Origin of the sequence: Gracilibacillus suaedae (assembly GCF_017599345.1) — a bacterium.
GTDB classification, from domain to species: domain Bacteria; phylum Bacillota; class Bacilli; order Bacillales; family Amphibacillaceae; genus Gracilibacillus; species Gracilibacillus suaedae.
On record NZ_JAGFVL010000020.1, the window covers coordinates 115,344 to 230,686 of the forward strand.

The 115,343-nt window shown below is 36.6% G+C and carries 98 protein-coding genes, 1 tRNA gene and 1 pseudogene (2 of these 100 cut by a window edge); 18 read left to right on the forward strand and 82 right to left on the reverse strand.

What is annotated here, in order from left to right:
* From J5J03_RS04825 to J5J03_RS04845, 5 genes are all read right to left on the reverse strand, one after another.
* Positions 1 to 1,984 carry the 5' portion of a glycoside hydrolase family 31 protein gene (locus J5J03_RS04825; RefSeq protein ID WP_208586694.1) on the reverse strand. It extends 401 nt beyond the left edge of the window, so 1,984 of the gene's 2,385 nt are visible here — the first part of the coding sequence; the start codon lies at positions 1,982 to 1,984; its stop codon lies off the left edge, out of view.
* 22 nt (positions 1,985 to 2,006) lie between these two features.
* Positions 2,007 to 3,311 carry a TRAP transporter large permease gene (locus J5J03_RS04830; protein ID WP_208586696.1) on the reverse strand — a complete coding sequence of 435 codons (1,305 nt, stop codon included), beginning with the start codon at positions 3,309 to 3,311 and terminating at the stop codon, positions 2,007 to 2,009.
* 1 nt (position 3,312) lies between these two features.
* Positions 3,313 to 3,801: a TRAP transporter small permease gene (locus tag J5J03_RS04835; RefSeq protein WP_231710604.1), complete on the reverse strand. Its 489-nt coding sequence runs from the start codon at positions 3,799 to 3,801 to the stop codon at positions 3,313 to 3,315.
* Positions 3,802 to 3,954: 153 nt separating this feature from the next.
* Positions 3,955 to 4,959, reverse strand: coding sequence for a TRAP transporter substrate-binding protein (locus J5J03_RS04840; RefSeq protein ID WP_208586698.1), 1,005 nt, complete (start codon positions 4,957 to 4,959; stop codon positions 3,955 to 3,957).
* Positions 4,960 to 5,269: 310 nt separating this feature from the next.
* Positions 5,270 to 5,812, reverse strand: a complete 543-nt coding sequence (locus tag J5J03_RS04845; RefSeq protein WP_208586700.1) for a glycerol-3-phosphate responsive antiterminator — start codon at positions 5,810 to 5,812, stop codon at positions 5,270 to 5,272.
* A gap of 368 nt (positions 5,813 to 6,180) precedes the next feature.
* Between J5J03_RS04845 and ppc the strand changes: the two genes are divergently transcribed.
* The 8 genes from ppc (at position 6,181) to J5J03_RS04885 (ending at position 15,632) form a co-directional block, all read left to right on the forward strand.
* Positions 6,181 to 8,934: a phosphoenolpyruvate carboxylase gene (ppc, locus tag J5J03_RS04850; RefSeq protein WP_208586703.1), complete on the forward strand. Its 2,754-nt coding sequence runs from the start codon at positions 6,181 to 6,183 to the stop codon at positions 8,932 to 8,934.
* Positions 8,935 to 9,388: 454 nt separating this feature from the next.
* The gene (locus tag J5J03_RS04855) at positions 9,389 to 9,670 is read left to right on the forward strand and encodes a spore morphogenesis/germination protein YwcE (protein ID WP_208586705.1); all 282 of its coding nucleotides are present in this window, start codon (positions 9,389 to 9,391) and stop codon (positions 9,668 to 9,670) included.
* A 154-nt stretch (positions 9,671 to 9,824) separates the two neighbouring features.
* Positions 9,825 to 10,955, forward strand: a complete 1,131-nt coding sequence (locus tag J5J03_RS04860; protein ID WP_208586707.1) for a glycerate kinase — start codon at positions 9,825 to 9,827, stop codon at positions 10,953 to 10,955.
* Positions 10,956 to 11,019: 64 nt separating this feature from the next.
* Complete coding sequence (locus tag J5J03_RS04865; RefSeq protein WP_208586711.1) at positions 11,020 to 11,970, forward strand: ribose-phosphate diphosphokinase; 951 nt, start codon at positions 11,020 to 11,022, stop codon at positions 11,968 to 11,970.
* Positions 11,971 to 12,361: 391 nt separating this feature from the next.
* A complete protein-coding gene (locus tag J5J03_RS04870; RefSeq protein ID WP_208586713.1) occupies positions 12,362 to 13,117 on the forward strand; it encodes an ABC transporter permease in 756 nt (251 codons plus the stop codon).
* Positions 13,118 to 13,137: 20 nt separating this feature from the next.
* Positions 13,138 to 13,908, forward strand: coding sequence for an ABC transporter ATP-binding protein (locus J5J03_RS04875; protein ID WP_208586715.1), 771 nt, complete (start codon positions 13,138 to 13,140; stop codon positions 13,906 to 13,908).
* A gap of 26 nt (positions 13,909 to 13,934) precedes the next feature.
* Positions 13,935 to 15,005: an ABC transporter substrate-binding protein gene (locus tag J5J03_RS04880; RefSeq protein WP_208586731.1), complete on the forward strand. Its 1,071-nt coding sequence runs from the start codon at positions 13,935 to 13,937 to the stop codon at positions 15,003 to 15,005.
* Between the two features lie 99 nt (positions 15,006 to 15,104).
* On the forward strand, positions 15,105 to 15,632 hold the full coding sequence (locus tag J5J03_RS04885) for a nitroreductase family protein (protein ID WP_208586739.1): 528 nt from the start codon (positions 15,105 to 15,107) through the stop codon (positions 15,630 to 15,632).
* Positions 15,633 to 15,791: 159 nt separating this feature from the next.
* Here J5J03_RS04885 and J5J03_RS04890 read toward each other — a convergent pair whose 3' ends face one another.
* The 37 genes from J5J03_RS04890 to J5J03_RS05070 all read right to left on the reverse strand — a co-directional run bounded on the left by J5J03_RS04890 (position 15,792) and on the right by J5J03_RS05070 (position 71,387).
* Complete coding sequence (locus J5J03_RS04890; protein ID WP_208586741.1) at positions 15,792 to 17,582, reverse strand: DUF2264 domain-containing protein; 1,791 nt, start codon at positions 17,580 to 17,582, stop codon at positions 15,792 to 15,794.
* A 10-nt stretch (positions 17,583 to 17,592) separates the two neighbouring features.
* Positions 17,593 to 19,296 (reverse strand): heparinase II/III domain-containing protein, encoded by a 1,704-nt coding sequence (locus tag J5J03_RS04895; protein ID WP_208586750.1) that lies wholly within the window; start codon positions 19,294 to 19,296, stop codon positions 17,593 to 17,595.
* Positions 19,293 to 20,900, reverse strand: coding sequence for a response regulator transcription factor (locus tag J5J03_RS04900; RefSeq protein ID WP_208586759.1), 1,608 nt, complete (start codon positions 20,898 to 20,900; stop codon positions 19,293 to 19,295). The genes J5J03_RS04895 and J5J03_RS04900 overlap by 4 nt, the downstream gene beginning before the upstream one ends.
* Positions 20,878 to 22,698, reverse strand: coding sequence for a sensor histidine kinase (locus J5J03_RS04905; protein ID WP_208586761.1), 1,821 nt, complete (start codon positions 22,696 to 22,698; stop codon positions 20,878 to 20,880). The genes J5J03_RS04900 and J5J03_RS04905 overlap by 23 nt, the downstream gene beginning before the upstream one ends.
* A 92-nt stretch (positions 22,699 to 22,790) precedes the next feature.
* Complete coding sequence (locus J5J03_RS04910) at positions 22,791 to 24,194, reverse strand: ABC transporter substrate-binding protein (protein ID WP_208586770.1); 1,404 nt, start codon at positions 24,192 to 24,194, stop codon at positions 22,791 to 22,793.
* A 108-nt stretch (positions 24,195 to 24,302) separates the two neighbouring features.
* Entirely contained in the window at positions 24,303 to 25,142 is an 840-nt protein-coding gene (locus tag J5J03_RS04915) for a carbohydrate ABC transporter permease (RefSeq protein WP_208586772.1), read from the reverse strand.
* 18 nt (positions 25,143 to 25,160) lie between these two features.
* Positions 25,161 to 26,102, reverse strand: a complete 942-nt coding sequence (locus tag J5J03_RS04920; protein ID WP_208586774.1) for a carbohydrate ABC transporter permease — start codon at positions 26,100 to 26,102, stop codon at positions 25,161 to 25,163.
* Positions 26,092 to 26,760, reverse strand: a complete 669-nt coding sequence (locus J5J03_RS04925) for a YesL family protein (protein ID WP_208586776.1) — start codon at positions 26,758 to 26,760, stop codon at positions 26,092 to 26,094. The genes J5J03_RS04920 and J5J03_RS04925 overlap by 11 nt, the downstream gene beginning before the upstream one ends.
* 1,011 nt (positions 26,761 to 27,771) lie before the next feature.
* The gene (locus tag J5J03_RS04930) at positions 27,772 to 31,611 is read right to left on the reverse strand and encodes an Ig-like domain-containing protein (protein ID WP_208586778.1); all 3,840 of its coding nucleotides are present in this window, start codon (positions 31,609 to 31,611) and stop codon (positions 27,772 to 27,774) included.
* 365 nt (positions 31,612 to 31,976) lie between these two features.
* Positions 31,977 to 36,905, reverse strand: coding sequence for an immunoglobulin-like domain-containing protein (locus J5J03_RS04935; RefSeq protein ID WP_208586780.1), 4,929 nt, complete (start codon positions 36,903 to 36,905; stop codon positions 31,977 to 31,979).
* 321 nt (positions 36,906 to 37,226) lie between these two features.
* Complete coding sequence (locus J5J03_RS04940) at positions 37,227 to 37,598, reverse strand: hypothetical protein (RefSeq protein ID WP_208586782.1); 372 nt, start codon at positions 37,596 to 37,598, stop codon at positions 37,227 to 37,229.
* Positions 37,599 to 37,609: 11 nt separating this feature from the next.
* Positions 37,610 to 38,125, reverse strand: a complete 516-nt coding sequence (locus J5J03_RS04945; protein WP_208586784.1) for an acyl-CoA thioesterase — start codon at positions 38,123 to 38,125, stop codon at positions 37,610 to 37,612.
* A gap of 525 nt (positions 38,126 to 38,650) precedes the next feature.
* Positions 38,651 to 39,541 carry a LysR family transcriptional regulator gene (locus tag J5J03_RS04950; RefSeq protein ID WP_208586786.1) on the reverse strand — a complete coding sequence of 297 codons (891 nt, stop codon included), beginning with the start codon at positions 39,539 to 39,541 and terminating at the stop codon, positions 38,651 to 38,653.
* A 213-nt stretch (positions 39,542 to 39,754) separates the two neighbouring features.
* A complete protein-coding gene (locus J5J03_RS04955; RefSeq protein WP_208586789.1) occupies positions 39,755 to 41,098 on the reverse strand; it encodes a GH1 family beta-glucosidase in 1,344 nt (447 codons plus the stop codon).
* A 20-nt stretch (positions 41,099 to 41,118) separates the two neighbouring features.
* A complete protein-coding gene (locus J5J03_RS04960) occupies positions 41,119 to 42,075 on the reverse strand; it encodes an acetylxylan esterase (RefSeq protein WP_208586791.1) in 957 nt (318 codons plus the stop codon).
* 18 nt (positions 42,076 to 42,093) lie between these two features.
* The gene (locus J5J03_RS04965; protein WP_208586800.1) at positions 42,094 to 43,083 is read right to left on the reverse strand and encodes an aldo/keto reductase; all 990 of its coding nucleotides are present in this window, start codon (positions 43,081 to 43,083) and stop codon (positions 42,094 to 42,096) included.
* A gap of 142 nt (positions 43,084 to 43,225) precedes the next feature.
* A complete protein-coding gene (locus tag J5J03_RS04970) occupies positions 43,226 to 43,669 on the reverse strand; it encodes a GNAT family N-acetyltransferase (RefSeq protein ID WP_208586803.1) in 444 nt (147 codons plus the stop codon).
* Positions 43,670 to 43,842: 173 nt separating this feature from the next.
* On the reverse strand, positions 43,843 to 44,460 hold the full coding sequence (locus J5J03_RS04975; RefSeq protein ID WP_208586811.1) for an SGNH/GDSL hydrolase family protein: 618 nt from the start codon (positions 44,458 to 44,460) through the stop codon (positions 43,843 to 43,845).
* A gap of 11 nt (positions 44,461 to 44,471) precedes the next feature.
* A complete protein-coding gene (locus tag J5J03_RS04980; RefSeq protein WP_208586813.1) occupies positions 44,472 to 45,455 on the reverse strand; it encodes a glycoside hydrolase family 113 in 984 nt (327 codons plus the stop codon).
* 11 nt (positions 45,456 to 45,466) lie between these two features.
* Positions 45,467 to 47,908, reverse strand: coding sequence for a beta-mannosidase (locus J5J03_RS04985; protein WP_208586815.1), 2,442 nt, complete (start codon positions 47,906 to 47,908; stop codon positions 45,467 to 45,469).
* 60 nt (positions 47,909 to 47,968) lie between these two features.
* Complete coding sequence (locus J5J03_RS04990) at positions 47,969 to 48,898, reverse strand: glycoside hydrolase family 113 (RefSeq protein ID WP_208586817.1); 930 nt, start codon at positions 48,896 to 48,898, stop codon at positions 47,969 to 47,971.
* 11 nt (positions 48,899 to 48,909) lie between these two features.
* Positions 48,910 to 49,740: a carbohydrate ABC transporter permease gene (locus J5J03_RS04995; RefSeq protein WP_208586819.1), complete on the reverse strand. Its 831-nt coding sequence runs from the start codon at positions 49,738 to 49,740 to the stop codon at positions 48,910 to 48,912.
* A gap of 1 nt (position 49,741) precedes the next feature.
* On the reverse strand, positions 49,742 to 50,614 hold the full coding sequence (locus tag J5J03_RS05000) for a carbohydrate ABC transporter permease (RefSeq protein WP_208586827.1): 873 nt from the start codon (positions 50,612 to 50,614) through the stop codon (positions 49,742 to 49,744).
* A gap of 178 nt (positions 50,615 to 50,792) precedes the next feature.
* The gene (locus tag J5J03_RS05005; RefSeq protein ID WP_208586829.1) at positions 50,793 to 52,151 is read right to left on the reverse strand and encodes an ABC transporter substrate-binding protein; all 1,359 of its coding nucleotides are present in this window, start codon (positions 52,149 to 52,151) and stop codon (positions 50,793 to 50,795) included.
* A gap of 311 nt (positions 52,152 to 52,462) precedes the next feature.
* Complete coding sequence (locus J5J03_RS05010; protein ID WP_208586832.1) at positions 52,463 to 53,059, reverse strand: DUF624 domain-containing protein; 597 nt, start codon at positions 53,057 to 53,059, stop codon at positions 52,463 to 52,465.
* A gap of 345 nt (positions 53,060 to 53,404) precedes the next feature.
* Complete coding sequence (locus tag J5J03_RS05015) at positions 53,405 to 54,412, reverse strand: LacI family DNA-binding transcriptional regulator (RefSeq protein WP_208586834.1); 1,008 nt, start codon at positions 54,410 to 54,412, stop codon at positions 53,405 to 53,407.
* 133 nt (positions 54,413 to 54,545) lie between these two features.
* Positions 54,546 to 55,721, reverse strand: a complete 1,176-nt coding sequence (locus J5J03_RS05020; protein WP_208586837.1) for a glycoside hydrolase family 130 protein — start codon at positions 55,719 to 55,721, stop codon at positions 54,546 to 54,548.
* Positions 55,718 to 56,893 (reverse strand): AGE family epimerase/isomerase, encoded by a 1,176-nt coding sequence (locus J5J03_RS05025; RefSeq protein WP_208586840.1) that lies wholly within the window; start codon positions 56,891 to 56,893, stop codon positions 55,718 to 55,720. The genes J5J03_RS05020 and J5J03_RS05025 overlap by 4 nt, the downstream gene beginning before the upstream one ends.
* Positions 56,894 to 57,157: 264 nt before the next feature.
* The gene (locus tag J5J03_RS05030) at positions 57,158 to 59,692 is read right to left on the reverse strand and encodes a glycosyl hydrolase (protein WP_208586848.1); all 2,535 of its coding nucleotides are present in this window, start codon (positions 59,690 to 59,692) and stop codon (positions 57,158 to 57,160) included.
* A 202-nt stretch (positions 59,693 to 59,894) separates the two neighbouring features.
* Positions 59,895 to 60,191, reverse strand: coding sequence for a glycosyl hydrolase (locus J5J03_RS05035; RefSeq protein WP_208586850.1), 297 nt, complete (start codon positions 60,189 to 60,191; stop codon positions 59,895 to 59,897).
* 181 nt (positions 60,192 to 60,372) lie between these two features.
* A complete protein-coding gene (locus J5J03_RS05040; protein ID WP_331460432.1) occupies positions 60,373 to 62,091 on the reverse strand; it encodes an ABC transporter substrate-binding protein in 1,719 nt (572 codons plus the stop codon).
* A gap of 60 nt (positions 62,092 to 62,151) precedes the next feature.
* Positions 62,152 to 63,066: a carbohydrate ABC transporter permease gene (locus J5J03_RS05045; RefSeq protein ID WP_208586852.1), complete on the reverse strand. Its 915-nt coding sequence runs from the start codon at positions 63,064 to 63,066 to the stop codon at positions 62,152 to 62,154.
* A 12-nt stretch (positions 63,067 to 63,078) separates the two neighbouring features.
* A complete protein-coding gene (locus J5J03_RS05050) occupies positions 63,079 to 64,026 on the reverse strand; it encodes an ABC transporter permease (RefSeq protein WP_208586854.1) in 948 nt (315 codons plus the stop codon).
* A gap of 122 nt (positions 64,027 to 64,148) precedes the next feature.
* The gene (locus J5J03_RS05055) at positions 64,149 to 65,663 is read right to left on the reverse strand and encodes a response regulator transcription factor (RefSeq protein ID WP_208586856.1); all 1,515 of its coding nucleotides are present in this window, start codon (positions 65,661 to 65,663) and stop codon (positions 64,149 to 64,151) included.
* The gene (locus tag J5J03_RS05060; RefSeq protein WP_208586858.1) at positions 65,641 to 67,455 is read right to left on the reverse strand and encodes a sensor histidine kinase; all 1,815 of its coding nucleotides are present in this window, start codon (positions 67,453 to 67,455) and stop codon (positions 65,641 to 65,643) included. The genes J5J03_RS05055 and J5J03_RS05060 overlap by 23 nt, the downstream gene beginning before the upstream one ends.
* Positions 67,456 to 67,573: 118 nt before the next feature.
* Positions 67,574 to 69,361, reverse strand: a complete 1,788-nt coding sequence (locus J5J03_RS05065) for a methyl-accepting chemotaxis protein (RefSeq protein WP_208586860.1) — start codon at positions 69,359 to 69,361, stop codon at positions 67,574 to 67,576.
* A 223-nt stretch (positions 69,362 to 69,584) separates the two neighbouring features.
* On the reverse strand, positions 69,585 to 71,387 hold the full coding sequence (locus J5J03_RS05070) for an ABC transporter ATP-binding protein (protein ID WP_208586862.1): 1,803 nt from the start codon (positions 71,385 to 71,387) through the stop codon (positions 69,585 to 69,587).
* A 187-nt stretch (positions 71,388 to 71,574) separates the two neighbouring features.
* Here J5J03_RS05070 and J5J03_RS05075 point away from each other — a divergent pair, with 187 nt between their 5' ends.
* A complete protein-coding gene (locus tag J5J03_RS05075) occupies positions 71,575 to 73,803 on the forward strand; it encodes an alpha-galactosidase (RefSeq protein ID WP_208586864.1) in 2,229 nt (742 codons plus the stop codon).
* Positions 73,804 to 73,982: 179 nt separating this feature from the next.
* On the opposite strand, the gene J5J03_RS22335 is transcribed toward J5J03_RS05075, so the two are convergent.
* Complete coding sequence (locus tag J5J03_RS22335) at positions 73,983 to 74,132, reverse strand: VanZ family protein (RefSeq protein WP_208587088.1); 150 nt, start codon at positions 74,130 to 74,132, stop codon at positions 73,983 to 73,985.
* A 341-nt stretch (positions 74,133 to 74,473) separates the two neighbouring features.
* Positions 74,474 to 74,932, reverse strand: coding sequence for a DUF523 domain-containing protein (locus J5J03_RS05085; RefSeq protein ID WP_208587090.1), 459 nt, complete (start codon positions 74,930 to 74,932; stop codon positions 74,474 to 74,476).
* Positions 74,933 to 75,103: 171 nt separating this feature from the next.
* Between J5J03_RS05085 and tlp the strand changes: the two genes are divergently transcribed.
* A complete protein-coding gene (gene tlp / locus J5J03_RS05090) occupies positions 75,104 to 75,337 on the forward strand; it encodes a small acid-soluble spore protein Tlp (RefSeq protein ID WP_208586866.1) in 234 nt (77 codons plus the stop codon).
* A 130-nt stretch (positions 75,338 to 75,467) separates the two neighbouring features.
* Here the strand turns inward: tlp and J5J03_RS05095 are convergent, their stop codons facing one another.
* The 4 genes and pseudogenes from J5J03_RS05095 to J5J03_RS21945 form a co-directional block, all read right to left on the reverse strand.
* Positions 75,468 to 76,256: a phosphotransferase gene (locus J5J03_RS05095; RefSeq protein WP_208586868.1), complete on the reverse strand. Its 789-nt coding sequence runs from the start codon at positions 76,254 to 76,256 to the stop codon at positions 75,468 to 75,470.
* A 60-nt stretch (positions 76,257 to 76,316) separates the two neighbouring features.
* A complete protein-coding gene (locus tag J5J03_RS05100) occupies positions 76,317 to 76,928 on the reverse strand; it encodes a class I SAM-dependent methyltransferase (protein WP_208586870.1) in 612 nt (203 codons plus the stop codon).
* Between the two features lie 110 nt (positions 76,929 to 77,038).
* On the reverse strand, positions 77,039 to 77,506 hold the full coding sequence (locus J5J03_RS05105; protein WP_208586872.1) for a VanZ family protein: 468 nt from the start codon (positions 77,504 to 77,506) through the stop codon (positions 77,039 to 77,041).
* A 188-nt stretch (positions 77,507 to 77,694) separates the two neighbouring features.
* Positions 77,695 to 78,138: pseudogene (locus J5J03_RS21945) on the reverse strand (GNAT family N-acetyltransferase).
* Positions 78,139 to 78,311: 173 nt separating this feature from the next.
* Between J5J03_RS21945 and J5J03_RS05110 the strand changes: the two are divergent.
* Together J5J03_RS05110 and J5J03_RS05115 are read left to right on the forward strand one after the other, a co-directional pair.
* Positions 78,312 to 78,674, forward strand: a complete 363-nt coding sequence (locus tag J5J03_RS05110) for a PadR family transcriptional regulator (protein WP_208586874.1) — start codon at positions 78,312 to 78,314, stop codon at positions 78,672 to 78,674.
* A complete protein-coding gene (locus J5J03_RS05115) occupies positions 78,661 to 79,662 on the forward strand; it encodes an HAAS signaling domain-containing protein (RefSeq protein ID WP_208586876.1) in 1,002 nt (333 codons plus the stop codon). Before J5J03_RS05110 ends, J5J03_RS05115 begins: the two co-directional genes overlap by 14 nt.
* Before the next feature lie 46 nt (positions 79,663 to 79,708).
* Here J5J03_RS05115 and J5J03_RS05120 read toward each other — a convergent pair whose 3' ends face one another.
* The 3 genes from J5J03_RS05120 to J5J03_RS05130 all read right to left on the reverse strand — a co-directional run bounded on the left by J5J03_RS05120 (position 79,709) and on the right by J5J03_RS05130 (position 82,014).
* Positions 79,709 to 80,071, reverse strand: a complete 363-nt coding sequence (locus J5J03_RS05120; RefSeq protein ID WP_208586878.1) for an NIPSNAP family protein — start codon at positions 80,069 to 80,071, stop codon at positions 79,709 to 79,711.
* A 123-nt stretch (positions 80,072 to 80,194) separates the two neighbouring features.
* Positions 80,195 to 80,662, reverse strand: coding sequence for a DinB family protein (locus tag J5J03_RS05125; RefSeq protein ID WP_208586880.1), 468 nt, complete (start codon positions 80,660 to 80,662; stop codon positions 80,195 to 80,197).
* A 146-nt stretch (positions 80,663 to 80,808) separates the two neighbouring features.
* Positions 80,809 to 82,014: an MFS transporter gene (locus tag J5J03_RS05130; RefSeq protein ID WP_208586882.1), complete on the reverse strand. Its 1,206-nt coding sequence runs from the start codon at positions 82,012 to 82,014 to the stop codon at positions 80,809 to 80,811.
* 86 nt (positions 82,015 to 82,100) lie between these two features.
* On the opposite strand from J5J03_RS05130, the gene J5J03_RS05135 reads away from it, so the two are divergent.
* On the forward strand, positions 82,101 to 82,943 hold the full coding sequence (locus tag J5J03_RS05135; protein ID WP_208586890.1) for a MerR family transcriptional regulator: 843 nt from the start codon (positions 82,101 to 82,103) through the stop codon (positions 82,941 to 82,943).
* A gap of 265 nt (positions 82,944 to 83,208) precedes the next feature.
* On the opposite strand, the gene J5J03_RS05140 is transcribed toward J5J03_RS05135, so the two are convergent.
* The 8 genes from J5J03_RS05140 to J5J03_RS05175 all read right to left on the reverse strand — a co-directional run bounded on the left by J5J03_RS05140 (position 83,209) and on the right by J5J03_RS05175 (position 91,023).
* Entirely contained in the window at positions 83,209 to 83,700 is a 492-nt protein-coding gene (locus J5J03_RS05140) for a PTS sugar transporter subunit IIA (RefSeq protein WP_208586892.1), read from the reverse strand.
* A gap of 3 nt (positions 83,701 to 83,703) precedes the next feature.
* Positions 83,704 to 84,510 carry an endonuclease/exonuclease/phosphatase family protein gene (locus J5J03_RS05145; RefSeq protein WP_208586894.1) on the reverse strand — a complete coding sequence of 269 codons (807 nt, stop codon included), beginning with the start codon at positions 84,508 to 84,510 and terminating at the stop codon, positions 83,704 to 83,706.
* A gap of 1 nt (position 84,511) precedes the next feature.
* Complete coding sequence (locus J5J03_RS05150; RefSeq protein WP_208586896.1) at positions 84,512 to 86,161, reverse strand: PTS transporter subunit IIBC; 1,650 nt, start codon at positions 86,159 to 86,161, stop codon at positions 84,512 to 84,514.
* 226 nt (positions 86,162 to 86,387) lie between these two features.
* Positions 86,388 to 87,149 carry a sugar phosphate isomerase/epimerase family protein gene (locus tag J5J03_RS05155; protein ID WP_208586898.1) on the reverse strand — a complete coding sequence of 254 codons (762 nt, stop codon included), beginning with the start codon at positions 87,147 to 87,149 and terminating at the stop codon, positions 86,388 to 86,390.
* 13 nt (positions 87,150 to 87,162) lie between these two features.
* Positions 87,163 to 88,203: a Gfo/Idh/MocA family protein gene (locus tag J5J03_RS05160; protein WP_208586900.1), complete on the reverse strand. Its 1,041-nt coding sequence runs from the start codon at positions 88,201 to 88,203 to the stop codon at positions 87,163 to 87,165.
* Between the two features lie 16 nt (positions 88,204 to 88,219).
* Positions 88,220 to 89,188, reverse strand: coding sequence for a sugar phosphate isomerase/epimerase family protein (locus tag J5J03_RS05165; RefSeq protein ID WP_208586902.1), 969 nt, complete (start codon positions 89,186 to 89,188; stop codon positions 88,220 to 88,222).
* A 15-nt stretch (positions 89,189 to 89,203) separates the two neighbouring features.
* Entirely contained in the window at positions 89,204 to 90,229 is a 1,026-nt protein-coding gene (locus tag J5J03_RS05170; RefSeq protein ID WP_208586904.1) for a Gfo/Idh/MocA family protein, read from the reverse strand.
* An 80-nt stretch (positions 90,230 to 90,309) separates the two neighbouring features.
* Positions 90,310 to 91,023 carry a ThuA domain-containing protein gene (locus J5J03_RS05175; protein WP_208586905.1) on the reverse strand — a complete coding sequence of 238 codons (714 nt, stop codon included), beginning with the start codon at positions 91,021 to 91,023 and terminating at the stop codon, positions 90,310 to 90,312.
* 259 nt (positions 91,024 to 91,282) lie between these two features.
* Here J5J03_RS05175 and J5J03_RS05180 point away from each other — a divergent pair, with 259 nt between their 5' ends.
* A complete protein-coding gene (locus tag J5J03_RS05180; protein ID WP_208586908.1) occupies positions 91,283 to 92,047 on the forward strand; it encodes a helix-turn-helix transcriptional regulator in 765 nt (254 codons plus the stop codon).
* Between the two features lie 5 nt (positions 92,048 to 92,052).
* Here J5J03_RS05180 and J5J03_RS05185 read toward each other — a convergent pair whose 3' ends face one another.
* The 5 genes from J5J03_RS05185 to J5J03_RS05205 all read right to left on the reverse strand — a co-directional run bounded on the left by J5J03_RS05185 (position 92,053) and on the right by J5J03_RS05205 (position 96,477).
* Positions 92,053 to 92,730, reverse strand: coding sequence for a response regulator (locus J5J03_RS05185; protein WP_208586910.1), 678 nt, complete (start codon positions 92,728 to 92,730; stop codon positions 92,053 to 92,055).
* A 204-nt stretch (positions 92,731 to 92,934) separates the two neighbouring features.
* Positions 92,935 to 93,939 carry a glycosyltransferase family 4 protein gene (locus J5J03_RS05190; RefSeq protein ID WP_208586912.1) on the reverse strand — a complete coding sequence of 335 codons (1,005 nt, stop codon included), beginning with the start codon at positions 93,937 to 93,939 and terminating at the stop codon, positions 92,935 to 92,937.
* A 135-nt stretch (positions 93,940 to 94,074) separates the two neighbouring features.
* Complete coding sequence (locus J5J03_RS05195; RefSeq protein ID WP_208586914.1) at positions 94,075 to 94,410, reverse strand: helix-turn-helix domain-containing protein; 336 nt, start codon at positions 94,408 to 94,410, stop codon at positions 94,075 to 94,077.
* A 172-nt stretch (positions 94,411 to 94,582) separates the two neighbouring features.
* A complete protein-coding gene (locus J5J03_RS05200) occupies positions 94,583 to 95,701 on the reverse strand; it encodes a glycosyltransferase family 1 protein (protein WP_208586916.1) in 1,119 nt (372 codons plus the stop codon).
* A 332-nt stretch (positions 95,702 to 96,033) separates the two neighbouring features.
* Positions 96,034 to 96,477 (reverse strand): DUF5392 family protein, encoded by a 444-nt coding sequence (locus J5J03_RS05205; protein ID WP_208586918.1) that lies wholly within the window; start codon positions 96,475 to 96,477, stop codon positions 96,034 to 96,036.
* A gap of 184 nt (positions 96,478 to 96,661) precedes the next feature.
* Between J5J03_RS05205 and J5J03_RS05210 the strand changes: the two genes are divergently transcribed.
* Positions 96,662 to 97,381: a metallophosphoesterase family protein gene (locus J5J03_RS05210; RefSeq protein ID WP_208586920.1), complete on the forward strand. Its 720-nt coding sequence runs from the start codon at positions 96,662 to 96,664 to the stop codon at positions 97,379 to 97,381.
* A gap of 66 nt (positions 97,382 to 97,447) precedes the next feature.
* Here J5J03_RS05210 and J5J03_RS05215 read toward each other — a convergent pair whose 3' ends face one another.
* From J5J03_RS05215 to J5J03_RS05240, 6 genes are all read right to left on the reverse strand, one after another.
* Positions 97,448 to 99,523, reverse strand: coding sequence for a heavy metal translocating P-type ATPase (locus J5J03_RS05215; protein ID WP_208586922.1), 2,076 nt, complete (start codon positions 99,521 to 99,523; stop codon positions 97,448 to 97,450).
* Positions 99,495 to 99,845, reverse strand: a complete 351-nt coding sequence (locus tag J5J03_RS05220) for an ArsR/SmtB family transcription factor (protein WP_153834570.1) — start codon at positions 99,843 to 99,845, stop codon at positions 99,495 to 99,497. The genes J5J03_RS05215 and J5J03_RS05220 overlap by 29 nt, the downstream gene beginning before the upstream one ends.
* 244 nt (positions 99,846 to 100,089) lie before the next feature.
* Positions 100,090 to 100,683: a histidine phosphatase family protein gene (locus J5J03_RS05225; RefSeq protein ID WP_208586924.1), complete on the reverse strand. Its 594-nt coding sequence runs from the start codon at positions 100,681 to 100,683 to the stop codon at positions 100,090 to 100,092.
* A gap of 15 nt (positions 100,684 to 100,698) precedes the next feature.
* Positions 100,699 to 101,358 carry an HD domain-containing protein gene (locus J5J03_RS05230; RefSeq protein ID WP_208586926.1) on the reverse strand — a complete coding sequence of 220 codons (660 nt, stop codon included), beginning with the start codon at positions 101,356 to 101,358 and terminating at the stop codon, positions 100,699 to 100,701.
* 168 nt (positions 101,359 to 101,526) lie between these two features.
* Positions 101,527 to 102,000: a tRNA (uridine(34)/cytosine(34)/5-carboxymethylaminomethyluridine(34)-2'-O)-methyltransferase TrmL gene (gene trmL / locus J5J03_RS05235; protein ID WP_208586933.1), complete on the reverse strand. Its 474-nt coding sequence runs from the start codon at positions 101,998 to 102,000 to the stop codon at positions 101,527 to 101,529.
* Positions 102,001 to 102,051: 51 nt separating this feature from the next.
* Positions 102,052 to 102,903: an amidase domain-containing protein gene (locus tag J5J03_RS05240; RefSeq protein ID WP_208586935.1), complete on the reverse strand. Its 852-nt coding sequence runs from the start codon at positions 102,901 to 102,903 to the stop codon at positions 102,052 to 102,054.
* A gap of 317 nt (positions 102,904 to 103,220) precedes the next feature.
* On the opposite strand from J5J03_RS05240, the gene J5J03_RS05245 reads away from it, so the two are divergent.
* Positions 103,221 to 103,526, forward strand: a complete 306-nt coding sequence (locus tag J5J03_RS05245; protein WP_208586937.1) for a hypothetical protein — start codon at positions 103,221 to 103,223, stop codon at positions 103,524 to 103,526.
* A 177-nt stretch (positions 103,527 to 103,703) separates the two neighbouring features.
* Positions 103,704 to 103,847, forward strand: coding sequence for a hypothetical protein (locus J5J03_RS05250; RefSeq protein WP_018931228.1), 144 nt, complete (start codon positions 103,704 to 103,706; stop codon positions 103,845 to 103,847).
* A gap of 20 nt (positions 103,848 to 103,867) precedes the next feature.
* Here J5J03_RS05250 and J5J03_RS05255 read toward each other — a convergent pair whose 3' ends face one another.
* The 4 genes from J5J03_RS05255 to J5J03_RS05270 all read right to left on the reverse strand — a co-directional run bounded on the left by J5J03_RS05255 (position 103,868) and on the right by J5J03_RS05270 (position 107,511).
* On the reverse strand, positions 103,868 to 104,380 hold the full coding sequence (locus J5J03_RS05255; RefSeq protein ID WP_208586945.1) for a methylated-DNA--[protein]-cysteine S-methyltransferase: 513 nt from the start codon (positions 104,378 to 104,380) through the stop codon (positions 103,868 to 103,870).
* A gap of 13 nt (positions 104,381 to 104,393) precedes the next feature.
* Positions 104,394 to 105,536 carry a tRNA epoxyqueuosine(34) reductase QueG gene (gene queG / locus J5J03_RS05260; RefSeq protein WP_208586953.1) on the reverse strand — a complete coding sequence of 381 codons (1,143 nt, stop codon included), beginning with the start codon at positions 105,534 to 105,536 and terminating at the stop codon, positions 104,394 to 104,396.
* A gap of 13 nt (positions 105,537 to 105,549) precedes the next feature.
* On the reverse strand, positions 105,550 to 107,250 hold the full coding sequence (locus J5J03_RS05265) for an ABC-ATPase domain-containing protein (RefSeq protein ID WP_208586955.1): 1,701 nt from the start codon (positions 107,248 to 107,250) through the stop codon (positions 105,550 to 105,552).
* A 187-nt stretch (positions 107,251 to 107,437) separates the two neighbouring features.
* Positions 107,438 to 107,511: transfer RNA gene (locus tag J5J03_RS05270), tRNA-Gly, on the reverse strand.
* A gap of 348 nt (positions 107,512 to 107,859) precedes the next feature.
* Here J5J03_RS05270 and J5J03_RS05275 point away from each other — a divergent pair.
* Positions 107,860 to 107,994, forward strand: a complete 135-nt coding sequence (locus J5J03_RS05275) for a lmo0937 family membrane protein (RefSeq protein WP_153834579.1) — start codon at positions 107,860 to 107,862, stop codon at positions 107,992 to 107,994.
* A gap of 92 nt (positions 107,995 to 108,086) precedes the next feature.
* Here the strand turns inward: J5J03_RS05275 and zupT are convergent, their stop codons facing one another.
* The 8 genes from zupT to J5J03_RS05315 form a co-directional block, all read right to left on the reverse strand.
* Positions 108,087 to 108,893: a zinc transporter ZupT gene (zupT, locus tag J5J03_RS05280; protein ID WP_208586957.1), complete on the reverse strand. Its 807-nt coding sequence runs from the start codon at positions 108,891 to 108,893 to the stop codon at positions 108,087 to 108,089.
* 335 nt (positions 108,894 to 109,228) lie between these two features.
* Complete coding sequence (locus J5J03_RS05285; RefSeq protein ID WP_231710607.1) at positions 109,229 to 110,686, reverse strand: PH domain-containing protein; 1,458 nt, start codon at positions 110,684 to 110,686, stop codon at positions 109,229 to 109,231.
* Positions 110,679 to 111,161 (reverse strand): PH domain-containing protein, encoded by a 483-nt coding sequence (locus tag J5J03_RS05290; RefSeq protein ID WP_208586968.1) that lies wholly within the window; start codon positions 111,159 to 111,161, stop codon positions 110,679 to 110,681. Before J5J03_RS05290 ends, J5J03_RS05285 begins: the two co-directional genes overlap by 8 nt.
* On the reverse strand, positions 111,158 to 111,799 hold the full coding sequence (locus J5J03_RS05295; RefSeq protein WP_208586978.1) for an ABC transporter ATP-binding protein: 642 nt from the start codon (positions 111,797 to 111,799) through the stop codon (positions 111,158 to 111,160). Before J5J03_RS05295 ends, J5J03_RS05290 begins: the two co-directional genes overlap by 4 nt.
* 92 nt (positions 111,800 to 111,891) lie before the next feature.
* Entirely contained in the window at positions 111,892 to 112,638 is a 747-nt protein-coding gene (locus tag J5J03_RS05300; protein ID WP_208586980.1) for an ATP-binding cassette domain-containing protein, read from the reverse strand.
* Positions 112,616 to 113,422, reverse strand: a complete 807-nt coding sequence (locus J5J03_RS05305; RefSeq protein ID WP_208586982.1) for an ABC transporter permease — start codon at positions 113,420 to 113,422, stop codon at positions 112,616 to 112,618. Before J5J03_RS05305 ends, J5J03_RS05300 begins: the two co-directional genes overlap by 23 nt.
* Positions 113,419 to 114,399 carry an ABC transporter permease gene (locus tag J5J03_RS05310; protein ID WP_208586984.1) on the reverse strand — a complete coding sequence of 327 codons (981 nt, stop codon included), beginning with the start codon at positions 114,397 to 114,399 and terminating at the stop codon, positions 113,419 to 113,421. The genes J5J03_RS05305 and J5J03_RS05310 overlap by 4 nt, the downstream gene beginning before the upstream one ends.
* 27 nt (positions 114,400 to 114,426) lie before the next feature.
* On the reverse strand, positions 114,427 to 115,343 hold the 3' portion of the coding sequence (locus J5J03_RS05315) for an ABC transporter substrate-binding protein (protein WP_208586987.1). Its footprint extends 673 nt past the window's final position; only the last 917 of its 1,590 coding nucleotides appear in the window; its start codon lies beyond the right edge, outside the window; its stop codon occupies positions 114,427 to 114,429.

Below are 115,343 nucleotides of genomic sequence, written 5' to 3' on the forward strand. Positions count from 1 at the left end.
GATAGAATGTATCTGAATTAATATCGTACCAACCATATTCGTTATCTGGTAAATAAACATCGCGATGACGTGCCCCCTCTTCTACCACATTACAAATCAACAATTGATCTCCTACGATAAAATCATCATTTTCTTCAAATGCTTTTTTATCATGATCAAACTGATAGAACGTAGGAGTTAAAATGGGTTTGTAATCTTTGTGTGCCTTATGCAATGCGTTATAGAAGAATGGAATCCATTTAACACGCTCTTTCATTAAGCCTCTTATGAGATCCAAATATTCTGGATACATCCAGGGAACATTTACTGTCTTATCTTCATTCCAAGAATGAATAGTAAAGCGCGGATGGAAAATTCCATTTTGTATCCAACGAATAAACAATTCAGGATCAGGAGCTTTACCTGAAAAACCTCCTACATCATGCCCAAAGTTATATACACCACTCATGCTTAGACTTAGTCCCATTTTAATATTGAAGCGGATTGTTTTCCATTCTGTAAAATTATCCCCTGACCATGTTTGCACATATTTCTGCATGCCTGCCGCTCCAGAGCGGGAAATTAGATAAGGACGTATTTCTGGATAGAATTCACGCTGAGCTTCATAAGATGCTTTCATCATTAACATTGTTTGTATTGGCTTTATATAGCTCACAGGAATCTGTTCTCCAAAGCCATTTGCTTTAGCTTGTTCATCCCATATCTCATACTCATTATTGTCATTCCAAGTAGAATCGATACCATAGGATAGTAATTGTTCTTTTATTTTATCTTTCCACCAGTTAAATGTTTCGTAATTGGTAAAATCCAAGTAAGAGCCGACATCATCCCAGAACTGAGAAATTTCTGGTTCATTCAAATCTTTAGACATAATAAAATAATTGTTATCAGCTAAGTCGTTATATAAGGGATGATCTTTTAATAATGCCGGTTTAATATTGGCACATAGCTTAATACCATTTTCCTGAAAGTTTTTGATCATATCTTCAGGTGAAGGGATTTTGGAATAATCCCAATTAAAAACGTAACGCTTATCTCCTATACTTGTATAACCAGATGAGAGCTGGAATGAATCACAAGGTATATCATATTCTTTACAGGATTCTACAAACTTTTTCAGCTGTTCCTGTGCGTTCGGTGCATCAGTATAAGTCATCGTTGAGCCTGAATATCCCAAACTCCACTTTGGAGGCATGATTGTTTTGCCCGTTAACCTTGAAAATGTCTCTACGACATCTTTTATTCGTGGGCCTAACATAAAATAATAATCCAAATTTCCTTTACTCGCGTGATAATACCGATATAAACCATGATAATTATCAAGTTCATTTCCTAAATCGAAAATAGCATCACTGTAATTATCATAATATAAACCATAAGCAATTTCCGTATGATCATTGTAGGTAATATAGTAAGGGATATGCTTATACAATGGATCAGTATACTCAGCATCATACCCCATTGCATCTATCGTCTTCATTCGATACCGTTTACCAACTTTATTTAAATGGCCGCCTTTTTCACCGAGTCCGTAATAATAATCATTCGGATTTCTCTCCATATAATGATAAACACCAGTACCTAAGTTTTGATTAAAGTTGTAATTTTGTGTCTTTCTATCGTTAGCAATATTGATCCAGTTTTCTTTCACTTTTGCAAACCAATGAAACTTCAAGCCAGTTAAATCAATTACAACTCTTAATTTACTTGTAAAAATCTCTATCTCATTTTCAGTCTCCTGAAGCTGGAATTTAGGTAAACTAAATGGTGATAAGTCTGATTTATCTCTTCCCTCTTTAGCCACATCCTCTGCTTCTGGTGTAATGGTCCACGTTCTATTTAGTAATGGATGCCGCTCTTCAGGAATATATACTCTAAAAACGTCATCTTCTAAAATATATACATATGCAATTGTATCTTCTCCACGTAAAATAACGGTATTATTCTCTACTGTTCCCAATTTGAAATTAATATCTTTTATCATAACTAAACCTCGCTTCTAAAATTTACATCAAACCAAATAACCTAGGTATAAATAAACTTATCCATTCAAAATAAGTGACTAATAATAAGGCAATAACCAATGGTATATACAATTTAATCAATGGTCTTACTACCGATTCTATCGAAACACCGGCAACACTACTACCAACAAATAACGCACTTCCCACCGGTGGAGTTGTTATGCCAATACAAAGGTTAAAAACTAAAATTACTCCAAAATGAACAGGATCTACACCTATATTGGTAACAATAGGAAGAAATATTGGAGTAAAGATTAGAATCGCTGGTGTAATATCCATAAAAATTCCTACTGCTAGCAGGATGATATTCATTAACAGAAGGATGATAATTGGATTCTCAGATATGGATAACAAGATATTGGTAATTTGCTGCGGAATACCTGCATAAGCCATTACCCATGACATAATAGAAGAAGCTCCAACCAGGAACAATACAATACCTGTCATTACAATCGATTCTTTTAAAATCCCTGGAATCTGTGAAATTTTGATTTGACGATAGAAAGCTGCCAGAATAGCAGAATATAATACCGCAACTGCAGCACCTTCTGTAGCAGTGAAAATCCCAGCAACAATACCGCCAATTACGACTACGATTAGAGAAAGACTTGGAATAGCATCTAATACAACACGTACTCCCTGTTTAAAGGTAACCTTTTCAGATACAGGATATTTTTCCTTTTTCGCAATAAAGTATGCTACAACCATTATCGCTAACCCCATTAAAATACCAGGTAAATATCCAGCCATAAACAATGCCGATATGGATGTACCTCCACTCACTAAGGAATAAACAATGAATGCTGTGGTAGGTGGGATTAATAAGCCAGTTGGTGCTGAAGCTATATTTACTGCTGCAGAGAAAGAAGGATCATATTTTTCCTTTTTTTGCAATGGATTCATAACACTTCCGATAGCTGCTGCCGATGCAACAGCTGAACCAGAAATAGATCCAAATAACATGTTACCTACTACATTCGTATGAGCTAAAGACCCAGGCATTCGCCCAACAAAAAGCTTAGCCAAATTAATCAAACGGATAGCAATTCCACCATTATTCATGATACTACCAGATAACATAAAAAAGATGATGGCTAGTAATGTGAAGCTATCTATACCTTGAAACAGTTTTTGGGCTGCTGTAAATGAAATCATATCTAAAGGAACTAAGGTTAATGCAGCTAATAGCGATGAAATTCCAATTCCTATTGATATCGGTACACCTATGACTAATAATACAAAAAAAGAACCAAATAAAATGATTGTTGCCAGTAAACTTGCATCCACCTTATTCACCTTCTTTCTGAATGATTTTTTTATAACTGTTAATTCCTAGTAGTTTATACAAAATAATAAGCACGCCACTTATTGGTAATATGGAATAAACTAGCCCTTTTGGCACACCTAAAATAGGAGTAGTTTGAGACATTGTCATATCAACTGCTTCCATACCGCCTTTTAATAATATAACCACTGCGAAAAAAACTACGAAGATATCATTAATCACAGTAATAATTAGCCCTTTCATTCCGGTTAATTTATTGGTAATAAAAGTTAATGCTAAATGCTTATTCGCTCCAAACGCATAGCATGCTCCTAATAAAGAAGTCCACACTAATAAAAACCCTAATAATTCATTAGTGAAAGTACTAGGATCCTTTAAAACATAGCGTGTAAAAACTTGCCACAAGGCTCCTAGTACTAATATAACCAGTAATGAGGAAGCTACAAATATAATGCCGCGGTCCAACATCTTTTTTATTTTATCTACCATCATGAAGTAACTTCTCCTTCTTTATCCTGATTTAGAAATATCTTAATGATAATGGCGGTCTCATAAGGTTTAATATAATTTATAGAAATTTCACGAAATGCGTCTATCTTCATTTCGTTTGTACTGTAACCTTATGAGACTGCCCAATATCATCATCTATTCATCAAGTTCGTTAATTGCGTTAATAATTTCAGCTAATCTGTCATCTTCTTTATATTCTTCATGTAATGGTTGTACTAATTCGATAAATGGCTCTTTGTTCACTTCGTTAAATTCTACACCCATCTCTTCAGCTTCGGTTACAGCTTCTTCAATCGCTTGATTCCATAATTCCGTGTGCTCTTCTCTTGTTTCATTTGCAGCCTCTTTAAAAATTTCTTTTTCTTCATCTGAAAGGCTACTCCATAATTCAGTACTAACAACTAATATATCCGGTATATTCGTATGTTCTGTATATGAGAAGTTTTTAGCTACTTCACCATGCTGACCAGTAGTCAGTGCAGTCGGATTACTCTCTGCACCATCAATTACCCCTTGTTGTAAGGAAGTATAAATTTCATTATAGCCTAATGGTGTCGGTGTACCACCTAAAAGATCAACCATATCAATCGCAGTTTGACTGTCCATCACTCGAATATTCAAACCTTCTAAGTCTTCTGGGGTTTCAATCGGTGTATCTACAGTATAGAAACTTCGGGCGCCAGAATCAAAATAAGAAACACCTACAAAGCCCTTATCTTCAGTCGATTGATATATTTCTTGTACTATATCAGACTCCATTACACTTCTATAATGTGTATCACTTGTGAAAATATAAGGTAATGAAAATACAGCGTATTCATTTGAGAAAGATTCTAACGCACCAGCGCTTACTTTCGTCATGTCAACACTACCGTTCTGTACTTGTTCTAACACTTCTGATTCACTACCTAAAACACCATTTGGAAATACTTCAAACGTAATATTACCGTCTGTCTTTTCTTCTACACTGTCAACAAAAGTAGTTAGTGCCTGATGAATTGGATGATCCTCACTTAAGTTATGCGCTAACTTTAGTTCTTTAGATTCTGTACCTGATGCGGAATCATTATCATCTGACTCGTTATTACCACATGCTGCTAGTATTCCTAATATCAAAAACATAATTCCTAGCTTTTTCATTATTTACCCTCCTATATTGTCTTCTTGTTGTTATTTAACAAAACTTCATTTAATAAATTAATAAATTAATTATGGAAAAAAGATCCAGAAGCAACAAAAAAAGATCCATCACTAAACTCAGGTACGCGTTTTCAAAAAGCCTAAAACGCCATACCTTAAATAGCTTGGATCTCCGTTTCTCCACAATAATATTATTAACTTATGGATAAATCATATATTATTACTAAAACGCTGTCAACGATAATTTTACGGTCAATCTTAAAAAAACGATAGATTTGATAGTTTAAAACTACCGTTTTCGAATCTTGACTTATAGTTGAAAAAGATCTTTATTTGAAGTAGTAATTGCTACCGCACCACATTTCAGAGCATTTCTAATATCTTCTTCTTTTCTAATTAAGCCACCAGCTATCACAGGAATACCAGTTTGTTCAATAATATCACTTATTACAGACGGGATAATTCCCGGTAATACCTCGATATAATCAGGTTTTGTTTTTTCTATGAGCTCAATATTCTTTTCAATCGCCGAACTATCAATCGCAAATAGACGTTGAATAGCTACTATATCACTTTTCTTAGCCATGGATATTACATTTGCTCTAGTAGAAATAATTCCATCGACTTTTACTTGTCTTATTAAAAATTCCATACCGTACTGATCAACTTTTAAACCATTTATTAGATCTGCATGGACGAAAACCTTTTTATTAAACTTTTTAGCGTATTGAACAATTTGAGGTAATTGAGCAATTCTAGTTTCCAATATAATAAATAATTCATGATCACTGTTTAAAATATAATCAAAGTCCTTCATTTTCCGAATTGCAGGTAGAACCCCTTCGAGTTTCATATTTTTACCCCCTTTTCCTTTAATGATTTGCGAATTTCTTTCATTTAGCATAAACTTATTATAGAAATAGACTCAACTATTATACATAAAAAACGTGGATTTTCAGACAATTACGACAATAAAGAAAAATCATTATTCATTTTGTCAAAATCATGTTATCATAATAGATGTGTCTATTTTATATACTATTTTCATTTATTTCTCTGACGATTCTTAAGGCAGTGTGGAATCGCTCGTCCAGTTTAAGTCCTCTAACCAATTCCAGCCAACTATCAATTGCAAGTTATTCAAAGCACGACACTATTAAATGCACACGTTTATTTCATAACATCTCATTGTAAGAAAACTTTGAAAGGAAGTGGGACAATATGACAACAACATCAGAGGAAAAAATCAATGTATCATTGTTAAAAGATGTCGAATACCTAACCAAGATTTTAGACGATGTATTGCTTCATGAAGGTGGCGATACACTGTTAAATACAGTTAAAGAGATTCGTGTTCTTTCCACAGAATTTAGAGAGACACAGGATGCAACCACTCAAGATAAAATCAAACAAAAAATTAATGAACTGGAGCCTGGATTGAGAAAAACTGTTATTCGTGCTTTCTCTATTCACTTGCATTTACTAAACATTGCCGAGCAAAACTACCGCACAAGAAGACGTCGGGAATATCAAGCACAGGATGCAAATATTATCCAACCTGGTTCATTAGAAGCTGGAGTAAAAACACTAATTGATAACAATGTTAGTCCTGATCAGATTACAGATTTACTTGGGAAACTGTCTTTAGAATTAATTATGACCGCGCACCCAACAGAGGCAACGAGAAGAACTATCTTACAAATTCATAAAAGAATTGCACGCTTATTAACACAGTGGGATTATTCCTATACAAGATATGAGAAGAAAATGATCAAAGAGCGTATTGCAAATGAAATAACTTTCTTATGGCAAACACAAGAAATCAGACAAAAGAAACCATCTGTTATGAAAGAGGTTTCTAACGGATTATATTATTTTGATCGTGTACTATTTGATGTTTTACCAAAAATACATGACGATCTTGAAGATTTATTATATGAAAAATATAACCAGCGTTGGAATATCCCTTCATTCTTACGTTTTGGTTCTTGGATCGGTGGCGATCGTGACGGTAACCCGAATGTAAAAGCAACAACAACATACGAAACTTTAAAACGCCACCGTGAACTAGTCTTAAAAAAATATAAAGAGGCACTTGATACTTTAAAAGATCGTTTGAGTCATTCCGATTCTAAGATCGAAGTAAGTGAAGCGTTGAGATCTTCTATTGAAAAAGACCGCAAAGAATTATCATTTAACGGCTGGCATAAAGATGATGAAGTATATCGAGTAAAACTTTCTCTTATGTTGAAAAAGCTTGACTATACAGACCAAGATGATAAACGTGGTTATGCAAAAGCAGAAGAGTTACTTGAGGATTTAAATCTTATCCGCGAAAGCATGAAAATTCATCATCCCAATCACAATCCAGTCAAGCTTTTACGGAAAGTAATTCGCCAAGTTGATCTATTCGGATTCCACCTTGCATCATTAGATATCCGAAACCATAGTGGTGAGCACGAATCAGCACTTAGTGAAATATTCCATAAAGTAGGTATCGCTGATAAATATAAATCATTAGATGAGGAAGAAAAAGTAGCAACACTTATTTCTGTTCTAGAGAACCCTCGTCCACTGATTTCTATTTATGATGAATTCAGCCCTGAAACATTAGAAGTAATTGATACGTTCCGTATGATCAAGCGTGCACAGGACACATTTGGTTTACGTGCGATTGAGGTTTACTTAATCAGCATGACTGACAATGTAAGTGACCTTCTAGAAGTTTTAGTATTAGCAAAAGAAGCTGGTCTATATCGTGTCTATCCAGATGGAAAAGTAGTGAGTCGCATCCATGTAGCACCTCTTTTGGAAACGATTGATGACTTGAAGAACGGACCCGAAATGATTAAAAAATTATTCGATATTCCTTTATATCGTAAACATCTTGAAGCACGTGGGGACCTACAGGAAGTAATGCTTGGCTACTCTGACAGTAGTAAAGATGGTGGTAACATCACAGCAAACTGGGAGTTATACCAAGCACAACAAGAAATTCATGACATTGCTTCCAGTTACGGCGTTAAATTAAAATACTTCCACGGACGTGGTGGATCACTTGGACGTGGCGGTGGACCATTATATTCCAGTCTATTATCACAACCAGCCGTAACACTTGGGGATGGTGTTAAAATTACCGAGCAAGGGGAAGTATTATCTTCTCGATATCTACTAGAAGATATTGCTTACCGTAGTTTAGAACAAGCTACTTCCACCCTATTAACAGGTATCATGGGATTAAATGATGATAATACAAACATGAAACCTTCACAAGAAGAAGTGGATGCGATGAGTCTTATTTCTGAATACGCATTGAAGAAATATCAATCATTAGTTTTTGAAGATCCAGGATTTATCCAATACTTCAACCAGGCAACTCCTTTACACGAATTAGGTGACTTGAACATTGGTTCCCGTCCGATGAAACGTAAAGGTAGTGACCGCTTTGAAGATTTACGTGCAATCCCTTGGGTATTCGCTTGGACCCAAAGTCGTCAATTACTGCCAGCTTGGTATGCTGCAGGTACTGGCTTTAAGAAATATCTTGAAGAAACAGGTAACTTAGACTTACTGAAAAAAATGTATGAAAAATGGCCATTCTTTAATGCAACTATCAATAACCTACAAATGGCCCTAACGAAAGCAGATATTCAAACAGCCCAAGAGTATGCTAATATGATGCAAGATAATGAAATTAGCTCTCGTATCTTTAACGCTATTAAAGAGGAATATACGCAAACTAAAGAAATCGTCTTAACTATCACAGGACAAGAGGAATTACTTGATAACCGTCACAACATCAAAGACTCTGTAAGATTACGTAATCCATTGGTTGATCCATTGAATTTATTACAAGTTCAACTCGTTTCACAATTACGCAATCAGGGAGAGGAAAGCGAGCAATATGATGAACTGTTAATGGAAGCTCTGCTTACCATTAATGGTGTTGCTGCCGGACTGCGTAATACAGGTTAAAATATTCTTGAGAAAGCCTTTAAGTACACATTGCTTAGAGGCTTTTTTTCATGGTATAGGAAAATTGATACGCTCGGACGATTTGAATAAAGATAGTGGCGTTTAAAGCCCCGTCCAAAAACTAAGTGATTTTCACTCAAACGTCCTGATAGGCAAAAATCAACTTCGAGTCGTTTCTCTTAGTGATACCTTTATCCCTTTGATTCTCAAGTTGTTATGTTTCTAATCTTGTGGCTTTATTCTTATAAACGGGTTTAACGTTCCATTAATCATGGTAAAGGGTTAGTAAATCCATCAAATTTCATATACTTTACCTTAAACAAACCACGTACTCTACTCCGTTCCATCCAGAAATTTGTGTCTAAAATATGAACTAATTGTTACAAAAATATGAACCTTATGTTATACTAATGTTGAAAACACTTACAAACTTTAAAACTTGAGGTGACTCAGTATGGATATACTATTAACTTTCTTGCTGATTTTTAGCTTCACTCCTTTTTTACTTTGGGGCGACAACTGGAAGAAAACTGCGATAGGCCAAATACCTTTTGTTATAGGTGCATGGTTTACCTTTGTAAAATATGTAACCGCTGGAATAGGACCTGGAGAGGCCTATTTATGGGGGATATTCATTGCCAATCTGGTATACGGTCATATTGCCTTTACTATCGTGTTACTTGAAATGCGAAAATCTATTAAAATACGTCAACCAATGGTACAACAAAATAATTAATCAAGATGATGTGATTGTTGCATCATCTTTTTTTTATAAGAAAAGTATATAATCTGCGGTACCAAAGTATCCTCTCTCCCATTTTAAGATTGATTGAAAGCGGTATCTCCTTTATACTTTACTAAAAAGTATCTTATTTATTGGAGGAAGTGTTATGAAAATTGTTGTTGCACCTGATTCTTATAAAGGAAGTCTTTCCGCTACGGAAGTCGCAAATGCGATAAAGACAGCAATTCAAGCAAGTGGAAATCATGAAGTTATCACAAAACCAATGGCAGATGGTGGTGAAGGCACGATCGAGGCAATTTTATCAGCTACATCTGGAGAACAAGTCCAGATCTCTACACTCGGACCATTAGGCACTACAATTCAGACGAGCTACGCTATTATTAACAAGACTACTGCTGTCATTGAAACAGCCATGCATGCAGGATTGTATCAAGTTCCAACTGAAAAGCGAAACCCGGATTTAACAACAACTTTCGGTATGGGACAAGCGATTCTCGATGCATTAGATAAAGGCTGTCAGGAAATCATTGTCGGTCTCGGTGGTAGTGCTACGAATGATGGTGGTTTAGGTTTATTACAAGCACTTGGATTAAAAGCATTTGATAAAAATGGTAATGCTGTCGATAAATTCGGCAAAGACCTATTACGTATTGACACTGTTCAACTGGATGATTTAGACCCTCGTATTCAAGATGTTGATTTTCGAATTGCATGTGATGTCGATAATCCTTTATGTGGAAAGCTTGGTGCAAGTGCTATATACGGTCCACAAAAAGGCGCATCCTCGGAACAAATCCGCTTATATGATAATGCTCTAAACAAGTTTGCTCATCTGATAGAAGATCAATTACATCATCGTTGGCAGCAGGTTCCCGGTGCTGGTGCTGCTGGTGGTCTAGGATTCGCATTCCTGGCACTTGGTGGTCAATTAGAATCTGGAGCCTCTTTAATTGCTGATGCTATCCATCTAGAACAAAGTATCAAAGCAGCTGACCTTATTTTTACTGGTGAGGGTCAAAGTGATGAACAAACCTTATATGGAAAAGCACCCGGTTTTGTGGCAGAAACTGCTAATAACTATAACACACCAACCATTTTATTATCTGGCAGTTTGGGAGGTAATACCGCAAAATTAAGACAACATTTCGCAGGCTGTTTTTCCATTGTTAATCAGCCCTTAAGCCTGGCGGAATGTATGGAAAACACCTCGACTTTGTTAAAGGAACAAATACTGCAAATTATGTCATTGATTCAAGCAATAAAGAAAGAGAGATAACTTGTTTCATTTGTCGCTTTTTGCGATAATGTAAGAGACATACATTAATTAGGAGGTCTTTTGCTTGAACGATACATACAATGATACCAAATTGAAAGTTTTTTCTTTAAACTCCAACTTGCCTCTCGCTGAAGAAATCGCTCATCATATTGGTATTGAATTAGGTAAGTCATCTGTCAAAACATTTAGTGACGGAGAAATTCAAATTAATATTGAAGAAAGCATCCGAGGTTGTGATGTTTTCGTTATTCAATCAACGTGTGATCCTGTTGAAGACCATATGATGGAATTATTAATTATGATAGATGCTTTGAAGAGGGCTTCTGCAGCATCCATTAATGTTGTGATTCCTTATTATGGTTATGCGCGTCAGGATCGAAAATCTCGTGCACGCGAACCAATCACAGCTAAGCTGATCGCAGACTTAATTCAGAAAGCTGGTGCAGACCGAATTATATCCATTGATTTACATGCACCCCAAGCTCAGGGCTTTTTCAATATTCCTGTAGACCCCATTACAGCTGTCCCTATTATCGGAAGCTATTTGGATGCAAAACAATTAGAGAATATTGTTGTAGTAGCACCTGACCATAGCAGTGTATCACGGGCCAGACATTTAGCTGATCAGTTAAAAGCACCGATAGCTATTGTAGACCGCAGAGGTCCAAGAGACAGTGCATCTACTATCAATATCGTAGGTGATGTTGAAAACAAAACAGCAATTATTATAGATGATATTATTGATACTGGGCGACGTATTACGACCAGTGCAGAGGCATTAAGAAAACATGGCGCAAATCTGGTATATGCGTGTACAACACACCCTGTACTTTCGGGTATAGCCGTCAATAAAATTGCTGAATCCGATATAAGAGAATTAATTGTTACGAATACAATTCCTTTATCCGAAGAAAAACAAATCGATAAAATTACACAATTAACTGTAGCCCCTGTTGCTGCCGAAGCAATTATCCGTTTATATGAACATCAATCTGTCAGCTCACTGTATAACTAAAGCATAAACTAATGATATAGCAGCTGGTATGTAGAAAACCAGTTGCTATATTTTATTGCCTGACATTTCTTGTTATTTCCACCCTAATTCATCACCACACTTTTGATTTAACCAATTCTTCATATGATTCTTCCATAGTCGCAACGTCCATCATTGCATCCCCACTTTAATTATCGATTGATTTACAACAATTAACTTTCTCCTATTCTTCTAGCCAATAGTAATAGCTGAGTCAACATACTAACACATCGTAAAACAGCGAAGAACATAGATGAGTCATTACCGTTTTCACGTTTTCCTTCTTTTCTTGTCAGCTTATCATACTGACTTTTTTTTGCACACCTTCTGGGCGAATACATATGATAGCCATATAAAGAGAGGAAGAGATGTCATGCGAAAAAAAGTAACTATACCACAATTGATTACCATCTCCTCCCCGATCTGCTTACTTCTATTATGGGAGTTTTGTTCACAATTCGAGATATTAGACCCTCGTTTCTTTCCAGCACCCTCTTTAATCATACAAACTCTTATGCAGATGGGAGAGACTGGGGAGCTTTTTACACACGTCACTGTTAGTTTAACCCGGATTGTATTTGGGTTCTTACTAGGGGTTATTCCTGCAATATGTATTGGGCTGTTAATGGGAATGTACCGGTATTTCAGACATTTTTTCTCACCAATCATCATGATTTTTATGCCGATTCCAACTTTAGCGATGCTTCCAATTATCCTTATTTTATTCGGGATCGGGGAATTCTCAAAAATGATTACCATTGCGATTAGTGTCTTTTTTCCAGTGGCTATCAATACCGCAGCAGGTGTAGCGAATATCGATAAGATCTACGTGGACGTTGCCAAGAATTATCAAGCCAATGCAAAAGACTTCTTTTTCAAAATTGCACTTCCCGGTTCATTACCAGTTATGCTTGAAGGGATCCAAATGGGTCAGGCGATTGCATTGCTGACAATAGTAGCAGCAGAAATGATTGGTGCTAACTCGGGAATCGGCTATCTAATTTGGATGAATTACAAAGCCTTTTTACTGCCACAAATGTATGTCGGCTTATTGCTTATTTCGTTTTTTGGTTACTTTTTCTCCTTATTACTAAGAGGAATAGAACGAAAATTATTGCTCTGGAAATAACGTAGAAAAGAGGGATAAAGTTGTCAAAAATTGAGATTAATCAGCTTTCGAAAAAATTTATTAAACGAGATAAGTTTATTGAAGCTTTACAGGACATCACATTATCGATTCAACCAGGGGAATTCGTTTGTTTACTAGGTCCAAGTGGCTGTGGAAAAACAACCTTACTTAGAATTTTAGCTAATTTAGAAAAACCAAGTTCTGGTGAAGTAATGATTCACCAAAAAGATAAAGAAAAGCCGTTACAATCGATGGTTTTTCAGGAGAATGGAATTATTCCTTGGCTCACTGTGGAAGAAAATGTTGCATTCGGGTTAAAAATGAGACATTTACCAAGTGCTTATATAAAAGAGCGCACTGAATATTATTTATATAAAGTCGGTTTAACTAATTTCAAACGATTGTATCCGAAAGAACTATCTGGCGGTATGAAGCAGCGAGTTAGTATTGCGCGTGCTTTTGCGAATGACCCGGAAATTTTGTTAATGGATGAACCATTTGCAGCCTTAGATGAACAGAACAAATTCATTTTGCAAGAAGAATTACTTTCGATTTGGCAGGAAACAAAGAAAACGGTTCTTTTTATCACCCATAGTATTGATGAAGCATTACTGCTTAGTGATCGAATTTTGCTAATGAGCTCACAACCCGGAAGAATTGTGAAAGACATTAACATTGAAATGGAACGATCACGGTCAATTGAAAAAGTGCGATCCGATTCAGCCATGACAGACATTTTCTTAGATGTATGGGAGCATCTACAAAATGAAGTAAAGCAAGCCAGGTTATAGTGAGTAATTGTAATGGAGGAATAACAATGAAAAAATTTCTATTTTCAATTATGGCAGTTGCTGCGTTTTTGGTTGTAAGTGGTTGTCAATCATCCGGTTCCGGTCAACAAAATGACGGCGAAAATTCTGATTCTTTAACACCTCTTGAAGAAAGCGCCAAAGTTGTAATCGCAGAGGATGGATCTGCTTCTGGAGCAGGCTTTTACATCGCTAAGGATAAAGGTTATTTTGAGGAGTATAACATTGAAGTAGAATTCGCAACTTTCGGCAACAGTGATGAAATGTTGCCTGCTGTTGCAGCTGGTGAAGTTGATGTAGCCGGAGGTATATCTTCTGCTTCCTTCTTCAATTCAATCGCACAAGGTATTGATGTTCGCTTTATTGCTGACAAAGGTCATAACAATCAAGGCAGTTCCTATTTTACCTTTGTTGTAAGAGAAGATTTAAAAGATGACATTAAAGCTTATTCTGATGTAAAAGGTAAAAAAATTGCTGTTTCCACAGAAAACGGTGTTGATCATTATATTTACAATGAAATGCTGAAACATGCCGAGGTTTCTCCAGATGAAGTAGAATTTGTCTTGATGAGTGACTTTGGTAATATGATGTCTGCGATGGGAAATGAACAAATAGATCTTGCTTTACAGATTGAACCTCTTATTACACAAGGGGAGAACCAAGGCATACACCAGCGTTTCCACGATGCAACAGACTATGCTCCGGAGGCTCAAATTGCAATGGTTTTAGGTTCACCAAAATTTTTAACAGAACGACGAGATGTTGCAGTTCGATTTATGGCAGCATACTTAAGAGGAGTTCGTGATTACCATGACGTCTTTATAAAGGATAACGATGACGACGGTGAAGTTATCTCTATTATGGCCAATCACACAGCACTTAAAGATGAAAAGCTATGGGAAGAAGTCGGTGTAACTGGCTTAAACCCAAATGGCTACATTTTTGAAGAAGATGTCGAAAAACAATACCAATTCTACAAAGAAAATGGTGCGATTCAAGGAGAATTAGATTTCGATCAAATTATTGATATGTCGCTTGTTGAGGAAGCACTAGATTTAATTGGAACATATGAAGAATAATAATTCCCCTTCCTATTTCAATCTAATAAATGGTTATTACAGGAAATTATTGATAGAATGTAATAAACATTAATTAGTAAATGGAGTAGGAGGGATTGTATGGACGTATTAGAAGCTATTAAAAACAGAAGAGAAATTACAAGATACCTAGATCGTGAGATTGATAAGGAAGTATTGGAAGCAGTAGTTGATGCTACCTATTTTGCTCCTACAGGAAATAATTTACCATCCAAAGATATTATCGTTATCACTGATTCAGAAAAATTAGTTGCTCTAAAAGACACCACACCATTTATGCCATGGATTGCCGACGCTAAAGCTGCTATTGCAATCACGGGTCGACCGGATATTAGTAAGTATTGGTTACAGGACAGTTCGATTGCAGCCGGATATTGCTGGCTAGCAGCGGTAGAACAAGGATTAGTTGGTGCTTTCGGCGCCATCTATCACGCTGAAGATCCAGAAGAATCAGAGAAACGTGAAAGTCATGCCAGAAAAGTCTTAGCTATTCCTGAAGATCGACGAGTAGTGGCCATCATCGGTCTTGGTTATCCAGCTGAGACAAAACCACCGAAAAAGCATATACCAAAAGAAGAAATGGTACATTATGAATATTTTGGGGATTAATGATTGTTGGTTTTGACAGTTTACTTTCTCAACTTTTTACACTTACCGTAACTTCACATTCATGCGTGACTATGATTTCAAGAACATTTACTGGCAACTTTTTGATTTTACTGGCAACTCTGGACCTTTTACTGGCAACTATATCAATAGAAGCGGGGATTATCCCCGCTTCTCTATTAAATCAGCCAATTTCCACTCTTTGTCTTCTAGATAAATGATCCCGTTCTCTAATCTTGGCAACTCTGCTTTCGCTTGTGTCGGTGATCCGTAAAAGGCATGCATAAATAGATGAGTTCCCTTGTTTAATGATTTCGTTAGTGTTGGGATTACGGTCCGTTTCTGCATCAAATTCGTATTGGCATTTGGAAAAATATGCTTATATTCAGCTCCTCCAGTAAGAGCAAGAGCTGATACTTTGCCATGCTCTGTTACCACTGCATTTTCATCTAAATCATTTTCGGAATCTGTTAATCCAAGTGCAAAGCCTCCATCAGCTATGTCGAGTGGTCGTTTGGAGGTAATTTCATGAATACGTACGTGCCAAGGTAATCCAGGAATGATCCATGTGTGGATGACAACATCTTGCCACGGTGCCCACCTCATATAGATATAATCATTTTCCACCTTTTTTTCCATGACTTGTCTCTTAACACGATACAAATGATCTTGTTCACTGATTGCTAACATATTATCAAAGGCACCTTGATCCAGTCCCCACTCTCCTCGCGGTACACTAAAACCAAAATAATTCGAGTAAGCAAACTTCTCATATTTAGCAGAGGTATGAGTATGAGCATTTGTGTGCTTATAACCAGAAGTAAAAGCTACAACATGTTCGTCATGACGTTTGATTAATAAGGAAGCTTTTGCAAGTCGTTTTGATTTTGGCAGCGAAGGCATTGGCTGCTCATCCACTTGCCAAAAAGGATGATCCTCAGGCAAAGCTAATAGAAAAAAAGATTTAAATGCCCAATACGGTGAGCCTGGTGCATTATAGTTTTCTGCCATAAAAAGATTTGGATAATGATAGCCAATCGATAAAGTACCATCAGGCAGAAAAATATCTTGTTTACACCAGTAGCGAAAATGTCTGAGAATGATTCCTTTGACAGTACCTAAAGGAATGTCTTCCAAACCCGCATAGACATAAGCACTCCAGAACGAACATTGGGCAAATCGATAGGTTAGACTACGTCCATATGGAAGTGCCCGTCCATCCTCACTAAACCAGTGGAGAAAATCCCTTGCGAACAAAATAGCTCTTTCTTTATAGACCTTCGCACGTTCAGGGTCATCTTTTTCCATGACGGTAGCATAGAATAATCCATAATAATGAAGTGCAAAAGGTGTGTAATAATCGACATGAGCTACTTCGCCATCCTTATACCAACCTTCACCTAAGTAAAAATCATCAATCCTGTTTAAATTTTGTTCAATGGTTGTTTGATCGTAAGGTGCTCCAACTTGTTTCAAACCGATGTTCACGATCACTGCGAAAAATAACCAGTTACAATCATGGGCAGCGTGCTGATTGATTTGAGATAACCAGTTTACCAGATTTTCTTGTTGATCTTCGCTTAATGGTTCCCAAAATTGTTCCGGAGCTAGACACAAGGCATATCCGAAAGCTGCCATCTCGACAATACGCTGGTCATAGTCATGGATTTCGCCCCAGTAACCTTCACTTTCTCGATTTGTACCATTAATAATTCCTTGCAAATGTTTCGACCATAAAGCAGTACGGCCACTAGATGCAAGGAAAGGTGCCGCTCCCCATAAAACTCTTGAAAAACATTCAAGTCCCGCTACATTTCCCGAGTAGGCTGCAGCTGTCTGCCCCACTCTTATCCGTGAGTTTGTTTGATCATAATGTGGCTCAAGCGGTGCCCACATATCTAGTAATACTTTCTCTAAATCTTTTTTCGAACGTAAAGGATTCTGCTGCAACATCATGTTCCTCCTAAAACTTAAATTCAAATCGAAGTGTAATATCTTTATCTAGGCTGATAACTTCGCATAATATGTGTAAATAATATTCGATTTTACCCTGATGATTTCGAAAACTTTTCCTTTCCACACTGGATTGTACTTTATCTTTATCAAACGTTATTTCCAATGTTTCCTGATCGCCTTTTAAATAAATTCTATCTTCTTGCCGTTCAAAAGGAAGATCCGCTGCAATAAAAGATTCCACCAAAGAAGATGGTTCCCTCTCAAATGCAAATTCGTCGCTAACTACTAACTTTGGTCTATCTGATTTATCCCAATTAAACTTGCGAATAAATTGTAGTTGTTCTGTGTATGCATCGCTTAAATCTAATGCAAGCTCGTCATTACCGCTGCTTTCTCTGATTTGAGTGATTTCACCAGAAAATTGTGCACCTTCTTGTTGATAGACTCCATTAATAACAGGAACGGAATGACCTGCTGCACTATTGCAGATAAATTGATAGCGTTTATCACTAAAATAATCTTTATGATACTCACCAGATCCTAAATCTCGCAAAAACACATATCCATTACCATAAAGGATAAAATGTCCGATATCATTATGGTTGTGTGGTTCGTCATTATGACCAGCCTTGCAAGCAAATGCATATTGGTCGATTCGCGATAAAAAGATAGAGGCATGTTCCATCAAATAGTTCCCCTGTGGCCATTCCCTTCCTTTGAGATTTGGGTCATACCAGCTTAACTCGCGGATAGCAGGTGCCCACCTGCCACAATGATCAACAACATTTGTCAACGCCACACTCTCTTGTGGTACATGTACTTCGGGGAATTTTTTATGCAAAAAATGGCTGAATCCAAGCATCGGAGCAGCAGTTGGTTCGGCATCTGAGAAGTTGGCTACGTAATTGCCAGCCAAAAATATTTTTTGTTGAAAAGAAGCAATCGCTTTTACTTTGGGACGGGTGAAGAAATCTATGTTAAGGAAACGCTCTAATAGATCAGCGAAATAGACAAAATAACCGAAGCCATATTGCCAGTAGCCGTAGCCTTCTGTACAAGCACCGTCATCTTCAAACCCTGTAAAATAATATTCCATCGTTTGGACCACTCTATTGATTATTTGGCTTTGTCTACGATCACCGTTTAGAATATATAACGCTGCTGCTCCAATAGATCCACCGCAGACAGATGCCCAATTATGTGTGGCTTTCTCCCAATGAAAGGAACGTTCTAGAAAAGGAGTGAACACCCGGCGATCGATCTCAATTTTCATCTTCTCTACTAGAAAATCATCCAGTTGTTCATCAAATAGATCAATAAGCTCGGCTAGTGTAAAAGCTGTCTCTGCCGCAAAAAGGTCAACAGAATATTGCAATTGATCGGTTTGTCGATATCTTTTATAATCTTGTTCTTCGAATTGTCTGTCTAGGTGTGCAGGCAAACACCACGTAAATTCATTACACACTTGCCATATCTCATTTTCAAACGCAGCTATATACGTTTTCACTTCTGGGTACAGGTAGTGAAGTAAACCAAATGTCGTTAATCTTTTTCGCCGCAGAAAATACTGTGCTTCGTAACTTTGCCGATCGCCGTTTCGCATAAATTGCCGGTACGTATCAAAATTGATGTTATCTGCTCGCGTGTGCAGAAAATACTCGGCATCTTTCTCTAGCTGTGCTATAACGCTGTTTCTCCATCCTGTATTCATTTCACTTTAGCTCCATTCCATTTGCGCCATCTATATTCTAGTGGTGTACACCCTGCCTGTTTTTTGAAAATTTTAATAAAATAACTTTGATTATCGTAACCGAGTTGTGCACATATTTGTCCAACCGAGTCATTGGTTAATTCCAATAACTCTTTAGCCCTCTCTACTTTTCTCTGTTTAACATATTCTACAAAAGTAATCTGCATTTCTTTTTTGAAAAGTCTGCTAAAATAACTAGCATTTAAATATAAATATTCTGCCACTTCATCTAGGGATAATTTTTTCTCAATATTATCAGCAACATAATAACAAGCATTAACAACATCTTGATGATAGTTGTTTTTTAATTGCTGTGTCGTTTCTTTTAGGCATTTTTCGGCATAGTTATTCAGCCAGTCGCGCAGTTCATATATCGTATCTAATAGAAAAATCTCTTCCTGTATGGACTCCACATGGTAATTAGATTGAAAATACGGAATCGTTCGCAATCTTATGTTCAAGTCTAAAATCATTCGGAGAAACCATTCTTTAACAACCTTTGGCTCATACTGCTTTGCAATACAAAATTCTATCCATTTGGACAAGTTTTCTTTGAACAACACAAGATCACGTTGGAACATTGCCTTTTTCAATTCGTTTGCCACATCCTGATAATATTGAAAAATCTCTTGTCCATGATAAGTGGTAGTTATTTCCTCTGCATTCACTATGGTATGGTTACGAGTGAAAAAAATCTGTTTCTCACTATTCACTAAAGAGATAATTGCTGATTTTAATAAACTCACATCCGTTTTATTTCCTATCAAGAAGCTTACTTGTATATTTAAAAAATGGTTCAGCGAATGTTGTAACTCTTTCAATAAGTCACGTAACTCTCCGAAAATATCATATTTGATGGTTAAGTAATCAGGATAGAAGAGAAAACCTTTATTTTGCTCATAATGAATACATAAAATCTTATTCATTTCTTTTTTATTGATTATTTCTCTCATAATGTTATAAATTGCAAATTGTAAGGTATCATCCGAAATAAAGTTTTTCTTCACTTGATAATAATCATTTACATAAAAATATACAGGAATATATGGCACACTTTGATCGAGCATTACCAATAATTTACTGGAAGAGCCTTGCATGAGCTGTCGCAATAGTTTTTGATTTTCGATATCATAATTCATTTTCACTTTATGTCTTAATTGTTTTACTTCTATTACTTTGGAAGTATCGTTATCCAATCGCCTTTTACAAGCTATTAAAACCTCTTCAAGATCTTCTGGATTGAGTGATTCCTTTAATATATAGTCCTGGACATCTAATTTAATCGCTTGCTGAGCATAAGAAAATTCGTTATGACAGGAGATGATTGCTACTTGAATATTAGGATTCCATTTTTTCATTTCTTTAGTAAGCTCGATGCCATCCATCTTTGGCATTCCTATATCCGTAATTAAAATATCAGGCATGTCTTTTTTCGCATATTGAAAGGCATGTAACCCATTCTCATGTGTACTGCATAATTGTAATCCTAACTTCTCCCAATTAATCGTTTCAGATAAAAACTCAATTGTTGGATAATCATCATCAACTAACATGACTTTGTACATGACCTTCACCACCTAAAGGAATCTTTATCGTTATCATTGTACCTACCTTCAACTCACTATCTATGTTCATTTCTGGACTCACGCGATAAGAAAGCTGCAATCGTTCATATACATTTGCCATACCAATACTCGAAAATCCCGTATTCGAACGTTTTGTCGTTGTGGATGAACGTAATGCCTGATTCAATTTAGCTAATTGTTGTGGACTAATCCCTACTCCATTATCATGTATGCTAAGTTGAAGCACCTCATCGTTTACATCCGCTTTGATGACAATTTGACCGGATCCTTGATTCAGACCATGAATAATTGAATTCTCAATCAAAGGCTGTAATAAAAATCTTGGCACGAGTTGCTGATAGGCTTTGTCTGTTACATCTACCTCTAATACTACTTTATTTCTCTGTCTCATATTCATTAGATTAACGTAATCTTTCATTAAACTTATTTCATCGAATAAGGTGATTTGATCTTCTTTATTATCAATGGTCCAGCGTAACAATTTAGAAAGAGACTGAATCATGCCGGCACTTTCCTTATCACCAAACGTAAAAACTTTCATGCGAATCGAATTCAACACATTGAACAAAAAGTGTGGATTTATCTGGGCCTGAAGCATTGCCAATTCTGCTTTTCGTTTTCTTTTATGCGTTTGATTTACTTCATCAATCATCGTATTGACTCGATCGAGCATATGATTCAACGATTGAGAGAATTGACCAATTTCATCATGACTGTTTACGTTTGCTCGGACACTCAAATCACCTGTTTGTACCTTCTTCACCACTTTATCCAAATGTCTTAATGGTTTGGTAATTCTGTTCATTAAATATGCTAAGAAAACGAAAAATATTGCAAAGGAAACAGCTAATAATAAAAATACTTCTGAGAAAATCGAATTAATATTGGAAGTAGCCGCTTTATATGGAATAACGGATACTAATCTCCAATCATTAAATGTTAATGATTTATGGGTCATCACGTATTTTTTTCCGTTCCATTCTGCTATTTGCGAACTATCCGTTAAAGGGATATCTGCTAATATGGTTGCTTGTTCACCTATCAGTTCGGGATCTTTATGGGATAATATTTGATCTTGGTCATCAATAAGCATGATTTCCTCAGATGGGTTCTGGTTGTTTAAAATATTTCGAATCTTAGTTTCCAGTAAGGTGACAATGACATATCCATAAATGCTACTGTTACTGTCACGTAACGTTCTGGCAACAGATAGTTGATATGGACTTTGGATTCGTTCATACGACAGCATCGTTGGTTCCACACCAGACCAGTAAGATTCAAAGCCATTTAATGAACTCAATTCCTGAAACCATTGCTCTTGATAGAATGAATTAGGATCAAATTGTCCGGTAGAATAATTCGTATAGTACTGGCCATTTTTCAACAATATCGTTACATAGGATTTTTCGCCTAACAACGTTATATTTTCAATCGTTTTCCGTACTTGACGGTCTTCTAAATATTCCGTATAACTCTGATTGTCGATTTCATTAAAGGTTAGATTCGATTTATTCTTCAGGATCGTATTCAATTCTGAATCAATCTGAACAAAGTTAGAAGCATTAATCACATCATCTATTACTCTAGCAACATTTTCTTCGGTTAAATCAAGCTCTTTCTTTGCATTTTGCATTGCTTGTTCTTCTACTGCATCTCTCGTTAAGTAGCTGTATATTGATAATGTCATTAATACGGGAATCCCAATACATATAAAAGATGCGAGAAATACTTTGGAACGAAAAGAAGGAGACGTTAATCTCCGGTAATCAGTCCACATCATCATCCTCCTCTAATACAAGAATGTCAGGGGACAACGGAATCAACGTCCCTTACTTTAATTGTAAACGCTTTAACTAAGTCAGTTCAAGATTATTGATTGTTTTCGATGATTTCCTGAGCTTGCTCATGCATAGCATCAACCGTTTCATCGATATTTTGTTCTTCATAAATTAGTTTCTCATATTCATCATTTGCCATCTGATAAATTTCTGCCTGGTACGGAGCCGGTGGAATTAGTTTAGATGCTTTTGAATTTTGTAATACGGAAATAAGTGCCTCTTTATCAACTTTCTCCGGATTATTAGTATCGTCTAAAATAATATCGACAATATTCTCTAATTCATCATCACCTACACCATTCCAAGAAGGAATATTTTTGCCTTGAACGATTTGACCCTCCGTTGTATACCAACGAATGAACTCGTAAGCTGCTTCCTTGTGTTCAGAATTAGAAGCGACAGCCATATAGTCGGTTGTAACTGGTGTATAGCCACCTTCGTCATCTGGATTATTTTTCGGATATGGTGCTATTCCTACATTAAAATCGAGAGGGAACTGATCAGTACCACCAAGTTCTGTATTCATCCAGCTACCGATCATAACGAGACTTGCATCTTGATTAAAGAAGGTATCGCGATAGTGTAATTGTTGAGACATTATGTCTGTATATGGTGTAGCTGATTGATCTTCTTTCTCCATTTGCCAACGAAGCTCTAGTGTCTTCTTAAACATTGGATCCTCAAAGTTAGAACTTCCATCCGCTTTTAGTAGTTCCGTTTCCTCTGGTTTACTTGCTAAAGCTAATTTTAAATATTCCATCCATCCGCCATTTTGCGGTCCATGGAAAAACGTTCCATAATGTTCATCTGTTGTTAATTGATTGGCATAGTCTGCAAATTCATCCCAAGTCCAATCTGTAGGCATTTCTAAGCCTGCTTCATCTAAATGGTCTTGGTTGACTAATACATACCATGGGTTAAATTTACCTGGTAGGGCATAATACTGATCTCCCAATTGTGTATTTACTTTGTACTCCTCTGTTACATCATATCCTTCTTCTTCAATAAATTCATCAATCGGTGCAACCATACCTAAGTCAACGCGTTGCGCATAAGAAGCAGGATCACTAAACATCAACACATCTAATTGTTCGCCCGAGGACGCTGCAAGGTCTAATTTCTGTAGTGCTTCATTTGTGTCCCCTTTTTCACTTAAAATGACTAGCTCCACTTCAATATTTGGATGTTCTTCTTCAAATGCTGGAATGGTTTCCGACCAGTTATAGGATGCTTCATTGCCATGCGTATGGAACATGATTTTCACTGGTTCGTCAGAGCTCGCTTCTTCGCCTTCATTATCACTTGCTTGTTGTTCGGTATTATCTTCTTCTGAATCAGAGCTTGTAGCTGGTTCGTCCTCACTACTGCTACAAGCTGCCAAGATACCGAGGAATAATGTCATACTTAATAATAAGAGCAGTAACTTATTTTTCATTTTCATACCCCCTGTAATTTTATTGAAAACCCTTACACTATTGATGCTAACAAAATACTCTTCAGCATACATATCACTATTTTTACCTCTGACAACACTTTTTTTACTTTACCCTTTTACTCCACCTAAAGCAATACCATCAATTACATGTTTTTGACCTAAGATAAAGACAATTAAAAGTGGTAAAATAGCTGATACGGCAGCTGCCATTATCAAAGTATAAAAGCTGCCATTTATAGTTGTAAATTTTTGCATCGCTAATTGAATCGTATACAATGCATCTGTACGTAGGAAAATTAACGGATTTTGATAATCGTTCCACGTCCAGATAAAACGAAGAATGGCATATGTTGCGACTGCTGGTCTTACAATTGGCAAAGCGATTCGCCAAAAAATCCGCCAATGTCCTGCACCATCAATTTTGGCTGCATCGATAAAGTCATTATGAATACCTATAAAAAACTGCCGAAGCATAAAGGTTCCTAACACGCTAAAGCTACCTAATAGTATTAAACCAATATGGGTATCAAACAGCCCTAAGTAACGATACAAAATAAATTGAGGTACCAAACTTGCTTGTGGAGGCACCATATATGTTGCCAGCACAATCATAAATAGCCATGCTCCTGCGGGAAATCTTACTTTTGAAAAACCGTAAGCAGCTAACGATGATACGACTACGGATATTAAAGTAGTGCAAACAGCAACTTTAATCGAATTCCAATAATATAAATAAAACGGATGATCACCAAACCAGACTTCCTGATAATTGCTTACCGCGTTCCATCTCGATGGAATCCATTCAATAGGGTATTTAAAGACATCCGCTTCAATTTTTAATGACGTTGATAGCATCCAGATAAATGGTAATAAGAATGCTATACTACAAAAGAATAAGATAATCGTACTGATAATTTTCTTGGGGTCCCATTTTCTTTGCCTTTGCATCCAAACACATCCTTTCTCTTAATAATTCACCCATTTTTTCTGTCCGATCCATTGGATAATTGTGATCGAAAATACAAATAAAAACAATACAACAGCTATCGCAGAAGCATAACCAACATCTAAATCAAGGAACGCTCTTTCATATAAATGCCATACCAGCATTGTCGTTGAGTTTAGCGGTCCACCTTCTGTTAACACAGCTATAAGATCAAACACTTTAAAGGAAGCAATAATGCCTGTAATTAGCAGGAAGAATGATGTTGGCGATATTAACGGAAACGTTATATTTCTAAATTTGTACCAACTATTGGCACCATCAATATCAGCAGCTTCATATAATTCTTTCGGTATCGACTGCAATCCTGCAATATAGACTATCAGGCTAAAACCAATCGAAATCCAAATATGAATAATCATTAACGAAATAAGCGCAAAATTAGGGTCAGAAATCCATGTTGGCGGATTCTCAATTCCCAATGTCATTAATACTTGATTAATAGGTCCCTGAGATGGATGAAAAAGCACCTGCCACACAACAGCGATTGCGACAACACTTGAAATGTACGGCATAAAAAAGGCTACTTTAAAATAACTTTTTAAATAGACATTTTTATCAATAATGATCGCTAAGAAAAGCGCACATATCATCGTGATCGGGACAGTAAAAATGAAGATCGCATTATTGATCACAGATTTTATAAATTTCTCATCATTTGTTAAGGCGATAAAGTTATCAAATCCAATCCATTGTAACTGATCAATCCCGGTGACAAACTTCCAATCTGCGAAAGCTAAGATAAATGTGGCAACAATTGGGAATAAAACTATAACAGATATTCCTAGTAACATTGGCGAAACAAATAATAAACCAACGAGATTTTCACTTTTTTCGATTTTTGATTTTCTTGTTTTTTTCGATTGATGTAATTCCTCTGTTGTTGAAACGGAGTTACTCGCCATGAAAAACACCTCTTTCTTCTAAAATTGTCTTTTGGGATGGTGACATGTTGTACTTGTCCAACCTTTTCAGAGCGTAATTGCTAAAATACATGGCAATAAAGGTTAAACCACTTCCTAAATATAAGAAAGAAAACCCAGGAATCACCCAACAGATAAAAAGAAAGCTAACTAATGACAGCCCCATCCAGATCGTTTGTATTGGAAATAGTGTACTCAGCTGTATAGCTCTTCTCATTTGTTTGATCAAGCCTAATCCCGGAAATGTAATCATGAAACTAAAGACATATAATAAAACAACAACACTTAAAATTGATACTGTTGAACTGCTGCTAAGGATTAAATAATATAGCATTCCACTAAAGTTCTGAACTAGCGCAAAATCAATGTATAAGGCTATCGCGGTGACTACTATAAGACCTCCAAGTAAATTGCTTTTCACAAAGTGCTTCTTATATGCTTTCCAGAATTCTTTTATGACAGGAAACTCTTCGGCTTGAATCCATTTATTATTTAATGCGAACATAGCGGTGATTGCTGGGAACAATCCGAGTACAATCCCACCTAGCAAGGTAAATCCAATCGCTATCACATTGAGCAATGCAAGACGATACAGCCATTCACAAATTTTGAATAAACCACTTGATGTATCAAACTGCATATGGCTTCCCCCTTTCCTTACCCAAATTATAAACGCTTTCATTTTGGTGAAAATAGCACTATTTTTACTTTTATCGATAGATATTTGACTTTCATGATGAACATCTATTCCTGCTTACTTAGTATGTAAGACGAACTTCATAATCATTTTCCTCTCCCACCAAGTCCTTATCATTAAATGTTAAGTGGAATGCAATTGCCTTGGTAGTAATTATGAATTTTTTCGACAGCATAACCATCACTCCGGCTGCCCACTTCCCTTTCCGTGGGGTTTGGCCTTCAGCTAACTTTTTCGAGCAAAACCCGCTCGAAAAAGTGGATCTTCAGGTCAAACAATTCCCACAGTAGTGGAAATGGGCTGCCTTCGTTAAGGTCTGCTATACAACACTAGCATGAAGTAATACGGTTGCTTTTATAATTACATAAGCATTTTTGCTCTTTGTCCATTGTAAAAAGTCAACCTATTACTTATGACAAAAATTGTTGCACCTTCTCCCAACGGAGACTAATTACGAAAGACTCCTGCGGGAATAGCACGAGTCGAATCCGCTTTGCAACTTGTTTTTCTTTGCAAAATTAGTTGAGGCCGTGCCCGTGGAAAGCGAAGTAATTAGTCGGAGCGTTGCCAATACACATATAACATTTCAAAATAACTACTTCGCTATATCTACCGTTTGACCACCACTCCAGCGGCCTACGCTAAAATCTGCTCTACAACATTTGTCAGACCTAGAAATTTAGGTTATTAGCTCTGTGAAAGTGCAAGATATGGCATGCGAAATCACTAATAATAGTTATAAAGAGAGACTATGATCAGTGGGGCTTATCATTAGCAAAACTTATCAGGGTGTTAGCGTCTGTTATCCCTAAACTTATCCTTGTGTTACTTGAAGCTTGAAACGAGGGCTTAAAGACAATTAGCACCGTGATAAAAGTTGTGATACCAATGGTTATATGCTTTCTTATAAAATAGAGGCTAGCTAAACATGTCGTTAGCTAGCCCCTATTTTCGTTATGATATTGATTTTCTTCGTATGATCCATACACTGATTCCGACAACTAATAGTAAAATACCTACCAATAGAATGTTGAATTGATTCGTTGCCGTATCCGGTAAATCATTTTTTTCCTTTTGCTGCACTTTCTTTTCTTCCCCAGCAATTCCCGACTCCGTTTCTTCAGAAGCATTCGCTAATACAGCATAACTTGAGAAATGAGAAACATCTATGGTTAATGTTTGGTTTTCGCCATATTTTGCAGTTTGGGCCATCCATTGATCATTTTCTTCCTGGTAATAATATATATCTTTTTCACCTTGAACCTCTTCTTCATAACCTAATGAAAGAGTATAAGGTTCTGAAGGCTGCTCGGATCCTTCTGGAAAATCAAATGTAAACGTAAAACTGTCTCCAGCAAGCGTTAATCCTTGATGATCTGTATCCTCGATCGATTTCTCTGATACAGCAAGCTTTGTATCAGGCGGTAAGTCACCAGGCATTTTAATTGTACTTCTTGTACCTTTGATTTGATAGAGTTGATTCGCTTCCACCTCAAGAAATTGTAAGTCGTTAATAGTACTAATCGGAAGCTCATTTTCACTATGCCCAGGAGATTGCTCATCCTCAGTTTCATTTGGGCTTTCTTCATCTGTTCCTTCTTCATTCTCAGGTTCTTCTTCATTTATTAGTTTCTCCATGAAATCAATTGTATAAGTGTTACTTTGCTCCTCGTTTTCCGCTGTTACTGTAACTTTTGCTTCCCCTGGCAATGACTCTGGAAGTTCGATTTCGTAGGTTGCAAATAAATCATTTGTTTCCACTTCAACAGCCGGAATATCTGATCCTTTTTCCATTTCCACTTCATAACGGAAATTATCAGCCTTGAAATTTTCTAATACTCTATGATTAATCCAAATATTTTTCAGTGTCGCATCTTCACCAATTACTGGTGTTTCTCCGAATCCATATACTTCGATTTCTACAATAGCAATACACGTATCTGGCATAGCTGTTAATTGCGTTCTAACTTTGTCAGTTGTAATTGCGTCGAAAGCAATGTTTATTTCATCTTCGGCATCTACTTCTACATCTGAATTGTCTATTTTAACCCAGTCCGACCCATTCCAATACTCTAAAAATAAAGATTCTGGAGGTCTTGTTCCACCTTGGTCATCATAAAATGTAAATTTAACTTCAGAAATCTCCCGTTCTTGGCCAAAATCAATTTCAACCCAATCTGTCTCCCGCCATTCATTCGGATCCCAGTTAGTCCAGCGATTACTGGAATAATCCCCGTCATTTACTCGATTAACATCATCCCATTGACCAGTGAAGGAAGCTGTTGCTTTTGGATATTCAGCATTTGTATTGCTTAGCGCAAGATTTTCAAGCACACTTTCTGCTACTTGCACAAGTGCAACGGCTTTATCACCTGTCCCTTCTACTTGGCCATTAACCTTAAACTGACCATACGTTGCATAATCGGAAGTTTCTACTTCATCCCAATTGACAGGCACTTTGATTTCTCTACCACTTGACAACTCTGCTGTTACTGTATTTGGTAGTTCAGGTGCCATACCTTTTACCGTCTTTACCTTTGTATCTGTTAATTGAACAATCTCACCTACATATACTACTGCCTCTGCTTTTAATGATGTTTGCTCCACAGTGCCCTCTACTACAAAATCCCCTTCTTTATCGTATTGTTCAGGAGAAATATCGTCCCATATAACCTCTACTTCCCGTTTTTCACCGTCACCATATTTAGCAGTGACTGTATCTGGTAGTGAAGGCGCATTTCCAATAGTAGTCCAGGTTGTAACATTATCAATAGTTGTTATACCAGCTTCTACTATTGCCCATTGTTGATTCGTTCCTGCATTAGCCTGCCAAACTCCGACTGTAGCACCTTCTTCAGTCGATTGGCCACCTACCTCTAATAAGGTACCACTTTCTTTATTGATCAATGTATAGTCACCATTACCAGAGGTAGAAATGATCCATTTTTGCGCGTCAATACGTTGATAAGGTGACAAGATCACATCTCCATCCTGATGTGTCAGTACTTCATTTGTTTCTGCGTTAATTATTTGATATTCTTCTTTATTTGTGTAGCCATCTGTCACTTTCTTAAATTTCCATTCCTGACTTGTATTTTCACGTTCTGCTGTATATTGAACAAGGGATTGATCATTTAAATCAAGTACTTTTTCACTATTTTGATTTTCTATTTTATATGTCTTATTCTCTTGAAAGAAGGCATCCTCTTCATCTACACCAGCTACACCTGAGATCACAAATGTTGTAACTGATTTCGGTTCTACCGCAGTTGTCAGACTCTTTTCCTCTATGTTAATGGTTTCGCCCTCAGCAAGATTATGCTCTGCTGAAGTAACATGCGTTGATGCGGTAGCAGATTGATCTACTGCTCCGAAACCAGATAAATCAATATCAATGGATTTCTCTGATGCTGACGTATTCGTATAAACAACAACGGCCTCGTTATCTGCTTTATTAATGGCAGCTAGTGTATTTTCATTATCAGAGTTAATCATTCGGAATCCCGGACGAATGAATTTCGTATAGTTTGCCATGGTGTAATATTTTTTGTTCTTGTGCCATTTTAGTTCCTCAAAGTTCTCTGGATCAAAGTCAACATGGATTAGTCCCCAGTTCATATTCTCATTTTCTGCATTCATATTAACTTGATCTTCAATTGCTTGCCAAAGTACCCAGGCTTTCGGTTCAAGACTCATAATATCTGATGTGATTCGTTCTGATAGAGCTAAGCCTGGTTCTATATTGTCAAAATCCTGAGGAATGCCACTTGGACCTAAGTCTACTTCTGACATCCATAATCGTTTGTTTTCTCCCTTAGCAATATCTCTAATAGGAGTTCGTTCACTCGGCCCGTACGTATGTACATTCATTTGGCCAATGTTATTTATAGTGTCTTGTCTGTATTGATACCAATTCTCCCTAAATTTAGTTGGATTTGTTTCATCCATTGCTGAGACTACGGTTTTTAAATTTAGTGCTTCTAATTCTGTACTTACCTCTTCTATAATTCTAGCTTGTGATGCAGGATCCCAATGTGAACCTTCCTGTCTACCTTGTGCTCCCCAATAATTTGTATTAGGTTCATTTACAGGAGACAAAGTTTGAAATGAGATACCTTTTTCTTCTGCAAAATATTCTACCACTCTCGTAAGATATGTGGCGAAGTTCTCATATTGATCCTCTTGTAAATTATCTTCAGCTGAATTCCAATTACCAGAAGTATATCCACTGTTTGTCATAAAATATGGTGGTGAATTCGAAAATGCTTCAAATAAATTGGCTCCTCTTTGTTTAGCGGCTTCTAACCACCATTGCTGATTTTTATCCTTGTCCCAATCCCAATGGTTAGGATTATCTGGATCCCACCAGTCCTCTTGCTCTTCCCAATCTTCATCTGCATCATCTGGTGGACCAAATTCATCTGGACGATTCCAATAGCCTGGAACTGCCCCTCCAAGACGCATGTATGGTTCGGTCTCTGGCGAATCTTCGCCTCCGATATTATATCTAGCAATATTTAAATTCAAGCCACTTACTCCAAAAAGCTCATCAGCTAACTCATTCTTAACCTCCTCTGGCCATCCACCTGTGACATTCGCAAACCAAACTAATGCTGTTCCCCAACCATCAAAGGAAGAATGTTGATAACTTGGATCTAACTTTATGATAGTATCGCTGCTATCTTCTGTATTATTAGCTGAATATTGTGCATGTGTAGAAACAGGACTAAGTGTAGTTACCAAAAGTAAAATAATACTCCCTATTAAGGCTAGCTTCCTTATCGACTGCTTCAAAATATTTCATCCTCTCTAATTATTAGGCATTTCAAACATCAAGGTCTTGACCGTATTGTTTAGAAAGTTTGGCTGTAACGATCACCCTTTAAGTAAACGTTTACATCCACTGATGCAAAATCCCTCCTTTACAGCTATTATATTTATCATTATGGATAGCAAAATAGTAAAATGGAATATAATATTTTTCTCATTTATTGCAATTTTTTTATTCTTTTAGAAAAGCTCCTAGGAAAAATCCTTAGGAGCTTTTCTGTTAAACTTGATATCTAAATTCAGATTCAATTCTATGGTTCCGTTAGTTGTATAGTCTTTGATCTGCTTCATGATGATCTATATTACCCCCAACTACCGATAAACCAGAACTACTCTTTTATTTCACTTGGTACATTTTCAAGTAATGTATCATATTCTTCCTGTGTAATTGGTAAAACGGTGCCGTGACGTGGATGACTAGGTAAATCGTAATCTTCGGCTACTGTCCATTCCCCGGAAGCTAAATCGGTTGTTTCAAAAGGTACATAGCCTTGGCCACCAAACTCGTCAATAAATAAGTACCATTTTTCTTCTGTATTGGACTTAAATATTGCTGGTCCTTCCCCTTGGCTAATCGTTCCTTTACCAATTCCTTCTGTAATCATTTCAAAATCAGGGTCAAGTACAGAATCTCCTACCTCTTGGAAAATAAATTTACCATTTGGTGACGTTTCTTCATTGTTTACTCGTTCATCCTTCGTGAAACGATAAATCTTGTCATCATGTTCTACCATGGTTGTATCAATAATCGAGTAACCATAATCCAAGTAAACCTCAGGTTCACTAAAAGTATGGAAGTCTCTTGTTGTTGTATACATCATACGTTGATAACTATCTCCTGAGTTTCTATCTTCTTCATTGTCATACAGTTTCGATGCCCAGAATACGACATACTTACCGATCGTATCATCATAAAAGATCTCTGGAGCCCATGTATTTCCTGCCTCCTCAGGCGCTACCTCTACTAATCGTTGTTCGGACCAATTCACCAGATCAGTCGACTCCCAAACCATGATTGACCTGCTTCCTTCTGTTTGCGCTCTATTCCAATCCCAATTACCATTGATTTTTAAATCAGTCGCAATCATGTAAAATTTATCGCCTTCTGGAGAACGAATAATAAACGGATCTCTTAAACCTTTTTCACCTAATTTAGATGTGATGACGGGTTCTCCATCATTAAGCTGTTGCCAGTGAAGAGGATCATTTCCTTCACTCAAGGCAAAATATATTTGTTCACCATTTTCGGAACCTTCACCAGTAAAATAACTAAACAAATATCCTTGATAATCGAGCGGTTCCGGCATTTCTTTTACATTCGCCACAAATTCTTTGGTTGCTTTCTTACCATTGAGTGCTACAGTTGCTGCTAATGTTATTTCTACGTCGCCTTCGCCATGTTCAGGGCGTGTCACTTCACCTGTTGTCGTGATAACCGATGGATTTTCTGACACCCAAGAGATCGTTGTTTCGTGCTCTCCTTCGGTTGGTAATGACAAATTACCACGAACATCATCAATATTATAAACCTTTAACGCCTCTACTGCTTCTTTCACTAAATCTTTATCTTTGTTCTTGTCTTTTTTACTTTTGTCTTTCTCCTTATCTTTATTTTTGTTCTTATCTTTTTTACTTTTGTCCTTCTTTTTTTCTTTATCCTTATTTTTTTCTGCTGGACTAGCACCTGTAATAATATCGATTCCATCTAGCACATAGTTACCAGCTTTCACTACTATTTTAGCTGTATGCTTCTGCTTTTTCAGACCTCGAATGTGATAAGAGGTTTGTCTGTCTCCTCTTGGATATACTCGATAGTCCTCCTCCACTAATTGATCATCAATATACACATCTATTAATGCGTCAGATGTTGCACCAAATAGATTAAAGCCATTTCCTTTAAAATCAAAGAGTATCATATCTTCACTTTCTTCAGGTGTACTGTAAATGTTGACACCGCGATAATCCATATATTGTTCTTTTACTTCATTGTCACCTAAAGAAACTTTTAACGTATGGGCTTTATCTTCTAATCCTCTGACTGAATATCTGATACCGTCATCCTCTACGTCAAAATTACCGACACTTTCACCATCCAATTCCACATGGTAAGTGGTTTCATTTTCTGCACCTGCAAGATAATCAATTCCCGTACCTGTGAAGTTGATGAAGATATAAGGATTATCATTAAAGTCAGCCCAAGCATTGGTGCTGTTAGCTCCCCAGGTATTGCCATTCTCACGGTATGCATACACTGTATTTTCCTCATTTCCAATTTCTGAATCATCAGCTATTGCGGTAAAGTCATTGGGAGCTAATGTTGTTACTGCTTCAAAGTCAATCGGATCATTTGTCTCTATTTCAGCTCGAACAAAACTTGTATAAGCTTCTTTAGCAACCACTTTCAATGTGTGCTCAGTTTCTTCCAGATCTGTCGCTTCCCAAACCTTTTTTACGATCGAACTATTATTCAAATAATCAGCTTCACCGACAAGTTCACCGTCTAAATAAATATCTGCCGTACCATTCGACGGATTTGCTTCACCATACAATCGGATAGCATTTCCTTTAAAGGTAATTTCATAAGAATCACCCTCATTTCCCCAAGCATTACCACTATTGGAGCCCCAATCTCCTGAATAGTAAACCTTGTTTAATGTTCCTTGCTGATTGGTAGTATCTGTATGCTCCACAGTAATGCCATTCCAAACCGGATAGTCACTTGATGCGCTCATTTGTGTACGATTATAGTGTCCATATCCAGCCTGGATAAATTCCCAGTCACCAACATATCCAATTGGGTTCCATTGATCATCGTTTTCTAATGCCTCTTCCTCTGTGTCGTAAATTTCACCTTGCGCATTATCCAGTTTCCATGATTCATATGCATAACCCTTAATTGGCTCAATTTTCAAATTATCGATAAGTGTTTCGTAATAGCCTGAGCCTAATGTCACTCTACCAGACATGACAGTTGAATCCTCATCCGTGTAAGAGGCTATTTCTTCATCATCAAGATAAAGGGTAAAGATATTTCCTTTTGCTTCAAATGCTAAGTTGTGCCATCTAGTATTATCAAACGATTCTATTGTTCCTTCTTCAACCACATCACCAAGTTTCAAAATCTCGTACTTTCCATCCTTGTAGATCCGGGCATTATAAGGTGCCTGAGAATCAGACCAGTCAGATTTTACTTGGCGAACACCGATTAAAGCATAATTCTCTCTGCCTTCTGCTTCTGGAGTATGCGTATCTAATAAAAAGTCATATGATACTTTATAATTTGCCCAGCGGAAATCTCCGATATTGGTGTTAGGATTAACATTTGCTTCAGATCCGTCTGTTCCACCCCAAACAGCCCAATCTGCTCCGATAATATCTGGCGTGATTTTTTGTTGCAGCATACTGCCGTGTTCTTCTGCGTCCGGGATTTCGCGTTCTGTTCTTTCAAAGCTGCCACTTCCCACTGGTTTTGTTGCTTCTTTCACTACCTCAAAAGCCCCGATTTGATCTGTTGTATACCTTGGTGTACCTCCACGTCGTTCTATATAGTCTCTTCCTTGTTCATCTTCAGGATATTCATCATACTCAAAATCATCTGTATATGGTAAAGGCATAATCGTATCTTCTGATAAATCTACCGGATCTGATTGATAAGCAAAATCATCGATTTTCGCTTCTTTATCTAACGTAGAAATGGTCACGATCGAATAGGGTTTTACCTCAATCTCATACGTTCCATCTTCCGGTTGAATCGTTTCTATATGTTGAAACCAATTTTCATCATAATCTTGTCCTTCTTCAGGCCCACGAGTCTCCCAAACAAATACTTCTGCATCCTCTTTTCCATCCAAGTTTTCTAAATCAATCGTATATTTACGTGTATCTTTCGTGTTGTTGGCAAATACAGTAGTGTAATCGTCTGTTTTCGGATCTTTCAATGTCATATAATTATGTGTACTGGTATCTACATCTACTCCTCCGTCAAAGAAATTACCATCACTGTAGGTGGCATTCTTTATATATTGCCATCTTTCATTTTCCTTTGTGGAAGGATCATCATAACCAACAAAATTCATGACATGTCTGACACCCTGAAGACCACCATCTACTTCATAAAAACCTGACCAAGGATCAAATGCACTAATTAAATGCTTCGGATTGTATTGTGCACCTTGGTAAAAAGCAGCAACAGATGGCTGAAAATCAAATGAAACTGCATTTAATGGCAGATTACCTGCTCCTTCCCACGAATAGACAGAAATGATTCGTGATGTCACATCAATAATACCAGCACGTCCACCAAGGCCATTGTAATGTGGTTCCATGTTCTCACGATATCTAGCATTAATCATGGGTGCGATCCCTTCTGAAACCCAAACCTCTTTTGGTTCTTTATCTTCTGCAATTAATTGGTCTTGTAATTCTGAAAGTTCATTAGAACCTGTCAGACCATAATGAGAACTGATCACACCAATTTCTTCGATCAAGTCTGGGTTATCTAATAACGTACGACTAATTGTCTCGGTATCCCGATATCCATCAGCAGCAACTAGCTTTATATCTTGATAATCTTCTTCATAATTGGGTTCTTCCTTTATTCTTGAAGTAAAATACTCAAGCCATTCTACATCAATTCTCCCATTACCATTTTGTGCTCTCTCGTTTTGCGATATGCCGATATAATCTAATTGGAAGCCATACTCTTCATTAACAGCATCGATCGTTTGTTTGTACCACTGATAGCGATTTTCATAATCTTGATCAGCCGCACCATTCCAAGTCCAGCGAGGTTCACCCCATCGTAAAATCTCGGTTGTGATTGCTGGATTAATAGATTTCGCGTCAGCAGCAAATTGAAAGCCTGCACCTCTTAATACGTTGGCAGGTTCATCTTTGTAACGCATTGTTGCTGGTTCAGTACCAGAGGAAGAATTGATATCTCCACCTAATTCTACTTTTACATGAGTTAATCCTGCTCCTGTCTCTTTATTAAATAGTTGATTCATAATCTCCCAATACTTTTCAGGGTGCTCTTCTTTGTAATCGAGTAATAAGCGAGATGTATTATTGCCTGATACCGTACCAAAACCTTTAAAGCGATTGTGTTCATCAACATCGTTACCATCGATCGTTATCGTTTTTGTTATTTCTTCTGCTTGCGACTGATTAATTCCGATAATTGTGCCAAGTCCTAACAAAGTCAGTGTTATCGCTAAAAGAACGATAAATTGTTTAAAAGAACTGCTTTTACCTGTCATGTTTACCACCATTCCTTTCGAAGGTATTAAGACCAGTCAAATTCCTTTATACATCATTAGCTGTTTATCATGTTGTGTAAGATACAATACCTCCTCCCACAAGATTGAATACGCTTACATTATTTCATATGAGCTTTCGGCTTTTTGATAAAATTTTTACTATTTTTAATGTTAATTTGACTTATTAATAGTTTAATTCGTAAATCTACAGACATTGATCACGAGATAACACCTTTCCTCAGAGAGATAAACTTGTATACTCGAACAGAAAACATATCATGAAATAAAAAACAGCCAAACCAAAAGATTTGACTGTTTTTTCTATCTCACAACCATTGGCCCTATTAACATCTCAATCTCTTTACCTAATAATAGTTTACAAATGTGATCATAACTAGCTTCTTTATAGTTCGCTAACAGCTGTTGTACTTTGTCCATAGAATGTTCTTGTTTTATTTTATCTATTTCTCTTTCATAAATGGATAATACATAACTATCTTTTACTTCTGGTAAAAAATCACTCGTCTCTTCATCCATAAGAAGACATCCTAAATATTGAAAACTGTATTGCAACTGTCGAGTTAGCATTATAATATTTCTGAATTGTTCAAATTGTGCCGGATGTTCTGTTTTCAATTGTCTAATTGCATATTGAAGGTCTTGCAATTTCTGTTTATTTACTGAAATAAGCATAATTCCTCTCCTTAATCCCATGGTTTTTCCAATGATATATTAGAAATCAATTCTTTATTTTGCTGTCTTTTTAAATCTCTAATCTTTACACGTTCACTGCTTGTTTCATATAAAAATTGTTCTTCCGCAGATTCGGGTTCTACTTTTGGAACTTGGACTGGCTTCTTATCCGGTCCGATTGCCACAAACGTAAAGAATGCCGTTGCAGCGAAACGTCTCTCTCCAGTATCTAAATCTTCGGCAATTACCTTGCAAAAAATCTCCATTGAACTTGTACCTGTATATGTGACAAAAGACTCGATACAAACCGAATCCGATTGGCGAATTGGCGCAATAAAATGAACAGAATCAGTGGATGCTGTTACACACTCTTTAACTCGTGATAGTCTTCTTGCTGATAATGTCGCACATCCATCCATCTTTTTCATTAACACACCACCAAAAAGTGAATGATAATTATTTAAATCATTGATCAAAACTTGGTCAGTTTGAACAACGCGTGTGTCTTTCATTTTTTTTGTTTCCATATTGTCACCCCTGCTAATTTTCTCTAAATTTATCCCTTACTTCTAAATTATAATCCCATAGAGTGAGCAAAGTACAATTCCGATCTAGTATGTCAAAGATAACAAAAATGCATGTAAACGATTCAAAAAAAAGAGCCCACATCGAGACTAACTCAACTGAGATATTACGGTGAGGCTCGCTCGTTTGCTAGATTTGTTCTTTATTTCGATTTATTCAACAAATCTTTAATGAGGCTGCTCAGATTTGTTCTTTATCCTTGGTTATTCAACAAATCTCTAATAAGGTTACTCAGTTTTGTTCTTTATCCTTGGTTATTCAACAAATCTCTAATAAGGTTACTCAGTTTTGTTCTTTATCCTTGGTTATTCAACAAATCTCTAATAAGGTTACTCAGTTTTGTTCTTTATCCTTGGTTATTCAACAAATCTATTAAAATTTTACTTGGATTTGTTGATTAAAATTTTATGATCTAGACTTAGCTATCTCGACAAGACAAAAAATAACCTGCCCCAATAAGGACAGATTCAGTCTTCTTTCTGTTTGATTAATTTTTCTTTCGTAAACGTAATAAATTGTTTGTTGATTTGAGAAAGATAAGTCTCTTTTTTCCAAATAAATGCGAGATTCCAAGAAATAATTGGATTAACAATCGGAATTCTTTCAATATTCTTTGTAAATGATTGACTTGTACTATCTGGTAAGAGGGTAACTCCTAAATTCGTTGCCACCATTTCTTCTAAAAAGTCAATTTGTGATGTTTCGGACACTATCTTCGGTTCAAACCCAGCGTTCTTGCATGCTTGGATGATAATGTTCCTGGATTCAAAATCCTGATTGAACATTATAAATGATTGATCTTTTAAATCTTGTATTTGTATCTGATGTTCAATTGCTAGTGGATGCTGATTAGACACAACTAGATTTAAATTATCTTCGACAAAGGTGTAGTAATCTGCCGTCAAATGATTATTTAACACGACTACACCACAATCCAGCTCCCCATCCAACACCTTCTCTTCGATTACTTTTGATCCGTTTTCTTCTAAATGAAAAGTAACACCTGGATACCGGTGATGAAAATCAGCTATTAATTGAGAGAAAAAGAAAGAATTAACGACAGTTGGTAAACCAATTCGCACATGGCCAGTTTTCAAGGTCCGGATTTGATCGATTTCCTGCTCCATTTCTGTTATTTGATCTGCAATTTTTGATGCATGCATATGTAGTACTTTCCCAGCATCTGTAAGTGTAATTTTCTTTCTTGAACGGTGAAATAAAGCAACACCTAAGTCACTTTCTAACGTTTTCACAATTCGACTAAGTGCTGGCTGGGTAATATATAGGTTTTCTGCTGCTTGGGTAAAATTTTCAGTTTTACTTACTTCTAAAAAATATTGTAGGTGCTTGATATCCAAGCTGGATCCTCCTCTGATAATTTGTCACGTCTGTAAAGAATCCCACTTCAAGCTTCAAGTAACACAGGGAAGCTAAGTGGTGGGAACAGACGCTAACACCTGTTCATAGTCTTACTTTATACATAAATATTATCATATCTTGTAGAGTGATGTGGGATTGCCTTACTCTGATGTAATAAAAAAGGACCTCCATTGAAGGAAGCCCTTACCATTTTAATTCTCAAACCAATTATTTGCGATGGTTTGTTTATACCAATAAAAACTGTCTTTCTTGGTACGTTCTAATGTGCGGTAGTTGACGTGTACAATACCAAAGCGCATCGTATAACCTTCCGCCCATTCGAAGTTATCCATAAGTGACCACGTAATATAACCTTTTACATTCACACCTGATGCGATTGCTCGACTTAGTGCTGTTAAATGTTGCTCGAGATAATTAATACGACCAGTATCCTTTATACTACCATTCTCTGGTTCATCATTATAACAAGAACCATTTTCCGTAATATAAATGGGAATATCACCGTAACTATCCTTAATACGCATCAAAACGTTATAAAATCCTTCAGGGAAGATTGGCCAGCCGATATCTGTACGATCATAATTCATTTCAACCATTTCCCAATCGAGCAATCCTTCATTTTCCTTATAACGAGCAATATGACCAGTGTAATAGTTAATACCAAGGAAATCTACTGGTTGATTGATTGTTTCCATATCGCCATCCTCTATGTCTAATTCGACACCTTTTTTCTTAAACCAATCGACCATAAACTCTGGATAGGTACCTTTAAACACTGGATCCATAAACCATTCAATATACCAACCGATTTCACGATTACATGCATCAATATCTTCTTGACGATTACTATAAGGCTCCAGCCATGTCGTATTCGGCGCAAAACCAATTTCGCCATCATTTCCAAGCTCACGGAATTTTTGTACAGTTTTTCCGTGGGCTACCAGTAAGTGGTGAGAAATTTGCGTTGCTAATTGCAGATCTTGATGACCTGGTGCATGGACCCCGATGAAGTTGGATAAAAAGGAGATACACCATGGCTCATTTAATGTTAGCCATTTTTTGATTTTCCCAGAAAACTCTTTAAACATTAGTTCTGCATAATCTACAAATGCATCAATCGTATCACGGTTACCCCAACCACCGTTATCCTGTAATGCTTGTGGCAGATCCCAGTGATAGAGCGTACACATCGGCTCAATGCCATTTTCTAATAATTTATCAACTAAACGGTGATAATAGTCTAACCCTTCTTGGTTGACTTCACCTGTACCATTAGGGAAAATTCTCGGCCATGCTACCGAAAAACGATACACATCAATGCCAAGGTCCTTCATTAACTCTACGTCTTCTTCATAACGGTGATAGCTGTCACAAGCTACATCTCCATTATCCCCGTTTACGACATTGCCAGGTGTTTTTGAAAACGTATCCCAAATTGAAACACCGCGACCACCCTCATTAGCCGCACCTTCGATTTGGTAAGATGCTGTAGCTGTACCCCATTGCATATCTTTCGGAAACTGAATAATTGCCATTGTTATACCCCTCCAAATATCTATAATCTAGTTAAAAATTGTTGAAAAGCTTGATCGGCATGATGTGGTAAATGTTCATGCCCATACTCATGATAAAGTGTCATCTGTTTGTCAGAACGAATTTTGTTATATACGGCAAACTGTGTAGATGGTGGACAAATGTGATCCCTCATAGCCGTTACCCATTGTACAGATGCTTGAATTCGGTCTGCTAAATGTTGAATATCAATATATCCTAATTTCGCGAAAATTTCTTGATGCCGCTGGTGTGTTGGATCAAAACACCGGAAAAAATAGGCAATTTCCTCATAAGCACTGTTTTGTACATCCATATTCCATGCTCTTTCATAATCAGATAGAAAAGGATAGACTGCATATAAATGTTTAACCGTCGGCTCCAGCGCTGCACAAGCAGTAGCCAGTGCCCCACCCTGTGATTGTCCATAGACACCGATGCGGTTTTTATCTACTCCTTCTATCGATTGTAAGATCCTAACTGTCTGTACGGTATCAAGAAATACGTGCCGATAATACAGTTGGTCAGGATTTCTATCTTCTAACCCTCTAATAATATGACCTCTTAATGTAGGGCCTTTCGTTTGGAGTGTATCCTCTGATAAACCACCCTGCCCTCGGCAATCTAAAGCCAGGACAGTAATTCCTTGCGCTGCATAAGCTAATTTATCAAGCCAATCACCACTATCTACTGAATAACCATGAAAGATAGCAATTGCTTGACTTGTTGGATGCTTAGGTTTAACTAATTTAGCGTGGACCCGTGCTCCTCCAACCCCTGAAAAATATAAATGATAGCAGTTTGCAAAATCAGGGGTGATATCCGCTTCCTCCAAATCATAAGCTAATGAATACTGCGCCAATTCTTCTAAAGCTCGCTTCCAGTAGGCATCAAAATCTTCAGGTTTCGGATTGGTGCCATGATAGTTTTCTAATTCCTCGAGTGGCATATCTATGTGCATCGGTGTTCCCCCTTTATGCTAAGTTAATATACAGTTAATCGCTTGGTCTTCTTCATTGGTGAATGATAGATTTTCTACTGTTTTCCTATTTTCAATGAGTTGCTCGACATTTCGAACACCAATTAACGCCGAAGAAACCGATTTCCTTTTTAGCGCCCAAGCAATTGCCAATTGTGGAACGGATTGACCTCTGTTATCTGCTATTTCTTTTAATTGTTGTACTTTTGCTATTCGGTCGTGTGTAATCTGATCACTAGAAATCGAGTCCACGTTTTGAGCAATCCGGGAATCTTCTGGAATCCCATCTTGATATTTGGTACTTAAAAGCCCCTGAAATAACGGTTGATAAACAATTGCTCCAAGGCCTTCCTTTTCTAATAAAGGAAATAAACGCTTCTCCGGTTCTCTCAAAAACATCGAATATTGGACTTGATGCACAATAAAAGGCGTTCGGTATTGCTTGAATAAAGCAATGGCCTCCTCCATAATGTCGGCTGGATAATTAGAAACACCGGCATATAAGGCTTTACCTTGTTTAACAGCAGTGTCTAACGCCGAGATCGATTCCTCTAATGGCGTATCAGGATCATAACGATGTGAGTAATAAATATCTACATAATCTAAGCCTAATCTATGTAAACTCTGATCCAGGCTAGCGAGCATATATTTCCTTGAACCGCCATCACCATATGGTCCAGGCCACATATCATAACCTGCTTTAGTTGCGATAACCATTTCATCACGATACGTCGGTAACTCTTTTCGTAAAATTTGGCCAAATAATGTTTCAGCACTTCCATTTGGCTCACCATAATTATTCGCTAAATCAAAATGAGTAATACCATTATTAAAAGCAGTTAACAGAATGTCTTTGGCTTGTTGATATGGAGTGTCTTCACCAAAATTACGATACAAGCCCAATGATATAGCTGAAAGTATTAAGCCACTATCACCACAACGGTTGTAAGTCATTTGTTGATAGCGTTCTTGATTTGCTATGTATGGCATAATCGCCCTCCTCTATTTTAGGATACCGGTTTCATTATACCACACAGTTAAGTTATCGTTAACTTAAACGATTTAAAACGTTGATTAATTTTATTATTATATAATTGTATGAAAATTGCAAACGTTTTTTTATGATATTTCCTCACAAATTCTTCTTGATAACAACTCTTTCTTTATTTTCCACATAATTATTTTTTATATAAAAGGCTTCTGCAGATCCGCCCTTAGCTGTTAATAGATAAAGACTTTGAATATCTCTTTCCTTTAATTCATTCTCCAAATATTGCAGTAATCTAGATCCATAACCTTTGCCTTGGACTTGATTATGAATACATAATTCAGCTACATAAAAAGTTAACCCTTTATCTGATTGTTTACTGTTTCCAGCAATGAACCCGATTAAATCGTCCTTTTCATATAATAGAAAGCCCAGAAATTTAGGTGTTTTCACTAAATCTACCAGTCTTTCTTTCGCATCTTCAACTGTCCACGTCTCATTCCATGGTTCATTGTTAAAAACATTTATATATAGGTCGATGCACTGTTCCACCGTATTCATATTCATTGGTACAATTAGTTCCGCCACTTTAAACGCTCCTATCTATATTAGGGATTGATGTTCCCAAGCGTATATGATGTCCACCATTTTTGCAACAAACTGATTTACTTCATATAATAAATAATACGTTAACGCAAAAAAAGTAGTTCGTTTTGGAACAATTAATTGTTTGTACTCCAAAACGGAACTACTTTCTCCTACTATTTTGCTCGTTTTTCTACCGCTTCGATCCACGTTTTTGCCATCAACATATTTCCGGCACTATTCATATGAACACCATCTGTTGTCAGTCCGTAACTGCTATTTGCCGCTAAATACTGGACAAATGCTCTATGTGCAGGGACTAATACGGCCTGGTATTCATTAGCTAATTGGTTGACGATCTCCACATACTTTTTAAGTAATTGATTTCCTTCTGATTGGAGATTCTCTTCAATAACAGTCGGTTCCATTAAAATCAATTGACATGACTTTACTTGATCTAATAACTGACGATAGGTCGCCTCAAATGCTTCCGGTGATACTTGTTCCATTCCCGGATGATCTAATTGACGCCAAACATCATTAATCCCAATCGAGATCGATACAACGTCAGGCGTTAAATTAGTAACATCCTGTTGCCATCGCTCTGTCAAATCGATAATCCGATCGCCACCAACACCTTTGTTAAATATCTCAAAATTCTTCTCAGGTGCACTTACACGCAAATAATCATGTAGTAGTCTTACATAACCAGTGCCAATTCCTTCTGAATCCTCATATCTTCCCCATTCCGTTATACTGTCACCAATAAAAACTATTCGTTTTCCTAGTTCCATTACCATTCTCCTTACGGTTTACTAACGAGTGTCTTTTCTTTATTATACCATTTTTTTACAATATACTCTGCTCTTTTACCGTAAATATCAAAATCGAGATCTTTTTTGGCATCTTCTAAAGGATACATTGTAGTTTTCCAGTCCCACCAGAAGAATCCTGCGAACCACGGTTTATCCCAAAATACTTGAAAGACAGACTCATAAAAGTTTGCCTGTTCATCTTCATCAAAAGGTAAATGTGTATGCTCAAAATCCCAAGGCATGGTGGCACAACCTAATGCACTGCGACAACCGATTTCCATGAAAATGATCTGTTTGTTGTATTGTTGAGAAAGTTTTTCTAGCTTAACACTTATTTGTTCCCACTTTTTCACCATATTTTCTACCGAATCACCAGGCTTGTCTGCTACTGGATAATAAGCACTTGTCCCGATAAAATCAACGGCATCAAACCATTCGACACCTTCTTCTTTTCCATGATTCGCATTATATATAATCGGTCCATTATACAGACGTCGAACCTGTTCAATCACCAGTCGCCATCTGTCAACTTGATGTTCTGTGTTTATCATTTCACAGCCAATACAGAACATTTCACATTCAAGCTCTTCTGCTAGTTCTGCATAATGTATTAAGAAATTAGTGTAAGATTTGAACCATTGATTCCAGTCACTTTCAGCTTCCTCTGGAAAACCAATTCGCGCTCTCCATATACCGTCACGACAATTCACAACCGGTTTCAAGCAAACTTTCAAACCTAATGATTTAGCCTGTTTTACCGCAAATATGATATCACGATCTGTCATCGTATGGCCGTAATCAAAATGAATATCTGTGGAATGATACGTATCTTGCAAGGCAAAAAATGATAACGCAATCCATTCACTGCCTGTAGCTTTTAGTTTTGTTAAGGAATCAACAGCAGCTTCTGTTTGATAAGCCCCTCTTGTCGTATTCCAACCATATGTCATACCTTTAATAAAAATTTCCTGCATGTTACTCATCCTCAATGTGTAATATGGTAAACACTTCTTATGCTGAGTGTTCTTTCTAATGCAGCCTTTGTAACTGACTTTGGAAGCCTGTTTTTAGCTATTGTCACGTTTTTCGGCTCATCTGGTGATAAATCAAAGAAATTATCTGATAATACTACGTCCTGTTCTAATTGTATTTCTACGTATTTCGTGTACGCTTTTGCACTTACTTGAATAGTAAATTGCTGATTCCCTTCCTCCACTTGGAAGTTCAATTGTGGATTTAAGAAGTCAAAATGCTTTGGCTTAGTAAAAATAACAGACGTATTACTATAACGATTTCCATCTATATATAGGGTTGCTTCTAAGTAAGTTCGATATTTTGTTTTTTCACTAATCTCATCCGAAAAATCTAAGTATTGACAAGCTTTCGCCGATAAACCATCGACCTTCACTTCTTTCCAACCTTCCCGAATAACTTGTGATTGATTATCACGTAGTTTCCATTCAATACGGCCAACAATTGCTTCTAAATGATCATTAGTAACATAGATGGAAGCATCTTTTTCCCCTTCTTCTATCGATAGAAGGATAGGATCATAGAATTTTTTAGCGTAATAATGTAATGCTTTCCAACGACCGTAATAATCAACACTGGACCATGAAGCTACCGGCCAACAATCATTTAATTGCCAATATAGTGATCCCATACATCTACCTAAATGTCGTCTCCAATGCTCGACACCGTATTTAATTGCTTCCGCTTGTAACAGTTGGGAAGTGTAAAGCAGTGCATCAAAGTTTTTCGGATAAAGGAAGTTTTCAGATAAATAATAAAGAATCATACCATTTGCAGCATCATTTTTCTGATGTTGTTCCATTACTCTTGAGAAAATATTGCGATCTTCCGGTTTGGTGAAACTTTCTATCGTTTTCACCGATGGGAATGACTGAAAACCAAATTCAGAACAAAAACGGAAATAATAGTTTCGATAGTCTGTAAATGGTTTCTGACCATGCCATACTTCCCAATAGTGAACATCTCCAATGTTCGGATCACGCGGTTTATCAAAACCTCCACCTGATGATGGTGACGAGGACCAATAAAAGGTTTGTGGATCATTTTCCGCAACAATATCAGGTAAAATGATTTCGAATAATTTGATATAATCACGGCGCCAGTCCGCTTTCTTCGGCCAACCCCAATGCTCCATGGCTTCCTCGACTTCATTATTTCCGCACCATATTCCTAGACAAGCATGATGACGAATCCGCTTGATTTGATCGATTGCTTCTTGGCGCACACTTTGCTCAAACTGTTCTGTTAAACGATAAACACTACAAGCAAACATAAAATCCTGCCAAACAATAATGCCGTACCTGTCACATAAATCATAGAAATAATCTTCCGGATAATGTCCCCCACCCCAGACACGAATCATGTTAAAGTTGGCATCCACTGAATCTTGAATCAAACGTTCTGTTCGCTCTTTCGATGTTCGTGGCAATAAATTATCCTCTGGAATATAGTTAGCACCTTTCATAAAAATCGGATAACCATTTATGATAAACGCAAATGACTTTCCCCACTCATCTGGTTCATGCTTTACTTCAATCGTTCTTAGTCCGATACTTTTTGTCAGACTATCAATTTGCTCGCCATCCTTGTTAAGTGAAACCTCCAGCGTATATAATGATTGTTCACCATAACCAACAGGCCACCATAGTTGTGGGTCATCCATTTCAAATAGAAAGGAATCTTTTCCAACATCCTTACTTACCACTTGACCAGCAGGATCTTTTAACATAACTGTTGTTTCACAGCTGTCCATTTGATTTTCTACTGTTACATCCACCCTCACTTGTACTTGATTACTCTTGTGAATTTGATGAATATGAATATCCTCTAATCGGTTGTCGTTCCATGCTTTTAGTTCGACATCTCGCCACAAACCTAAATCGGGTATTTTCGGCCCCCAGTCCCAGCCATACATACTGTGTGCTTTACGTAAATGCTGATACCCATCTACGGCATGATCAACGCCAGCTAAACGATCTTTTGCTTGCTTTTCCTCAATATATTTTAACGGGGAGAATAGCGTGACGTAGATCTCATTTTCCCCCTCAACTAACAGTTCTTTCACATTCCATTCATAAATACGGTGCATATTTTCTGTAGTTGCTAATTTTTGTCCATTTATTGTAATTTCTGCAATGGTATCGATGCCATGAAAAGTAATCGTAACCTTCTCATGTGCAAGTAATGTCTGATCTACTTCAAATCTTTTATAAAATAGATAATCCTTATTCGCCACTTCTAATGCCTGCTCTTCATTATCACGGTAAAAAGGGTCCGCTATTTCATGCGCGTCTAATAAAGTATTCATTACAGAAGCAGGCAATCTGACATGATATTCTTTCTCTGTTTGTAAATCCTTCAGTGTCCAATTGTCGTTAAAATTAACCTTTAGCATCATTACACCACCCTATTTATAGAAGAAGCCGTACTATCTGATAGCACGACTTCTGTTGTTTTACATCGATTGATAGAAGTTTTTTATCACCTTTTCTGCCGCTTTTCCATAAACGGCATAATCATCGTCCTGGTTCGCTTGAGATTCAGGATAAAGAATTGCTTTCCAGTCCCAAAGACCGAAACCTTTCACCCAATCACGTTTTGCTGTTTTTTCAAACATATCTTGATAAAAGGTTTTTTGCTCCTCTTGGTTAATCGCACCTGCTAGTCCCCAATCATTAGGAATATGGGCTGATCCCGTTCTACTCGGGCAACCTGCCTCCGCAAAGAAAAACGGTTTATTGAAAGGTTTGATAATCTGCTCTATTCGATCTAACTGATTATCCCAGTCCCCTAACGGATAATAGCCACTGGAAGAAATAACATCTACTTCATCCCACCATGCTACATTCGCTTCCTGGTATTTATCTGTGTTATAGGTAATCAAACCGGAATATACTTCACGTACATCTCTAACTAAGCTGCGCCATTCTTTTCCACGACGCTCTGTCTGCACCATCTCACAGCCAACAATAAACATTTCAGCTTCTTTTTCTTCTGCTATTTTGGCATAATGTAGCTGATAGTCTGTATAACTTTTAAACCAATCACTCCATTTCGGTTCACAAGGTACATCAATGTCAAAGAAATTAATATGGGCCCGCCAAATCCCATCAGCAGGATTGACGGTAGGTTTAATCATAACTTTTAAGCCTATGCTTCGTGCATAATCAATCATATCTTTTAATTCTTCATCTGTTACGATATGTTCACCTTGGTAGATCACATCGGTAGAAAAAGCAGTTTCTTGTGTGGCAGCTAAAGCAAAAATAACATAATTACTCGCTGTTCTTTCTTTCATTAATTGTAAAGATTGTTTTGCTTCTAGTTTGGTAAAATCTCCACGTTTCGCTCCCCAGCCAAACGTGAATCCTTTAATATACTCCATAAATACCTCCGTTATTTTACTGATCCTGATGTTAAGCCATTATAGATGTGTTTTTGCAAGGAAATAAATGCAATAAATGTTGGAATAATGGCAAGCATGATCCCAGCACAGATAACTTCCCACTCTGACCCGTATGGTCCTTGGAATTTAAACAGTGCTGTTGAAATAACATGCAACTCTGTCTTCGGCATGTATAGGAATGGTGTATAAAAATCGTTATATACAAAGATACCTCTTACGATAATCACCGTAACAATTGCCGGTTTTAGTAACGGTAAAATGATTTTTGTATAAATGGTAAAATAAGATGCCCCATCCAACATCGCTGATTCGTCTAATGATACCGAGATTGAATTCATAAATTGCAGGAAAATATAGATAGCGATAATATCCGTACCTAAGTAAAGTACAATCGCTGCCCACATCGTATTAAATAAACCTAGTGCATTTACAATTTGAAATGTTGCTACCTGTGTTGTTACTCCTGGGATCAGTGTCGCCAGTAAGAAAGCACCTAAAATTAATTTACTTCCTCTGAACTTAAAACGATTTAAAACAAAGGCAACCATTGATCCGATAAGTGTAGTACCAATAATCGAGATCACTAGTATAATGACGGTATTCTTAAAACCGTTTAACATGTTTCCTTCTACAAAGGCACGTTTAAAGTTTTCGAAATTCGTCCAGTCACTCGGAGGAGTAAGTGGACCTGTTGTTGTATATTCTGTACCTGTTTTAAAAGAGGCAAAAAATACAACTAAAATAGGTAATATAGCAGCAATTACTCCTAAAATTAATGACCCATACTTTAAAATGCTTCCCGCCGCATATTTCGATTTCATCTTAATCCTCCTCCGAAAAGAATCGTTTTTGTAGGACAGTTACAATAATGACGATAAACAAGAGAATAACTGCCATCGCTGATGCTAGACCAATTTTTCCATATTTAAACGCTGTGTCTACTGTTTGAATAACAAATGTCGCACTTCCATTTGCTCCACCAGTCATGATATATGGAATTTCAAAAGCACTTAAAGCACCACTAATTGCTAATACTAGATTTAAAGAAATAATGATGCGAATACTCGGCATAATAATGTAGCGAAATTGTTGCCAGCGATTCGCACCGTCAATTTCAGCTGCTTCATAAATTTCTCCAGATATAGATGAGATCGCACCTAAGAAAATAATGAAGTTAAAACCCATGTATCTCCAGATCGATGTACCAGCTAAAGATACATTGATAATATCCGGATTACCTAGCCAATGCATGGCAAAATCCCCTAGTCCGATCATCTGCAAGACCGTATCCAATGCACCATCTGGTCTGAAGAAGAATAAAAACATAAACCCAATTGCTACCCCATTAAGAAGATAAGGGAAGAAAATAACCCCTTTAAAAAAGTTTTTAAATCGAACTTTAAAGCTTAATATTGTTGCAAAGTACAATGCAATTCCCATTTGTACGAATGTTGCAAAGAAATAGTACAAACTGACACCAAATACTCGGAAATATTCTGGATCTGTAAATACCGTAATATAATTTTCCAGGCCTACAAATTCTTTTTCACTGTAGCCATTCCAATCTGTCACACTGTACCAGAACATATTGGCAACAGGTAAAAAGGAAAAAATAGCTAGTAATGTGAGTGGTACTATTAAAAAGGAAACAATAATAATGATTCGTTGCGTTCTATAGGATAATTTGGAAAACATCTGATTGTCGCACCTCCTGGTAAAAACTAAATGAAACTAAGAAGTAAGTAATCTACTTCCAAGATTTCATTTAATTTTCACTTTTTTCTCTATTTATCTATTATGGCAGTAGAGATAGAATGATTTGAAAAGGAACACTACTCACCACTATTGGTGAATAGTGTTCAACTTTCATATTTTATTCGTTAACAATTTTTTCATAAGCAGCAGACCAATCTTCATTCCACTTGTTCATTAAATCATCAAATGAGTCGTCACGGTTACCAATTGCTGCTTCGATTAAAATTTGTTTTCGAGGCTCTAACCAAAGACCAACTTCTGATTCTTTGTCAATCTCATCTAATAAACCTTTCTTGTCGTCTGGAGAAGGTGTTAACATAGAGAATTGCCAGCCTTCTTCTTCACCTGCCGCTAAAGCTTCTGGTAATGGTACATCTTTAGCTGCACTAATACCGCCTGCCTGTTCTACTGAGTATCCTGATTCATGAATAAACCAATCAACCCAAGCAAAAGCTGCTTCTTTATTTTCACTATGTTTGTTAATAGAAATATTTAAATCAGCACCTAAAGAGAAAATGGTTTCTTCTGCATCGGATGGAAACGGCATAATCGCAATGTCATCGGCATTTTCTCCAGCACCTTGGACTTGCTCAAGCGCCCACGAACCTAATACCATCGTTGCAATTTCACCATTATTCATTCTAACTTTAGAAGATTCCCAATCTGTTGTTAATGGATCTTCTTCAATTAATCCTTGTTCAGCAAGATCATACATTAATTTATAGTGTTCATAGTGTGGATCCCCTTCATCAAATGGAGTCGGATCATCAAGCATGTCCACATTGTAATAATCAACATCTCCAGCAGTTGTCGTTACCGCACCTTCCCATTGTGTTAACGGCCAACCATCTGCATAGTTTGTATAAAGCGGAATTGCATCTGTGTTATCTTTAATTTGTTGCATAGCATCGATAAACTCTTCTTGAGTAGCTGGAATTCCTTCTACACCAGCTTCTTCAAATACTGCTTTATTATAAATAACACCTGTGTAGGTTACGGCAATCGGAATACCATAAACTGTGTTGTCAACTGCACGTTCTTCTACACCTAAGTAATTCTCTTCCATTTCATCTAATTTACCAATTGGTTCAAAGAAGTTTGGAATATCTGCAATTGGAACCTCAACTGGTAGGTATTGTACATCCCCATAATCTTGTGTGTTCATACGTGGCATAATTTCTCCACCGTAATCAGTTAGTGCTTCAAACTCTACATTTACATTCGGATATTTTTCATTGAATTGATCTTTATAGTCTTGGTAGACAGAATCTACAATATCCGTTCTGTGTGTGATGACAGTAAGGTCTCCTTCAATTTCTTCTGGATCTTTGTCTTTCCAGGTTTCATAAAGTGGTGCGTCAGAGCCTGTGTCTTCACCATTGTCATTGCTAGTATCTTCACTATCTGATGAGCATCCTGCAATGATACCTAAAACGATTAACATACTTGCAAAAAACACTAATAACTTTTTACTCATGTTTTTTGACCCCTTTCTCAAATTCGTTAAGTTAACGTTAAGTTAATAACAACTTAATAATAACCTGAAAACGCTTGCTAGTCAATACGTTTTTTGTTTTTTTATAAGTGGTTTTTATCATGTTTTATTACTCTATTTAACCTATAGTAGGTTACTATTGTTCTGTAAATTCAGACAGACATGATTAATTTAGCGTTAAAGTTATATTGATTTGTTAACGTTTTATCTAGTTTCAATCGAAATATTACGCTTTCCAAATGCGCAAAAAAATCCCTTGAGAAAAAACTCAAGGGTATAACCTTTTTCTAATCCTATTTTTCTAAAAACGGAGGCGAAAATTTGATAAAGCTCGTTGTGATACCACAGCCATATATACAAGGAGCGAGTGCGATAAATGCAACAAGGTTCCAAGTAAACAAAAAGGATAAGATCGCTACGATAAACAATATATATATGGACCTTAACGGGTATTTAATGGAAGAAACAAAAGCTAACGCCAACAACTTTTTCCACGCTTTGATACCCTTAGTCAGATAATACAATATAAAAGTATAGTTAATCACAAATAGAATCATAAAGTAGACACTAACTATCACCAATGCAAGACTAAACGAATGGTCAGATCTGTTCGCAAAAAATAAGGCAGTATAACTTAAAATCACAAACATCACACTTAAGAAAGATGCAAAATAATACGATTGATAACTTTGATAATTTTCTTTGAACAATAATCCGATATCTTCTGGATTTTCATTGATTAGAAATTGCTCACTCGTCTTCAACAATGATGCAGTTGCCGGTATAAAACTGTAAATAACGACTCCTTTTAGCAGGTAGAGCCAATAATAAAAACTAATTAAAAAAAGTTTATAACAAAACTGAAATACTTTTTGAATGGAACCACTCATCCCTCATCATCCTTTGTCTACATTTCAACAGAAAAACCAATCAGTAACGCGAGCATTTTATGGAACGGACATTTAGTACCTTATTTGAATGAAAATCACCTGTTTTTCCATGTTGGCGGACATTGAATCCCTTATTTGGTTCATTTCAGACTCCATTAGAACTATTTTCGGTGAATAGCGGAATAGATGTCCGCTGACAGCCTAAAAAGGCCACTTTTGTCACAAATAACGGAACAAATGTCCGTACTCAATCCCCCAAAGTTTACCAGAGGGTAATCTCTTTCCACTATCCAAACTTTCTGTCTTTGCAAACAAAACCAAGGCTATCACCTTGGTTTTGTTCGTTTATTTGATCGCTTTTACTGAATCGCGGTAGATAATTTTACCTTTTACTGCGACTCTTCCGAATTTCACTTCTGGATTATCCATTTTATCGCAAATAAATTTAACCGTGTTTTTGGCCATTTCTTCGATATCCACTTCTACTGTTGTTAGGTGAGGCGTGGTCAGCGTGGCATAGATATCATTATCGAATCCGACTACTGAGCAATCTTCTGGTACCCGATACCCTTCTTTATTTAGTCTTTCGATAAGTAAATGTGCTACTTGGTCACAGTTACAAACGAAAGCGGTTGGCATTTGTTCGGGTAAATCCATTTCGATAAAAGCTCCCCGCTCATCCCGATCACTAATGACATATTCCTGTTTCAAATGAATTTTATGCTCTAACAATGACTTATAATATCCTAGAAAACGGTCCTGAATACTACTTGTAGAAAATAGATTGCCGACATAGGCAACTTCCTTGTGCCCCTGTTGAATTAATGAATTCGTAATTTCATAAGCTCCATAAAAGTTATCGGTAATGACTGCATCTACATTATCATTCTCGTCATAGAAATCAAGGAAAACTAAAGGCATTTCAACACTTTGCATTAATTCTATATATGCTTTGCTAGGTTGTCCAAGCATTATGAAGCCATCTACTCTGCGCTCGTGATAAATGCGTGGCAACTTTAACTGATCTTCGTCTTCATTAGGTAAAATATGAATAATTCCATAATAACCACGGTCTTCTAAAATCTGTGCAATTGCTTGATACACTTTTAAATAAAAAGATTGCGTCATTCCGGTATAACGTTCAGGGATAATAACACACACGTTATATGACTTACCGTCTTTCATCGATTTCGCCATCGTATTGTAGCGATACCCCATTTTATCCGCTAACGTTTTAATTTTTTCCTTTAATTCTTCACTGACGCCTTCTTTATCGTTCAGTGCTTTAGAAACCGTGACACTACTAACATTTAATTTTTCGGCAATATCTTTCATCGTGACATTGGACTTCATTTTGTTCACCCCATACTCTAACTTCCCATTTCTAATATCATAACATTTTTAAAGAAAAATTACTTAATAATTTAACTTAATTCGTGTTTATTTTACCCTAATCGATATGAAGAGAAAAGAGTGAACTATGATGTCACCCTTTTAATAAGGCTTCATTCTGTTCGATTAACGCTTTACGTTGTTGTGCATTTTCTAGAGACCGATACGGATCTTCAGGTGTATGGAACGTGTAATCTACTAATTGATCTACAGTTGTTTTTGCCACATGAATTCTCGTATCACTAGATGCATAGTAAACAAAAACTTCATTTTCATCATTAACGACTACACCATTACAGAAAATAACATTAGACACATCACCTGTCCGTTCGTCATCGTATGGTGCAATGAAATGACCACCTGGTAACGCAATTAGTTTTGTAGGATCAGCTAAACTCGTCGCAAAAGTATAGAGAACATAACGCAGGCCAGCCGCAGTGTTACGAACACCATGAGCAATATGAATCCAACCTTGATCTGTTTTAATTGGTGCAGGTCCTTGTCCGTTTTTGACTTCATAAATCGTATGATATTTCTTGCCGTGAATCACTTGTTCATCTTTAATAATTGGGTTTGTAATATCTGCTGTTAATCCGAATGCAATTCCTCCGCCAGAGCCAGTTGAAATAAAACCGTCTTGCGGTCGAGTATAGAATGCATACTGTCCGTCAACCAATTCAGGATGTAATACAACATTTCGCTGTTGAGGTGATGGTGTCTTAATATTCGGCAAACGTTCCCAGCTCCTGAGGTCTTTGGTACGAACAAGACCAGCTTGTGCCACTGCGCTGGATGTATCAAATTCATCTGCATCCGCATCCTTACTCTCTGAACAATAAATACCGTAAATCCAGCCATCTTCATGCTTCACTAATCGCATATCATACATATTTGTTTCTTCTTGATCAATATCTGCCCAAACGAGTGGAGAATCGATAAACCGGAATTGATCTACACCATTGTCACTTACTGCTAAAGCAAAAATTGATTTACGATCTAAACCTTCTAACCGTACAACCATATAATATTTCCCTTCATGATAGATCGCTCCAGGATTAAACGTCGCATTGACACCTAAACGTTCCATAAAGAATGGATTCGTTTTCTTATTCAAATCAAAACGCCAATGGAGTGGCACATGATGTCTTGTTATGGCAGGATATTGATATTTCGTATAAACACCATTGTAAAATTGCTTGTTTTCTGGATTTTTACGTTGAATTAATTTTTCATGTTCTTCCAAAAGCTGATAGTATTTTTCATGAATCATGATTGCTTCACCCTTTCGATAAATTCTAAACAAAATCTACTATTATGATAAGATGTCTTCCACGGTTCCCCGATTGCTCTTTCCGCTGGCTTTCCATCAGGCTCTATTGACCAATACCATTCTCCATTTTCACGATTATCCACTATATGTTTTTTTATATAGCTCCAAAGATTTTCGATTAATTGTTTGAATTTCGGATCTTGTGTATGTTCAAATGCATTTAAATAGCCGACCATTGCTTCTGCCTGTACCCACCAAATTCTCGTTTCATCATAATGGTCATCAACCTGTTCGTTGATTAATGAACCATCTGCCTGCATCGCATATTCAGCAATATTATAAGCAATATCAAGCACCATTTGATCATACCTTTTATCACTTAACCCTATTGTTTTAATGGTTTCATCCATTAACCAGCTCGCTTCAATATCATGACCGAATGATTTCATATTGACTAATGAATTCCATTGCTTATCGAAAAAAACACTTAAAAATTTGGTATTTGGGTTATAAATCTTCTCATAATGCACTTCTAATAAATCTAGTATTCTTTGTTTTAATGCATCCGTAGGGTTTGCTTTATACAAATTGGTATACGCTTCCAACACATGAATATGCGTATTCATTGTAATTTCTGCAACCACACCATTTTCACTTAACATTTCGTTCGATACTGGATTCCAAAATTGATCAAACTCTTCACCATAAGCACGATTTTCCTGGTCATAGCCTTTCTCTTCAATTAAATGATAGATTTCATTTGCCAATACTAACGCTTCCTCTGTTTTCGTGACTCGATAATATTCACTTAATGCATAAATCGCAAATGATTGGGCGTATACATGTTTTCTCGTATCTTTCGGTTGCCCTTGATAATCTACTAACCAATAGATGCCTAGATATTCCTGATCATATAGTTTGTCACGAAGAAAGTGATAAAGATGATGAGCATGCTCTAAGTATTCTTCTTTCCCAGTTACTCGATATGCGGCTGAAAAAGTCCAGAGGAATCTTGCAGTTGCAATCCCTCCTTTATCTGCCTGCTGATCAATTTCTAAATGATAGTCTACTCCCCCATAAAAACCACCATGTTGCTCATCCTTCAACTGCATCCAAAACGGGAGGATTTTTTGTTCTAAATGTTGTTGGATTTCGCTTGTTATTTCTTTCATGAATAGAACCTCCTCTTTAAGTTTATCGATAACTTAATAATATAATAATAATTAACTTGTTAACGTTTGTCAATTACTTAACTTGAGATTGATTCCAATCAAAATCCCCCCCCCCTCCTTACCGATTATTAGAAAAGGAGGGGGTAGAGTTTAAGCGATTACCTTGTTCACTTCACAGTTCAACTTTATGTGAAAAATTCCATATCAATTTTCCTAAATAATGTTGTACTAGTTTCCTATTCTGATGCAGTCTGTAATAATATACTAATTTACTTTTTTCCTTGTGAAAACTAAACTCCCTATTCCTAACACAAGGACAATAAAACCCAGTAATAACCAATTATATGTTGATGAAGCAGTGTCCGGAAGATTACTTTTGGCTTTTGGATATTTTATTGTATGCGAGTCATTTGTTTTGTTATTATTTAGATTCTCGTCGCTGTTTTTAGTTTGTTCATCTATTGGTTGCTCTTGCTGTTTATTTGTATCCTTATTCTCTTGATTTTCTTTATCTATCCCCATATTACCAACATCAAATACTGAAAAAATGGTAAAATGGTCCGTCCTGGCAGTTATCCAGTTATTTTCGATAGTTCCTCCAATTTCTTCCCATATCGACTCTTGTACATCCCAATAATAGATTTTTTGATTTTCGTTAGAGTTCTCTACTAAAAAGGACAGTTGAATGCCTGAAGAAAATTGAGAGATTGTCTGACTATTTTGTTTAAAAGTCAAATCATATAATTTCGTAGCTGCAAGATCACCCTTTTCTAGCTCAGGTGCTTCTATTTTAGCTATTCTTAATGTTAGTGGTGAACCCGTTTCAAAGGATAGCAAATCAAAATTTATTTTCAGATCCTTCTTCACTATCTGGATTTCAGTATTTTTCTCCAGTAACATTTCTAATTGCTCAGAGTAAAACACAACTTCTATATCATTCTTGTCATTCGGTACCGATAATTCAAGCAAACCATCGTCTGCTAGATTATTTATTTCATCCTCTGGTAACACAAGATGATTCTTTCCTTGTACAAGCTCTGTAGAAATAAAGCTTGCCAACCTTTTCACATGCAGCAAATAACTCGACTTCGTTCCATCTTCTGCTGTAACTTCGACATTTATGACGTTATCTCCTAAGCTGAGTTTAATAGCACTCGTCAAATCCTCATTACCATTTATAGTGATGGTTGCACCGTCTGAGCTAGCTACTGGCGTAAGTGTTATTTCTTCTACTGTCTCGGTTACCTCTAGATAATACTCTTTCACATCCTTAGAAAAGGTTGGGGTAAGTACACCTTTATTAACTGTTAAAGCTTGGAGGCTAGCATCTGAACTGTTCTCTACCCCATATGTCTTTAAATCTGGCAGTTCCTCTAAGGTAATAACCTTTTCGTGATTATAAATTTTTTGTAAATGTTCACTGCTGTTGTTGCTTGTTACTAGACCAATCCAAGTTGTAAAATAACTATACATGGAATTATAAATGTTTAACATGTCCGGGTCTGGGATGGGTCCATTTTCCGTCATTGCAATTAACTTTCTGTTTGATGAAAGATCTACAAGTGCTTCATATTTATCATTTTGTGGGGAATAATTATACTCTCCAGGATAGGAGTCAAAACTAACAACATCAACATAATCATCACCTGGGTACCACTCTGGATCAATTGAATTCCATACCCATATTAAATTATTTAAATGATGATAATTGGTTAATCGATCGTACATTAGTTTCCATAGCCTTATAGTAGGATCTGGTCCTTTAGCTCCCCACCAGAACCAACCTCCTTCTGCTTCATGTAATGGTCTCCATAGAACAGGCACATTAGCATCTTGTAATCTTTTTAATTCATCTGCAATCGTATCGATATCTCTAATAAGCACTTGATAGTCTTCTGATTCTGGGTCATTCATTGCATATTTCACATCAAATGTTGTTGCATCTGTATAGAAACCACTCCACCAAGGTTGATCTTCTGTATCAAGAAGATCTTTTGGCGCGTTCCAATGCCAGGCAAATGCTACGATTCCCCCTTGCTCATCCCATTCAAGCGCAAGGTCAACATCATGAGATTCTGCTCCCCTTTCGACACGTGATGGGCTATAATCCATCAAATCTAAACCTAAAATGGCTGGTGTTTTCCCTGTTAATTCTTTAATATATTTGACATCAGCTAAATCATTATTAGCATCATCTTGTTGACCTGATATTATATTTTCACCAAAGTTATCCACTAAATAGTTAAATAAAGCCTTCGTTTCTTTCGTTGCATTAGGATTAATTAACTGTTTCTTGACTTCATGTTCATTTGGCGGTGGTGCCAAGGATAACTTAATATAGTCAATTGCGAAATGTGTCCAATTAGGTGTAACAGTGATTGTGTTCGTCCCCTCATTTAATAACACTTTTCCTATTGATGCTTCTCCAAAACCATCCCCCATTTTGAAGTTAGTATAAGCTTCTCCATTCAATCGTAGATTTGCGTGTTTACCTTCTCCATACAATCCACCATAGCCCACCCTTAAGGTATATAAAGCAGTATCAGGCACCGTAATGGTAAATGTCACACTAGCATCTTCTTCAGAGAAATTACCAACATATCCTGTTCCTGAATAACCAGGAACTTCATCTTGCACTGTTAATCCGGTTAATGTAGCTTCTTCCGCCTCAAGCTTCAATTCTTCACCTTCATTATCTCTTTCATTATTTGCTGCAAATACACTTGCTTCAGATAAGCTCAGTAAAAAAGTGCCAATTAATAGAAAAATAATTGTTCTAATTAATGAATACCTTCTCAATATTAACTACCTCCACAAAAATAGTTTTAAAACGTGAGTTTAGTGCGCGTTGAAAAACACTTTTCATCTAAATTTCATATTTGGCACTTTATAATTACAAATTCATGATTATATATAGCGCTTAAATAATTTGGTGTATTTTGTTCCTTAACGTGTATAGTATGCCAGGTTAGAAACCACACCCATTTCGCCCCATTATTTATCATTTCAACAGGATTTGGAACCATTCTATTGATCTCTTATTGACACCTTCATAATCATCATTGATATAATCAAGACCACGAATAGCAGGTAGTCTTCCTGTTTTCTCCTTTATATAATCTAGCTCGTCATCTGCAGGTGCTTTCCAATCTGATTCCTGTTGTCCGGAAAGAATCTTATTTCCATAAATACTACAGATATATTGAAATAATTTTTTTGCTTCATAACTTGCATTTGAGTTAGATAAATGATTGTTTCTTACATTCACATTACCCACCATTTTTAATCCTTCTTTCATTTCGGTATATCCTAATATTCTCTTATTCTAAACACTTCATATGGTTAAACTCTGTTAATTTAGCACTGGAATAATTCCGCTTTAAAAAGTTTATGCATAATCTTAGCCATGGCGATTACATTCTTACCGTATAAGTAATCCTCGGAGACTTCATTCTTCTCCGAGGATTAAATTAATAAGTTTAATTACTCCATAATTCCACTTTCTCTTGAATAAGTTTTGTATATTCTTCCTCTGCTTTCTCAATATTTGCAGATTCTAAAGCTTGCATATATTCATCCCACACCGCGTCAAATTGATCCGGCTTTTCTAATATAGCTTTTGGAACCAATTGTTTAGTAATATCTAGAGCTCTTTGATTAATTGTTTGTAACTCAGAATTTGCTGGAATGGAAATATTATATGCTGCTCCCCATGGTTTTACGGGAAATTCATCAGATAATGGAAATAAATCCTGCCATAATTCAACGCCATAGGCTTCAAGCACTTCTTTTTCTACATCTGTTTGATTCTCCATAGCTAATTCACGAGTATTAATTGTAAATGGTTGACCTGTTGAATCTAATACTCCATCACCATAACGTGGTGCAAATCGAGCAAAGTTATATCCCATCCCTGTTTTCTTTAAATAGTCTTGATCAGAGTTTCGTTTCTCCCATTCTTCCTCTGGAATAACACGTTCCCCATCAACGATTTCATGGTGTTCACCTTCAATTCCCCAATTAAGCATTATTTGCGTCTCTTCAGATGCCAAATAATCCAGGAATTTAATTGCACGCACTGGGTCCTCACAATCCTCGGTAATACTGATTCCCCAACCTACCTGCAAGCCATTGCTTTGATACGTATGGCTTTTATAATCCTCACTTAAAGTAACTGGATACACTCCATACATTCGCTCTTCCATTCCCGATTCACGTAAGGCTTCTTGTGCACTGTTCATTAAATAATCAGGACCAATAGTTGCTAACACCCTTCCAGAGGAAAGCTTTGAATCAAATTGATCACTTTTCTGTACAAACATTTCGGAATCAAGTAAACCTTCTGCATTCATTTCATTCCACCATTTAAATACTTCTTTTTCGACTGGACGTCGATAATGCAAAGTTGCTTCATACGATGTCGGATCTATATAATATTCTCCGTCATCACTTGCACCAGTCATCATAAAGCCTGAATTTAAGAAAGAGGATTGAATTCTCCAACTGTCGGTATTCATTGTTAAAGGAATGGTAGGTTGACCATCGATTTCTGGGTGTAGTTCTTTATATTCTTTTAGCACATTTTTTAAATCATCCAATGTTGTAATTTCTGGGTATCCTAATTCCTTTACTACTGCATGCTGTATCCACGCACCGTAACCTGGTGTCAATGCTTGATTGTCTACAGGAGATGTTGTCAACACATAAATAGAAGGGTCGTCTTCACTCCATTTTAAGCGGTTAATGCCATCTTCCCCTAGCATTTCTTTGATGTTGGGAGCATGCTCCTCAATTAACGGTGCAAGATCAATCAAAGCATTAGCATCCACTAATTGACTAGCACCTTTCGATACAATTAAATCGGGGTAATCTCCACTAGCTGTCATTAATGGAATCTTCGTTTCTCCTCCTTCAATGTCAAACTCTGCTTCTAAGGTTACTCCGGTATCTTCCTTAATTTTGCGACCAACCGGAGTATCCATGTCCTCTACCCAATCAGGATTCGTATCAGAATCAAACACTGTCAAGGTAACTGGTTCTAATTCATTGAAAGAACTATTCTTTTCTTCTGTGTTCTCTTCATTTGTCTGATCACCTTCAGCAGAACCATCACTTTCCTCAGAATTTTGACATGCAGCAAGCCATGATAGGAATAACAAAATAAAAATCAATTGCAAACTTCTTTTCCATATCCCCACTTCTTATTCCTCCCTCATTAGTCATTATTGTATAAACAGGTACAAAACCTGAAAACACCATCATTGTTTCACTGCCCCGAGAGTCATCCCCTGAATAAAATATCGTTGCACAAATGGATATACCATGATAATTGGGATAACAGTTACCATCGTGATTGCCATCTTTATTGATTGTGGCGAGACCCTGTTCATTTGTTGTTCATCATTTGGACGCATCGAATTAGCATCCTGACTTCCTCCCATGGATGTGTTATCTAAGATTTTCATTAGCTCATATTGCAATGTCGTTAAACTTTCATTCATACTGTTATATAAATACGTATCAAACCATGAATTCCATTGACCTACTGCGACAAATAAAGCGATAGTAGCTAACACTGGTTTACAGAGTGGTAAAATAATCCGATAAAAAATTACAAAGTCATTTGCTCCGTCCATCTTCGCTGATTCTTGCAAAGAAAAAGGTAAACCATCCATAAACGAGCGAATAATAATAATATTAAAAGCGCTTACTAATCCAGGTAAGATATATACCCAAAACGAATTGATTAATCCCAAATCTCTTATTAACATGTATCCCGGAATCAATCCTCCAGAGAAATACATCGTGAGCACAATAACTGTGGAGACAAATCTTCTTCCTTGAAAATCTGTTCTGCTTAGCGTGAAAGCAACCATAGCTTGAATAAATACACCTAATACCGTTCCAATTACTGTCCTTAAAACTGAATTTACAAACCCGGTTACGAGATTGTCATATTTCATAATTTCTAAATAGTTGTTTAAGGTAAACTCCCTCGGCCAAATATATATACCACCTCTAACCGTGTCCGTAGAATCATTTAAGGAAATTGCCAACACATTCAAAAACGGATATAACGTGATAACGATAACAATACTTAAAAAAAGATAATTTAAAACATCAAAAATTTTTTCTCTTACAGTTGTTTGATAAAGATCTGATGGATTTGCCAATCGACTCCCCTCCTACATCACACTTTGATTCGAATATCTTCTAAATATGCCATTCGCTAGTAATAATAAGAAAATGCTAACGACTGAATTAAAAATACCGATTGCTGTTCCATATGAAAATTGCCCCAAGCCGATCCCGTAGTTAAGCGCATACAATTCCAACACTTCTGCATATTCAATGACAAGGGAATTACTTAATAGCATTTGTTTTTCAAAGCCAATCTGAATTAAATGACCAATATTCAAAATTAATACAACTAAAATAGTAGGTCGAATTCCCGGAAGTGTAATATGCCAGATCTGTCTAAACCTGCTGGCACCATCAACTTTGGCGGCTTCGTAGAGCTGTGGATCTAATCCAGCTATAGCCGCTAAGAAAATGATGGCGTTCCATCCCATCTCTTTCCATATATCAGAGATCGTGACAATCGCCCAAAACCATTTACCTTCAGCCATAAATTGATAAGGCTGATCCAAGACTCCGAGCCCTACTAACAGATCATTGATAATTCCCCCATCAGTCGACAGAACTTTGGTAACAATACCAGCTACAACAACCCATGAGACAAAATGAGGTAAATACGTGACCGTTTGCGTTATTCTTTTAAATAAAGAATGTCGTACTTCGTTCAGTAAGATTGCAAATACAATCGGAATAGTAAATCCGAATAATAGTCCGAGAAAACTCATGGCAAGCGTATTGCGTAGTGCTAGGAAAAACCTCTCATCTTGAAATAATTGTATAAAATGATGAAAGCCTATCCATTCTTGTTGCCAAAAAGGATTTCCAGGAATATAATTTTGAAAAGCCATTGTCCAGCCCCAGACAGGCAGATAATTAAATACAAACACCCATACAACAAATGGTAACGACATCGCATAAAGCATTTTTTGACTTTTTAATGTTTTCCAAAACAATCTAGATTTTTTTATTTTTTCTCTTTTTTCAACTACATCCATTTGCCCTCCTCCTTTATTAAGTTAATGTTAACTTAACCAATAACTTTGCAACACCCAAAAAACTAATACTAAATTCATATAAAAAATAAAGAAATACACCTTGATGATGTATTCCTTTATTTTTATTTATGATAACGCTTACGAAAATCAGATGGTGATATCCCCTCATACTTCTTAAACTTACTATGGAAATAATCAGAGCTTGTATAACCAACCATTTGAGCAACTTCATATATTTTATATTCTTCTTGTAATAATCGCTTACTATTATCGATTCTTACTTTATCTAAATAAGTTCTAAAGTATTCACCTGTAGTCTCTTTAAATATTTTGCCTAGATAGGCTTTGTGATAATGTAGTAGCTCCGCCATGGTATCTAATTTTATATTTTGATTATAATTTTTTTGAATAAATTGAATCATCCGCTTTACTGTTAACTCCGGTTTATCTTCATCTATTAACGAAGATATTTCAGATAAATGTTCATAAGCTAGTGATATTAATTCCTTTACCATGAAACTTTTTTGAATTTGAACAATATCTCTTAGTTTTGTGGATATTGCGGCGCGGATTTCAGGGTATTTAACCATTAAATTATTATCTATATCAGTTAATAGATTAGCCATTTGTTCTTTAATTTTTAATTCTGAATATCTTGATTTAGCTAAAAAGACGATGATATCCCTTATCATTTGTTTAATAGTTTCACAATCACTGATCTCTACTGCATATAATAATTTTTCGTAATATTCAGCTAATTGCTTTCCTGACCATTTAATATCCCGCTCCTGAATCATAGGAGAATATTTTGTAATCATATTTTGTGCCATATAATAAAAACTATTTTGTAAATAAGATTTTGCTTGTTGGTAACAATTAGCTAAGTTATCAATGGAAGTGACACTATCAGATACTGCACTAGTAAACTCTAGTTTTTTTTCTTTTAAAAACTCATATACAGAATCATATATTTTTTCTGCATTATTTTCAGCAACATTCTCTCTCACTAATATCCCTATATAGCCATCCTTAATAAACAACTGACCGTCGTTCTTATTTACGTAACGTGTTACTGATTGAAATACCTCTCTTAAGTCCAACTGTTTTGTATCAAAAAATTTTATTAACAAGATGGCATAAAAGTCCCAATTAAATTTTTGTTGAAAAAAATCATTAACTTTATTTGATATATTTCGTCGAATAAGTAGATCCATGTTTTTTTGAAAGTGCTCATTTTCCTTTGCATCTTTCCTTAAGTTTTCTTTAATTATATCGTTATGAATTTTCCGCAAATAATTAATTAATTCTTCCTCTTCCAGTGGCTTTAATAAATATCCTTCTACTTGATACTGCATTGCTTGCTTTGCATATTGGAACTCCGCGTAACCACTCAATATAAGGAATTTTACTTTTGTATCTTCTTCTCGAATCTTTTTTATCGTTTCAATACCTGATAGTTTAGGCATTTTTATATCTATCATAATCAAATCCGGTTCATGTTCCTGATATTTTTCGATAGCGGTATATCCATCCGATGCCGTATCTACTACTTCAAAACCTAATTTATCCCAATTAATTAGGTTCATAATTCCTAACCTAGTACGCCTTTCATCATCAACTATTATAACCTTCAGCATTAGTATCTCCTCCTAATTGAATTGAAAAAGATATACTTGTTCCTACACCCTTTTCACTTTTAATTGTTAGCCCACTATTTTCCCCGTATAAAAGCTTTAGTCTTTGATGTACATTTCGAAGACCTACTCGGATACCTGATTGTACATCTTGTTTATCTAACTCCTGATAGATTTCCAGCAATTTTTTCTTGCTTATTCCAATTCCATTATCATGTACTTTAATTAATAATCGATTTTTTTTCCTTTTACTGATAACGCTTATTTTCCCACCTGCTCTACTATGTTCTAAACCATGAATGACACTATTCTCGACTAACGGCTGAATGATCAATGGTGGAATTAATAGTTTCTTCGTAGTAGGATCTATATCGAATGAATAATCTAAACGATCTTCATAGCGAAATTTTTGAATATCTAAATACCACTGGCTAACCTCTAGCTCTCTTTCTAACTCTATTTTTCCTGTCCCAACTTCAATATTATTACGCATTAATTTACCTAGTAACTTTACAATATTCGCTATTTCTGGTTCACCTTTGTAATGAGCTTCCATTCGGATCGATTCCAAACTATTAAATAAAAAATGAGGGTTTATTTGAGAAGCCATCATTTTAAATTTAATTTCATTTTGCTTTCGTTCTAGCAGTGCTTTTTGTTGGTTACTGTGCTCGACTTTTACTATTAAATCTTTAATATTTCTTACCATATGATCAATATTTTTCGCTAAGTTACCCATTTCGTCATTGCCATCTATGACAATACGTGTATTAAAATCTCCTTGTGCCACTCTATCTATCTGGTTTTCTAATATTATTAACCGATTAGAGAATAATTTCGATATAATGTAAATAAAAATAATAGCAATAAAAATAGTAATTGATACTAATACAATCCCTTTACGCCCAAACTGATGAGCATTTTTTATAATTCTGTCATTGTCTATAACCGAAATGATTGTTAATTGATTGTTAGTATTCTGAAGAGGAATCGGTTGGACGAAAATCCTTCTATGTTGTTCACTTTGTTCTTCATAAAAAATACCAGTTTCACCAGATAATACACCTTCCTCTTGTATATAATTGCTAAGTTTATTTCCATTTTGTTCTAAATCATTAGATGCTATAATATGATGTTGATCATCAACAATCATCGTCCAAGATGCCTCTTGTGACAAAATGGTTGTTAGCGTTTTCAAATTAATGTTTACAACTAATACACCAACCGTTTGATAGGATGGGAAGTCAATTCTACGAACAAAACTTAAATACTTTTTATTCTTTTTGGTTTCATCCCTAATATATACCCATTGTGAATCAGCAGGATTATTGATAGCATTCTTATACCAAGTAGTGGATTTTACTTCATTATCCAAAGGTATAATTTCCCAATTATTAATTAACGAAGCATTCTCCATGTAAAAACGAATATTCGAAATTTCGGAATCATATATCTTCTGATACTCTTCGAAAGTATTATAACTCCAATAATCTGCAATGACTTGATAAGTTTTTGCATAGTTTTTATTGACTATCTCTTCAAGACGTTGGTCTATCATGATATTATCCGAAATATAAATAGGGACTTTTATTACTTCAAACAGTCGTTCTTTAACTCGTTCCATATTAACTGCAACTTGGTCTTCTGCATCATCAATTGCTTGATTTTTTAATTCATTCGTTAATAATCCACCGACAATTACAACCGGAATAAAAACAACCAATACAAATGTAATAAATAACTTATTTCTCATATTGATATTGTTAACAAAAGATCTAATTTGTTTGATGACCATTTTCTCCCTTCTGATCCCTGATAAACTAATCGATAAAGTAATGTTCAAATTTATTATATATCATATAAATAGAAAAAATCTATAGGTGAAAGGCTAGTTTACTTTCACCTATAGATTTTTATACTTTGAACTTCGCAAATGTTTCTTCTAATTCATGTGCCATTGACGCTAATTCTTGTGAAGAAGCAAGTAATTGCTGCATGGCTGCATTTTGTTGTTCTGAACCTGCCGCAATTTGCTCGATACTTTCTGCTGACTTTTCCGAGATTTCTTGAATATTAGTAGTTGCCGCACTTACTTGATCTATTTTGTCATTTGTTATGTCTATCATTTGACTAACTTGCTGATTATGGTTATTTAACGTTTGAATTGACCCTGATAAGTGGTCAAATACCGGACCCACCTTTTTGACTTTTTCTACTCCTTGATTAACCGATTCTGTACTCATTTCCATCACTTCTACTGCTTGACCGGTATCTTCAATCGAAGTAGCAATTAATGATTGAATATTCTCCGTGGCATCTGCCGTTTGCTCGGCAAGTTTACGAACTTCATCTGCAACAACAGCAAATCCTTTGCCATATTCACCGGCTCTGGCAGCCTCTATCGTCGCATTAAGTGCTAATAAATTGGTTTGCGACGAAATAGAATGAATCATATCTACAATACTGCTAATCTTAGAAGAATGCTCACTTAATGAATCAATAATGGTTGCTATTTCATCCACTTGCCTTTTAACCACATCCATCTGCTCTACCGTATCTGTTACATCATCGGTTCCGTTCTCAATCTCCTGTTTCGTTTCCTTACTTAAGCGAATCGCTTCTTGTATCGTTGTGGTTACTTCAGCCCAGGATTTTTTCATCTCTTCCATTATCTCTGTCGATTTTTGAACTGTTTGAACTTGCTCTTCACTACCATTCGCTATATCTACCATCGTAGTAGTGATCTGAGTATTTACATCTGTTGTTTCTTCCGCATTTTCTCTTAAGGTTTTCGACATATTCGTTACTGTTTCCGTTGTTTCTAATAACCGGACAATCGAACGTTGCAAATGATCAGCCATTTGATTCATTGCATTTTGGATAACTGCAATTTCATCTTTACCTTCCGCTTCGATTCGTTCTACCGTTAAGTCACCATCTTCTAATCGTTTCGCAAACAACGCTAAGTTTGCAAACCTGTTAGACATTCTTCTATTTACGACTACAAGAATAACAATAGAACTAACCAAAACAAATACAACAAGCGCAACCACTACAAACATGGTGATGGTAGACTGTTTTTGCATGTTGTCTTGTAAGGCCCTTCGCTCTGATAACATCAATTCCTTTAACTCCATTAGTTCATCGATCGTATAATTGCGGAGTGTTGTTGTTTTTTTATGTAAATCAGTCTGAACAAAAATGTCTACTCTTTCTCCGTTGTCTCGATATTCTGCAGTTTTTGGAATGATTTCGTCAAAAAATAATTGATCCATTTGGTCATTATAATCTAACACTTTTTCATATATTTTTTGTTGTTCCTCTGTTTCTAGTTCTGCTTCAATCATTTCCACAGAGGTTAAAAATGCATCTCCTTCTGCCCGATAATCTTCAACTGTTGTGGTGGGATGCTGCTCCGTTAAAATATCCGAAATAATAATCGATTTTTGCTTAAAGATCGAAGCTACCTCCACTATTTCTATCGATGCATCACTTTTTTCATCTACTGCTCGTGATTCTTTTAATACCCCATTCATCGATAAAATCGTAATCAATAAGGAGAGGACAAATAACACTAAAACACCAGTAAACAATAAGCCATATTTTTGTCCCACTTTACGATCTGTAAAAAAATGATGATTCCAACGCAGTTTTTTAAAATTCCATTTAGGCAAAGATATCTTTTTCCATCTTCTTTTCATATGAATCCCCTTTCAACTTATTTAAGAAAAACTGAGCAAACCCGCTCATTATTTATAACTTTTCTCTAGCATCCATTATGAAAAACGTGAACAGCTTGACCACCGCTCCGGCTGCCCACTTCCCTTCCGTACAATAAGAAAATCTACCATCAGCGAGGTTTCATTATTCTACTCACTGATGGTTAGCAACACTTATTAGGGCTTCACAGGCAACACAGATGCCTCAGGAAATCTGAACTGCATCTGAAGCCATTTTTATTTGATAAAACTCCCCTTTTTTCTCTACTAACTCGTCATACGTTCCCATTTCTACGCATTGACCATTTTTCATCACGACGATACGGTCTGCATCTCGTATCGTTGATAAACGATGTGCTACGATAAAGGTTGTTTTTCCTTTAATTAATTCCTGCATGGCATCCTGAATTAATTTTTCCGAGACGTTATCTAACGCTGAAGTTGCTTCATCTAAAATGACCATTTGCGGTTTTCGAATAAATGCTCTAGCAATGGCAATCCGCTGCCGTTGGCCCCCTGACATTCGATCACCGTGTTCCCCGATTTTTGTTTCCAAACCATCTGGTAATTCATCAATGATATCCTGCAAATTAGCCATTTGAACCGCTTGCTGTACTTCTTCTTCTGTAACTTCTGCTAAACCGTACGTGACATTATCACGGATCGACCCCGAGAAAAGAATTGTGTTTTGCGGCACTACTGCGATCTTCTTTCGGAAGCTTCTCATACTTAGATCATCCATCACGACGTCATCTATTAAGATCCTTCCATTACTTGGCCGATAAAACCCAGTTACTAGATTCAAAATAGTAGATTTACCTGCTCCCGACTCCCCAACGAAAGCAATCGTTTCACCTGGTTTTACATCTAGCTGAAAGTCTGTTAGGACATGCTTATCTGAATCGCGGTATTTAAAATAAACATGGTCAAAGTCTACCTTACCGTCTAATTTCTTCAACTTCGTTCTTCCTTGGTATTCTTGTGTTTCTTTTGCAAAAAGGATTTCTGAGATCGAATGAACGGACTCGAAGCCTTTTGCTAATTGAGGATAAATGTTAATCACACCAGATATAGACATTAAAATTTGTGTAAAATATGTCTGGTATAACACGACATCCCCAATCGGTATTTGCCCTTGATAAGCAAGGTAAACAGTAAAAAGTAAACATAAAACTTGAAACAATTGAAATGCTACCCAGTTACTCGCTCCGAAGAATGCCTCAGTAATATCCAAACGATAACCTTTGCCACGGACATGATGTAATAAAGAATCTACTTTATTAATCTCTACTTTTTCTAATCCATGTGCTCGTGTTACTGGGATCATCTCTACTGTTTCCGCAACTTGACCAGACATTTCTTCTACTTGCTCCCGGAATTCCCTGTTTCGTTTCGTTAGCTTCCCACGGAAAAAATAAACAATCAAAATCGAAATCGGTATCGCCACTAAAAAGAAGGATGTTACGGTCCAACTTCTATTCGCCGTTACTGCAATCGCCACAATTACATTCATAAATGCCGGCAAAACACCCATCATCGTTTGCTTGGACATAATCTCGATCATTTCAACGTCACGCAGCACTTTCGCCTGTAACTTACCAGACCTCAATTCACTGTGGAATGAAATGGAGAGATGTTGTAATTTTCGAATTAACGTACTTCTCAAACCAGCTTCTACATGTCGGATCGCCTTACTCATAAAACTGATATGCAAAATTTGACTCGGCAAATTTTGCATAATAACAATGGTTAATACGATAATATTGACCCATAAATAACGGACGTCATAGCTACTTGGATCAGACGCAAAATTGATTAGGTTCGCCGTTACAATCGGCAAAATCCAAACCGGTGAATGCTTAAGCAAAAAGAAAATAAATGAGACAAATAATTTAAGATAATGACCTCGATACATGACATGTAACGTTCGAAACAGTCGTCCTTTTATATCTTGTTGTTCTTCAAATCGCTTTTCGAAGTCTAAGGAAATACCCTTTTGGTTAGACACATAATCCCTCCTATATATTTATATCGGATCATAACTTAATCCATTAAGTAATATATTAAAACTTTTAGCTTTTAGTTGTCTAGATATTTATCTTTTTTCTACTAGTCTACTTTGACAACTACCTGTATTTTTAATATATTATAATAAGTAAACGTTAACTTACCATTAATCAAAGGGAGGAAAAATCATGCCTATCCAAGTGAACGAGGAGCAATTAGAATTTCATCTATATAACGACAGTGTAAGTTATATTTTCCGTGTATTAGAAAAAAGCCGCCAGCTTGAACATTTATATTTTGGAAAGCGAATTCATCATAGGGAATCATTTACCCACTTAATCGAACGTGAAATCCGCCCATCAACCAATATGTTTGAAGGTGATCATACTTCCTCTATGGAACATATTAAACAGGAGTATCCAAGTTATGGATCAACAGACTTTCGTTATCCTGCTCATGCGATTCTAAGAGAGGATGGCAGTCATATTACGAATTTCACCTATGATAGCTATCGCATCATAAAAGGAAAGAAGACGTTAGCGAACTTACCTGCTACATATGTAGAAAATGAGGAGGAAGCTGATACACTCGAAATCGAATTAGTAGATGATGTATTGCAATGTCGATTAATTCTTTCTTATACCATTTACCAAAACCGTAGTGTGGTAACGCGAAATGCGAAATTCATCAATGAAGGTAAAGAAACTTATTATCTTGATCAGGCAATGAGTATGAATATCGATTTAGCTGATGATCAATTTGATATGGTGCATTTACAAGGAGCTTGGGCAAGAGAAGGACATGTTGAAACAAAACGGTTATCGAAAGGGATCCAATCGATCTATTCAAACCGTGGTGCAAGTAGCCATGTTTTTAATCCCTTTGTTGCTTTAAAGCGTTTGAATGCAGATGAACATCAGGGGGAAGTCTACGGTTTCAGTCTCGTATACAGTGGGAACTTCTTAGCTCAAGTAGAAGTAGACACTTATAACGTGAGCCGCGTTAACATGGGGATTAATCCTTACCGTTTTAAATGGAAATTAGCGAATGGAGATAGTTTCCAAACACCGGAATGTGTAATGGTTTATTCTGATCAAGGTCTGAATGGCATGAGTCAAACCTTCCACAAGCTTTACCGTGAACGTTTAGTCAGAGGTTATTGGCGAGATAAAGTTCGTCCTATCTTGATTAATAATTGGGAAGCAACGTATTTCGATTTTAACGAAGATAAAGTACTGGACATTGCCAAAACAGCACGCAACTTAGGCATTGAATTATTTGTTCTCGATGATGGCTGGTTCGGAAAACGGGATGATGACACAAGTTCACTTGGAGACTGGTTTGAATATCAAGAAAAATTACCAAATGGAATTGATGGCTTAAGTGAAAAAGTAGAAGCATTAGATATGCAGTTTGGTCTTTGGTTTGAACCAGAGATGGTATGTAAAGATACCAAACTATTTGAAGAACACCCTGACTGGATTCTCTCTACACCTGAACGAAGAGCTTCACATGGTCGAAACCAATTTGTATTAGACTTCACTCGTGGTGAGGTAGTTGATTATATTTTTGATTTAATGGATAAGATTATTTCTAAATCAAAAATTTCCTATATCAAATGGGATATGAACCGCCATATTACCGAAGCATTTTCACAAAGTCTGCCTGCAGATCAACAAGGGGAAGTGTTTCATCGTTATATTTTAGGTGTGTATGACCTATATGAACGTCTGATCAAGAAATATCCTGACATCCTTTTTGAATCATGTGCCGGTGGTGGTGCCAGATTTGATCCGGGTATGTTATATTACGCACCACAAACTTGGACAAGTGATGATACAGATGCAGTCGAACGTTTGAAGATACAATATGGTACATCAATGGTCTATCCGTTAAGTGCGATCGGAAGTCATGTTTCCGCCATTCCCAACCACCAAGTTGGACGGCTCGCATCGCTTGATACTCGTGGAGCAGTCGCTTATTTTGGTACTTTTGGCTATGAGTTGGATATTACGAAACTGACAGAAACAGAACAACAAAAAATAAAAGAACAAGTTGCCTTCTTTAAAGAAAAAAGAGCCTTAATTAGGGATGGGGAATTTTTCCGACTATCCAGTCCATTTGAAAATAATGAAACAACATGGATGGTGGTAAACGAAGAAAAATCGGAAGCATTAGTTGGTTATTATAAAGTACTGGCGAAACCAAACGAGGCATATAACCGCATCAAATTAACCGGTCTGGATCCTAATACATTGTATGAAGTAAATGGCGAAACGACGTATTATGGCAGCGAACTGATGAATATCGGGATTATCCTGGCAGGTAACTATACTGATCGTGCTGATGAGTATTGGGGACAGGAGCATCCTGGGGATTATCAATCGCGCTTATTTCATTTAAAGGCGTTGTCATAAAGTGGGATATGATCAGCGAGGGTTAACCCCCACTGATCATTAGCGAAACTTATCAGGGTGTTAGCGTCTGTTATCCCTAAACTTATCCTCGGTTTATATGAAGCTTGAAGCAGAGGACTTACAGACGATTAGCACCGTGATAATTAGCAATCGTTCAAAAGCTTAGGGATAATTGATCTCTAAGCTTTTTTCTTAAATAAAGTTAAAAGCCTAAAACCTATGTATCCGCTTAATGTATTTAGAATAAGATCATCTACGTCAAAAACACCTAATTTGGTAATAAGTTGCATGATTTCAATCGTTAAACTTAATAAAAAAGTGAAACCAATTGTTAAAAACGATTCTTTTAGCTTTGTCGATCAAATAAGAAACAAAAATCCGAGGGGGACAAATAATAAGATATTGCCAAAAGTATTATAAAACCAAATAGTTGGATTATAACTATTATAATTAAACAGATAGGTTGCAATAGTAGAAAAAGGGATAAGATTATGCTTTACTCCTATATACCCATCTCTAATCGATCTCATTCTAATAATGCTTGCGAAGAACTAATACTTTCATGAACATACCTCCTCCATTCAAGAAGATATGTCCAAGCTATGTCAATTATTCAGTAATGGATATCAGCTGCGTAGCCTTTTGTTTTATGTCTATCACCATCGTTAACCTAATAAGAACCTTCAACAAACTGCTCTTCTGATATAACTTGTATAGCGTGTCTTTTTAATAAAGCAGATGTAACACCATTCCCTGCCATTTTCTTACCGATAAATTCACCATTGTAAATCGTTGAACTGCCACAAGATGGACTGTTTTCTTTAAGAACGACCACTTTTGCATTTATTTTTTTAGCTTTTTCTAAAGTAGCGTATGCTCCTTTTAAATAAAGCTCTGTAACATCTTTACCTGATTTCTCCACAACATGAGCCTTTCCGTTTAATACATCTTCACCATCCCCACCAATAATTTCAGCAGGTTCTCTAGGTGTTGAAAATCCACCTAGCAATTCAGGACAAATCGTAATAGCTTCCTTCGCTTCCACTAATTGTTGTATTTTTTTGTTTAAACTATGCGTTCCATTATACCTTACCTCAAGTCCTGCTAAACAAGAACTTACTAATATCATCACTAAGCACATCCTTCAATAAAGTCTTCAATTACACTATCGTTTAGTTAGAGTCCATTTTAACATAAAATACCATAACATTGATTGCTCTTCTTTGAAGTGATGAAACATAGTGCATACATATTATTTTCCAGCTTACTCATAATAGAATTAATAATATATAAAGGAGGAATGAAAGTGACAAAGCAACAGAACCAGCCAAATCCAGATGATCGTTCAGATAATGTTGAAAAATTACAACATAAGGTACAAGATACAATAGAAAATATGGAAGAAGCACACGAGACGATGCAGTTTGCTTCATCAGAAGAAAAAGAAAAAATTATCGAGAAAAATCGTCGTAGAGAAGAAGCGATTTCAGGTATGAGAGAAGAAATTAAAGATGAAGCACGAGATCAACAGTAGAATAACTGATCTAAGGTTTTTATTCAAAAATAGAAAAGGCATATGGAATTAGAATATTCTTTATGCCTTTTCTGGACTAGAGCGAAAAAGATTCGTTTTTAAATATCCACTCGCCTCACAAAAACTTATCTTAAACCCACTCTTTCCCATGATCACGAATAAATTGAATATCGTATTGATAGTGAGAAAGATGTCCATCATTAATCATATTTTGAAATGCTGTATCTCCTTCACTGGCTTTTCTTATAATAGTTTTACATAACCCTTCTAAACGGAGTAGTACCATTTCTAAATACTCTTCTTCCATCCTTTCCCCATAAGCTTCAAAGAAAATTCTAACTCTTTCCTTTATACACTTAGCATGCTGTGATGAATTATAATAAACTTTCTCGCCTTTTTCAGAAAGATAAAATCTACTTAGGGGGATGCAGGTATAAAGAGTGTAAGCCATGTCCCAAAGCTTTGGACCAGGTCCAGTAACATCAAAATCAATAATACCTATTGGTCTTTCCTGATGAAATATAATGTTGTATATTGCAAAGTCATTATGGCATAGTACTTCAAATGGTTGAGGAGTGTTATCGATTGGTTGCCAGCTATCATATGAGAAATCACTCACAGAATCATGATAAAGACGGAGTATTTTTGCTATTTCTACCAAGACATCATCAGACCACATGTACTCTTTTACAGGGTAATTACCAGCTTCCCCTTCAATAAAAGATAAAATTTCTCTCCCTTTCTCATCAATCCCTAAAAACCTAGGTGCATAACTGAAACCCTTAGCTTCCAGATGCTTAAGTAATTTATGAATGTTTGGACTTTCTTTCTTTAACTCTCTTCGTACTGTATTTCCCGAACGATAAACGTTAGAGACATTTCCTCCTGATAGTATTTCTTCATTTTTATGGTTTGACATTTAATCCCCCCTTCTGTGACTCTTTTAAACCTTTCTGTCCCTGTAGAACAAGTGACCTAATTATAATCGAACTGGCTTCGCCCATATTAAATAGATGATATCTGACCAATAACGTTCGATATGATTGACTTGAAGCTGAGAATTTCCGATTATCTCATTGATATTTCTGTTACAATGACATCCAGAAATCTTTTTATGTAGAGGATCAATCAAATTTTGACCAAAGGAAAGAAATCTATTTGAACTTAATCCATGTTCCATTAATAAGATATTCCCATCTTCGCGGCACCAATTATTAAATTTATTTAATGTAACAATTGGAGCGGGATAACTACAAAGTGAAAGCGTTGATACGATACAATCAAAAGAGTTGGCTTCGAAAACCAGCTCATCAATATCTGCTTGAATAAAATTAGCTTTAACCTGAAGATGTGAGGCTGTTCTCTTGGCACTCTTGATCATCTCTGAACTAAAATCAACCCCTGTTACTTCAACATTATTCCTATCATAATAGGGAAAGTTTGCTCCCGCTCCAATTCCTACCTCCAAGACTTTTCCGTATGCGTTTTTTATTATTTTATTTCTCCATCGAGCAAGCTTTTGATTCGCACGATTATTTTCATACATCTTAGCCTGTTTATCATATTTTTTGATGAGCTTTTCGTTTTTCACTTTCTCACCCTCTAAATAAGTTTAATCCTAATATGGAGAATCATTCTATCAGTCACAGTTAAAGATAATTCAAGTTTGTAAATGCTGCTCCCTTTTCCAAATATGCCGTATCACTGAGATACAAGTTTCTGAACAATATTGGATCTCCAAATAGTAAAAGCTACCAAAGCACCAAACACGTTAAGAATTAAATCATCTATATCAAAACTTCCTCTTCTTGTAAGTGCTTGGGTTGTTTCAATACATAATATAAGTACAATCATGAAAAAGGTGAACCTAGTTACGCTATTTAATTTCCTTATGAAAAGCGGTAGGAACACACCCATTGGCATAAAAGCTATGATGTTACCAATAATATTTCGGATAACTATATTTATATTTAAAGTTTCATTTAACATTGCCTGGATATAAAAATTTATGGTGTTAAACGGTATGAAATTCGAAGTACTCTTTATGTATTCTATCAAAGACAGGTTTGTGCCTGTATCTCCTCTGTTTTCAAAAAATAATAGTATGATCAATACAAATAAATATAATATGAAACAAATCCCGAGTGTAAATTTTATTATCTTCCTCATATATCCACCTTACATCCTTAAGTAATAATTCTTTGGTTCATTTTAACATAAAATACCAGAAGTGACCTTTTTTATTCAGAGCTTCTATTAGCAAACGATTTTGACAGAAGTACGACGAAGAAACATCATAAAATACATCGCTATCACATAACCATGAATGTAGAATTCCTTCGTAGACAAAATTATTTTTATCTCTTAAGTCCATTTCTTCCTTCCCCTCCTCGTTTTTTATATTCCATTTTAAGAAATTCAAATGTACTACCATTTGTTTCTTGCATAAATGTTTTTATTCCTATAAATCCAACTTTTTTATAAACTTTAATCGCCCTTTTATTAAATGTTGCGACTGATAAGGTTATTTTTAATGGTTCATATTCAGCGTGAAGAAAACCTACACATTTTCTTAAAAAGCCTTCCCCTTTTTCCTAATCCCGTTAAATCTGGTCTCATTCCCAAGCCAATATCAAGCGTTGTGTATCAATCCTATTTATACTCAAAAAGCCAATCAAATCATTTTCTTTTGTTACAGAAAAAGACGTAGTGCCACGTTTCTCTTGGTTTAAGAATTCAGCTAAATCTTCTTGGTCAGGCTCAACATCATAAAATGAATATTCATCATCGTAATACCTAATCCATCATTGTTTCATCACGGTCTTGAACATTAATTTTACCTGTAGAAACTTATGTAGGTCCTCTCCTACTTTTCTTGAAAGCATGGTTATTCACAAATATTTTGAGACATATTATATTTTTCACTTTACAATAGTGTGCGACATACAGTATAGTACATGTAGGAGTTGATAAGATGAAAGATGCGAATGAATATTTGGATAAACTATTGCAAGAATTGCGACGGGGCACAATTACGATTAGTGTGTTAAGTCAACTATCTGAACCGCAGTATGGCTATTCACTTGTCACCATGTTGGAGGAGAAAGGAATTCACGTAGAACCTGGGACACTTTATCCACTTTTAAGAAGACTAGAAAAACAAGGACTACTGGAAAGTAAATGGGACACAGAGGAAACAAGACCACGTAAATATTACTTATTAAGTGAAACAGGTAAAGAAGTTTATGAACTGTTGATCGTTGAATGGCAACAAATTGTAGAAAGCATGAGTAATGTTATTGACAGTAAAGGAGGCAAAAAGGATGGAGATGATTGACCGTTATATTTATGCTGTCACTCAGAAGCTCCCTCAATCACAAAGGAAGGATATTGCAGAAGAACTGCGCAGTTTAATTGAGGATATGTTGGAGGAACGAGTCCAAGGTGAGAATGTTACAGTTAATGATGTGGAAGAAGTATTAATGGAACTAGGAAATCCGAGGCAATTGGCTCAAAAATATAAAGGAACGAAAAACTATCTAATTGGACCAGAATTATTTGATAGCTACATGTTGGTATTAAAAATTGTCTTAATCTCAACTGCCATTGCAATATCTATCACTTTCATTATCAAAACCATCATAAATCCAGTTACCATTCTGGATCATTTCGTCGAATTGATTGTCGCTTTTGTTACCGCTCTTCCAGCAGCTTTTGGCTGGACAACATTTGGCTTTGCAATCGCGGACCATTTCGGGGACATTAAAGCAAAAGATTTAGAGATTGGAACAGAATGGAAGCCATCGGATTTAGCCCCCATTCCCGATGAAAAAAGGCAAATCAAGTACTGTGAGCCAATAGTGAGTATTACATTTTATACGTTATTAATCATCATGTTTGTTTTTTCTAATGAATACCTTGGGGTCTGGATTTTTCAAGATGGATTTTCTGATGTGGTTCCGTTTTTAAATAACGAAACATATACTACTTCCTTGTTGTTCCTTATTCTTATTATGGGTATTGGAATAACAAAAGAATGCCTTAAGCTCATATACGGTAAGTGGACCTACAAGCTAGTCACTTATATAGCAATAGTTAATGTGATTTCAACTATAGCTGTATTATTTATGATAAATGGAAACGCATTTTGGAACCCTGATTTTCTGCTTGAGCTTACACAAGCAGGTGTAATTACTGAAAATAGTGATGGATATAGAACTGTAAGTATGATTTGGAATCAATCTACATTATGGATTTTAGTTCTTCTAGTCGTAGGATTAATTTGGGAATTAATTGATGGATTGATTAAGGCTAACAAAAAATAAAGTAAGTTGATTGAGAACTGTTGATTATCTGTCAACAACTCGTGGTTTAATCACGGGTTGTTGACTCACTCCCCTTCACTGTGGATTCGATCGCTTCGTTCTTAACTTCCAAGAAATAATCATTAAATACACGTTCTCTACCACCATTTTTTTGATACCAGTCTTGAACTCTTTTAACATGGGCTTTATCACTTCTTACTTTGGACTCAATATTTAAGTATTCTTCATAAGTATCATATTCCCATATAGCAAAAATTTCTACCGTATCATCATCATTTTCCTTCATCCAGCGGCCAACCAATCGTGCTCCATGTTTTAATTGGTTCGACAAATTGGTGTTATGGAAATGAGAATTAAAGATTTCTACAAATTCTTTTTTCACAATGTAAAACTTCCTGCGATAAAACATGAAAATACTCCCTCCCTGATTTCCTTCTATTTTTAATACGCTTTCATTTTTGATTGTTATTCTACACAAACTTTAAATCTAGTCTAAGGTTTCATTAGACTGTTACCCCTTCACCAAATATAACTACTCCTTATTCATTTTACGTATGTAAGTTATTTGTCCGATATGATAAGCATTATGCGTGGTTGCATTTGCAATTAATGCCCACCACTCAGCTTTTACTGGAAAACCATTAACGCTGGATTCCAGATTCTCTTCCGTAATCAATTCTTGCCAGCGTAATAGCACCTTTATTAATCTCTCTTTAAGCTCTGGGAAACTCCTGTTTTCGGGTATATGAAAACTATCCGCATTATCCGCTAGAGATTGTTGAGCATTAAAATCGGAATTTTCATACCTGATTTGCCAAACTTCATTCCAGTAAATAAGATGTTGTACAATTTCTGCGATACTATGACTCTCTTTATCAGGTTTCCAAAAGGCTTCCTCATTTGAAATGTCGTCAACTGCTTCTTCAAAAGAAGCATACCAGCTTCGATCATTTACGTTTGCCAACAACTGATCTAATAAAACCTCTTTAGCGTGAATCATTCTATCTCATCTCCTCCGCTTGGTTTATATAGACATTCACTACTTCAAAATGATATCTTCTTCAATGATTTAATACTAACATAATATTCCAAAATAGTTTATACAAAACAAGACGATCTTTGATGATCGCCTTGTTTAGATTATGGTTAATAAGCTCTAACAAATGCTTTTCCTTTCCACCATACCCAAACAGCAATAACCATGCCTATCATTCCAGCGGCAAGCAAAATGAACTGGATATTCATTCCTGCTGAAGCTAACGCACTTACAACACCATATGCAATTGGATCAAAACCATTCATCGCTAAGAAGATAATGCTCATCACTCGCCCCATGATTCGATTTTCGGTATTTTCTTGAACTGCTGTGAAAAAAGGGATAAACACAAATGCAATCGAAAATCCGATGAAAAACAAGATAGTTGTCAGAAGCATTAAATTAGTTGCAATACTAAAAATAATGAAGAAAAGTAATGAAGCCATAAGCCCCATTAGCGATGTAAATCCTTTACGCTTCACTTTTACAAAACTCATCATCAGCGTGCCAATTACCATACCAACCCCTAAGCTAACCTCCATCAAACTTAAATTAATCGGTGTCCCGCCAAGAAGGTCAACTAACAAAGGCATAGCAATTTGCAGTCCACCAAATACAAAGAAATTTAACGTGATCAACACAATAATCCCTGTTAATAAGAATGTAGAAGATTTCATATAGGCAATACCTTCACGGAAATCTTCTAATGTGCTCTGATCACCCTTATACTCAACTGGTCCTTCCTTAATAAAAGGTGGAAAAACTACGAGAGCAGATAACAAAACCAATATAGTTGCCACAAAGTAACTAGTCGCTATCGAGCTAGTTTCCATGATTACACCTGCAAGGATTGGACCGATAATAAAAGATATTTGATCTATACCTTGGAAATAAGCGTTTGCTTGCTGTAATTGCGATTTTTCCACTACTTTCGGTATCAGTGATGAGCTAGCTGGACCAAAAAATGCATCCAGCATACCAAATAAACCTACCGTAACGAATAATAAAGCTAGTGTCATCGAGTCACTTGCCACAAGCCAATAAATACAAAAAAGTACTAGTGCTTGTAGCAAGTTAGTACCAAACATAATTGTTGTTTTTTTGTACTTATCTGCCAATACTCCACCAAAAGTAATTAATAGTAAACGTGGCACTGTTGCCGTAATTAAAGCAATTCCTAAGATGCCAGGTGAACTTAATACATTGATGATATACCAAGAGGTCGTTGTCAGAAACATACTAAAGCCAACGATCGCAAAAACACCTGCAACTAACAATAACATATATGTGCGATTTCGAAAGATAGATTGTTTCATTGTCATTTCTCCATTTCTAATTGTTGTGTACTAAATCATCTTATGGTATATAGTAACTATATAGTCAAGACTGGAGTGTTGAAAAAATGACTGAAAAAAATATTAAATATTTCACAACAGGTGAATTTGCCAAACTTTGCAAAGTAAACAAGCAAACACTTTTTTATTACGATCAAATCGGACTTTTATCACCTGTACTAAAAAATGAAAAAGGCTATCGCTATTATTCCATTCGCCAATTAGAGTTATTTTCTGTCATTGCTTTACTAAAGGATCTGGGTATGTCATTACATGATATTCGTCAATATGTTGAACATAAATCACCTGAAAAATTCTTAGCAATCATGCATCAACAGAAAGAAAAAGTAGCGAAACAACGAATGGAAATAGAAATGAAAGAGAATATGATCGATGCACAAATTGAATTAATGAGTAAAGCATCGAGTATAGATTTTGATCAAGTCAGTGTTGAACGATTACCAGAACAAACATATTATTTAAGCAAAAATATCGAAAATATTTCGGATGAAAAATTTTTTGAAGTGTTCTCAGACTTTGTAGATGAATTATACAAATCACATCTTGATACCGGATATCCTATCGGTGGCTTAACTAAGAGAGAACAAGTGCTAAAGGGGGAGTTTACTAATTATAGTTATTTATATATAAAGCAACTTCATTCTCAGAAGGATAGCCCATATTTCAAGACGATAACAGGTGACTTTTTAATCGGCTACCATATAGGGGAGGATAAGAAAATCCACCACACATATAAACGACTTTTGTTAGAGATGAATCGATTAAATTTAGAGTTAGGAGATTATGTTTTAGAAGAATATATTTATGACACTGTCGTTAAAAACAGCGAGGAGCAATATGTGACAAAGATTATGATGCAGGTGAGACCTAAAGTAGATATTACGTTCTAATTGTTGTTCTCCCTTTTTTGTTGCAGGTTCCAAGATTTATTGGCAACTCTACTAGTTTATTTGCATTTGTCGGGATTTATTTGCAAGTCGACTTGTTTATTTGCAGATTCCCTGTCTTTATTTGCAACTTCTTCAGTTCTTAATATCAGATCACTTAAAATAGAGAACGCAATCATATATTGATCACATTTAAAATGAGGTGCGAATTGCACCTCATTTTTGTTTGCTGTTTACAGTTTTGCATCTCTAAACCGGACATATTAAGTTACTTTTTTTCAATATGAAATAAAATGTCTTTTCCGCATTCGACATCTTGTTCACTCGCGACATTGCTCAACGCAAAATCTTCACCATTCAATAAAATAATAGGCGTCACTGTTTTATATCCTTCCCCTGCAACCGCATCAATATCAAATGTAGCTAATAGATCTCCTTTTCTTACCTTTTGACCATTCTCTACTTGAATATCAAAACCTTTTCCATCTAATTCAACGGTTTCAAGACCCATGTGTACTAAAATTTCAGCTCCACCATCGGTTTTCAGGTTAATCGCATGTTTTGTCTTAAATACATCCACTACTTCTCCATCTATTGGTGACACAACTTGATCACCTGTTGGTTCAATCGCGATGCCATCTCCCATCATTTTTTGCGAGAACACTTGATCTGGCACTTGTTCCAACGGCAGTAATTTTCCAGTTAATGGCGCAATCAAATCTGTATTGGCTTCTTTTTTCTTAAATAGGTTCTTTAACATGTTTTAGCCCCTCCTATTTAGTTCGTCTATTATTACATCTACCCCATAATGGTCCGAGATAACCTTACTATTCTTACCATTGAAAATGACGTTGGACGATTTTACATGAATCGGTTCATTAACAAAAATGAAATCAATCCGTTTATCCTTGCCATTCCCTTTCCATCCAGCAATTTCACCACGAACAGTAACACCGCTATCTCGTTCGGTAGCTAAGTTATATGTATCTTTCCAACCTTTGGAAATAAGATAATCATAACCTTCCTCACGCTTTTCTGCTTCGCTATTAAAATCGCCTAGTAAAAATACTCGATTGCCTCTACTAGCAACACTCATTAACTGATCCAATTGATAGTGACTTGGCTCTTCTTCATCATTCCACCAGCCTAGATGACAAGAAATGAATGTTTGTACACTAGCATCCATTTCAACATCTACTACTAATGCAACTCTTGTTTTCCAGAAATAATAATCTGTAGACTTGGTAAGATAATACTTTTCTACATGTTTTATTGGGTGCTTCGTAATAATTGCAAGACCTTCCTCATACTCATCAAATGCTTGGTGAGCACTGACCCACTCCAATTGATATCTTGTTTCACCTAATAGTTCCATCTCATTTAAAACAACTTGCCCGTAGTTATCCTCACGAATTTGACCATCTACAAGATTAGATGATTCCTTCTGACTCACCTCTTGTAAGGCTATGACATCATACTCTTTTTCAACGATTGTTTTTGCTAATGAAGCGATTTTTGTGAGTTGATCCTCTTCTTGCCACGAATGACAATTTAACGTTAATAAGCGCATGTTAGCCTCCTAAATAATCTTGAACCTCTGATTTCATGACATCCGCTTTTGGTCCGTAAATCGCTTGAACACCGCGATCTTTAAGCACTAGTCCAATTGCTCCTGTCTTCTTCCATTCCTCTTCTTTTTTTACTTCTTCAATATTTTTAACCGTAACACGAAGCCTTGTCATACAAGCGTCCACATCTTCAATGTTATCTTCTCCACCTAAAAGTGCAACAATTTGGCCCGCAGTAGAATTATTACCTTCATTCTTCGATGTCTTTTCTGCTTTATGCTCAGCCCCATCATCATCTGTATAATTACCAGCACGCCCTGGTGTTGGTAAGTTCATTTTTTTGATTAAAAAGTTGAAAACTACATAGTTTAAAACAAAGAATACGACACATACAATAACAAAATTAAGCACATCTTGTATTAATCCAGCATTGATCGTCATGGGCAATCGTGTCAGTAACTCAATATTACCGAAAGCATGGATACGTAAATCAATAATATCTACAACTGCAAAACTTAATCCGGCTATAACAGCATAGACAACATACAATAATGGCGCAGCAAACATAAACATAAATTCAATTGGCTCTGTTACCCCTGTTAAAAATACAGCAAGTCCTGCTGACAAAAACATCGATTTATATTTTGCTTTTTTATCTTTATCTACATTTTTATACATCGCTAACGCCGCAGCAATCAATCCAGCTGAACTTAAAATCATTTGTCCCATCTTAAATCGTGCAGGAGTAACGTCTTGCAATAACTGGTTATATGCATTTACATCACCAGCAGCAAGTAAGTTATTTAAGTCTGAAATCCAAGCTAACCACAAAGGATCTTGTCCAGCAACAACACTTCCTTCGTTTGCACCAGACATAATTGTATAGGTACCACCTAATTCTGTATAGTTAATTGGCACTGTCAACATATGATGTAACCCAAAAGGTAGTAATAACCGCTCTAACGTACCAAATATAAAAGGTGCTATGATAGGAGCTGAATCTCGTGAAGTCGCAATCCAACGACCAAAGTCGTTAAGTAAACCCTGGATGAAAGGCCATACAAAGGATAATACAACACCTACTATAACCGACCATAAAATAACTACAAATGGTACAAAGCGCTTTCCATTAAAAAAGGCTAATGCTTGTGGTAACTTATTAAAATTATAATATTTATTAAAGATACTTGCACCTATAAAACCAGATATAATCCCAACAAATACCCCCATATTTAAAGCAGGGGCTCCTAAGATCATCGTAAAATAATCAGATACAACTAATTCACTGCCTAATAATGAAGTAGCTAATGCTTCAGAATCATTAACCATTTCTCCTGAAACACCAAAAATTGCACCGGTTACACGATTAATGAGAACAAATGCTAATAATGCTGCAAAAGCTCCTCCAGCTCGTTCTTTCGCCCATGATCCACCAATCGCTACGGCAAATAATACGTGAAGGTTTTCAATTATTGCCCAACCTAATTGTTCCATCACATTACCAACACTTAATAATAAAGAAATATCATCACCAGTCATGGCAACTAATTTACCTAATGAAATCATAATACCAGCAGCAGGCATAACGGCTACAACAACCAGTAAAGCCTTTCCAAGTTTCTGCCAGAAATCAAATGACATAAACTTCCCCATAAAATATTGTCCCCTTTATCTTTATTTGTTCAAACGTTTGCACAGATATATTCTAAAATATAAACTATATTAAATCAAGAATAATTTATTTTAGGTTTTTTCTAGTTATTTTAAGGAAAACGATTGCACAAATAAACTGATTTTTATTGGGATTGTGATATAGAAGTAATAGGGTTTGCTAGTGGGACAGAAAAACTCCTCATTTATGAATGAGGAGTTTCATTTCTTATTTATTAATCACTTTTTTCAAATTAACAACATTCTCTTCAGCACTTTCGAGCGGATCTCCATCGAATTGTTCTTGTTCAATTACATACCAATCAACACCGACAGATTCGCCTGTTTCCCATAATGTTGCGATATCTAATGAACCTTTTCCAATTTCAATGCTGCGTTTTTCATCATTTTCTACTGTCATATCTTTAATGTGTAAGGACACAACTAGATCCTCATATGCTTTGATCGTTTGTAAGGGATCTACCCCAGCATGTGTTGCCCAGTAACAATCTAGCTCCATCTTTACATACTCACGATCTGTTTCCTCAAAAAGAATGTCAAAACCTCTTTTTCCATTACCAAGATCGAAAAATTCCATATTATGATTATGATACGCAAAAGTGAATCCAGCATCGGCGCATTTTCGTCCAATCTCATTTAATTCTTCTGCGGCACGGTAATAGGCACCTTCATCAGTCCTTAATTCTTCCGGTAATATCGGACAAATAATCAAATCATTACCAATTGTTTTATTATAGGTTAACGAAGCCTCTAGTTGATCACCTGTTAAACTGTCAAAAGGCATATGACTGCCAGCAGCAACTAATCCGGCTTCATCCATTACTTGCTTCAATTCGTTTGCAGGTGTATCAAAAAATCCGGCAAACTGTACTGCCTCATAACCCATTTCACCCAATTTACGTAAAGTACCTAAAAAATCTTTTGAAGTATGATCTCGTACTGAATACAATTGAATTGCAATTTTCCCCATATGTTACGCCTCCCTATAAATATACAGCCTTACCGGTTTCAGCTGATTGGTAAAGTCCGTCGATAATTTTTTGAATATTGGTACCTTGCTTCGCATAACGATCTGTGATATTACCTTCGATGCAGTCTGCAACAAAAGCATGAATTTCTGTTTGATGAGCATTTATTTCTGGTAAATAAGCAGGTGTAATATCAATTAAAGTATCATGCTTTTCCTGATACATTTTTAACGGAAAAATATCGGCTCCACCTTGATTACCCATTAGTGAAACTTGCATGGTATCACGTTTTTCCACATTAGCAGCAAATGCTGATTCTAAAACTAGTGATGCACCATTTTTAAAAGTTATCATTCCTACCGCCATATCTTCGACAGTATAGTTTTGATAATCCCATTCCCCTAATAAGCCTACACCTTTTTTCGTCCCTAGCTGTTGATGTGTCTGACCGAGGACTACGGCAGGCTCTGGGTATCCCATTAAATATAAAGCTGTATCTAGCATATGGACCCCAATATCGATTAATGGACCGCCACCTTGCAATTCTTTGTTGGTAAATACTCCCCAGCCAGGAATGCCACGTCGTCTAATTGCCTGCACACGTCCGGAATAAATCTCACCGAGCTCGCCTGCATCGATAAAACGTTTGGCTGCCTGTGTCTCTGATTGAAAACGATAATGAAAACCATACATCAACAATTTACCTGATGTTACCCGCGCCTCTTCCATTTCTTTTGCTTCTTCTTGATTCATTGCTGGTGGTTTTTCGCATAAAACATGACAGCCTGATTCCAATGCGGCAATCGCTGCCTCTTTATGAAATTTATTTGGTACACAAACGCTGACAGCATCAATCTCTGTTTCTCTTAACATGGTGTGATAATTGTCAAATGCTGCTTGAATACCATGTTCACTTGCCACTGCTTTTGCTTTGTCATAAGCGACATCTGCGACCGCTACAATTTCCACTTGTTCTGGCACTTTTCGATAAGCAGGAATATGGACATCGGTCGCAATACCTCCTGCACCAATCAGTGCAACTTTTAACTTTGTCATCAGTGACTTCCTTTCCTTACGCCCACCACATCTCTGCCGGGCTTTCTTTAATATTTACTGCTTTTAAATTATCTACAGCACGAGCAAATCCCTCATCAATGGACATGATAGGATCTTCATGCTCAATACTTACAACATAATCATAGCCAAACGTTCGAAGAGCACTAATCATGTTAGACCATTCTTCTAAACCATGACCACATCCGACAGAGCGGAAATTCCATGCTCTTGTTTGAATGTTGCCATATGGCTGCATATCTGCTAGACCATACATATTGACATTATCCTGATCAATGTAAGTATCTTTTGCATGGAAATGGTGGATCGCATTTTCTTTTCCTAAAATTTTAATCGCTGCAACTGGATCGATCCCTTGCCACCATAAATGACTTGGATCCAAGTTAGCTCCAATCGCTGGACTTGTTTTGTCACGAAGCTTCAGCATCGTGTATGGTGTGTGTACTAAAAATCCAGCATGTAGTTCAATCCCAATTTTAACGTTATGTTGTTCAGCTAGTTCACCAATTTCTTTCCAGTATGGTACCAACTTTTGTTCCCATTGCCATTCTAGAACATCTGCATATTCTGTTGGCCATGGTGCGACAGGCCAGTTTGGTGCTTTAGCGTTTTCTTGGTCACCTGGAGTTCCCGAAAAACAGTTGACAACAGGTACACCAGTAAGACCAGCAAGTTCAATTGTTTTACGAAGAATCTGATCACTTTCTTTCGCAAATTGCTTATCCGGTGTTAGTGGATTTCCATGACAGCTAAAAGCACTAATCGTTAACCCTCTATCTTTAACTTCTTGCAAATAATGCTCGCGTTTTACCTCATCTTCCAAAAGTTCATCAATTTTGCAGTGTGCATCTCCCGGGTAGCCACCAGTTCCAATTTCCACGGCATCTAACCCGCTTGCTTTCACATGGTCCAACATCTCTTCGAAGTTTTTTTCTGCAAAAAGCACCGTAAATACTCCAAGTTTCATCACTGTCTCCTCCTTCTATAAAGTTATATTTTTCTTCGTTTCATTCGCTTCTAATGCGGCCAAAATAATCTGCAATGATTTATAGCCTTCTTCCCCATCTATTAATGGTTTGGAATCATTTCGTACACTATCAACAAAATGATCAACAACACCTGAAGACGTTTGGCCACCGCTGTCATTTGTTTGGATTTGGCCAAGCTCATAATTGACTTTTGACCCATCTGTATAGGTTGCTATTAAGCTATAAGCAGGATCATCTTCAAGGCGAAGCATTCCTTTCTCTCCATAAATGACAGTTGAATTGTCTTCCCCTGCTCCATAAGCCCAGCTTGCTGTTAAAGTACCAATAATGCCCTTCTCACTGCGCAAAATGGTGACCGCTTGATCATCAACATCACTGTTCTCTTTAGCAGATGATTCGACCATAGCTGCTACTTCAGTAAATTCTGTTCCTAAAATATAACGAATGACATCTGCTTTATGTACGCCAAGGTCACCTAACGCACCAATAAATGCCTCTTCTTTACGGAAAAACCAGCTCTCCTTTCCATCGATACTCCAACCCTCTGGTCCACCATGACCAAATGTAGTACGGAAGCTGTACACTTTCCCAATCTCACCATTTGCAATTAATTGTTTCGCTTTTTCATGGCTAGGCACGAAGCGTTGATTATGTGCGATCATTAATTTTTTCCCTGCTTTATTGCTGGCATCAATCATTTGCTTTGCCTCTTCTTCGGAAGTTGCCATCGGTTTTTCACATAAAACATGTTTTCCTTGTTCAGCAGCAAATACAGAGACAGGTGCATGCAAATAGTTCGGTAAACAAACACTCACAAGATCTGCGTCGGAGTCTGTTATCGCTTGTTTATAATCCGTATACGCTTGTGCGTTATATTCAGATGCTGTTGACTGAGCACGCTCCTCCTTAACATCACAGACAGCAACAATTTCTACAAAAGGATTTGCCTGGTATTCTGGTAAATGACGATGAATTGCAATACTTCCACAGCCAATTACGGCAACTTTTAATTTATCCATAGATTCCATCTCCCTTTATGATTTTTGTTTGATTACGGTGCTAATGATCAGTAGTGATAAAAAACCCACTGATCATAGTCTCACTTTATTTTTTCTAGTGGTTGTGCATTTCCATAGCTGGAAAATTTCCTTGTTGTTGGCTTAGCCCACCTTACGGCATTTTGAATTACTTTTTGAACATCTTGATGGTAATATGTCGGATATGCCTCATGACCTGGTCGGAAATAAAAGACTTTGCCATGTCCTCTTCGATAAGTACAACCGGAGCGGAACACTTCCCCACCTTCAAACCAGCTGACAAGCACTAATTCATCTGGTGCAGGGATATCAAAATGTTCTCCATACATTTCTTCTTTTACTATTTCAATATATTCACCAATCCCTTCGACAATCGGATGAGATGGATTGACCACCCACATTCTTTCCTTCTCATCTGCTTCACGCCATTTTAAGTCACAGCCAGTCCCCATTAATTTCTGAAAGATTTTCGAGAAATGACCAGAATGAAGGACAATTAATCCCATTCCTTCAAGTACACGCTTATGAACTTTATCCACTATTTCATCTGCTACCTCATGATGAGCTAAATGTCCCCACCATAGCATGACATCTGTTTTGGCTAACTTCTCATCGGTAATTCCATGATTCGGCTCATCTAATGTAGCGGTTTCAACATGAATATCATCTGTTTCCAAAAACGCTTTGATTACTTCATGAATCCCGTTTGGATAAATTTTTGCTACTTCTTCGTCTTGCTGTTCATGTCTGTATTCATTCCATATTAAAACATTCATAAATTTCTACTCCACCTTTCGTATTTGCGTAAAGAATAAGAGTTAACAATCAAAATCATGATGGGCTAAAATAGATTACTCTGACATTGTTACCCTTTTCATTTTGCAATACTAGTTATTTATTATCATAAATGATGAGCATTCATTTGAACATAAATGATATAATCAAAACATGAACTATTTTGCTATAAAGTGAGACTTCCTGCAGTGGGGTTTTCACTGCTGGTTAGCGAAACTTATTTGAAAGGAAGATTTTCTGATGAAAATTAATTTTTGCGGTTACTCTTATCATAATTATCGTTATCATACGTCCCATCAATCACGATATGCGTCATACTTATTTCGGCTTCAAACAGAGGGACGGTCACAAGTGAAGGTAAATGCTGATACACGTATTGTGGAAAAAGGTGACTTACTTATTATTAAACCAAGCGAGAATTATGAGTTATATGTGGAGGAAGGACAACAAAGTGGCGATTTTCATTTATATTGTGAGGGGGAATGGATAGACGAACGCTTCAAGGACGCTCCAACCTTTGCAAAAATTACATTAGATGAAGCTGTATTAGATTTCTGGCATCATTTAATCATTGAGGAAAGACGTCCAAAAAAAGAAAGAAACAGCGAACTTACCTACTATTTAGTCAGTGCATTGTGTGTTTCTTTACAAAGAGCTATGGATAAAAGATCGGATGACATATACCGTCCGTATGTGGTAACGAAAATGATGCGCTTTATTGAAGAAAACGCGACAAAACAAGGCTTTAAAGTAGAGGACATTGCCAATCATTGCAATCTGAGCGTTTCAAGGTGTGTGCACCTGTTCAAAGAACATGTCAACCAAACGTTAATTGAGTATGCACAATCTATTCGCATATCTGCAGCGATTAACCAAATGAAATATACCACGATGACACTTGAAAATATTGCTCAAAATTGTGGATTTGGCTCTTACTCTTATTTCCATCGCGTTTTCAAAAAATATTATGATATTTCTCCTAGAGCATACCGTGAAAAAGTGTAGAATGATTAGCCGGTCATATCAGACAATATTTGCAGAAGTTCGACTCGACTTTTGATCTTAAGCTTCTTGTAAATCAACGACAAATAATTCTTGACTGTCCCCTCACTGATCCCTAATTGATCGGCAATCATTCGGTTTGTCCAACCTTTTTTTATCAACTGAATAATTTGCAACTCACGGTTGTTCAAATCTTTGTGTTTATTAAACTGTTCTTTAATAAACTGCAATGAACTTTCCCTTTCCAGCTTAAGTAAAGAATCTAAGCGCTGTGAAAAATGCTGAACTAATGTCTGAGGAGCAACAAATTTACCATCAATAATAAAACGAAGCGTATCTTTGAATTCATCTAACCCCGAACTTTTTAATATGTATCCATCAGCTGAAACAGATAACACTGTTTCGATTGACTCTTCGTCATCAAAGGCAGATAATAAAACGACTTTAATATTTGGGTGCATTTCCTTTAACTTTTTTGCACATTCTAATCCGTTCATAACCGGCATATGAATATCCAACAAAATTAAAAAGGGACGAACTTCCTTCTCTTTTATAAAATTGATGACTTCTTGTCCATTTGTTAGTGTACCAATCACCTGGAACTCTTCCATATCTTCCACGAAATTCGTAATCATATCACGAAAAAGCGTTTGTGACTCTGCCACAACTACCGTGTGCTTTGTCATACTATTTTCCTCCTCTTATTTACTAAATTATGGATAACATTAAACTTAGATATTACTTTTACTCCTAACACATTTTTATTATAACGCATTTTTTATTCGTTTTAAAGAACATTTTGGTTTAAATTTACTATTTTTTAATTTATCATTGTCCATTGCTTGTTGAACTTTTGACTTTTACGCGAAAACTAGTCGAATCGAAGCCTTTTATTTATATTTTTTCATTAACTTTAAGATCTGTTGAAAATGATAAGTTGGTTCATATTTCATATAGATGATAGGTTTCTCCATAGTTTCTGCTTCAAAATTCAATGCAGATTGTGGCTCCCATTCCACATAGACATCCGCTTGTTCTAAATATCGAAAGACATTGGCTATATCACCAACAAACACCACATGATCCTCTAATTGATGAGTTTTAAGCTCGTTACGGATCAGTGTCTCATTGTGATGATCACCATAGAAATACCACTTAAAAGCAATACACTGTTTTACCAAGTACTTGACCATTTGAATAAAACCTTCGATATGCCTCCTGTGCTGAAGATTATTGGCTGATAGAATAGATAAATATTGCGAATGACACCTTATCGCTTCATCTAATTTCAAAACACGGCAGAGTGATTCTTTATAATAAGGGTCTGCATAGTACTTTATTTGATCATTATTTATCGCTAACTCACAATACATCGATTGTGAGGCTGTGTATATCAAATCCTGTTGACGTAATCGACCCATCACAGGTGCTAGGCTCTTTTTGAACTGTCTGATAGGAAAATAATAGATCTTCTTATCAGCTTGTATTTTATCTCTTAAGTATAAGGATGGGATACCAGAGGATAAACTAACAGCCTCATCAAAATGGGTATGACTTTCCGCTATACCCTCACAGATAGAGTTCCAATACAACCGGACTAATGATGGAAAATTATAATACGCTTTTCTAATATGCAATGGGATTGATTGAGGCTGCAACGTAAAACACCAATTCCGCTGATCGTGGAAATCCTTTCTAGCAGAAGAGAGGACATGACTAATTGGTACCATTACCGTTATCTGTTTATTTAGATGTTGCAAAAACAAGGAATCGTTCTCGAGTAATTTTACATATGGCTCAGAATCAGGCTCAAGATGACGGTGGATAAGATATAGTTGATGTTCAATGGATAACCCGAGATCTAACGGGTCACTAATAAATAACACTTTTTTCATGAACATTCCTTCTTTCCATCTATTTTTCACCTTGAGTGATTGCTCTTCATACAGGTTTATGTAATGATTCTTTTAATATTACTATTTCTAGGCAATTAGTGGCTTATTAAACTAACAAGAATTTATTTACTTACTTCACTTCTTTGCATCCTTTTGGTTCTTCCATTTAATGAATTCAAAAACGATTCGATATTCATCAAAGTCTGGTTTCGTTATCCCTAAAGATTTTAAATTATCGACAAACTCGATCCATTCATCATCTTTTGTAAACGGCTTTTCTTCTCCTAACAACGCTACCACTTCAACTCCTAATACTTCTGCTAGTTTTTCAACAATTTGAATGGATGGGTTATCATTTAAGTTCCGTTCGATATTACTTAAATAAGATTTTGAAACATCGGCTCTTTCCGCTAACTCAGATAAAGTTAAATTCTTCTTCCTTCTGATTCGGTTTATATTAGTCCCTATCATTTGTACTATACCTCAAATCCTATCGATATTCTTCTTTATCACGGTTGTTAACGTCTGTAAGCCTCCTACTTCTAGCTTCAAGTAATACAAGGGATAACAGACGCTAACACCCTAATAAGTTTCGCTAAATCCCCACTGACCAAAGTCACACTTTATTCGAGAGAGTGTTACATTATATGCCATCATCTCTGAGTTGCAAATACTTTTGCTCTGTTTGTAGAACTACTTGCTCTACATCATATCCATTTTTTATTAATATTTCGGGTTCAATAGGATTTCTGGATTTGTGTTCATAAGCATCATACATCGCTTCTAACCACTTTCTTTTATTATCTATAGGAAAGAATTGAACTAGTCCCACTCCCAAATCAACTTCCTTCGATATACTGTCTGAAGCAAGAATCGGCAGGCCTGCACCTTGTGCTTCTACCAGAGTTAGTGGTAACCCTTCGTGCAAAGAAGGAGAAATAAACAAATCAAAGACTTGTAACCATTTTCCTAAATCTTGTTTTGCTCCTAAGAAAATCACATGATCTTGAATACGATACTGCTTGACTTTTGCTTCGATTTCTGCTCTTAAAGGTCCGTCTCCTACTAATATCAATTTTGATTGTGGAATCCTTCTGCGAAATCCAACAAATAATTCTATTAAATAATGATAATTTTTTTGGGGCGTAAACCGACCAATATGACCAATAATAAACTCTTTATCGATAATGCCGAGTTCCTGTCTTCCCTGCTCTCTCAATGAATGCGAATAGCAGAAACGCTCTAAATCGATCGCTTTAAACATGATTTCTGCTTGATTGGCCCTTCTTTTAAACAACCATTCTGCCGCTTCAGGTGAAGAGGCAAAAAAATGAGTGGCATAAAGTGGAATTAAATAGCTAGCAATCTCTTTTAACATCCTTATGGTTCCTGTTACGTTACTTTTTGTACTATGACTATGAGCTACTCTAACAGGTATTCCTGTTCTTTTTGCTGCTTTTAAAGGATAGATACTCATTTGATCTAAATGCGAATGCATAACAATGTAAAAACGATGTCCTTTAAAAAATTGGCGTAATGATTTGCGATAACCTCTTATTCCTGCTTCCTTTATAGAAGGAATACGGTATATAAGACCACCTAACTGATGGATTTCCTGATCATAATCTCCCTCTTCATTTGTTAAAAAATCAAATTGTACTTTGCTTCGATTCAAATTACGGTAGACATTCATCAGCATCGTTCCTACCTCACTTTGATTCATACTTTCCACCACATGTAGAATTCGTAATGCACTTTCCACTTTTGTTCCTCCTCTTTTTTTCATTATAACGAACAGCTATGTATATCGTTCTATTGCGGAGATTTATCCCTCCCATTGTGGGTTAACAAAACTTATCAGAATGTTAGCTCTCCTAATTCCATACTGAACTTCTTAGATTTGCGGATGATTAGTACCTTGATAAAGTGGGAAACTATCATTTTTTAAGCAAATCTTTAAAATTACTTCTTTTCTTTATAAAGAACACAGATATATATTCTCATGATTTTAGTAGGATGTCAACTAACATTTGGAAGTAAAAAATAGAAGGATGCGCTTGACTCACCCTTCTTTTTTATCTATTTGATTGTTCCCTATTCTTCCATCATCTTTCTTCTATCATTTTCTTCTGTTAAGAAATTAATAAATGTTTGCAGCCCCATTTTCGGTTGTGCTTTTATTAGAGAAATATAATCTTTCTTTTTGTGCTCATTCAAGATGTCACTTTTTTCAATTCTAGTTACGATGTGTTCCAACTCTAATTGTTGGATTTTTTTCTTAATGTGCTTGGATTCTTTATATAACGCCATTCCAACTGCGGCCATTAATGCATATACAACTACAACGGCAACCATACCATTTGAAAACCCACCAAAAAACAAGAAAAAGATTAAGTTAAACACAGAAATAAACAATAACGGAACAGCAAACATCATATATTTAGCATTCTTTTTGATTAAAGGATTTATTTTATGAAATAACTTTTCTAACTCACCTTTCATAAAGGCGGGAATGTTACTGGTAAAAAACGAAACCATAATGATAACCTCCTTACTAGAGTTATACCCAATTTTGTAAAAAGAAAAACCTACACCTTTATCATTGGTATAGGATTCATTTCAATTATCTCTATAATTACTATTATATGTTTCACACTTGTAAAACGTCAAAATCTTTGCTTTAGCAAAAGATAATACCTTATGATGGGGATGAGGTGATAAAATGAGATTCGCTTTTATTTCGGACATTCACGGAAATGCTGTAGCTTTGGAAGAAGTGTTACATGATATCGAAAAGAAACAGGTTGATCGCATTGCCGTACTTGGTGATATCGCCTATCGTGGGCCTGAACCATCCAAGTCAATAAACTTAATTCGGGGATTAAACACGGATGTTATCAAAGGGAATGCTGATCAATGGGTTGTTAGAGGTGTTAGAGAAGGTGAAGTGCCACAGCAAGCCTTGGAAACCATGCAGCAAGAACAAGAATGGATAAGAAACCAACTAAATGAAGAGCAAATTTCGTACCTAGAGTCTCTGCCAACCGAACTAATATTAGAAGAAGAGGGAGTCCGTCTTCACGCTTTCCATGCAACTCCAGACAGTTTATTTGATGTGGTCTTACCAAATATGAAGGACAATGATCTGTTAGCAAAAATCACGACAAAAAAAGAAGCCGATTTATATTTATATGGCCATATCCACAAAGCTTACCAACGTACAGTAGAAGGTAAAAACATTATTAATATAGGTAGTGTTGGTTTACCTTTTGACGGGGTTGCTAAAGCCTCTTATGTAATTGTCGATATTGTCGCGGGACAAGTACAAACAAGCCATGTGCGAGTTCCATATGATCTTGAAAAAGTGTGCCAACAATATGAGGAGTTTAACTATCCTAATGTAGAAAAGATGCAGAATATTATTCGCTCTGGTCGTAACTAATAGATTATCTAAACTTGTTTTTTAGTGCCTGTTCACGAGTTCGTATGATCTCGTGAACAGTGGCACCTATCTATCTTTTTTTCTTATTAACCTTAATGCATTAAAAACGACCAATAATGTTGCTCCCATATCCGCAAATATTGCTAACCACAATGTTAACCATCCTGGTATCACAAGTAAGAGGGCAACGACTTTTAATAACAACGCTAAGAAAATGTTCTCTTTTATAATCCGTAATGTTCGTTTACTTAAGTGAATCGAGTCAGGAATCTTCGATATGTCATCTCCCATTAACGCAATATCAGCTGTTTCTAATGCTACATCCGTTCCTGCCCCACCCATAGCAATACCAACATTTGCTTCAGCTAGTGATGGTGCGTCATTGATTCCATCTCCAACCATCGCCACACGGTGAGTCTGTTTTAATTGCTTCATATAGGAGAGCTTTTCTTCAGGAAAAAGTTCTGCCTTTACTTCCGATACACCAGTTTTTTGTCCAATTTCTTTCGCAACATTCGTTATATCACCTGTTAACATTACCGTTTTACTTACCCCTAATTGATGGAGCTTGGCAATTTGTTGTTTTACTTTCGGTCGAGGCTGATCAGCAACCGTTACATAACCCTTTACTTCGTCTTCCGTTCCAATATACAAAACCGTATTCGCTGACACTGACGGTAGTTCGCTGCCTTCAAAGAGTTTAGCATTTCCTATTTTATAGCGTACACCATTTATCACAGCCTTGATTCCCTTGCCTGTAAAGGATTGAAATTGTGTTGCTTCTGGTAACGGCATACCATGTGTTTTTTTATGAATTGCACGCGCGATTGGGTGTTCAGAGTATGCTTCTAGTGCGCCTGCTATTTTTAACAATTCTTCTTCTGTTAAGCTTATTGCTTTTACTTCTGTTACAACAGGTTTACCTAGTGTAAGTGTTCCTGTTTTATCAAAAGCAACAGCATCAATGTTTGCCAGTTGCTCTAAATGGATACCACCTTTGATCAGTACACCATTTCTCGCTGCATTGCCAATCGCAGTCACTATCGCAACCGGCGTCGAGATGACCAATGCACATGGACAACCAACAACTAACACAGCTAACCCGTTATAAATCCATGTCTCCCAGCCTGCGCCAAAGATTGGTGGTATAACGATCACAAGCAATGCCAATATCATAATTGCAGGAGTATAATATTTCGCAAAACGATCGACGAATTGTTGTGTGGGCGCTTTTTCTGCTTGTGCCTCCTCTACTAAATGGATGATTTTAGCAATCGTTGTATCCTCACTTGATTTGGTTACTTCAACTACTAAAGCACCTTCCTCATTGATAGAACCTGCAAAAACCGTTGTTCCAGCTTCTTTTTCAACTGGAACAGATTCACCCGTAATCGCTGCTTGGTTAACGTAAGAGTTTCCCTCTATCACAACACCATCCATTGCAATCTTTTCGCCAGGCTTAACAATCATCGTATCGCCAATTCGTACATCTTCCACATCGATTTCAATTAATTGATTGTCCTTTTTTATAGTTGCTCGATTTGGTGCAACATCCATTAATGATTGGATCGAGTTTCGTGCTTTATCCATGGAGTAACCTTCCAGAGCTTCACTCAAAGCAAAAAGAAATACAACAACTGCTGCCTCTGCCCATTCACCGATAATCGCTGCACCAATCACGGCAATTGTCATTAACGTTTTCATGTCAAACTGAAGTTTCAACAGGTTTTTACTCCCTGTTTTGATCAGGTCATAACCACCGATGATTATGGCCAGTAGACATGTTCCAATTGTTAAAGCATGGTGCTCTCCGATTTGAAAATAAAAAACATAGCCAAGCATGACAAAGAATAATGAAAACATCGTTAATTGATTTTCTCTTTTCTTGTAAAAAGGTACTGTCGGTGCTTTTGTTTTTTCTGGATACACTTTAATATGGTCAAAAGCCCCTGCTTCTTCCAGTTGTTCGATGGTGGCATCTCCATAAACAGTTAACTTAGCGGCAGAAAAATTAACATTTACTTCATCCACACTACTAATATTACGAACATTTTTCTCAAATGTAGCAGCACAGTTCGTACATGATAAACCTTGGAGACGAAAGATTTGTTTATCAGCCAACGTGAACACCTTCTTCGGCATGCGCTTTTGCGATCGTCACAAGTTGGCGTACATGATCATCTTTTAATGAATAAAAAACGAGCTTTCCCTCCTTGCGATATTTCGCCAATCCCATATTGCGGAGCATACGTAAGTGATGAGATGCAGTTGCCGTCGAAGAACCAATAATATTCGCCACATCACATACACATAGTTCTTTTTCTAATGTTAAAGCATATGTGATTTTTAATCGTGTCGCATCAGATAATGCTTTAAAAATCATTTCAACACCTGATAGTTGTTCTATTTTAGGTTGCACACGCGCAACAACCGCTTCATCATAACAATATGTTTCACATTTCATGTTATCGACACCTCATTCAAATATTCATTTGATTATTTGAATATATTATATAATAAAAAGTAGTGAATGTCACTACTTTATAAAGAATGTAATCCTACTTCTTTTCTATTTTTAAAGAGTTTAGGATGCGACTTTTAGAACATCGATCGGACACGAGCTACTCTTTTATTAAATCCTCCCGACTTCTAGAACCGCTCTATCAAGGAAAACACTTTATTAATCCTCTTACCGACTCCGTTTGGACTTAAACACCGCCTCTTTCACTAAACGCTGATAGATGTCCTGTCTGATTATAGCTTTTAATTTCCCAAGTTTCTTCCATCCATTCGATAAGATTAATACAACCGTTAATAAGTCTAGTCTTTCCTGAACCGATTTTCCCGCCCGAAAAATTGGATAAAATCGCATTAATTACTGCGCCATGAGCGACAAGTAGCACTTTCTTTCCTTTATGTATTTGATGTATATTTTGCATTCCTGTCACAAGGCGCTCCGTAAGTGCTTCAAAGCTTTCCTGATTAGGATAGTTCCCATTTGGGAATATCTCTTCACGTTCCTGAAATGTCATTCCTTCAGCATCGCCAAATCCTCTTTCTCGAAAATCATTCATTTCTGTTAAAGGTAAGTGCAAATACTTATTGATGATAGTCGCTGTTTCCTTTGCTCGTTGTAAGGGGCTTGTTATGATCACATCCCATTCAAAATTTTGTAAGTAACGACCACATTCATTGGCTTGCGAACGTCCACTGTTATTCAACGGAATATCTGTCTGCCCTTGAATCCTCCCTTGTGCGTTCCAATCTGTTTCCCCGTGTCTTACAAAACAAATCGATGTCAAACTAACCTCTCCTTTTTATTCAGGTCTTTTTTCTTCACCAATCTCTAGATAAAAAGCATCTAAAAATTGTTCCATCACCTGATGTCTTTCTTGTGCTAAACGATACCCTGCTTTTGTATTCATCAAATCTTTTAATTTCAACAGTTTTTCATAAAAATGATGTATCGCACTTGTTTTACCTTTACGATACTCTTCCGCTGTCATTTGTTCCCGGACTTCTATTTCTGGATCATAGATTGGTTGCCCCTTTTTACCAGCATAAACAAAGCACCGGGCAATCCCAACTGCTCCAATTGCATCCAACCTGTCTGCATCTTGAACAACTTGTCCTTCAATTGATTCGAGTTGTTTGCTGTTACCGCCTTTAAATGACATATCCTTTATGATCGTTAGAATATGTTCGATAACATCTTGTTCTACCTGATGTTGGACAAGCCAATCCTGAATTGCTGCTAAACCCTTCTCTTCGCTTTCTACTACTTTATCATCTGCTAAATCATGTAATAATGCTGCTAGAGTCACTACAAAAAGATCCGCATTTTCTTCTGCGGCGAGTATTTGAGCCGACGTCGTCACCCGTTCGATATGATACCAATCATGACCAGATCCTTCACCTAACAACTTTTCGCGTACCATTTCTTCAGCTTTTTGGATCACTGTTTTATGTCCTTCCATTTTATCACCTCATAAAGTTTATCAGGAAAACTGTTAAATGAAATTGTAGGATTTCCACGTAAAGGTGGTTTAACCGGAAAAAGTGATTATGAAATAGGTGGGTTTTCCCGATAAGAAATTGTAGTTGTCTTTCCAATACTCAAAAAACCACAACAATTTATGCTGTGGTTAATCTAAGCCGGGAAAGCCTTGTTGTTTCAAAACATCATAGACGATAATCGCTGCCGTATTAGATAAATTCAACGAACGAACCTTATCTGTCATATGAATCCGAAGACAACGATCTTCTTTTCCTTCTAACAGTTCTTTCGGAATGCCATTGGTTTCACGACCAAAAACGAAAAACATATCCTTTTCACTATCACTAAAATCAAAGTCTGAATAATATTTTGTTCCAAAGTTTTCAATATAATAAAATTCAGCATTCGGAAATGTTTCATATAATTCATCCAATGAATCATAATAATTAATCGAAACATCATGCCAGTAATCTAAACCAGCACGTCGTAACATTTTATCATCGGTAGAAAAACCGAGTGGTCGAATTAAGTGTAAATGAACATTTGTTGCCAAACAAGTTCTTGCGATATTTCCCGTATTTGCTGGGATCTCTGGTTGATATAAAACGACATGGACTGCCAATGTATTTCACCTCATATATTGCTTAGTAACCTTAGTCATTATACCACAATCTTAATCATTTGCACGATCTTCCTCTCCTATTCGAAAAAAACGATATTGACAATTAGGTGTCCATGCTGCTGAATCTTCATAAGTCCAGTATCGATGGCGACTATTATTGGTATGAGCATTCACTAACGGCATGTTTTGACTATCTTTAGCAACCACAATCGTATTATGATCCCATCTGCCATCTCCTTGAAAGTCATAACAAATCACATCACCGAGTAAAAGGTCTTCTGGATTATCTAGCTCTTTTCCCTTTAACCCTGTTGTCGATCCACTCAAATACCATCTTAAAGCGTTTGCTACCGACCAGCTAAAGCTCCAATTATCTTGCTGATACCACCAGCCCTTTGAACGATTTGGCGCACCATACATCGGAGCACCTCCAGCTCTTAAGCATTGCGAAATATAATTGGTGCAGTCATTATCTTCAAAAAAGCGATAGGCTGGATTAGCGTCGTTCCACCACCGTTCTGCATATTGAACTGCAGCTCTGCGGTCATATACAAATCGAAGAGAATGCTGACCCGCTTCAATCTTCTCTGGTTTTAGAGCTGGTAAAAATGAAATTTCCTTATCCTCTATGATTTCTTCATTCTCAATAGTAGCCATACGGTGCTCTATCATTTCTTCATGGTAAAAATTTTCTTGATCCTCAATAAACAATTTGATATACAATTGATATGTTATTTCAGAGCGACTACCCCTAGTTGTTTTATCCCGTTTTTTACCTATTATATCTATATGATTAATACTTTTGCCATTTTTCCTGTGAAGCTGTTGTTTTTTGTGAAGAGAATGCTCGTTCCGATTCCAGTTTTCTTTCCAATGTCTTTTCATTAACTCCCATTCTGACAAAACAATCCCCTCCCTGTTTTCATGTATATTCAGAAGAGTTGCAATTAGTCTAGAAATGACGCAACATATAAATTACCACCTCATATGAATTTCCATCAGCAGAGGTTTTTAATCCTTTCTACCCAGCGAAACTTATCCTTTCAAAACAACAGAAAATTATAGAGTTTACACGATTGTTTCTGTATATCAGTAAAATTTCAAATCTATGACTATAATTTCATATAATTAACATTATATGAAATCTGGTTTTTTTATGATTAATTCGTTTACTCTTTGGGAATACGATTTGTGAAATATACAAAAAGGAGGAATTAAACATGAAGAAAAAAATATTGTCATTGATAGGAATTTCAGTGCTGACAGTTGGTGGTTTAGCAGCTTGTGGTGAGGATGAAAGTCCTGATCCTGTTGAAGATGCACCGACGGAAGATCAAGCACCGGCAGATGAGGAGGCGCCAATGCCAGAAGATGATCCTGCTGCTGAGGAGGAGGCTCCAGCGCCAGAAGATGATTCTGCTGTTGAAGAAGAAGCCCCAGCGGAAGAAGAGGCTCCTATGGAAGAAGATAGTGGAGACGATACCGAAGCTGAAGGTGACATGGAAGGCGACGTTGAGTTAGAATAAGAATAATACTAAATGAGTAAACAAACGCTTGGATATTAATATCCAAGCGTCTTTCTATTAAATTATTTTTTTATGTTAAGCCTATGTAAATAATATAAAATTTAGTTAATATATGGTATTTTCAGTTGTAATTTCCCATATGGATTTTTAGAATGGAATTTGAAGGAGGGATTACGGATGAAGAAAAAATGGCTATCTCTTTTAGCTGTTGCTTTCTTAGCATTTGGCGGGCTTACTGCTTGTGCTGAAGATGATGAAAGTGACACGGAAGATCAAACGGAAGAAACTACTGAGACATCTGAAGACGAAGCAGCAGAATAAAATGATATAAGGGCGGAAGATCAAACTTCCGTCCTCTCTAATTCTAGTAAATATTCTTTTTTGTCTAAACCACCACCGTAACCGATTAACTTACCGTTTTTTCCAATCACACGATGACAAGGAATGATGATGGAAATCGGATTTTTGTTATTCGCACCTCCAACAGCTCGTACTGCTTTAGGTGAATCAATACTTTTAGCGATATCCAGATAAGAACATGTTTTACCATACTCTACTTTGGCCAATGCTTGCCATACCTTCTGTTGAAAAGGAGTCCCGTAAAATTTATACGGTATCGAAAAGGTCTTTCGCTCCTCTTTAAAATATTGGGTCAATTGGCTGGTTGTCTCTTTCAATGCTTCCTTTGATTCTACTAATTTAGTAGGTAAAGCATGTTTTTCAGCCCAAGCAATAATCTCCTGTTCATTCTCCTTCATCGTTCCGAATTTAATGAAAATAAGATGCTGATCATAACTTACGAGTAAAAGAGTGCCGAGCGGTGAATCATACGGATAATAGTTCAAAGCATTCATACAGATCCTCCTATTAATTGGTTGATATGGATTCAAATTGTAAACCTTTTTCCATCTCTTCTATAACTTCTGGTTTTTTTTCTCGCTGCATTGCTTGTTCGATGGCACGGAACCCTCTTTCTTCTCCAATTTTCCCGATTGCCCATGCTGCTGTTCCACGAATGACGGGACGTGGGTCATTATTCATTAACTTGATTAACGTATCAATAGCTGATGACTCCTTATAATGAGCCAAGGCAAGAATGGCATTGCGTTGCAGTGGTTTCTTTCCACGCCACGAACCGGCCATTTTTCCGAATTTTTCTTTGAATTCACGGTTAGAAACAGCTAACAAATCGACAAGTCGTGGTTTTACCAGGTCTGGATCAGGCTCAAACTCTTCATGATGGTGAAAATCTACTCCTTTATTATACGGGCAAACAACCTGACAAGTTTCATAGCCATAGATGTAGTTTCCCAGCTTTTCTCGATGTTCATCTGGCATAAAACCTTTCGTTTGGGTAAGAAATGCAAGACATTGCTGTGCATTTAATCTTCCCGGCTCAACGAGTGCACCTGTTGGACAAGCATCAATACATTTCGTACAAGTCCCACATCCCTCATCAAGTGGTTGATCCGCTGGAAAAGGTATATTGGTAATCATTTCACCTAAATACATATAAGATCCATACTCCGGTGAAATGATTAACGTATTGCTGCCACTGAATCCAATACCGGCCCGCTCTGCCACCGCTCGATCAGACAATTCTCCTGTATCAACCATTGAACTAAATTGAAAGCCTGGTACTTTTTCCTGTAAAAAGGAAGCTAGCTTATCTAATTTTTCTTTTAAAACGATATGATAATCTGTTCCCCACGATGCACGGGCGAATAAACCACGGCGGTCTCCTTTGACACTTTTCGGATCGTTTTTAATTCTTGTAGGATAGGCAAGTGCAATAGCAATAATCGACTCTGCACCTGGCATTAATCGTTCCGGTTCTGTTCTTTCTTCATTCGTTCCTTTTTCAAAACCTGAAGCATAGCCTAGTGCTTGCTGTTCTTCTAACCTTGATTTAAATTCAGCGAAAGGTTCCGTACTGGCAAAGCCAATTTTATCAATACCAATTTCTTTACTATAAGTGATTAACTCTTCTTTTAACTGTTGATATGCCATTACACTCACCTCCTTATCGGACTTTTGCTGTTCTCATGCGGTTTAAGCATGCCGCAATTTCAAATCGTCTTGGTCTAGCTAAATCACCTGGATGTTGGTTCGGGAAAGGTGCAAAAGCTTGTAAACCTTCTCGATCCATTACTTTTTCAATATCATCAAGCAAGGCAGTTAAGGCTTTTCCTTGCTCTAACAAGCCTCTTGCTTCCATGTAGCGTAACAGTTCTGCGATCGCTCGAGTTTGGGAAGCATCAACTAACTGTTCTACATCTTCAAGTTGGATTGTTGACGTGCCCATGATAATCATATAAAGACCTTTTGCTTGAATTTTTTTCTTCTTACCTTTTTGTAAGTTTAGACTTGGTGGTAAAAAGATACGTTCATTCATATCATTTGCCAGTTTTTCTGTAACCGGCTGACGAGATACTGGGTGATGTTCCACAATTTCACGAACTTTATCTGTTACATTAAATGGTTTATATTGATCCATCATGATTACCTGATCTGCCACATCAAAGTAATCACCAGAACCCCCCATTACTAAGATCGTGGATACATCCAAATCATCTCGTAATTGTTTGATTTTATCGATAAAAGGTGTAATCGGTTCTTTATCTTGGTGAACAAGTGCCTGCATACGTGCATCACGAATCATAAAATTTGTCGCACTTGTATCTTCATCAATTAACAAGGTTGTCGCCCCGACTTCAATTGCTTCCACTACATTTGTAGCTTGCGAGGTACTGCCACTGGCATTCTCTGTCGTGAATTTTGTTGTCGTTTGTCCATGAGGCAGATCATTAATAAAAGCTGAAATATTAACCGATGTTACCTGTCTACCATCCTCCGCTCTTATTTTCACTGCGTCAGGATCAGTTAGCACGTACTCACGTCCATCACCGCGAATATGATGATAAACACCACGTTCTAACGCTTGCAATAACGTACTTTTACCATGATAGCCACCCCCAACAATCAGACTTATACCTTTCTTGATTGCCATACCTGTTAAAGCTTCTTTACGATGTGGCAGCTTAATCTCCACTCGATTTTCTTGAGGACTTTCAAATGGTACTGCTTTTCTTAGTGGACGGTTGCTTACACCACTTTCCCGTGGAAGTATGGCACCATCTGCGACAAAAGCAATCCAATTATTTTCCCTCATTTTCTCTCTAATAGCAACATGTTGATCTGCTAATTGAATGCTTTTTTCTAATTCATCATTTTGAATAGAAAAAATGGAATCTTTTAGAATCGAAGGCAATATCGTAAAGAATAATTTTTCTGCTTCTCTTCCATTAATACGGCGCCCGTTTGCTGGCAAACCAATTGATAAACAAATAATTGATTTATCCTTTTTTATTTGAACTGCTGTGCGTTCGAGAATTTCCTGACCGGGTTGGTCAATATAGATTAGTCCGCTTTTGCCAGATCCTCTGAACTGCTTGGATTCTTTCTTAATCGCATTCGCTACCGAACGGGCAATATGGTCAGCTACATATATGTTTCTTTGTTTGGATTGTTTCCATTCATCTTTAATTGGACGATAGACATCTGGTATCACAATACGAATTTTTGAAGGTGAGGCAAAGGGATCTCCTTGTACATAGTCCACACATACTTCATAACGGTGGAAGGAATAACTTCCTTGAATTGATTTATAAGCTTTATAACCTTTTCCATCTATATTTTGTAAGAGTTGTTGTAACTTCTTCATACTATTTACCCCTCTTATATATTGTTATTCACTCTCTACAATACAAGTTGTAAACAGTAATGTGCAAGTGTTTTAATCAGACTCTATCTTAATTTGTCCCTATTCGTAACTTTGGATAGATCATTTAATAAAATAAAAAAACGTAATGCTTCATTTAAAAACGAAACACTACGTTCAACCCTATGTATGGAGCGGGTGAAGGGAATCGAACCCTCGACATCAGCTTGGAAGGCTGAGGTTTTACCACTAAACTACACCCGCATCTAATAAAATAAAATTTGTAATATGTATTACGCAATATATCTAATTATTGCCCGTGGTCCCTGTCCCTCCATCTACCAGTTATTTCACAGAAGTTAGATTCTTCGGGACAACTCGCAGAATATTCGATGAAGAATTTACTCGTCACTAAACTACAACCGCATCAATATTTATTAAAGACACTACTTATTAAGAATTTATTAAAAATAGTTAACAATCTCTTAACGAAACCACGTTGATTATTATAACAAGCTCCTTCTATGATTGCAACATTTTTTCGAAAAAAGTTTATTATTGTCGATATTGGGTATTTTATACGTAAGATGCGAAAAAGAAGGAGTGGACTTCATGATCTGGACCATTATTGGAATTCTATTGTTAGCATGGATTATTGGCTTCTTGTTTGAAATTGCAGGTGGTCTAATACACATTCTCTTAATCATTGCACTTGTAGTTTTCATTGCAAGAATGATACGAAATTAGCAAACAAAAGCCAAGGCAAGTATCACTTAGTGTCAGCCTTTCCTCTCATCGTTTATGAGGCCTTATAAAAAAAACGGGGATTCCCCGTTTTTTTATATGAACAATAATAAACTTAACGCCATTACCGCCATTCCTGTAATAAGACCGTATATAGATGTATGAGCTTCATCGTATTTCTTAGCTGCAGGCAGTAATTCATCTAAAGAAATAAATACCATAATTCCAGCAACGGCAGCAAATATCATACCAAACAATACTTCTGATAAATAAGGCATTAAAAATAGAAAGGCAGCCAATGCTCCAATTGGTTCAGCTAATCCTGACAAAAAAGACAATTTAAATGCTTTCTTTTTATCCCCTGTCGAAAAATAAATAGGAACCGAGACAGCAATCCCCTCCGGAATATTGTGAATTGCTATGGCAACCGCAATGGCAATCCCTAAACCTGGATCTTGCAGGGAAGCTGTGAAAGTAGCGATCCCTTCAGGAAAGTTATGAATGGCAATAGCTAGTGCTGTGAACGTACCCATTTTTAATAAACTACCATCACCATTTGGATTTTTGTTCATATCCTCTACTTTTTTCAATTCGTGTGGATTACTTTGTTTGGGAATAAATTTATCAATTAATGCTATTAAAACCATACCGACAAAAAATCCGATGACAGTTAACCAACTACCTGTTTTTTCCCCTAATTCACCGACTAATGAGTCTTGTGCTTTCACAAAAATTTCCACCATCGAGACATAGATCATCACACCTGCTGAAAAACCTAATGCCCAGGACAAAAATTTCGTATTTGTATTAGACGTAAAAAATGCTAATATACTTCCAACTCCAGTTGCCAAACCTGCTAGCAAGGTCAAACTAAACGCTAAAGCTACCCCTTCTAATTCCATCCGCTGTATACACCTCTCCTAAGCAAACTATAATAGAGAAAGACTTCCATAGCGTCCGTTATCTCCCTTGTTACTATTCTTTCGAGTAGGGAGTTTACGGGCGATTATTCATCATGATCAAAGGACTAAATTATATATATGCCCAAATATTCAAAAAGTTTCTCATGGGAAAAATAATACTCCTAACGCAAAAATTCGTCAACATTTTTATTTAAAATAAAGTAAGGAGAACACACCTCCATATAGAATTAGAAAAGGATAGTCCGTACATTTTCTGTACTAACTATCCTTCTTCCACTTTATCACGGTGTTAAACGTCTGTAAGGCCCCACTGATCATAGTGGCTTTTTTCGATATGAATACCAATCTGCTATTTGATCGACATCCTCCACTCTTAGTTCCCTTACAATAAAATGACGGCCAACAAATTTATTTAAAATTGCTGTATCTAACGTGGCTAATCCCTGTTTCTGATGTAAAAAATGTTGCTTCTTTTGCAGGGACTGCAATCTTTTATGTGGAACTAAAGCGGTGTCCTTACTAATCGTTCGAGTCTGGACCAATAACTGCTGATCCTGAATATGGTAACCGGTAGTTTTGTATTGAAAATAGCCGTATATGCAGGAAAGTAACATCACTATTCCCGGTATCCAGGTGAATTCAGTAAATTGTACTGCAACAACAATCGTTGCGATCAACGGGGTTATAACTGATCGAATAATATAGTAAGGTATTGCTTTCGTAGGTAATTTAACCATTCCTTCCGGCTGATATCGATATTCAGGTAATAACTCCTTTAAAAAGCTAGCGATATGTTTTTTGCGCATGAGGGGAAAAATTATCGTATGCATCTCTTGATTCTGGCCAATTTCCCCACTGGCAATCTCGACATAAACTGAAGCTAATCCTAATGGCTGCCGAATAATCGTTTCCTTAATACCAACCGCTTGTATTCTTTTTAATGGAATGGTTGATTGCTTCTTTTCTAATAATCCTCTCGTTATAAACAATTCTTTGTCATATCTCGTAATCGTAAAATTCCAATATTGGATGATGGTTGATAATATACCTAGTACCCACAATAAAATTAAAACGACAACTGCTAACGCAATCAATACTTGAACAGCTTGAGAAAACAACCATTCTGTTGCCTGATTATAGAATCGGTCCGGGATAAACGTTTCTAATTCTGAAAAGGCTAAGCCCGCTAAACCAAGGATAATACCAAAACTTCCTGATGTTGATCCAGCAACAAATAACGCTTTCGGTGTAATTTGTTGCTGTGGATGATCTTGCTCATGTACTTCCTCTTTTAGATCCTGATCTTCTCCGTTCTCGTCAGTCTCAGTTACTTGTTTTTTATATTTCAGCTGATCATGAAGCATTTTTCCATCTGCCATCGTTACTGCAGATAAAGCGGCATCGATCCGGTGATCACTACCGGCTGTTTCAATCTGTACTTTTGTTAAACCAAAAATACGATGAATAATATTTTGAGACAGATCAATCGACTGAATCCGATGTTTGGAAATCGTTCGCTTTTTCCTTATGAGAATACCTTGTTCAATTCGAATTTGATCTTCTTCTAATTGATAAGTGTAGCGAAGCCAAGATAAAACACTAAATAAAATAATTAAAACGATAAGAATCGAGGCACCGAGAATAACATAAAACCACGCATCATTTCCAACAGCTATAATGACAAGTGGTAAAAAACCAAATACGGAATGCCGGATGGCCTGAAAGATATTAAATATCATACCTGCAGGATGTAATCGTTTCGGTTCAGACATCATCTTGTTCCACCCTCGCTAGTTCAGAGATTTGGTCGCGTAAATCGGCTGCCTCTTCCTCTAATAAGGCAGGTATTTCATGTGTTGTAGCAGCAGTTGAAATCTGTAATGTAGATAATCCATACTTCTTTAAAATCGGCCCTTGCTGCGTATCGACATGCTGTACCCGTATCATTGGTACTACCGTTCTAGTCACGATTAAAATGCCATGCTGTATGTATATTTCCTGATCATAGATTTGATAGCGCCATCTTCTCCATCTTAATTTTGGTAGAATGACTATGGAGATAATCCATTCCAGAACAGTTAAAACTACCAGTACAGCTCCTATCCAAAACGATAGAAACTCCAAATAATAGGCTGCAACAAATGCTCCAATAGTAATTAGTAATGGTATAATTGCAATAAGTTGAGCCGTTAATTTCCACGCTTTAATCGCATCTGTGGCGATTCTTTCATTAGGTTGTTCTCTCATGTTCTCACCCCTTCATGATTATTACGATAATTACCATCTAATGGTTTCACATATTGTGTAAAATCTATTATGTTTTCACATAGATTATCTAACAAAAGGTGATCATGACTAATAATCAGTAATCCTATCTTCTTCTCTTTGATATGATTCATTATCAGGTGCCATATTTCTACTTGCGCGATTGGGTCTAACATTGTCGTCATTTCATCTGCAATGATGTAGGTAGGATTTGTTAATAAACATCGTGCAATACATATTCTTTGTAATTGCCCTCCTGAAAGTTGATGAGGATAACGTTGCAACCATTCAAGGGGAATTTGTAACTCTTCAAGTAATTTTTTATCGATTGGACCTGCTTCCTCTAGCACTTTTCTAATTCGCCATTTTGGGTTAACGGCTTGTTCAGGATGTTGCCATATTAACTGGATCGGATGTGGGGTATTTTTTAATCTTTTACAATTGATTTCTCCCGATTCAGCGGGTAGATAACCTGTCACCACCTTGGCAAATGTTGTCTTACCTAAACCACTGGCACCACTTATTCCAACTATTTCCCCTTCATGAAGCGTCAACGATACATTTCGAAACAGCGTTTGTTGATTTGGTAAAGTAAAAGATAGATTGGTAATCTCAAGCATTTGCAAGCTCCTTATTACTTGATTTTTTGAATAAAGTGAGTTAATGATAAAAATTTCTTACTCTCTTGTTAGATTTGCCATATAAAATAGTTTCATTTGAAAAAGAAATTCTGTGGTAGGGACTGCCATAATGCTTTGGTAAAAGGGTGTGCTAGATTCTGTCCTTCACCTGAGAAATGTTTAACATCCGTTACTTCAACTATTTTCCCTTGCGATAAAACAGCTACACGATCAGCAAGCTGAAGGGCTGCATCAAAATCATGTGTTATCAAAAGAATTGCTTTCCCAGCTTGTTGCACTTCTTTTAATAAGGCAATCATCTCATGTTTCGCCTCTTTATCAAGACCAGGGGTTGGTTCGTCGGCAATCACGACGCTGGCAGGGCTCCCTAGCGCAATAGTTGCTAATACTCTACGTGCTTGTCCTCCTGATAATTGAAACGGGTATCGTGCTGCAGTTTCAGCTTCCAGACCCAATCGCATTAATAAGTCAAGCACCGCCTGATGAGAGTCCTCTGTTTGAATTAAGCCCTCTATTTGTTTGCCAACTTTCATCAATGGATCTAACGCTTCTACTGATTGCGGTATCAATACGATATTTTTGCCACGGTCATGCTGATTAACATGAAGACCTTTGTACAATACTTCTCCTTTGTAACGCAGGTTATCAGGTAACAACTGTAAGATAGCTTGTGCTAATAAGCTTTTACCCGAACCACTGGAGCCAACAAGTGCCAAGACTTGACCTTTGGATAACGAAAAGGAAATATCCTTTAACAAGTAATGTTCTGACTGCTGATGATAAACAGATAATAAGTTAACCGTTAGTATAGTGTTCATAGGAGCGATCCCTTTCTAAATGGTGTTTGAATGCATTGGTAAAACGTTGAAATAACAACATCATCATTAACAGTGTCAATCCTGGAAAAAAGGCTAGCCACCACATACCTGAAGATAGGTATTGCATCGATTCCGATAAAATAATACCGATCGCTGGTTGTTCTGCTGATAAACCAAATCCTAAGAATGTAATCGATGCTTCATGTAAGATAGCATGCGGAAAAATTAAAGTGAAACCTACCATTAATTGAGGAAACAGGTGTGGAAGAAAATGATATCTTGCCCGCCACCAAAATCCTTTCCCTAGTTGTTTCGAGATTTGCACGTATGGCATTGTCTGCAACTGTAAAAGCTCCGCCCTAAGTACCCTCGTAATCGCCGGCCAGTGGGTCAGCATGAGACCTATTACTACTCCCTTAAATCCACCACCTAAAACAAATGAAATTAATATGAATGTAACAAGATGCGGTAAGCTCAAAAATAAATCGATCAACCAGGACACCATTTTATCCATATATGAATTGACCGTTGCTAGGATACTCAGTAAAAGTCCTAAAGAGGTTGAAAGCAATGCCGTCACCATACCAAGTGTAATACTAAGTTGGATCCCTTTCAACGTTCGGAGTAACATATCTCGTCCTAACCAGTCAGTGCCGTACAAATGCGATAAACTCGGCGCTTGATTTTTATTCGCTAAATCCACACTTATTGTATCTTTAATCAGGAATGATAGTATATAGACTGCTATAAATAGAAAAAGTGGAATTATCATGTTTTTTTTCATGACTTATTCCCCCTTTTTCGTAAACGAGGATCTAAAACAAGATATAAGATATCTGCTATCCAATTTCCAACGAAAACAAACACGGCACTAATCAGAACAATTGCCAGAAATAGCGGGATATCACCTTGCAGACCTGCATCCACCACCGCTTGTCCTAACCCTGGATAACTGAATACTTGCTCCGCGATAATTGCGCCACCAAACAATTCACCAAAAGAGGCAAAATGTACCGAAATAGCAGGCAACATCATGTTACGCAAGCCATGTCTTCTAAACAAATAGATACCTTCATAACCATTAGCTCTCGCCTGAAGAATATAAGGGGTCTTAAGTACATCGATCAATTTTTCTCGTGTATGTAAACAGACATTGGCAACCCCAATAATACTAAGCGTTAAAGCTGGTAAAATAGCATGATAGAGACGATCAAACAAAGTAATATCTCCTGTAGTCATGCCTATTGGGGCACTTAAACCTGTCGGAAAAATACCAAGCCAGACCGAAAACACCATTAAAAGTAATAGTCCTAGCCAGAACCCTGGTGTAGAAAGTAACAAATAACAATATCCTCTGATAACTCGGTCGATCCACGATCCCTTTTTCATGGCAGCAACAGAGCCTAACATAACCCCTAACATTCCTGACATAAGCCAAGCGAGAGCAATTAATAGAATCGAAGAGAAGAATCGATCAGCTATCACCTCTGTTACAGGCACTCGATGGATTAATGATGTACCGAAATCACCTGATAGAATACTAGAAATCCATTGTACATATTGAGTGAAAAGAGGTTGATCCAACCCCCAATATGCTTCGATCTGTTCCCGTTGTTCCGGACTTACCAACAGCATATCTGTCCCAATATAGGCTCGAATCGGATCAACTGGAGACATGCTGACAAGTAAGAAAGTAAGGAGACTTACCGCAAACAGCAATATCACTAATCGCAACAATTTCTTTATAATCGCAACTGCCATTCACGTTCGTCTCCTTTCTTCTCTATCCTATTCCGTAACTTTCCATTCTGTAATAAAATCAGTAATTGGCCAGCCATGACCATGAGGTTGTACCTTTTGTTCACCTATCCTAATATTTTCATTAATGTAATAAATATGATTAAGGTTCACTAGCCATACCCACGGTGCATCTCCTAATGTACTCATACCTGTATCGCCATCCCATTGGGCCAATTTCCAATATTCATTTGCCTCTTCTTCTGTACTTGCATGAATTGCTTGATCTAAATATTGATCTACTTGTTCGTTTTGATAGTAATTAGCATTATAGTAATCTATTCCTTGCATAGAGGAATGATATAAAGAATATAATTCAATAGGATCGTGACTTCCCCATCCCATCATGACAGGATTAGCATGCATTTTTTGTTCAATTTCGTTCCAGCTCGCACCTTCCGTAATGACCTTTATACCAAATTCATTGATCATGTCCGCGAACACAAGAGACAAAGATTGCCTCATTTGATCACCTGATGGATAATACAACGTCATACTAGCCTTTTGTCCATCTTTTTCAAAAATGTCATCTTCTCCACGCTGCCAGCCTGCGTCAGTTAGAATTTGTTCGGCCCGGTTTTGATCAGCATCTTCAATAGCTGTCTCCGTGTTTCCCCAAGGTAACCCATCCGAACTGGAATAAGCAACTGTTCCTTCACCATTTAACACACCATCCACAATGGCTTCTCGGTCAATCGCGTAATTGAGTGCCTTTCTGATTGCAGGATCTGACGTTACCGGATTACCGACTTCCTCACCATTTCCATTTGTAGTGGGCTCCAGATATGGTAGCATGACACCTCTATTGTCAACACTTTGTAAGGAGATTTGCTTCATGCCAGCAATTTCTTGATCGGCCATTGTAATCGGAACCGACAATACATCCACCTCTCCTGCTTTTGCTGCTG

Coding starts and splice junctions, on each gene's coding strand:
- J5J03_RS04835 (WP_231710604.1), bottom strand. CDS start 3,801: ATGATGGTAGATAAAATAAAAAAGATGTTGGACCGCGGCATTATATTT.
- J5J03_RS04840 (WP_208586698.1), bottom strand. CDS start 4,959: ATGAAAAAGCTAGGAATTATGTTTTTGATATTAGGAATACTAGCAGCA.
- J5J03_RS04845 (WP_208586700.1), bottom strand. CDS start 5,812: ATGAAACTCGAAGGGGTTCTACCTGCAATTCGGAAAATGAAGGACTTT.
- ppc (WP_208586703.1), top strand. CDS start 6,181: ATGACAACAACATCAGAGGAAAAAATCAATGTATCATTGTTAAAAGAT.
- J5J03_RS04855 (WP_208586705.1), top strand. CDS start 9,389: ATGGATATACTATTAACTTTCTTGCTGATTTTTAGCTTCACTCCTTTT.
- J5J03_RS04860 (WP_208586707.1), top strand. CDS start 9,825: ATGAAAATTGTTGTTGCACCTGATTCTTATAAAGGAAGTCTTTCCGCT.
- J5J03_RS04870 (WP_208586713.1), top strand. CDS start 12,362: ATGCGAAAAAAAGTAACTATACCACAATTGATTACCATCTCCTCCCCG.
- J5J03_RS04880 (WP_208586731.1), top strand. CDS start 13,935: ATGAAAAAATTTCTATTTTCAATTATGGCAGTTGCTGCGTTTTTGGTT.
- J5J03_RS04885 (WP_208586739.1), top strand. CDS start 15,105: ATGGACGTATTAGAAGCTATTAAAAACAGAAGAGAAATTACAAGATAC.
- J5J03_RS04890 (WP_208586741.1), bottom strand. CDS start 17,582: ATGTTGCAGCAGAATCCTTTACGTTCGAAAAAAGATTTAGAGAAAGTA.
- J5J03_RS04895 (WP_208586750.1), bottom strand. CDS start 19,296: ATGAATACAGGATGGAGAAACAGCGTTATAGCACAGCTAGAGAAAGAT.
- J5J03_RS04900 (WP_208586759.1), bottom strand. CDS start 20,900: ATGTACAAAGTCATGTTAGTTGATGATGATTATCCAACAATTGAGTTT.
- J5J03_RS04905 (WP_208586761.1), bottom strand. CDS start 22,698: ATGTGGACTGATTACCGGAGATTAACGTCTCCTTCTTTTCGTTCCAAA.
- J5J03_RS04910 (WP_208586770.1), bottom strand. CDS start 24,194: ATGAAAAATAAGTTACTGCTCTTATTATTAAGTATGACATTATTCCTC.
- J5J03_RS04915 (WP_208586772.1), bottom strand. CDS start 25,142: ATGCAAAGGCAAAGAAAATGGGACCCCAAGAAAATTATCAGTACGATT.
- J5J03_RS04920 (WP_208586774.1), bottom strand. CDS start 26,102: ATGGCGAGTAACTCCGTTTCAACAACAGAGGAATTACATCAATCGAAA.
- J5J03_RS04925 (WP_208586776.1), bottom strand. CDS start 26,760: ATGCAGTTTGATACATCAAGTGGTTTATTCAAAATTTGTGAATGGCTG.
- J5J03_RS04935 (WP_208586780.1), bottom strand. CDS start 36,905: ATGACAGGTAAAAGCAGTTCTTTTAAACAATTTATCGTTCTTTTAGCG.
- J5J03_RS04940 (WP_208586782.1), bottom strand. CDS start 37,598: ATGCTTATTTCAGTAAATAAACAGAAATTGCAAGACCTTCAATATGCA.
- J5J03_RS04945 (WP_208586784.1), bottom strand. CDS start 38,125: ATGGAAACAAAAAAAATGAAAGACACACGCGTTGTTCAAACTGACCAA.
- J5J03_RS04955 (WP_208586789.1), bottom strand. CDS start 41,098: ATGGCAATTATTCAGTTTCCGAAAGATATGCAATGGGGTACAGCTACA.
- J5J03_RS04960 (WP_208586791.1), bottom strand. CDS start 42,075: ATGCACATAGATATGCCACTCGAGGAATTAGAAAACTATCATGGCACC.
- J5J03_RS04965 (WP_208586800.1), bottom strand. CDS start 43,083: ATGCCATACATAGCAAATCAAGAACGCTATCAACAAATGACTTACAAC.
- J5J03_RS04975 (WP_208586811.1), bottom strand. CDS start 44,460: ATGGAACTAGGAAAACGAATAGTTTTTATTGGTGACAGTATAACGGAA.
- J5J03_RS04980 (WP_208586813.1), bottom strand. CDS start 45,455: ATGCAGGAAATTTTTATTAAAGGTATGACATATGGTTGGAATACGACA.
- J5J03_RS04985 (WP_208586815.1), bottom strand. CDS start 47,908: ATGCTAAAGGTTAATTTTAACGACAATTGGACACTGAAGGATTTACAA.
- J5J03_RS04990 (WP_208586817.1), bottom strand. CDS start 48,898: ATGGAGTATATTAAAGGATTCACGTTTGGCTGGGGAGCGAAACGTGGA.
- J5J03_RS04995 (WP_208586819.1), bottom strand. CDS start 49,740: ATGAAATCGAAATATGCGGCGGGAAGCATTTTAAAGTATGGGTCATTA.
- J5J03_RS05000 (WP_208586827.1), bottom strand. CDS start 50,614: ATGTTTTCCAAATTATCCTATAGAACGCAACGAATCATTATTATTGTT.
- J5J03_RS05005 (WP_208586829.1), bottom strand. CDS start 52,151: ATGAGTAAAAAGTTATTAGTGTTTTTTGCAAGTATGTTAATCGTTTTA.
- J5J03_RS05010 (WP_208586832.1), bottom strand. CDS start 53,059: ATGAGTGGTTCCATTCAAAAAGTATTTCAGTTTTGTTATAAACTTTTT.
- J5J03_RS05015 (WP_208586834.1), bottom strand. CDS start 54,412: ATGAAGTCCAATGTCACGATGAAAGATATTGCCGAAAAATTAAATGTT.
- J5J03_RS05020 (WP_208586837.1), bottom strand. CDS start 55,721: ATGATTCATGAAAAATACTATCAGCTTTTGGAAGAACATGAAAAATTA.
- J5J03_RS05025 (WP_208586840.1), bottom strand. CDS start 56,893: ATGAAAGAAATAACAAGCGAAATCCAACAACATTTAGAACAAAAAATC.
- J5J03_RS05035 (WP_208586850.1), bottom strand. CDS start 60,191: ATGAAAGAAGGATTAAAAATGGTGGGTAATGTGAATGTAAGAAACAAT.
- J5J03_RS05050 (WP_208586854.1), bottom strand. CDS start 64,026: ATGGATGTAGTTGAAAAAAGAGAAAAAATAAAAAAATCTAGATTGTTT.
- J5J03_RS05055 (WP_208586856.1), bottom strand. CDS start 65,663: ATGCTGAAGGTTATAATAGTTGATGATGAAAGGCGTACTAGGTTAGGA.
- J5J03_RS05060 (WP_208586858.1), bottom strand. CDS start 67,455: ATGGTCATCAAACAAATTAGATCTTTTGTTAACAATATCAATATGAGA.
- J5J03_RS05065 (WP_208586860.1), bottom strand. CDS start 69,361: ATGAAAAGAAGATGGAAAAAGATATCTTTGCCTAAATGGAATTTTAAA.
- J5J03_RS05075 (WP_208586864.1), top strand. CDS start 71,575: ATGCCTATCCAAGTGAACGAGGAGCAATTAGAATTTCATCTATATAAC.
- J5J03_RS05085 (WP_208587090.1), bottom strand. CDS start 74,932: ATGATATTAGTAAGTTCTTGTTTAGCAGGACTTGAGGTAAGGTATAAT.
- tlp (WP_208586866.1), top strand. CDS start 75,104: ATGAAAGTGACAAAGCAACAGAACCAGCCAAATCCAGATGATCGTTCA.
- J5J03_RS05095 (WP_208586868.1), bottom strand. CDS start 76,256: ATGTCAAACCATAAAAATGAAGAAATACTATCAGGAGGAAATGTCTCT.
- J5J03_RS05105 (WP_208586872.1), bottom strand. CDS start 77,506: ATGAGGAAGATAATAAAATTTACACTCGGGATTTGTTTCATATTATAT.
- J5J03_RS05110 (WP_208586874.1), top strand. CDS start 78,312: ATGAAAGATGCGAATGAATATTTGGATAAACTATTGCAAGAATTGCGA.
- J5J03_RS05115 (WP_208586876.1), top strand. CDS start 78,661: ATGGAGATGATTGACCGTTATATTTATGCTGTCACTCAGAAGCTCCCT.
- J5J03_RS05120 (WP_208586878.1), bottom strand. CDS start 80,071: ATGTTTTATCGCAGGAAGTTTTACATTGTGAAAAAAGAATTTGTAGAA.
- J5J03_RS05125 (WP_208586880.1), bottom strand. CDS start 80,662: ATGATTCACGCTAAAGAGGTTTTATTAGATCAGTTGTTGGCAAACGTA.
- J5J03_RS05130 (WP_208586882.1), bottom strand. CDS start 82,014: ATGAAACAATCTATCTTTCGAAATCGCACATATATGTTATTGTTAGTT.
- J5J03_RS05135 (WP_208586890.1), top strand. CDS start 82,101: ATGACTGAAAAAAATATTAAATATTTCACAACAGGTGAATTTGCCAAA.
- J5J03_RS05140 (WP_208586892.1), bottom strand. CDS start 83,700: ATGTTAAAGAACCTATTTAAGAAAAAAGAAGCCAATACAGATTTGATT.
- J5J03_RS05145 (WP_208586894.1), bottom strand. CDS start 84,510: ATGCGCTTATTAACGTTAAATTGTCATTCGTGGCAAGAAGAGGATCAA.
- J5J03_RS05150 (WP_208586896.1), bottom strand. CDS start 86,161: ATGGGGAAGTTTATGTCATTTGATTTCTGGCAGAAACTTGGAAAGGCT.
- J5J03_RS05155 (WP_208586898.1), bottom strand. CDS start 87,149: ATGGGGAAAATTGCAATTCAATTGTATTCAGTACGAGATCATACTTCA.
- J5J03_RS05160 (WP_208586900.1), bottom strand. CDS start 88,203: ATGACAAAGTTAAAAGTTGCACTGATTGGTGCAGGAGGTATTGCGACC.
- J5J03_RS05165 (WP_208586902.1), bottom strand. CDS start 89,188: ATGAAACTTGGAGTATTTACGGTGCTTTTTGCAGAAAAAAACTTCGAA.
- J5J03_RS05170 (WP_208586904.1), bottom strand. CDS start 90,229: ATGGATAAATTAAAAGTTGCCGTAATTGGCTGTGGAAGTATTGCAATT.
- J5J03_RS05175 (WP_208586905.1), bottom strand. CDS start 91,023: ATGAATGTTTTAATATGGAATGAATACAGACATGAACAGCAAGACGAA.
- J5J03_RS05180 (WP_208586908.1), top strand. CDS start 91,283: ATGAAAATTAATTTTTGCGGTTACTCTTATCATAATTATCGTTATCAT.
- J5J03_RS05185 (WP_208586910.1), bottom strand. CDS start 92,730: ATGACAAAGCACACGGTAGTTGTGGCAGAGTCACAAACGCTTTTTCGT.
- J5J03_RS05190 (WP_208586912.1), bottom strand. CDS start 93,939: ATGAAAAAAGTGTTATTTATTAGTGACCCGTTAGATCTCGGGTTATCC.
- J5J03_RS05195 (WP_208586914.1), bottom strand. CDS start 94,410: ATGATAGGGACTAATATAAACCGAATCAGAAGGAAGAAGAATTTAACT.
- J5J03_RS05205 (WP_208586918.1), bottom strand. CDS start 96,477: ATGGTTTCGTTTTTTACCAGTAACATTCCCGCCTTTATGAAAGGTGAG.
- J5J03_RS05210 (WP_208586920.1), top strand. CDS start 96,662: ATGAGATTCGCTTTTATTTCGGACATTCACGGAAATGCTGTAGCTTTG.
- J5J03_RS05215 (WP_208586922.1), bottom strand. CDS start 99,523: ATGCCGAAGAAGGTGTTCACGTTGGCTGATAAACAAATCTTTCGTCTC.
- J5J03_RS05220 (WP_153834570.1), bottom strand. CDS start 99,845: ATGAAATGTGAAACATATTGTTATGATGAAGCGGTTGTTGCGCGTGTG.
- J5J03_RS05230 (WP_208586926.1), bottom strand. CDS start 101,358: ATGGAAGGACATAAAACAGTGATCCAAAAAGCTGAAGAAATGGTACGC.
- J5J03_RS05245 (WP_208586937.1), top strand. CDS start 103,221: ATGAAGAAAAAAATATTGTCATTGATAGGAATTTCAGTGCTGACAGTT.
- J5J03_RS05250 (WP_018931228.1), top strand. CDS start 103,704: ATGAAGAAAAAATGGCTATCTCTTTTAGCTGTTGCTTTCTTAGCATTT.
- J5J03_RS05255 (WP_208586945.1), bottom strand. CDS start 104,380: ATGAATGCTTTGAACTATTATCCGTATGATTCACCGCTCGGCACTCTT.
- queG (WP_208586953.1), bottom strand. CDS start 105,536: ATGGCATATCAACAGTTAAAAGAAGAGTTAATCACTTATAGTAAAGAA.
- J5J03_RS05265 (WP_208586955.1), bottom strand. CDS start 107,250: ATGAAGAAGTTACAACAACTCTTACAAAATATAGATGGAAAAGGTTAT.
- J5J03_RS05275 (WP_153834579.1), top strand. CDS start 107,860: ATGATCTGGACCATTATTGGAATTCTATTGTTAGCATGGATTATTGGC.
- zupT (WP_208586957.1), bottom strand. CDS start 108,893: ATGGAATTAGAAGGGGTAGCTTTAGCGTTTAGTTTGACCTTGCTAGCA.
- J5J03_RS05285 (WP_231710607.1), bottom strand. CDS start 110,686: ATGTCTGAACCGAAACGATTACATCCTGCAGGTATGATATTTAATATC.
- J5J03_RS05290 (WP_208586968.1), bottom strand. CDS start 111,161: ATGAGAGAACAACCTAATGAAAGAATCGCCACAGATGCGATTAAAGCG.
- J5J03_RS05295 (WP_208586978.1), bottom strand. CDS start 111,799: ATGCTTGAGATTACCAATCTATCTTTTACTTTACCAAATCAACAAACG.
- J5J03_RS05300 (WP_208586980.1), bottom strand. CDS start 112,638: ATGAACACTATACTAACGGTTAACTTATTATCTGTTTATCATCAGCAG.
- J5J03_RS05305 (WP_208586982.1), bottom strand. CDS start 113,422: ATGAAAAAAAACATGATAATTCCACTTTTTCTATTTATAGCAGTCTAT.
- J5J03_RS05310 (WP_208586984.1), bottom strand. CDS start 114,399: ATGGCAGTTGCGATTATAAAGAAATTGTTGCGATTAGTGATATTGCTG.